Consider the following 111,406-nt stretch of genomic DNA (forward strand, 5'->3'; position numbering starts at 1 on the left):
CGTGCTGCCAGTCTGCGCGCCGGAATTCTGGCACCGGCATGGCAATGGCGATCCGGGGCTCACGGAGCTGCATGAGAGCCTGTTCATCCACACCAATTGGGGGCCAAACTATGCCTCGCACCCGACCTGGGCGGACTGGTTCGCTGCATGCGGCGGCAGCCGCTCGCCCGACCCGTCGCATGGACGCCGTGTTGGCTTGTCCAGTCTGGCGATCGCTTCAGCGAGACTGGGTCTGGGGGTAGCGCTCGGCCAGCGGGTGATGGCGCAGGCCGATCTGGAGGCCGGCCGCCTGATTGCGCTGTCCTCCGTTTCGGTGCGCCTTGGTCACCCCTATTGCGCCTTCATGCCGCCGGCCAAGGCCGACCGCGCCGATGTCGCCGCTCTTGTCGGCCTGCTCGTGAAAGCGGCGCCCACGACTTGAAAAAATGGCGCCCCGACCTGTGGGAAGGCCGGGGCGCCGCGCAAAAACCGGGCCTGCGGGGGATTCAGGTAGCCGGTTTCTGTGGCAGTGGCGAGATCGGCATTCCAGGTCCGATCTTCTGCAGATTGCCAGTTATAACCTGGTCGCCTTCGGCAACGCCGCTCAGGATGGCCACCAGATCGCCGCTGGTCGGGCCGAGTGAGACCAGCCGCTGGTCGACCGTGTTGCCCTTGCCGACGACGTAGAGATATTTGCCGAGCTGGCTCGAACCCAGTGCCGTCTGCGGCACCATCAGCGCATCGGGCTGTTGCCTGATATGCAGCCGCACGCGAACATACTGGCCCGGCATCAGCATGAACTTGGCGTTGCCGATTGTGGCGCGTGCGGTGATCGTGCCGGTCGAGTGGTCGACTGTGTTGTCGATGAAGGTGAGTTCACCCTTCTGGGTGGACTCGGTCTCACCTGGCAGCAGAACCTCGACGTCGACCGGGCCGGCCGCGCGGGCCTGCTCGATCTCGGCCAGATCCGTCTCGCTCGGATTGAAGGTGACATAGATCGGGTCGAGCTGCACCAGAGTGTTGAGCACCGTGCCGGCGACGCTGACCAGCGTGCCGACCGAAGCCTGGTTGCGGCCAAGGCGCCCGGTGAACGGAGCATGGATCTCGGCGTAGCTCAGATTGAGTTCCGCCGTGCGCACGGCCGCCTGGTTGAGCGCCAGCGACGCCTGCGCTTCGCGCAAGGTGCTGGTGCGCTGGTCGAAGCTGTCCTTGTCCAGATAACCGCTCTTGGCGAGCTCGGTGCCGCGGCCGAGATTGGACCGCGCATAGTCGAGCGTTGCCGTATCGCGCTGGACCTGGGCTTTCGCCTGGTCGAGCGCAGCCTGGAAGTCGTCAGGCGAGATCTTGTAGAGAATGTCGCCTTGCCGGACATCGGCGCCGTCCTGTGCCGTCTGTTCCTGCAAATAGCCGGGCACGCGCGCCTGCAGCGTGATGCTGCGGATCGGCTCGATGCGGGCGGCATAGTCGAGATAGATCGGGATCGTCTTCTTGACGACGTTTGCCACCGGCACCGGCATCACGAATGCCGCAGGAGCGGGCGCAGCCCCAGCCGTGCTGGCGCTCAGCCTGAGATTGCCCATGTCGAGCAGGTGGACGCTCGCCACCGAGATGGCACCCAGCGCGACAGCCGTTCCCAACGCAATTTTCCATTTACGCATAATATTTCTCCAATCTTATTCGGCCGCTTCCGCCAGGGAGGGAAGGCGGGTTCGGCAGTTGGTTCAGTATGCTTGGAGGCGGGCTCGCCGCTTTCGCGGCGCTCCCGCAACTGTTCGATGACCGCGTAGAAGACCGGCACGAACACCAGCGACAGGATGGTCGCGGCGACCATGCCGCCAAACACCGTGGTGCCGATCGACTGGCGGCTTGCCGCGCCGGCGCCGGTCGCGAACATCAGCGGCAGCACGCCGAGGATGAAGGCGAACGCCGTCATCAGGATCGGCCGGAGTCTCAGCCGCGCGGCTTCCATCGCCGCCTCGACGATGCTGAGGCCCTCCTCGCGCCGCCGCCTGGCGAACTCGACGATCAGGATGGCGTTCTTCGCCGCCAGGCCGATCAGCATGACGAAGCCGATCTGCGAGTAGACGTCGATCTGCATGCCGCGCACCCACAGCGCCGCGAACGCGCCGAACAGTGCGAGCGGCACGGCGAGCAGCACCATGAACGGCATCGCCCAGCTCTCATACTGCGCCGCCAGGATCAGGAAGACGAAGACGATGGCGAGGCCGAAGACGACGGACGCGATCGATCCTGCCTTGAGTTCCTGGAAGGTGATGCCGGTCCATTCGAAACCGAAATCCCTGGGCAATGCGGTGGCCGCGGCCCGTTCCATGGCTGCGACCGCCTGGCCCGAGGAGAAGCCCGGTGCGGCACCGCCATTGATCGAGGCCGAGGCGTTGTTGTTGTAGTGCGGCACGGTCTCCGGCCCGACGAACGGCACCAGTTTGCCCAGCGTGCTGAGCGGCACCATGCCACCCGACGCATTGCGCACATAGAGCCGCGAAATGTCGGCCGCGCCCGCACGTGCATCCTTGTCGGCCTGGATGGTCACCCGGAAAGTGCGGCCGAACAGGTTGAAGTCGTTCACGTAGAGCGAGCCGAGATAGATCTGCAGCGTGTTGAAGACGTCGGGCAGGTTCAGGCCGAGCAGTTTGGCCTTGCTGCGGTCGAGGTCATAGTTGAACTGCGGCGTCGAGGTCGAGAACGGCGAGAACAGTTGCTGCGGATTGATTTCCGGCTGCTTGCGCGCCTCGGCGATGACGGCTTGCGTCGCGTCGTTGAGGGCCGTGCTGCCGCGACCGGTGAGATCCTCGACGACGAATTCGAAGCCGCCCGTGGTGCCGATACCCGGTATCGAAGGCGGATCGAAACTCAACGCAAAGGCTTCCGGTATCTGCAACAGCTTGCCACGCACATCGGCAACCAGCTTCGATGCGCTCTGGTCGGGAGTACGCTCCTCCCAGGGCTTCAAAATGGCAAACTCGACCGCCGAGTTCGACTGCGCGGCACTGGTCAGGAAGTTCAGGCCGCTGATCGAGCCGACAATGTCGACGCCGGGCGTCGCCTGCAGGATGTCGCGCGCCTTCTGCGCCACCGCGTCGGTGCGCTCAAGCGAGGCGCCGTCGGGCAGCTGGATGACGACGAAGAAATAGCCCTGGTCCTCGACCGGAAGGAAGGTCGACGGCAGCTTCTGCCAGACGAAATAGGTGGCAACCAGGCCGGCCGCGAACAGGCCGAGCATGATCCAGCGCAAGCGGATGAGAATGCGCACGCCATGGGCGTAGGCATGCGACAGTTTGTCGAAACCTGTATTGAACCAGCGGAACAGCACGAACTGCGTCTCGCCGCGATGGCGCAGGAACGCCGCGCTGAGCGCCGGGCTCAACGTCAGCGAATTGAAGGCGGAAATGCCGACCGAAATCGCCACCGTCAGCGCGAACTGGTTGTAGAGCTTGCCGGAGACGCCGGGAATGAAGGCGACCGGCACGAACACCGCCATCAGCACGGCGGTGGTGGCGATGATCGGGCCGGTCACTTCGGCCATGGCGGCCTTGGTCGCGGCCAGTGGTTTCAGTCCGGCCTCGAGCTGTCGTTCGACATTCTCGACCACGACGATGGCGTCGTCGACGACAAGGCCGATCGCCAGCACCATGCCGAGCAAAGACAGCATGTTGAGCGAGAAGCCCATCATCTCCATGACGACCAATGTCGCCACCAGTGACACCGGAATGGCGATGGTCGGGATGATCGTCGTGCGCCAGCTCTGCAGGAAGACAAACACCACGGCAACGACCAGCACCAGGGCTTCGCCGAGCGTGATCAGCACGTCATGCATCGACGCCGAGACGAAGCGCGTCGTATCGTAGTGCATGGCGTAGGAGACGCCCTTCGGGAAACGCGCCGACAGCTCCTGCATCTTGTCCTTGACGCGCTGCTGAAGGTCGAGCGCGTTGGAACCGGGCATCTGATAGACGGCGAGCACGACGGTCGGGTCCTTGCCGAAGAAGGCCGAGGACGAATATTGCAGCGCGCCCAGTTCGATGCGCGCGACGTCGCGCAGCCGCACCAGCGAGCCGGTGTCGGTGTTGGCGCGCACGACGATGTCGCCGAACTCCTTCGGGTCGCTCAGGCGGCCGACGGCGTTGACCTGCATTTCGAAGGCGGTGCCGGCGGGCGCCGGCGACTGGCCGATCTTGCCGGCCGCCACCTGGACGTTCTGCTCGGCGATGGCATTCTGCACGTCGACGGCGGTGATGCCGAGATTGGCGAGCTTGTCCGGGTCGAGCCACACGCGCATCGAATAGCGCCGCTCGCCGAAGATCTGCACGTCACCGACACCTTGCAGCCGCTTCAGCGGATCGACGACCTGCAGATAGGCAAGGTTCGACAGCGCCACCGGATCGACGGACTTGTCGGGCGAGGTCAGGTTGACGATCAGCACAAAGTTCGGGTTCTGCTTCTTGATCGTCACGCCGCCCTGGTTGACGATGGCCGGCAGCGACGAGGCCGCCTGCGAGACGCGGTTCTGGACGTCGACGGCGGCGGTGCTCAGGGAATAGCCGACATCGAAGGTGATGGTGATGGTCGAGGAGCCGTCATTGGAGCTCGTCGACGACATGTAGGTCATGCCTTGCACGCCGTTGATCTGCTGCTCCAGCGGCGTCGTCACCGTATCGGCCACGACTTGCGCGCTGGCGCCCGGATAGTGGGCGCTGACCACGACCTGGGGCGGCGTGATGTCTGGGAACTGCGAGACCGGCAGCAGGAAATAGCAAATCGTCCCGGCGAGCACCATGATGATGGCGATCGCCGAGGCGAAGATCGGACGGTGGATGAAGAAGTTTACCACGACACACATGCCTCGCCGGCTGCTGTTGCCCGCCCGAAGGCACTGGCAAGTCTGGATAACTGGCCGTGCCCGTCACGGGTGGCTTCCCGTGAGCGCAGCAACGGCACCTCGCGACGCTGCCCATCGGCAAGCGAGCGAAGCATCTTCTCGAAGGCGCGGGGATCGACCCCATCTGCCTTCATGACCAGCCGGATCATCGGATCCCGGACGGCCTCATCAATGGTAAGATCGCGGCGCTGTGGCATTGGCCGGCTCCTTGTCTGTCGATTCGCAGCCCATGCTCGCGAACCGTTTTCATCTCTTCACCGGCCGAAGCCGCATGAACTGCAGTTTTTCGCCCATTCCGATCTGGCAGGACCAGTTCACGGCCTTGTTATTGACGGAAGGCGACATAGGTGTTACCAGTAAGTAACATTTGCATAGTTACAGACCGGTAACACCCTAGTCAAGAGGTGGCCGTGGTTTTTAGGAAACGAAAGGAGATCATGATGACAGACGGCGTCGTGGAGCGCTCGCGTCCGCGGGATCGGATCCTGGAGACGGCGCGTGACATGTTCCACAAGCATGGCATTAAGGGCGTCGGCGTCGACGCCATCACCGAGGCTGCCGGCACGAACAAGATGACGCTCTATCGTCACTTCGAATCCAAGGACGAACTGATCGTCGAGTGCCTGCGCGCCAATGCGGCCAAGGCCGGCGCCATGTGGGAAGGGTTCGAAGCCGAGTTTCCCGGTGACAAGCTCGCGCAACTCCATGCCTGGGTTCGCAAGGCCGCCGTCATGCTCAAGGCTGACGGCCGTGGCTGCGACATGGCCAATGCCGCCGCTGAACTGACCGAGCCGGACCATCCGGCCAGGCTGGTGATCAAGGAACTCAAGGAGGCCCAGCGCGAGCGCCTCGTGGCGTTGTGCCGGGATGCGGGCATTGGCCAGGCCGAACTGCTTGCCGATACGCTGTCACTGCTGTTTGAGGGCGCGCGTGTCAGCGTGCAGACGGTGGGTACCGAAGGGCCGAGCACGCAGTTCGTGCGCATGGCTGAAGGGCTGATCGTCTCCTTCCGCGGCACTGCCGCCGGTTGAATTGAACTGCCGCTGACGTGCCTTCCATCGTGCGGTCAAGCGCGGTGCGTGGCGCGCCTTGGCGTTGGCAAAATGGCTATTTCCCCCGTTTGAACGAAAAAAGCCCGCTGCCGGGAGGAGGTGGCAGCGGGCTCGATTTCGAATGTGGCGCGGGAGGAGGTGCACCCCATTCAGCGTCGGCATCGCATCTGGGAGGAGTAGATGGCCGACAACCAGAACCTACGAGTTGCCCAATGATTCGGCAACAATGAATTGTGCATAGCAGCTGTGCAGATTTGCCGTGTCAATTATCAGACAAATCCGGGCGAGCGGCTTTGCCGGACTGCGCCCACCTCACTGCACCGGCACGTTTTCCCTGAAGATCAGGCGCGGCTCGATGAACTTTCGAGTGAGATAGGGCGCCGATGAGGCGATGGAGCCGAGCAGGCGGATGACCGACTGTTCGGCGATCAGCCTGGCGTTCTGGTCGATGACGACATCGACGAGATCATCGACGAGATAGCCGCGCGTTTCCCTCGTCAGGTCGTGGCAGATGAACACCGGCTTGCGATTGGGCCTGGCTTCGCGGATGGCTTTCGCAACGCCGGAGCGTCCGGCGCCGACGCAATAGATGCCGAGCAGTTCCGGTTCATTGTGCAGCGCCTTCATGGTCTCGGCGTAGCTGGCATCCGGCTCGTCATTGATCTCGACGGCGCTGGTCACGGTGAGGTTGGGGAATTCCTCGCCAAGCACGGAGCGGAAACCCATTTCACGCTCCTCATGGCCGCGATAGGAGCGCGAACCGACGACCATTGCCAGATGACCCTCGCGGCCGCCGAGGAAACGTCCCATGAGAAGCGCAGCCGTTCGCCCCGCCACCCGGTTGTCGATGCCGACATAGGCCGAACGAGGCGCGGCCGGAATGTCGGACACCAGCGTCACCAGGCGGATGCCGGCCTCGACAATGTCGCGCAGGATGTTGCGGGTTCGTGGATGGTCGACGGCGATGACACCGACGCCATTGGCTCTCAGCGACAGGTTTTCGACGGCGCTCTGCAGCGCGTTTGGCGAAATGCCGGCGAGGTTGTGGATCCGGCACGAAGCGACCAGCGGCAGGCGCGATGCATAGTCCTCGATGTGTCTTGCCAGATCCTGCATGAAGGCGTTGCTGCCGATCGGCAGGAAGAATTCGAGGTTGGCGGGCTTCGAGGGAAGCGTCACCTGGTCGGCTACCGGCAGATAGCCAAGCTGCTTGGCGGCCTCCATGACACGCTGCCGGTTGGCCGCACTGGCGCCGGGCCTGTTGTTGAGCACCCTGTCGACCGTCGCGGTCGAGAGCCCGCAATTCCTGGCGATGTCGGAGACGGTGGCCTTCATGCCGCAACCCTATGCGCCGATGCGATGGCGCGCCAGACGGGTGATGTGTCAGGCGATGTGATCTGAGGGACGCCTGATCGACACCCATCACCGCGATGCGCATTCGCCTGTTTCGACAAGACGGCTTCAGCCCATCCTCAGTGCGGCGGCTTGCCGTCGGCGATGGCGTCGCGGATTTCCTTGTCCGACATGCCGGTGATGATCCGCTCGACTTCCGTCACGGTTGTTTTCTTCGGGTCGATGTCGTCGGCGACCACCTTGCCCCGGCGCATGACGACGATGCGGTCGACCACCTGGAAGACATGGTGGATGTTGTGCGCGATGAAGATGCAGGAATGGCCGGAATCGCGGGCGCTGCGCACGAAGCTCAGCACGCCTTGCGTTTCGGCGACGCCGAGATTGTTGGTCGGTTCGTCAAGGATGATGAGGTCGCTGTCGAAATGCATGGCGCGCGCGATCGCCACCGCCTGGCGCTCGCCGCCCGAGAGCGAGCCGATCGGCGTCGTCGGCGGAATGTTCTTCGAGATGCCGACCTGTTTGAGCAGGTCGCGAGCGACAGTGTTCATCGCCTCCTGGTCCATGCGGTTGAGAAAGCGCGGCGGCTTGATCGGCTCGCGCCCGAGGAAAAGATTGCGGGCGATCGACAGTTGGGTGACCAGCGCGGAATCCTGGTAGATCGTCTCGATGCCCTGCGCGATGGCGTCGCTGGTGCTGCGCAAGGTGACCTTCTTGCCGCGGATGAAGATGTCACCGCTGGTCAGTGGCACGGCACCCGACAAAACCTTGATCAGCGTCGACTTGCCGGCGCCGTTGTCACCGAGCAGGCCGACGATCTCGCGTTCATTGACATGGAAATTGGCATCCTCGAGCGCCTGCACGCGGCCGTAGGACTTGCGGATGTTCTGCATGCGGATCAATGGCTCGGCCATGGTTCAAGTCCCTGCCTGATGCCGGCGTTCCAGCCATGAGTGAAGCGCCATCATGCCAAGGATGATCGCGCCGATGAAGATGTTGTAGGCAAGTCCGGGCACGCCGATCAGCACGATGCCATTGCGCATCACGCGCAGGATCAGGATGCCGAGCACCGTGCCGATAATCGTGCCGCGCCCACCGGTCAGCGCCGTGCCGCCGATCACCACCATGGCGATGACTTCGAGCTCGTAGCCGGTGCCGCTGTTGGGGTTGGCGGCGGAGGTGCGCAGCGAGGAGATGACGCCGGCCAGCGAAGCCATGAGCGACGACAGCACGAACAGGCCGATCTTGACGCGATTGACGTTGACGCCGCGCGCCCGCGCCGCGTTGGGGTTGCCGCCCGCCGCCTGGATCCAGTTGCCGGTCCGGCTCTGCGTCAGCACATAGCCGAGCGCGATCGCAGCGGCGATGAACCAGAACAGCGACATGTAGATGCGGAACGGCCCGATGAAGAAATCGCCGACCAGCGCTTCCGCCAGCCAGCTGCCTTCGGCGCTCCAGGTGCGCTGCGGAAAACCATCGGTGATGAAAAGCGCACTGCCGCGCACCACCAGCAGCATGCCGAGCGTCACCAGGAAGGACGGGATCTTGAGCTGCGTGACGAACCAGCCATTGATCAGGCCGATCAAGGCGGCGACCAGCAGCGCGACGACGAAGCCCATTTCCAGCGAGGTGACACCGCCATTGAACAGCGTCCACATCAGCACCGGCGAGAAACCGAACAGGGATCCGACGGACAGGTCGAATTCACCTGAGGTCATCAGCAAGGTCATCGCCAGCGCGATCAGGCCGAGCTCGACGGTGAAGGCCAGCGTGTTGGAGATGTTCTGCGGCGACAGGAAGTCGTGGTTGAAGCCCCAGAAAACGCCGATCTCGATGACGAGCAGCACGAAGGGGCCGAATTCAGGCCGCGCGATCAGGCGTTGGACAAGCGAATGATTTTCCACTGGGAACCCGCGACACGGTTGGAACGGGCCACGATCTCCCCACCTCGGATGGACAGGTCGCGGCGCAAGAAGAAAGCTGGCGCCGCGAGCCAGATGGGGCGCGGCGCCAGGGATGGCGGTTTATTTGCCGGACAGGATCTTGTCGTAGACCCCGGCGGTGTCCTTCTCATAGAGCGCGCCGGTGATGACGTTGAAGCCCGGAGGAATGCCTGACGCGGCCATGTTGGCGAGCGACAGCGCGACATAGCTGGTCGCCTGCGGGTCCTGCCACTGGCCGGCATTGACATAGCCGTTCAGCACTTCCTGCGTGGTGTCGAGCGAGTTGCCCCAGCCGACGACCGGGATTTCGCCCGGCTTGACGCCGACCTGGTCGAACACCCGCTTGATCGAGCCGGTGACGAGGTCGCCCAGCCCGATGATGGCGTTGACCTTGCCCTCGTGGGCGGTGAGGTAGTCGACCATGCGGTTGATCACCTCGGCCTGGTCGAGCGTCGCCTCGGTCACTTCATAGGTGATGCCGAGCGGTCCGAAGACGCTCTTGATGCCTTCCTCTTCCTGGACGCCATAGGTGGCGCCGGGGACCTCGACCGGCATCCAGACGAAGTCACCCTTCTTCACCAGGCCCTTGTCGACCAGATATTGCGCCCAGTGCTTGCCGAAGGTGACGTTGTCGCCGCCGACATAGGCATTGAAATTGGCCTTTGGATCGGGCGTGTTGAAGTTGATGATCGGGATGTTGGCCGCACGGGCTTCCTTGACGATCTCGACAAGGCTGCCCGGGTCGGGGCTGGTGGTGACGATGCCGTCGGCCTTGGCCGAGAGGGCGGCGCGAACCGCTTCCTGCTGGGAGGCGACGTCGCCATTGTGGAACGAGGTGTTGACGGTGTTGCCGGTGTCCTTGGCCCATTGCTTGGCGCCGGCAAGGAAGTAGGTCCAGACCGGATCGGCCGGGCCGCCATGTGAAATCCAGTAGAAGGTCTTGGCCTGCGCCGCTGCCGGAATGACCGTCAGCGCGACCAGCAGGCCGTAGAGCACAAGTCTCAGTCTTGTCAGCATTTGATTTCCTCCCGGTTGAAGATGATCCGTCCCTTGTTCCGGCTCCAGCCGGATTGCGTCTTTTGCCAGCGCCGCTCGGATGCCTCAGAGCATTCCCTTTTTCGACGAATGGCAAGCCTCCATCTGCAGATGTAGTTGGCGCCTCACGCAGCGCCATCACCGGACCCATCAGATTGCATCAGTTGCCATGATTTTCCGGCCTGCCGGATGATTGGCATCGAGGCTCAGCCGAGCGGGTCGTCGTGACCGTCACGCCGGTTGCGCCACAGCCGGACTGACCGGTCGACCGCGAGAGCAAGCACGACCAGAGCACCGGTGGTGAAGGCGGCCCAGATGGCATCGACGCCGAGTAAGGTCATTGCGCTGAGGATCACCTGCAGGACCAGCATGCCGATCGCGGCACCGATGACGCTGCCGTTGCCGCCTGAAAGCGATGTGCCGCCAACGATGGCCGCCGCAATCGCCAGCAGTGCAAATGTGCCGCCGTCACCGGGAGCAATAGCGCCCTGGGCGCCGAGGTGGATCACGCCGGCAAGCCCGGCCACCGCGCCCATCAGCACTAGCGCCAGTACCCTGACCTTGCCTGTTGGAATGCCGGCATAGGCGGCAGCTTGCGGATTGCTGCCCACGGCCTGGACCCGGTAGCCGAAGCGGGTACGGTTGAGCACGACATGCATCGCCATCGCCAACACGACAAAGATGATGCCGGTGACCGGCACAATGACGAACGCCTTGCCCGACAGCGTAGCCAAGACATCCGCGCCCGGCGGCGCAATTGTCTGTCCCTTGCCGGTGACCAGCGACAGGCCCTGGATCATCCACCAAGTGCCGAGCGTCACCAGCAGAGCCGGCAGACGCAGCGCGATCACCAGCAGGCCGTTGATCAGGCCAAGGCCGGCGCCGGCCGCGACACCCGCCAGCGCGGCAAGCCAGGGGTCCACTCCGGCAACCATCAGCAAGGCGGTGAAGGTCGCCGCAAGATGGAACACCGCACCGGCTGAAAGATCAATTTCGCGCGTTGCGAGCACGAACACCATGCCGATCGCCAGCAGGCCGGGCAGGGCGGCCTGGCCCAGCACCGAGAGCAGATTGGCCGGTTCGAGGAAAGAGGGGTTCAGCCAGCCAAGCAGTGCGACCAACACGGCGAGCGCAACGACAGCACCAGTCTCGGCCGGCAGCCGGATGCTGCGTCTGGTTTGATGGGTCGCCGACCCGGCAAGCGGCGGCGCGGTCTCGGTCCTGGTCATGCCGCACTACTCTCCCGATTGCTCCGACGGTTTTCGTCCACGGGCTTGCCCGACGTGATCAGCGTCAGAAGCCTTGCCACGTCCATTTCGTCGCCGGCGATTTCGCCGGCCAGCCTGCCCTGATGGAAAGCAAGGATGCGATCGCAGAGCCCGGTCAGTTCGGACAGTTCGCTGGAATGCAGGAGCACGATGCAGCCGCTGGCCGCCATCTGGCGGATCAGCGCGTAAATTTCCTGCTTGCTGCCGATGTCGATGCCGCGGGCGGGTTCGTCGAGCAGCACCACTTGCGGGCCGATTTCCAGCCATTTGGCAATGATCACCTTCTGCTGGCCGCCGGCCGAAAGCGAGCCTGCCGGCATCTCCGGCGTGCTCCGGATGCGCAGCGCCTCGATCTGCCGCGCGGCGCGGCCGAGCGCTGCCTCGGGCGAATACCAGCGTGAGCCCCAGTCGCGTGCACCGACGACGACGTTCGCCATGTTGAAGGCGATGGACTTTTCCGGCATCAGCCCATTGCCGCGCTCGCCTGAAATCATGCAGATGTTGCGCCGCGCCGCTTCCATCTGCGTCTTCGGCAAGCCGTCGCCATCGGGAAAACGCACCTTGCCCTGGCGCGGTTTGCGCAGCCCGAACAACAGGGCAAGCAGGTCCCGCGCTCCAGAACCGGCAAGCCCGAGAATCTCGCCGGCGCGGGCCGTGAGCCTGACAGCGGAGAGAACACCACCGCCGAGCCCGTCAATGATGATCTGCGGCCGCAACGTGCCGGCAAGCGTCGGCAGGGCTCTGAGCGGCAGCGGGAACAGCGACTGGCGCAACTGGCCGATCATTGCTTCCTCGGACGCCGTCAGTTCCTGCCGCGCCTTTGACAGCACGTCGCGGCCGTTGCGGATCACCGTCAACTGGTCGGCAATGGCAAGCGCGTCCCCCAGTCTGTTCGACCCATAGAGCATGCTCATGCCCCTGGCTTTGAGCCCTCGCAGCACCGCGAACAGCCGCTCGCTCTGGCGCTGGTCGAGCGCCGAATTCGGGTCGTCGAGGAGGAGGAGCCTCGGGTTTTCCAGAAGCGCGCGGGCGATCGCGACCAGCTGCCGTTCACCGGGCCCGAGATCGCCGAGCGGGGCATAGACATCGACATCGAGACCAAGCTGGCGAAGCAACTCGCGGCTGCGTGCCTCCATTTCGCGCCGCGAAATCAGCCCGTTGTGGATCGGCTCGCGGTTGACGAACAGATTGGCCAGCACCGGGCGCTCGGGAAACAGCCCCGGCTGTTGCAGGACCACGCCGATACCCAGTTTGCGCGCCGCGTTGGGGCTGTCGATCGTCGCGGTCTTGCCGTCAAACTCGATGGTGCCGCGGTCCGGCCGGACAATGCCCGCCAGCACCTTTGTCAGCGTCGATTTGCCGGCGCCGCTTTCGCCAACCAGCGCGTGGATCGAGCCGCGCTCGACCACAAGGTTCATGTCATCGAGCACAACCGTGCCGCCAAAGCGCCTGGCGACGGTGCGCACGAACAGAATCGGCGAATCGGACATCGGAACGGCCCCCGACCGCACCGCGATCTTGAAACGCTTTGCGTCCGCCGTCACTGGGATTCCGCATAAAATTGTGTTGATTTCGACCGTTTTGGACAGATTCTAGATCAGATCGGCCTTTGCCAGGTCGCGCATGAGATGGCTGGCGCCATAGGTCCAGTGCGGGCAGTCGGGCGACAGCCGCACCCGGTTGACCAGCGCGCCGAATTTTTCCGACGAGATGGTGACGATGTCGCCGACCTTGTGGGTAAACCCCTTGCCCTTTTCGCCACGGTCTTTCGACGGCACGAACATGGTGCCGAGATAGAGTGCCAGCCCGTCCGGATACTGGTGGTGGGGTCCCATCGCGGCGGCGACCAGTTCTTGGGGCGAACGGCTGATCTCGGCCATCGAGCTTGCACCTTCCAGCGAGAAGCCATCCTCGCCCTCGACCTTGAGGCGCACCACCGCCTGCTTCACATCCTTGATCGAGAACGTCTCGTCGAACAGACGGATGAAGGGGCCAAGCGACGCCGAAGCATTGTTGTCCTTGGCCTTGCCGAGCAGCAGCGCGGAACGCCCTTCGACGTCGCGCAAATTGACGTCGTTGCCGATGGTGGCGCCGACGATCCGGCCGCTTGAGGCGGCGATCATGGCGATCTCCGGCTCCGGATTGTTCCAGGTCGACACCGGGTGCAGGCCGACATCGGCGCCGAAGCCGACCGAGGCCATCGGCTGGCACTTGGTGAAGATCTCGGCGTCGGGGCCAATGCCCACTTCCAGATATTGCGACCAGGCGCCGCGCGCAATCAGCTTGGCCTTGATCTCCATGGCTTCCGGCGAACCGGGCTTGAGCTTCGACAGATCATGGCCGATCAGCCCGGCAATGTCGGCACGGATGGCGTCGGCCTTCTCCGCCGAGCCGCGCGCCTGTTCCTCGATCACCCGTTCGAGCAGGCTGACGACGAAGGTCACGCCCGACGCCTTGACCGCCTGCAGGTCGACCGGGGAGAGGAGATAGGGCTTTGTCGGATCGCGCCTGGCCTGAAAACTGTTGGCCGCGATGTCATCGAGCGAGCCGATCGGCTTGCCCTTGGCCGAGCGCACATGTCCTGCCGGATCGGCCATTTCGCAGACGTCCCGCACGGTCGGCGCCGCGCTCGACGTGATATCGAAGACGGTGCCGTCACGCACCGTGACCACCAGGGGATGCGAGGCATCGCTGGCCCTGGCGCGGCCGACAAAAAGGCCCTCAGCGGGCAGATGCGTCGGGTTCGTCATGCTTGCGGTCCTCTGATCATCGAAAATGGGCTTGCCGGATCGGCGCGGCACTTTCACCGGATTCCGCTCAAAGGTCTATCCCATCGATGGCGATCCGAGCTGCTGTGTTCTGGCTGTGAAGTTCCGGCTTGCTGACGGTGGGGCCTGCGTTAGACGCGGTGGAAACCAGGGGATTTTCAAAACCATGAAACCTTCGACGGATTTTCATGCGGCACATCCAAACCCATACCGCTGCGGGCTCGACGGATCGAGACGTTGATCACAACCATTCTTTCCGACGGGATTTCGCTTGACAGTTTCATGAATATGAAAAAATCTTGGCTAATTTCAAATTCTCGATGAGCAGGTCGATGTCGACCCTGATTGCTGCAGCAGAGGCGCCCGAGCCCCGGTCTTCGTCAGGCTTTCGGCTCGCCATGCTGTTGCCGGGGGCGCTGGTCACGTTCCTGCTGATCCTGTTTGCGCTTGGCCTGGTGCTGTTCCTCGCCTTCCGTGGCAATGACGGGTCGCTGCTCGGCGTCGGGCTGACCGTCGAAAACTTCGTCACCGTGGCCACCGATCCGCTCTACTGGACGGTGACACTGCGCTCGCTGGTCATCGCCAGCCTGGTGACGCTGGCAACCGTCGTCACCGCCTATCCCGTCTCCTACTATCTCGCCTTCCATGCCGGGCGGCGGCGCGGCCTGCTCTTGTTCCTGGTGACGCTGCCGTTCTGGACGAGCTATCTCCTGCGCGTCTTCGCCTGGAAGATCGTGCTCGCCTATAACGGCGTCCTGAACTCGGCGCTGATCGAGAGCGGCGTCTGGTCGGAACCGACATTGGCCTTCCTCAACACGCCGGCGGCAGTAGTCGTCACGCTCGCCCACGCCTATGCGCCCTTCGCCATCCTGCCGATCTATGTGGCGCTGGACACCATCCCGAAATCGCTGCTCGAGGCTGCCTCCGACCTTGGCGCACGGCCGTTCACCGCATTCCGCCGTGTCGTGCTGCCAAATTCGATGCCAGGCGTTCTGGCCGCGGCGCTTGTCGTCTTCGTGCCGACGGTCGGCGACTATGTCACGCCGGCCATGGTCGGCGGCCCGGCCAGCACCATGATCGGCTCGCTGATCCAGTCGCAGTTCGGCAAGGCCAATGACTGGCCGTTCGGCGCGGCCCTTTCGGTCTGCGTCATGCTGGTCATCCTTGTCGTGGTGCTGGTCGCACGCGGCGCCGACCGCAGATTTGGCAGCCGCACATGAAAGCCGAACGCGCCGACACGAAACGCGATGGCCGCTGGCTCGGCCTCTACGTGCTTGCCTATCTGGTGTTTCTCTACCTGCCGGTCCTGCTGATCCCGCTGTTTTCCTTCAACAATTCCATCCAGGCGGCGTTTCCGCTGCAGGGCTTCACGCTGCAATGGTACCAGACGCTCTACGGCAATCCGGCGCTTTCGGGCGCGCTCGCCAACAGCCTCGTCATCGCCGCCGTCGCCGCTTCCGGCGCGACGCTGTGCGGCATCACCGTGTCCTATATGGACCTCTATGGTCGCTCGCCGCTTGCCCCCACCATCAGCGCCATCGCCCGGCTGCCGATCCTCATCCCCGGCGTCATCGTCGGCATATCGCTGCTGATCCTGGTCAACCTCATCGGCCTTGGACCATCGCGCGTCGCCATAGTGCTCGGCCACATACTGGTGGCGTTGCCGACCACGGTGGTCGTCATGCGTAGCCGTTTCGCCGCCATCCCAAAAACCGTTCGCGAGGCGGCGCTCGACCTCGGCGCCTCCGACTGGACGACGTTCCGGCGCGTCATGCTGCCGCTCAGCCTGCCGGCCGTGCTGTCGGCCTTCATGCTCGCCTTTCTGATCTCCTTCGACGAGTTCATCGTCGTCTTCTTTCTCGCCGGAACCGAGCCGACCCTGCCGCTCTACATCTGGAGCCAGCTGCGCTTCCCCCGCTCGCTGCCGACCGTCATGGCACTGGGGACGGTGATCCTGGCCGTGTCCTTCATCATCGCCGGCACCGCCGAGATCCTGCGCCATCGCGGGCTCGGCGCCGCACGCCGCAATCCAGCCTGACCACAACAAAGAAGAGGAGAACGAAAATGACCTTCCACCTGAAATCGATAACCGGACACAAAGCTCGCGCCGGTCTCGCCGCGCTGGCGCTCGCACTGTCGTCGACCGTGGCGCTGGCCGCCGAAAAGCTGCAATATTTCACCTGGTCGGGATACGAACTGCCCGACTTCAACAAGAGCTTCCTGGCCGCCCATCCCGATGGCGTCGAGGCGTCGATCTTCGGTGACGACGACGATGCCTTCACCAAGGTCAAGGCCGGCTTCCGTCCTGATATCGCGCATCCCTGCTATGACAAGGTGGCGCGCTGGAACAAGGAAGGCCTGCTGCAGCCGATCGACACCAAGCGCATCAAGAACTGGGATTCGATCTTCCCGGTGTTCAAGAACCTGCCCGACCTGCAGGCCGGCGACGGCAAGGTCTGGATGGTGCCGTGGGACTGGGGCAACACCTCGATCCTCTACCGCACCGATCTGGTGAAGAACCCCGAGGCGAGCTGGAACCTGCTTTGGGACAAGCAATATGCCGGCCGCATGGCGACCATCGACGCCGTCCATGACACGCCGATCGTCGCCGCGCTTCTCGCCGGCGTGAACCCCTTCGACATGACGCCCGCTGAGATGGACAAGGTCGCGGCAAAGCTGCGCGAACAGCGGCCGCTGCTGTCGAGCTACACCACCGACATGACGTCGGTCGAGCAGGCTCTGGCCAGCGGCCAGCTGGTCGCCGCCATGACCTGGAACGCGTCGGCCACCTCGCTGAAGAAGCAGGGCGTGCCGGTCGAGTTCATGAAGCCGAAGGAAGGCATGCTGACCTGGGCCTGCGGCTTCGTCATGCTGAAGGACGCCAAGAATGTCGATCTCGCCTACGACTTCATCAACAGCCGGCTGGACGCCGATTCGGGCAAGTTTCTCATTCAGTCCTACGGCTATGGCAGTTCGCTGAGCACTGCTTTCGCCGGCGTGGCGAAGGATGAACTGGAGAAGCTGCAACTGCCGTCCGATCCGGAAGTGATGCTGAAAAGCACGATCTTCACCGGGCCGATGAAGCAGAATGACGATGTGGCGAAGATGTTTGAGAAGGTGAAGGCTGGCGGGTGAGGCTGCGGCCTTCCTTCTCCCTTTGTGGGAGAAGGTGGATCGGCGCGCAGCGCCGAGACGGATGAGGGGTGCGTGACGGATCGCCTTCCTCGCCAAGCTGGAACACCCCTCATCCGTCGCCTTCGGCGACACCTTCTCCCACAAGGGGAGAAGGGGGAGCTTTTCGACGTTGCGCCGCGCCAAAGAAGAGACAAGGACGAACGATGGACATAGTCGACGAAGCTGCTGAACGGCCCAAGGACGATGCCGACGTGCGCGTCGGCCGGCGCGTACGGGCGCTGCGGCTGGAGCGAAAGCTATCGCTAGCCGAGCTGGCGGCAAAAGCCGGCGTGTCGATCGGTGCGCTGAGCCAGATCGAGCGCGGCATGTCCTCGCTGCGCGTCAAGGTGATCTGGCCGCTCGCCGCCGCCCTCGACATCGAGCCGTCGGCGCTGATCGCCGACGGCAATGATGCCGTCAACGATCTCTATTGCGTGCGTGCCAACAGCCGCCGCGCGATTCCCGTGAAGTCGGAAGGCATCGCCAAGGCGCTGCTGTCGCCGCCGGGCGCGACGCTGACCGGCATGCTGGTGACGGTGGAAGCCGGCGGTGGCACGGCGGAAGCCTATGCCCATGCCGGCCATGAATTCGGCTATGTGCTGTCGGGCGAGGTCGAGCTGGTGGTGGATTCGACAAAATACGGGCTGAAGACCGGCGACAGTTTTGCCTTCAAGAGCACGCTTTTGCACGCCTTCCGCAATCCCGGCGCCGAGCAGTGCCAGATACTCTGGGTCAACACCACGAAACCCTCCGAGGTTCGCGATGGCGCCTGATCCGCTCGTCCGCCTGCAGGCGGTCTCGAAGGTTTTTCCCGGCGGCATTGTCGGGCTCGATGCCGTCGATCTCGACATTATCAGCGGCGAGTTCATCACGCTGCTTGGGCCGTCGGGCTGTGGCAAGACCACCAGCCTGCGCGTCATTGCCGGCTTCGAAAGCCCGTCGAGCGGCAAGGTCTTGCTCGACGGCCGCGATATCACCGCGCTTCGGCCCTTCGACCGGCCGGTCAACACCGTGTTCCAGGATTACGCGCTGTTTCCGCATATGAACGTCGCCGAAAATGTCGGCTTCGGCCTGTCCCTGCGCAAACCGTCCGGCTCCGAGCAGGCAAAGCGGGTCGGGGAAGCCCTCGACATGGTCGGTCTCGCCGACAAGCTTCGCGCCCGTGTTTCGGAACTCTCAGGCGGCCAGCGCCAGCGTGTCGCACTTGCTCGCGCCATCGTCTGCGAGCCGCGCGTGCTGCTCCTCGACGAGCCGCTGTCGGCGCTCGACGCGCATCTGCGCGAGCAGATGCAGGTCGAGTTGAAGCGGCTGCAATCGCGGCTTGGCACCACCTTCGTCATGGTCACCCATGACCAGACCGAGGCGCTGTCGATCTCCGACCGCATCGTCGTCATGAACAAGGGCCGCATCGAGCAGATCGCGCCGCCGGCGACGCTCTATGACCGGCCCGCCACGAAGTTCGTGGCGAGCTTCATCGGCACCATGAATCTGCTGCAGTCGTATTTTGTCGGCCGCGATGGCGATCGCCTGCGCTTCACGGCCGGCACCTTGCCGCTGGAAGCCATCTCTGAAACCGGCCAGTCACCCGGCGAAGGCGAGATGCGCACCATCGGCGTGCGCCCGGAGGACTTGCTGGCGGCCACAGAGGCGACCGAAGGAACCGCGCCGGCGCGCGTCAACAGCATCGTCTTCCACGGCCGCACCTTGCGGCTGCATGCTGAACTGGGGCAGGGGTTGCCGGTGGTGATCGATGCACCACGCCAGGCCGAGGGTTTTCAATTCAGCGTCGGCGACGTGGCGCATATCAGTCTGCGCCGTGGCGCCAACTGCCCTATGCTCCCCGCATAGGCTGACCATCCATTTCCCAAAAAATTGGAGTATTTCCCTTGAGCAATCATCTCAACTTCTTCATCGACGGCAAATGGGTGGCGCCGGTGGTACCGGCGACGCTCGACGTGATCGACCCGTCCACCGAAGAGGCCTACACGAAGATCTCGGTGGGCTCGAAGGCCGATGTCGACAAGGCAGTCGCCGCCGCCAAGGCGGCCTTCCCGTCGTTCTCGCAGACCAGCAAGGCCGAGCGCCTGAAGCTTCTGAAGCGCATCCTCGAGGTCTACAACGAGCGCTACGAAGACATCGCCCAGGCGGTCAGCCAGGAGATGGGCGCGCCGATCACCTGGGCACGCGAGGCGCAGGCCTGGGCGGGCAGGGCGCATATGGAAGCCACCATCAAAGCCTTGGAGGACTATGAATTCCAGGAGAAGCGCGGCGGCACCATGGTGGTCAAGGAGGCGATCGGCGTCTGCGCGCTGATCACGCCGTGGAACTGGCCGCTCAACCAGATCGTCTGCAAGGTGGCGCCGGCGATCGCCGCCGGCTGCACCGTGGTGCTGAAGCCTTCGGAAATCGCGCCGATCAGCGGCATCGTGTTCTCCGAGGTGATGGAAGCCGCCGGCACGCCGAAGGGCGTCTACAACATGATCAACGGCAACGGTCCGGATGTCGGCCAGATCATGGCCGGCCACGCGGACGTCGACATGGTGTCCTTCACCGGTTCGACCCGCGCCGGCATCATCGTCGCACAGACGGCGGCGCAGACGGTCAAGCGCGTGGCGCAGGAACTCGGTGGAAAGTCGGCCAACATCGTGCTGCCCGACGCCGATTTCGAAACGGCGGTGCGCAAGGGCGTCGAGGGCTGCTTCGGCAACAGCGGCCAGTCCTGCGATGCACCGACGCGCATGCTGGTGCCGGCTGCCCGCCATGACGAGGCGCTCGCCATCGCCAAGAAGGCCGCCGAAGCCCACAATGTCGGCGATCCCCGCTCGGAGGACACCAAGCTCGGCCCGGTCGTCTCCAACATCCAGTACGACAAGATCCAGCGGCTGATCGAAGCCGGCATCAAGGAAGGTGCGACCCTGGTCACTGGCGGTCCTGGCCGGCCGGAGCACCTCAATCGTGGTTACTATGTCCGCCCGACCGTGTTCGGCCATGTCACACCGGGCATGACCATCGAGAAGGAAGAGATCTTCGGCCCGGTGCTGTCGGTCATCTCCTATAAGGACGACGACGACGCGGTGAAGATCGCCAACGACACCGTCTACGGCCTCGCCGCCTACGTGCAGTCGCAGGACATAGAGCGCGCCCGCAAGGTGGCCGCGCAGCTGCGCGCCGGGCAGGTTTCGATCAACTATCCGGAATGGGACACGTTCGCGCCCTTCGGTGGCTACAAACAGTCCGGCAACGGCCGCGAATATGCGGATTGGGCCATCCACGATTTCCTGGAGGTCAAGGGCATCATCGGCTACGGGGCGTAGGCTTCGAGAGCCCTGCTCGGCGGGCTCCCTCACTCTTGATGTTGCAGGCGCTGATGCGGAGAGCATCAGCGCCTGTTTCGTTTTCACTTGATTTGTTCACTTTTTGTTCTATTGTTCTCGACTGGATTCAATTTGCCGAACGAGTTCCGTCATGAGTAGGCAACCTGCATTCGCAAAGAACGGTCAGTCCTCTTTTCCATTTAAGGAACCGAGTCCGGTCCGGGAGCCGCATCTGTTCTACGCATTCCTGGTCGAAGCCCCGGTTAACGGGATGCTGCGGCGCAGGGCCGAGCACTACAATCAGGAACTGGGGTTGCGAGGGTGGCTGACGCCAGCCGGTCAAATACACATAACCCTGATGGGCCTTGGCGACGGCAAACAGGAGCGTGTGGTGAAGATCGCGCGCCATGTCGGCTTGCTGATACAGGCCACGCCATTCGACGTTTGCTTCGATCGCCTGTCGGCTTTCGGTGGCGGGGCGCTGGTGTTTCGCGGCAGCAACCATTCGCCGGCCCTGCAAGCCTTCTGGCGCAAGCTCTCTGCTGTAATCGACGACAGCCCGCTGCAGCCGTTCGTCACGAGCTCGTTGGAGCCACATGTTACGCTGCTTCGTGACAGACGAGGCGTGCCGAAAGTGCGGGAACAGATTGTTGAGCCGATGTCCTGGACGGTGCGCAGCTTTGCGCTGATCCGCAGCTATCAGGGCGAACACGAATGTCCAGCGATCTGGCAATTGACCGGCCAGGACGATTCCCTGGCCGGCATGTGAGAACTCGTCGTCACACAGCCGCGCTATATTGATCGTCCTGACACGGCTTGTCAGCTGTCGTGCGGGCGAAGGTGGCGGGCCAGCAGGCCGTTCCCTATTTGCAGTGCGTCTGAACAGGAGGAACCCACATGACCATAGCGGAAATTGCCAAGGATTTCACCGAGCTCCTCAAGCAGGGAGACCATGCCGGTGCCGCCGAAAAGTACAATGCCGACGACATTGCCAGTTATGAAGCCATGGAGGGGCCGATGGCCGTCAGCCATGGCAAGGAGGCCCTCAAACAGAAGGGCCAGTGGTGGCAAGAGAACCACGAAGTGCATGGCGGTTCGGTCGAAGGGCCCTATGTCAATGGCCACCAGTTCGCGGTGCGCTTCACCTTCGACATAACGCCCAAGGCCACCGGCCAGCGTGTCACCATGGATGAGGTCGGCCTGTACACGGTCAAGAACGGCAAGATCGCCGAAGAGCGCTTTTACTACTGAGGCCGGAAATACCTTCGGAGTGCTCTCTTCGCTGCAAGGTTGAAAAATGAGCATGGCGGCCAGGGCAATCTCCTGGTCGCCATGTGGCGCTCAAATCGTCTTCACATGCTAGGCAGCTGGTCGGCCACCGTGCCCCAGTCATCGAAGCCCATTTCTAGCCTGAAAATTCCGCGGTTGCGGGCCTGCGCGCTGGCAAAGCGGGGAGGGCGGTTTTAGGCTGTGCGACGGATTCGGCTGTCAGCCCAAGGAAAGCGCGCTTTGACGATCACCATTTATGGCATCACCACCTGCGACACGGTCAAGAAGGCGCGCGTCTGGCTAGAGAGCCACGGCGCGCCCTATCGCTTCCACGATTTCCGTGCGGAGGGGCTGGACGCGAAGCGGCTCGATGGCTGGGTCGGCAAGGTCGGCTGGGAAAAGCTGCTCAACAAGGGCAGCACGACGTTCCGCGAATTGGCGGATGCAGACAAGCAATCGCTCGATGAGAAGAAGGCCAAGGCGCTGATGCTGGCCAAGCCGACAATGGTCAAGCGGCCGGTGCTTGAGGTGGGTGACAGTGTTCTGGTTGGGTTCAAGTCGGAGGATTATGAGCAGGTGGTGGGGAAGTAGAGCAAACCTTCGCCCCGTCGCGTTCCTTCGCGCCCCCCTCTGTCCTGCCGGACATCTCCCCCACGAGGGGGGAGATGGATATCGTCGCCGATTTCGCCAATCGCCGACGTTGCAGGATTGGGCAAAGCGCCGAAACTGCTGATCTCCCCCCTCGTGGGGGGAGATGGCCGGCAGGCCAGAGGGGGGCGCTGTCCCGCCGGCCTCAGGAAGTTCCGGCCGCCTCAACGCCCGCGCAGATACCCCGCCAGCGCCACCGCATTGTTGTGCACCTCATCGTGCGCACCGTAGAGCAGCGTCACCTTGCCGTGGCCGAGCAGGCCGCGCAGTTGCGTCACCGCCTCTTCATTCCCGTCCAGCTCAGCGCCGTACCGCTTCTGAAACTCCGCCCAGCGCTTCGGCTCATGTCCGAACCATTTTCGCAGCTCGTCGCTCGGCGCGATCTCCTTCAGCCACAGCGCCAGCGCGGCATGCTCCTTGCTGACGCCGCGCGGCCAGATGCGATCGACAAGCACCCGCTGCCCGTCCTCGGCAGCAGGTGGTGCGTAGACTCGCTTAACCGCGATGTCGAAGGCCACCGGACCCTCCGCAACTCTGCCCTCAGGCCCACTCGCCCTTGTGCATCACCGGCACGCGGCTGCCGTCCTTGTGGACGCCGTCGATGTCGATCTTGTCCGAGCCGATCATCCAGTCGATGTGGATAAAACTCTTGTTGCCGCCGCGCGCGGCGATCTCGTCCTGGCTGAGCGAGGCGCCGTCGACGAAGCACTTCGAATAGCACTGGCCGAGCGCGATGTGGCAGGCGGCGTTTTCGTCGAACAGCGTGTTGAAGAACAACAGGCCGCTGGCCGAGATCGGCGAGGAATGCGGCACCAGCGCCACTTCGCCAAGACGGCGCGCTCCCTCATCGGTGTCGAGCACCTTCTTCAGCACATCCTCGCCCTTCGAAGCCTTGGCCTCGACGATCCTGCCTTCCTCGAAACGCACCGAGATCTCGTCGATCAGCGTGCCCTGGTAGGAGAGCGGCTTGGTCGAGGAGACGTGGCCTTCGACCCGCCTGGCATGCGGTGTGGTGAAGACCTCCTCGGTCGGGATGTTGGGATTGCAGGTGATGCCGTTCTTGGCGGTCGAGGCGCCGCCCATCCATTCATGGCCATCCGCCAGTCCGACCGTCAGGTCGGTGCCCGGTCCGGTGAAATGCAGGGCGTGGAAATTATGGCCGTTCAGCCATTCGGTGCGGCCGCGCAGCGCAGCATTATGCGCCTTCCAGTTGCCGATCGGGTCTTCCACGTCGACTCGCGAAGCGGCGAAGATGGCATCGGCGAGCTTGGCCACCGCGACGTCGTCGGCGTCCTCGGGAAACACCTGCTTGGCCCAGGCGAGGTCCGGATAGGCGACGATGTTCCAGTTGATGTCGAAGCCGGTGATCTTTTCCAGCGCCGGCTGGTAGGCCATCGAATTCGCCTTGTTGGCGCGCGCCACTTTCGCCGGGTCCTGCGCCGACAGCAGCGATGGATCCTCGCCGCGCACGGCAAGCCTGGCCGCATTGTTGGAAAAAGCCTTCGCCATGCCTTCATAGAGCCAGCCGGCGGCGTGGTCGAAACCGGCGTCCGCCCCGAAGCGGTAGCGCGCCAGCGTCATCTCGTCGTCGTTGAAGATCGGCGTCACCAGCCCGGCTCCGGCCTTGTAGGCGTGCTCGACGATGCGCCTGGTCAGCGGCAGGGCCGCGATCGACGAGGTCAGCACCAGATCCTGTCCCCGTTGCAATTGCAGCCCGACCTTGATGGCGACTTCCGCCAGCCTGTCGAGTTTCACCGGGTCGATCGTTGCGGAAACGCCGCGCGAATGTGTGGTCATGATCCTGCCTGCCGTCGTTGGATATCTTCTTCTACATAGACCGGCGCCATGGTGCTTTCCACCTCGATCGCGCCACCGGGGCCCGTGGTTGCCGATCCGAACTGCGCCATCGTCGCCGCGATCTCTTCCTTGATCCAGGCCTTGAAGTCCCGGACCTTGCGGCTCTCCGTCTTGGCCGACGCTGTCACCAGCCAATAGCCGAGCCCGCTCTGGGCGCGGATTCCGAACGGCGCCACCAGCCGGCCGTCGGCCAGCGCATCCGCCGTCAGCAACTGCCAGCCCAGCATCACACCATGGCCGGCAATCGCCGATTCCAGGCACAGCATCGGATCGGTGAAGCGTGCGCCTTTCTGGAAAGTGACGGGTGGAACACCGGCTGCGGCAAACCAGCTTTCCCAGTTGATCATCGCCCGCTCGTCAGTGATGGCGCAGGTCTGGGCAAGGTCCTCGATCGAACTCAGTTTCTTGGCGATGTCAGGGGCGCAGACCGGGAAGACCTCCTGCGCCAGGAGCAGTTCCGCTTGCCCGCCCGGCCATTTGCCGTCGCCAAGCCGGATGGCGATGTCGATGTCGGAATGATCGAGATTGGCCAGCCGCACCGACGCGTCGATGCGCAGCAGCACGTTGGGATGCCGGTCGAAGTGACGCGATAGTCGCGGCAGCAGCCATTTCGAAGCGAAGGCCGGTGCCGCCGAGACGACCAATGTGCATTGCGTCGCCTCGTCGGCCAGCGCCACGGCCTGGGCAAGCTCGCGAAATCCAGCACCAAGGCGGGCCGCGAAGACGGCGCCGAATTCGGTCAGCACCAGACCGCTCGCGGTGCGCTCGAACAGCGCCTGGCCAAGCTGCTTTTCAGTGCGGCTGATCTGCTGGCTGACGGCGCTGACGGAAACGTTGAGCTCGCCGGCGGCCGCTGCAAGCGAGCCGAGACGGGCAACGGTTTCGACGGCGCGAAGGCCGTTGAGATGGACGCGGTTGAGCATGGCCATTTGAGATTTTCTAAACTGCTCCAGCCGAAATCTCAATTGAAAGACGCGCCGAAACGGCAGATTTTGTCGATGGGAGCCAGACCCGTGGAGCCAGAATGTTAAGGCTGTTGTCATCGCTGAAGGTTCTGTTCGCCGTGGGCACGCCGTCGGGGTCGCGCTCGCAGGGCGATACGCAGACGTGGCTGACCGATCCGCTGTCGCATCCCGTGCTGAACACCATGTCGGAGCGCGAACTTGGCGACGTGCCGTTCAGGCTGACGGCGCGCCGGACGGTGCACGAGACCGCTTCCTTGCATGCCGGTTTCGGTGGGCGCTGCTGAACGCACTTCACGCTTTCGGGCTTAAGGAAAGAGTCGAGGCGAGCGGGTCGCCTTGTGGCGCTGGCCCAACAGATGGCTGATTGTTTCAGCGATCCCTGCATTTATTGTGCGCTGCAATGACATCGGCCTCAACAGCGCTGCGTTTCACCCTCGCCGGCATGATCGCCATGGCGGTCGCCATGGGCATCGGCCGCTTCGTCTACACGCCGATCCTGCCCGGCATGATGGAAGAGCTGCATCTGTCGCCGGCCAATGCCGGATGGATCGCTTCCGCCAATTATCTCGGCTACCTCGTCGGCGCGTTTGCTGCGGCGGGCGGTTGGGCGCATGGGCGCGAGCATCTGCTGATGCTGGCTGGTCTCGGTGCCAGCACCGTCCTGGCCGCGCTGATGGGGCTGACCGACGCGATGGTCGCCTTTCTCGTCATCCGCTTTCTGGCCGGTCTGGCCAGCGCCTTCGTCATGGTCTTCATGGCCAGCATCGTTTTCAGCCATATCAATGCTGCCGGTCGTGGCGATCTGCAGGCCTGGCATTTTGGCGGCGTTGGCCTCGGCATCGCGATCTCGGCGGCGATGATGGCGGTGCTGGTCACCGAGCACGCCGGCTGGGCGGCGGGCTGGCTGTGGTCGGCGGCGATTTCGGCGTGTGGCTTCGTCGTCGTGGCGCTGCTGGCCAACGAAGGCCCGCTCGCCAACGGTGAAGCCATACGTGAGCCGGCGCTGCCGAAAGGCCGGTCGCTGATGAAGGTCATCGTCGCCTATGGTCTGTTCGGGTTTGGTTATGTGGTGACGGCAACATTCCTGGTCGCCATCGTCCGCCAAGGTGGCGGCAGCCGCGTCTTCGAGGCCATGGTGTGGCTGGTCGCCGGCCTTGCCGGTTTTCCCTCGACCTGGCTGTGGCAGAAGATTGCCGGACGGATCGGGCTCTACGCCGCCTATGCGCTGGCATGTTTCATCGAAGTGATCGGCGTTACCGCCAGCGTGGCGCTTGGCGGATATTTAGGGCCACTGCTGGGCGGTCTGTTGCTCGGCGGCACTTTCATCGCCATCACGGCACTTGGCTTGCAGGCCGCGCGGCAGCAGGCGCCAAAGGCGCCCCGGCGCATCTTTGCCTTGATGACGGCGTCGTTCGGCCTAGGCCAGATCATCGGGCCGATCGCCGCCGGCCTTTTGGCGCAAATGTCAGGCGATTTCTTCCTCGCTTCGATCGTCGCTGCGGCCATGCTGGTGGTCTCCGGCGCCATCACATGGTCGGCCGCGCCAAAATCGCCATGATTTGTGGTCTTGCTCTGCACCGGGTGTCGGGCAGGCATTTTCTTTCCCCTAATGTGTGACTTTATGCCCGCCGAAGTCAGCTGATTTGCCCATCAAGCAAGGAATTCACCACAGTGTTCGTATCCTTCTTCCCGCAGCCGAAGCTGTTTTTCAGTTCGGCCGCTATCTGGAGCCTTGCGGCAATCCTGTTCTGGTTTTTCGGCGGAGAGCAACTGGGGGCCGTTTTCGGGATGCCGCCAGCCGCCGCCGACGCGCCACCGATCATCGGCATCGCCATCCTCTTATCGAAGCCGTTTCTGTGGTTCTATCTCTACTTCGCGTTTTGCGTGCTCGTCTTCTACGCTTTCTGGAGCTGGTATTCGCCGCATCCTTGGCAGCGCTGGTCGATCCTGATGACGGCGGTCATCCTGTTCTTCATCTATTTCAATGTGCAGGTCAGCGTCGCCGTCAACGCCTGGTACGGACCCTTCTTCGACTATGTGCAAGGCCTGATGTCTGGGACCGGAAAATCGACCAACGGTGAATTCTACACCGGACTGGCCGATTTTTCCTGGCTCGCGCTGGTCGGCATGAATGTGCAGGTGGTCAACGCCTTCATCGTCAGCCACTGGATCTTCCGCTGGCGCACGGCGATGAACAATTATTTCATCGAGAACTGGGGCAGGCTGCGCCATATCGAGGGCGCTTCGCAGCGTATCCAGGAAGATACGATGCGGTTCTCGCAGATCATGGAGGATCTCGGCTCCAGCTTCGTCCAGTCGATCATGACCCTGATCGCTTTCCTGCCGGTCATGATTCAGTTGCAGGCCCATATCAGCGAATTGCCGATCATCGGCGCTGTCCCGCAGCCCCTGGTGGTCGCGGCACTTGCCTGGTGTCTGTTCGGCACGATCTCAGTGATGATTGCCGGGCTGAAGCTTCCGGGGCTGCAGTTCCGTAACCAGCGCGTCGAAGCCGCTTACCGGAAGGAGCTGGTTTACGGCGAAGACCATGCGGATAGGGCGCAACCCGCGACCACTGCCGAGCTGTTCGCCAATGTCCGGCACAATTATTTCAGGCTCTATTTCCACTACATCTATTTCAACGTTGTCCGGTACACCTACCTTCAGGCAGACAACATTTTCTCGCTGCTGATCCTGGGTCCGTCGCTGGTTGCACACAAGATAACCTTCGGCGCGCTGAACCAGATCTCGAACGCATTCGGCAAGGTGACAGGTTCGCTGCAGTTCCTGCTCACCTCCTGGTCGACCATCGTCGAGCTGCAGTCGGTCCACAAGCGCCTGCGCGCCTTCGAAGCGACGCTGCAAGGCGAGCCGTTGCCTGATATCGACCAGCGCTACCTGGCAAGGCAGGGTGCCGAAGATCCGACCTAAGAAAAACTTGATGCGAACCGGGTTGGCGGCTTAGCCGCCAACCGAAGCCTGCTTGGCATCCTGCCGCGAAATGTAGTCGCGAAAACTGATGCATTCGACATCGGCTTTGACGCAGACCTCGCCGGCGAAGCGCTCCAGCGCGTTCCAGTAGGCGCCGTCATTCATCAGCGTGAAGTGGAGGCCGAGTTCCAGCGGAATGCGCTTGCCCTGATACTGAGTGTCGAAGGCGGCGCGAAACGCCTGATAGGTCCGATCGGCGAACTCGCCCGCCTTGCTCGGCCGCTCGAAGCCGCCGGAATGCCTGACATAGAGATTGTAGTCCATGGCGATCACCGGCCTGGAATTCGGACCTTCCGGGATCTGCGGCAGTGAAAAACGGGTGATGCCGCCGACGGTCGGCGGCAGGGCAGGGCCTTGTGAAACGCCGCTGGCGTCGAACCGGTAGCCGGCGGCGGGTAAGGCCTCGTAAAGCGCCTTGCCTGCCGACAGGTATGGCGCGCGGAAACCGACCACCGCATGCCGCGCGAAATCGCGCCAGCCTTCAGGCTCCGGCGCAACGCCGTTGATCGCATAGGCGTTCTCTAAAATGTGCTCGAACGAGGCGAACTCTTTCAGCCAGTCGGCCTTGCTCCAATCCTTGCCGTCGAAATGGCCACAGGCGTGGCTGGCGATATCGTGGCCCTCATGCGCGGCAAGGCCGATCTGTTCGAGCCGATCGGCGACTTCCTGCTTCGAGGCGGCAAAGCCGATGTTCGATTTGCCTGATGTCTTCCCGGGCGCGATGTATTCCTTGCGTGTCTCAGGCGACAGCAGGAAGACGCAAGAGAGAAAATAGGTGAAATGCGCGCCGGTGCGCTGTGCCAGCGCGCGGCTGCGCTTCCACTGCGAGATGTCGCGGGCGCTGTCGAACGAGATGATGACCACCTGCTTCGGCTTTACCGGCATTGGTGGCGCGGGAGGATCGGCCTGAACCGCGCCGGCAGTGGCCAGCGAGGCAAGCGCAAACGCAACAACGCGAGACAAACAAGGCATCGGCAAACTTACAGGCTCCTGGCGGTCAGCAAGCCGGCTATCCCCGAAATGTGGCGTGGGTGCGATTGGGCTTTCTGCCGGTTTGCCCGGGGCAAACATCCGTTTGCCCCGGGGGATTAGGCGATTTTCGGCGTGAACCCCTTCCATGCCGACAAAATTTCGCTAAAACGCGGGCTCATGAGCCGCCCCGGCCCGGGGCAAAAGTGGTTTTGATTGATGTCCGACGACAGTTTTATCCGTGAAGTCAACGACGAGATGCGCCGCGACCAAGCGCAGAAGCTGTGGGACCGTTTCGGCCCGGCCTTGCTTGTCATTGCGATCCTGGTGGTGGTCGGCACCGCCGCTTTCGTCGGCTATCGCTATTGGGACGAGACGCGCGCCAACCGCTCCGGCGATGCCTTCTCGCAGGCGCTGAAGCTTGCCAATGACGGCAAGAACGACGATGCGCTGGCCGCGCTCGATCAGCTGGAGAAGGATGGCTACGGCGCCTATCCGCTGCTCGCCCGCATGCGCGCCGCCACCGTCAAAGCGAGCAAGGGTGACACCGATGCCGCCGTCAAGGATTTCGACGAAGTCGCCGCCGACACCGCCATCCCCCAGGGCATTCGCGACATGGCGCGGCTCAGGGCGGCGCTCCTGCTCGTCGATCACGGCTCCTTCGCCGACGTGTCCAGCCGCGTCGAGGCGCTGACATCGGACACCAACACGCTGCGCCACACCGCGCGTGAGGCGCTCGGCCTTGCCGCCTGGAAGGAAGGCAAGACCCAGGACGCGCTGAAGCTGTTCGACCAGATCGCCGCCGATGATGGCGCCCCGCGCAACACCCGCGAGCGGGCAACGCTGATGTCCGAGCTGATCCGCGGCTCTGGCAATGCCTCGTAAATGCATGTCGCCCAAAAGTGTGCAGCGGTTTTGGGACAACGACATGCATGATTGTAGGACCGTATGACCTTCAAAGTCGCCATTATCGGCAGACCTAACGTCGGCAAATCGACCCTTTTCAATCGGCTGGTCGGAAGGAAGCTGGCGCTTGTCGACGACACGCCAGGCGTCACCCGCGATCGTCGCGTCCATGCCGCCAAGCTCTACGACTTGCATTTCGACGTCATCGACACGGCAGGTTTCGAGGATGCGGGCGCCTCGACCTTGCCCGGCCGCATGCGCGCGCAGACCGAGATCGCCATCCGCGAAGCCGACCTGATCTTCTTCACCATCGATGCCAAGTCCGGCCTGCTGCCCGACGACAGGACCTTCGCCGAGATCGTGCGCAAGTCCGGCAAGCCGGTCGTGCTGGTCGCCAACAAGGCCGAGGCCAAGGGTGCGCAGGGTGGCATGCTGGAAGCCTGGGAACTCGGGCTGGGCGAGCCGATCCCTGTTTCGGCCGAACATGGCCAGGGCATGCCCGACCTGCGCGATGCGGTGATTGGCGCGCTCGGCGAGGCGCGCGCCTTTGGTGAAGAGGAAGAGGGCGAAGACGACGAGATCGCCGCCACCGAGGTGCTGATCGGCGAGGACATTGCCGATCCGGACGCCGAGGATGTGCATACCTACGACGACACCAAGCCGATGCGCATCGCCGTCGTCGGCCGGCCGAATGCCGGCAAGTCGACACTGATCAACGCGCTGATCGGCGAGGAGCGGCTGCTGACCGGACCGGAAGCCGGCATCACCCGCGATTCGATCTCGGTCGACTGGGACTGGCATGGCCGCCGCCTGAAGCTGTTCGACACGGCCGGCATGCGCCGCAAGGCCAGGATCCACGAAAAGCTCGAAGTGATGTCGGTGCAGGATGGCTTGCGTGCCATCCGCTTCGCCGAAATCGTCGTCATCGTGCTCGACGCCACCATTCCCTTCGAGAAGCAGGACCTGCAGATCGCCGACCTGATCATCCGCGAGGGCAGGGCGCCGGTGATCGCCTTCAACAAATGGGATCTGATCGATCATCCGCAGGAGTTGCTGGCGGAACTGCGTGAGAAGACCGAGCGGCTGCTGCCACAGGTGCGTGGCATCCAGGCTGTGCCGGTCTCGGCCGAGACCGGGCGCGGCCTCGACAAGCTGATGGATGCGGTGCTGAGGACCCACAAGGTCTGGAACAGCCGCGTCTCCACCGGCAAGCTCAACCGCTGGCTCGAAGCCATACTGGCGCATCATCCGCCGCCCGCCGTCGCTGGGCGCCGGCTGAAGGTCAAATACGTCACCCAGGCCAAAACGCGGCCGCCGGGTTTCGTGGTCCAGTGCTCGCGGCCGGATGCGATGCCGCAATCCTATGTGCGCTATCTCTCCAACAGCCTGCGCGAAGCCTTCGACATGCCGGGTGTGCCGATCCGCATCGCGCTGCGCACCTCGGACAATCCGTTCGCCGGCCGGGCCAAGAAGCGCAACTGAGCTCCAGCGCTCGTCTGATCAAGCGACCGCACGCAAGCCGGCACCCCGCGCATTGCCCGGCAAGGCCTGCCGTGCCGCCTCCAGCAATATGTCGGCGAGGCGGCCCGCCACCGGCTCGGGTTCGGCATCCCGGCGATGCAGATACAGCGCCATATTGGGCAGTGCCGGCAGACCGGCAATCTCCGGCGTCATTGCGCTGACGCTGGCCGGCAGGCCGATATCGGTGCGGATCGTCAGCCCCAGCCCCGCCGCCACGGCCGCCCAGATGCCGCCAAGGCTCGGACTGGAGAAGGCCATGCGCCAGGGCAGCCCGGCGCGGTCGAGCGTTTCCGTCGCCACCGTGCGCAGAAGGCATGGCGCCTCGAGCGCCACCAGCGGCAGCGGCTCGCCGTCGCGCAGGCTGGTCTCGATGCGCTTTGCCGGGCCGATCCAACGCATGGGAACATCGGCGACATGCTCGCTGTAGGGCAGCGTCTGGCCGCTGTGCCAGGCGAGCGCGATGTCGAGGCTGCCCGATACCACCCTTTCGGCAAGGTCGTGGCTGCGCGCGATCCTGGCCTCGATCTTGATCTTGGGGTGGGCGCGGGCGAAGCGGCCGAGCACGTCCGGCAGCACCGCCTCGCCGAAATCCTCCTGCAGGCCAAGCCGCACCCAGCCTTCCAGTTCGACATCATGGATCGCCGCTGCCGCCTCGTCATTGAGGTCGAGCAGCCGGCGCGCATAGCCGAGCATGGTCTCGCCGGCCTCCGTCAAGGCGAGGCCGCGCCCCGCTTTGCGGAAGATCGGCGTCGCCGCCTGCTCTTCCAGTTTCTTCAATTGCGCGCTGACCGCCGAGGTCGACCGGCCAAGCCGGTCGGCGGCCTTGGCAAAGCTGCCGAGCTCCATCCCGGTGACGAAACTGCGGAGAACGTCGAGGTCGAAGGTCACGCGTTGCATGGAAATGTCCTTATTTTCAGGATTGATAGTCAAAAACTTCCTGATTTTAAGGACGAAATTATGGCGCTACAGAGATGCCGTCAAGGTCCAGGCGACTGGACCATCACGGGAATGAAACCATGTCCGCCATTGTCGACTGCACCGACCAAGACACGCAGAAACTCCTCGGAGGCAGTGCTGCCGGCCCCGCCGGAAGGGTGTTCAGCCCTGGCCACCGCTGGAAGGTCCTGGGCATTGGTGTCGCCGCGAACGCCAGCTTCTCGGCCACCTTCTCCGGCATACCGGCAACGGCGGTCGTGCTCCGTCAGGGCTATCATCTGAGCAATGCCGAACTTGGCTTGGCGCTCGGCCTTCTTGGCCTGGGCGTTGCGCTCAGCGAATTGCCTTGGGGCCTGCTCACCGATCGCTGGGGCGATCGCCGCGTGCTGCTGATCGGGCTTGGCGCGACGGCGGCGTGGCTTCTTGCCATGGCCATGCTCGTCGTGCCGACAAGGTCAGGCGTTCCCGATGTCATGCTGCTGTCGGCAAGTCTGCTCCTCACCGGATTGCTCGGCGGCAGCGTCAACGGCTCGAGCGGCCGCGCCATCATGGGCTGGTTCCGGGAAAACGAGCGCGGCTTTGCCATGAGCATAAGGCAGACGGCGGTGCCGCTTGGTGGTGGCCTCGGCGCGCTCGTCCTGCCGTCGCTTGCGCTCGCTTTCGGTTTTTCCGCGGTGTTCGGGCTGCTGGCGGGCGCCTCCGCTCTGTCCGCTCTGTTTGCCTGGCGTTGGCTGCACGAGCCGCCGACGGCGGGCCATGTCGTTACGTCCGCCGCGGCCGGACCGGCGCCGCTCCGCAACATCGAGGTCTGGCGCATCGCGGCCGCCATCGGCCTGCTTTGCTTCCCGCAGGTGGCCGTGCTCACCTTCGCGTCGGTGTTCCTGCACGACTTCGCCGGGCTGGGAACAGCGGCGATCAGCGCCAGCCTCGCCGCCGTGCAGATCGGCGCCATGGTCATGCGCGTCTGGAGCGGGCGCTTCACCGACCGCCATGGCAACCGCCGCCAGTTTCTGCGCTCGTGCAGTGCGCTCAGCGCGTTGGCTTTCGCGGTGCTTTGGCTGCTGGTCCTCGCCAGCCCCGCAATGCCGGGCGGCCAGTCTTTCCTGGTTGCCGTCCTTCCCTTGGTGCTGATTGTCGCAGGCATCTCGGTGTCCGCCTGGCACGGCGTTGCCTATACCGAGCTTGCCACGCTTGCCGGCGCCGGCCATGTCGGAACCGCGCTCAGCCTGGCCAACACCTTCGTTTTCGTCGGCTTCTTCCTGGTGCCGGTGGCCATTCCCGGGCTGTTGCACCTCTGGTCCTGGTCCGGCGTCTGGCTGTCGGCCGCCATCTGCGCGCTGATCGCCTGGCCGATCTTCCTGCGGCGGGCGGACGCAAGGTCAGGCGAGGGCGCCGACAGACACATGCGCCGATAAAGGTGCTCGCCTGGTCATCGGGAACTGTTGCTTGGCCCAGTCCATACCGGGGATCTCCACCGTTCGATGGAGAACAATTGAAAAACCGAGGCTTAGTATGCCTGCCGAGATCGCGGCGACTGTCGGACCACAATGCTGCCTGATCTCGAAATTGTAAGCCAGGACATGGATGACGACCTGATGGATCATGTAGAATGCGAAGCTGATCTCCCCGCAGAAAACCAGCACACGGCAAGACAGGACGCGGGTCAATGAGCCTGACTGATGTGCGAAGACGTAGACGATGGCGGCGAAGAGTGGATACAGGCCAAATTCGCGATAGGCGACGGACGCCATGAGCGATGCATGATCCGCAAAAAATAGCGTGATCTCGGCATGTACGCATGCCCAAAGCACCAGGCACACCACTGCCGCAACCTGGCAGAACGTCACCCAGGCATCGGAAATGCGCCGGCCCCTGAACAGCTGATAGACGGCTATCCCGGACAGGAATTCCACCATGCGCACGGGCGGGAAGAGGTGAACCAGCGACGCATCCGTGACGTAGAGGTCCAGCCAGGGCTTTTCGGAAGGGGGTGGAAATACAGGCCCGGGTAAAGTCGCTGTGAGAGCGATCAGCCCAAGGACGACAACTGTCCAGCCGCAGACCACCAGCATGATCTGATTTGGCCGCAAGATCAGAATGAACGGCAAGGCGAGATAGAAAAACAGTTCGACCGATATCGACCACGAAACGCCGTTATACGCGTAAGCCGTACCGTAGGTTGGAAACCAGGAACTCTGCAGTGTGGTTGCCAAGTATGCGGTGAAGAGACTGGTCGGAGGACGACGCGCCACAAGGGCAAGGAAGAAACATAGCATGTGGACGGGCCACAGCCGGAAGAATCTCTGCAAGATGAAGTTTCTTATGTCGCGCCAGCCAAGGAAACGCCCCGAGAAACTGTACGCCAGCACGAACCCTGACAGGACAAAGAAGAACGAAACAGCACAGCCGAGATACATGTCCCGAATGGATCGGGATGCATCGATTCCCAATTCCGTCAGATGGTAGATGAATATCGACAGAGCTGCGAAGGCGCGCAGCGCGGTCAGATTGAGAAGCGTTGGGCGTGGTGTTGCTTCCGCCAATTGGGCGTCATCCACGGCAATATTTCCCGCGATCGTTGTCATCCGTCCGCTGTGCTGAACCGCTGTTTGGAACCAACTGCCATATGGCGGTTGGAATATGGATATCCCGTTAAGCTCCTCCCCTGGAGCAGCCCCGCAGCTCTCTTGCCCTGCCAACGTCTGGTCGTCCGGCGCGGCGTACCCTGGTCGGCCGTAAAACCGCCCGACTTCGAAACCATGGCCTTGAGCCGACTGAGAAAACCTGATCGATCCCGTTAACGTCCCATCAAGGTTAATGCATCATTTTGCTCTCCAGTGGGGTCAGTGGCGTTCCTGGAGAGTGTTCCGTGCATCGACGTGTGTTGAAGCGGCTTGTTGCCGCCGCCGGTGAGAAGAAACGCAGCTTCGTATCTCCGTTCATCATCGGTCTCGGCATCTGGATCGGCTTCCCGACCGTCGCCGCCTACCAGGACATGACCAGCCTCGTTTCCGGCCTTGAATCGCCGAGCGCGCGCTGGAATTCCTATGTCGAGAGATCCGTCGCGGGCTCGACCCACGCCGCCGAGATGCCCTTCGTCGATTCCGACGTCACCGGCTCGATCTCCGGATCGGGGATTCACCTGGCTGGCGTCGGCAACGTGTCGTTTCGCGGCAAGGGCGGCAAGGTCAGCGGCTCGCCCGACGAGGATCGCGTCGTGCGCGCCGACAAGAAGGGCCGCATCGTCCAGGTGTCTCCCGTCGCGCCGCCGAAGAACTTCAACGCCGGTTCGATCTTCCAGCGGACCTCCTCCTTGATGCGGCCGAGCATGGATGGCGGCTTGAAAATGGCCTTCGCCAAGCCGCAGATCAAAGGCAAGGAAATCCAGATCGCCGCGGAATTCCATGCGCGTGAAGACAAGAAGCCGGATCCCGGCGTGCCGGCCATGCTTGCCGCCCTGGTCAACAACGACCATCCCGATATTCTGGCGACGGCCTATGCGCAATCCGAGCCGGACTATGCCAAGGCCTCGCCCTTCGAAGCCCTGCTGCAGGACGAGCAGCCCAACAACGGCCGCTTCATTCCGCCGATGGCCAAGGGCGACCATTCGTGGATCCAGAACCCGCTTCCGGCCAGCGTCTTCTCCAAGCCCGAGCAAAAGTGCCTGGCCAACGGCATCTATTTCGAGGCGAGGAGCGAATCCGTGCGCGGTCAGGCTGCCGTTGCCCAGGTCATCCTCAACCGCGTCCGCAATCCCGCCTATCCCAATTCGATCTGCGGCGTCGTCTACCAGAACGACAGCTGGTTCAACCGCTGCCAGTTCTCCTTCGCTTGCGATGGCAGGAAGAAGCGTATCGACGATCCTGTCGCCTACAAGACCGCGCAGGACATCGCCATGGCCGTCACCGCCGGCAAGATCTTCATCCCGGAGGTCGGATCATCGACCCATTACTACGCGCAATATGTCCATCCGGGCTGGGCCCGTACGATGCAGAAGATGACCAAGATCGGCCTGCATATCTTCTACCGCACCTATGGCGGCGGCTGGAGCTGAGGGCCTGTCTGCTGCTGGTCTTTTTCACCGGCCACAGGCTTGATCAGCCTGCCATTGCCGGGGGGATTCGTGCAGCGCATCCCCATCATCGCGACGGGCACGATGTCGCACCTCTCTAATTCGTTGATTTTATTGCCTAAAATACATGGCAATGATCTTCCGCCCGTGGCTTGACGGGCGCAAACCCTCTAACTATGTTGCCGGCGACTTTAGAAGCGGACGGACGGTGACGGTCTGACCGGGCAGGGGGGTTGCGATGGCCGATAAAAGCAGGCCAGACGGAACCGGAGAAACCGGCCGCGGCAATCAGCATGAAACCGGCATCCGCGACGAGGATCTTGAGCGACGTCGGCGTGAACTTGAAGCATCGCTTGCGACAAGGCTGCCGAACCGGCTCGAGGGGAAAGACGACGCGAAAGCGGGCAGTGCGGCCGGTTATGGCCAGGCGGTCAAACTCTCCAGCGAATTTATCGCTGGCGTGGTGGTGGGCGCCGGCATCGGCTGGATCATCGACCGTATGGCGGGGACATCGCCATGGGGTCTGATCGTTTTCCTGCTGCTTGGTTTTGGCGCCGGTATACTCAATGTCATGCGTTCCGCGGGCGTTGTGGCAGAATTCGGACAGGGCGATAAATCGCGCTCTGGCCGGGACGACAGCAAATGACCGCCCCTCAGGCGGCATTTGGAAATAGCCGCCCTCCATGCGGCAATGGTAATCTGGCCGTAAGTATGCGGCATTGACGGGGTTAGAACGTGGCAGCTGACAAGGTCGATCCGATCCACCAGTTCCATATCATCAAGCTGATTCCGATTAACATCGGCGGCTACGACCTGTCCTTCACAAATTCGGCATTGTTCATGGTCGCGACCGTGATCGTCGCGGCGGCCTTCCTCTATCTCACCACATCCAGCCGCAGCCTGGTTCCCGGTCGGCTGCAGTCGATCTCCGAGATGGCCTACGAGTTCGTCGGCAACATGTTGCGCGATGCCGCCGGCACGCAGGGCATGAAGTTCTTCCCGCTTGTGTTTTCGCTGTTCATGTTCGTGCTGGTTGCCAATCTGCTCGGCCTGTTCCCCTATTTCTTCACCATCACCAGCCACATCATCGTCACCTTCGGCCTCGCCATCCTGGTGATTGGCACCGTCATCGTCTACGGCTTCATGAAGCACGGTCTGGGCTTCCTCAAGCTGTTCGTGCCGAAAGGCGTGCCTCTCGTGATGATGGTGCTTGTCGTTCCGATCGAGGTGATTTCCTTCGTCTCGCGCCCGATCAGCCTCTCGGTTCGTCTGTTCGCCAACATGTTGGCCGGCCATATCACGCTGAAGGTGTTTTCGGGCTTCGTCGTCAGCCTCTCCGCGCTGGGCGCGGTCGGCGTGGCGGGCTCGATCCTGCCACTGGCCATGGCGGTGGCGCTGACGGCGCTGGAACTGCTCGTCGCCTTCCTGCAGGCTTATGTCTTTGCGGTGTTGACCTGCATGTACCTCAACGACGCCCTGCACCCCAGTCACTAAATTTCACCGGCGCGTGACGCCAATTACAAACTGCAACGACAACGGAACCACAAGGAGTTTGACATGGAAGTAAATGCAGCAGCTGCGATCGGCGCCGGCATCGCTTGCCTGGGCATGGGTGGCGCGGGCATCGGCCTGGGCAACATCTTCGGCAGCTATCTCTCGGGCGCGCTGCGCAATCCGTCGGCTGCCGATGGCCAGTTCGGCCGCCTGATTTTCGGCTTCGCCGTGACCGAAGCTCTGGGCATCTTCTCGCTCCTGATCGCGCTCCTCCTGGTGTTCAAGTAAGAAACACGGGCTGACGAAGGGGGGCGCATGGTGCGACCTTACCTTATGGACAGGGGAATGAGATGTTCGTGACATCTGCCTTTGCGGAAGAGACCGCGCCCGCCGTGACGGAAGGCGACACGCATTCCGGCACCGGCGTGCCTGCCGAAGCGCATGGCACGTTCCCGCCATTCGATCCGGCGACGTTTCCGTCGCAGCTTCTGTGGCTGGCGATCACTTTCGGGCTGTTCTACCTCTTCTTGAAGAAGGTAGCGATGCCGCGCGTTGGCGGCATCATCGATGTCCGCAACGATCGCATCAGCCAGGATCTCGATCAGGCGTCGAAGTTGAAGGGCGAGGCCGATGCCGCCGTTGCTGCTTACGAGCAGGAACTGGCGGAGGCCAAGAAGAACGCCAGTTCGATCGGCCAGCAGGCCGCCGATGCGGCCAAGGCGGAAACCGAGACCGCGCGCAAGAAGATCGAGGCCGCGCTCGACGAGAAGCTTGGCGAGGCCGAGGCGCGCATTTCTTCCATCAAGGCCAATGCCATGAAGGAAGTCGGCAGCATCGCCGAGGATACCGCTTCGGCGATCGTCGAAGCCCTGGTTGGCGGCAAGGCCAGCAAGGCCGAGATCGCGGCCGCGGTCAAATCCGTGGCCCGGTGAGGAGCGCATCATGGACGCTACATCTCTCGCAACGCTCTGGGCCACGATTGCCCTGATCATCTTCCTGGGCGTCGCCATCTACATCAAGGTGCCCAGCCTGATCGCCAAGGCACTCGATGCGCGCGCCGCCAGGATCAGCAGCGAGCTCGACGAGGCCCGCAAGCTGCGCGACGAAGCCCAGCAATTGCTCGGCCAGTACAAGAAGAAGCGCAAGGAAGCCGAGCAGGAGGCTGCCGACATCGTCGCGGCCGCCAAGCGCGAAGCCGAAATGCTCGCCACCGAAGCGCACAAGAAGACCGAAGACTATGTCGCCCGGCGCACCGCGCTTGCCGAGCAGAAGATCGGTCAGGCCGAGCGTGACGCGGTCGCCGAGGTGCGCGCCAGCGCCGTCGACATCGCCGTCGAAGCCGCCCGCGCGCTGCTCGCCGCCAAGGTCGACGTCAAGGCCGGAGCCGACCTGTTCAAGGCTTCGCTCGCGGATGTGAAGGCCAAGCTGAACTGAGCTGATAGCATTTGGAAATCAAAAAGCCGCCCGGGCAACCTGGCGGCTTTTTTCTTGGCGATGCGTCAAAGCGGCCAATCTCCCCCTTGTGGGGGTTGAGGAGCGGTCCGCGCAGCGGACGGAAAGCCAACTGCTTGGCTTTCCGAGCGACGATCGCCTGGCAGGACAGAGGGGGGCGTGAAGGAACGCCAGCGTTTGACATTTATGCGCTGCGTCGGATGCGAGTTATCCGAGGAGCCTGGGCGCAACCGGCTGGATATGGCGGCGGGACAGCGCCCCCTCTGTCCTGCCGGACATCTCCACGAGGGGGAGCTCAGCTGTCATCGCCGTCGGCTCAATCCAGCCCGGCCAAGCTTTCTTCTTCAACCACCTCAGCTCCGCCCAGCCTGAACGGCGCGAACGACACGCGGTGGAGCCGCGCGACCGGGCCATGCGCCTCGATCGCTGTCCGATGCCGGGCGGTGGCGTAACCCATATGGACCTCGAAGCCGTAGCGATCATGATGGCTGCCGCAGCCGCACATCATGCGGTCGCGCATCACCTTGGCGACGATCGAGGCGGCGGCGATCGACTGCGAGCGCTGGTCGCCCTTGATCAGCGCACGGCCGTCGCAAGGGAGCCCCGGCGGCACGTCGCGTCCGTCGGCCAGCGCAAGCTTCGGCCGAACCGAAAGCCCGACCAGAGCGCGGCGCATCGCCTCGAGGCTGGCCTTCAGGATGTTGCTGCCGTCAATGCCTTCGGCGCTGATCGAGGCCATCGAAACCGCCTGTGCCGAGCCAAGAATGCGCAGGAACAGCGCCTCGCGCTGCAAATGGCTGAGCCGTTTGGAATCGTCGAGGCCTTCGGGGATGTTGGTGGGGTCGAGCACCACCGCTGCGGCGACCACCGGCCCGGCCAGCGGACCGCGGCCGGCCTCGTCCATCCCGGCGACCGGCCACAGGCCATCGGCCATCGCCTTCGTCTCGAAGGAGAAATCGGGTTTCTCGACGATTTCGAAGAGAAGCGGAGAATCGGAACGCGCGCGAGCCATGTTGCGGCGAGGTTCGCATCGGCTCCGATTCTCCGCAAGTCCCTCCGGGTCGGGTGGGGCGCCGGACCGGGAGGGCACCGTCTGCAGGCCGGGGCAGGCCGGACGGGATTTCTTGCCGTGGCGGGTCAAACCGCCACGGCAAATTGCATTCTCAGAGCAGCATCAGCTGTTCCTGGTCTTTTCCAGCCGCGACGAACTGGTCGGTGCGCAGCGTGCGCCGTTCGGCGTTGAGCCCGAGCCGCTTGGCGGTGATCTCGAAGCGCCGGCCGATCTGCCAGGCGTAGGGTCCGGCGCCCTTCATGCGCTTGCCCCATTCCGAATCGTAGTCCTTGCCATCGCGCATCGAGCGGATCAGCGACATCACGTGGCGATAGCGGTCGGGATAGTGGCGCAGCAGCCAGTCCTTGAAGATCGGGCTGACCTCCAGCGGCAGGCGCAGCACAACATAACCCGCCTCGCGCGCGCCGGCGGCGCGTGCCGAATCGAGGATCCGCTCCATCTCCTGGTCGGTGAGGCCGGGGATGATCGGCGCGACCATGACCGAAGTCGGAATGCCGGCATCCGAAAGTTGCCGGATCGCTTCCAGCCGCTTGGTCGGCGTCGACGCGCGAGGTTCCATCGTCCTGGCCAGCATGCGGTCCATCGTCGTCACCGACAGCGCCACCTTGGCCAGCCCGCGTTCGGCCATACGCGACAATATGTCGATGTCGCGCGTCACCAGAGCGGATTTGGTGACGATGCCGACCGGATGGCCGCGTGCCTCCAGCACTTCGAGGATCTCGCGCATGATCCGGTACTGCTTCTCGATCGGCTGGTAGGGATCGGTGTTGGTGCCGATGGCGATGGTGCGCGGCTGGTAGCCGTCCTTCGACAGCTCCTTGTCGAGCAGCCGCGCCGCATCCGGCTTGGCGAACAGCTTGGATTCGAAATCCAGCCCCGGCGACAGGCCCATGAAGGCGTGCGTCGGCCGCGCGAAGCAATAGACGCAGCCATGTTCGCAGCCGCGATAGGGGTTGATCGAGCGGTCGAAGGAGATGTCGGGCGATTCATTGCGGGTGATGATGGTGCGCGGCTTTTCCACCTGCACCTCGGTCTTGAACGGCGGCAGTTCCTCCAGCGAACTCCAGCCATCGTCGAAGACATGCCGGCTGACGGGTTCGAAGCGGCCGGACGGATTGATGCCCGCCGACCGGCCGCGGTTGCGGTCCGGGCGGATACGCATGCCACTCTGCTCGATCATCGCATTGGCCATTTCGGCGCGTCCTGCCCCGAAGGCTGCAATGTCGGCACGCACGATCGGTTCCATCTTGGCCCGCTCCCAGGGACTGTCCATGTTGTTTCGAATCGCTCTGCTCATGAAATTATTCCTATTTTGCCGATGAGAACAAAGCAAGAACTTTTTATGCTGCGCCGCAAAAACTGGCGCTATGCGCGGCTTTCCGCTATTCGGCTAAATATGCTCAGTGTTCTCATCGAAACGCGCAATGACGAGGAGGCTCTCGCCCGCACGCTCGCCTCGCTGATTGGCGGCGCGGTCGAGGGCGTGGTGCGGGAGGTTGTCGTTTGCGACACCGGCTCCACCGACCAGACGCATCATGTCGCCGAGCATGCTGGCTGCCACTATATGGCGAGCGGCGGCATCGCCGCCGGGATCCGGCAGGCCAAGGGAGACTGGCTGCTGCTGCTGGAACCCGGCGCGCGGCTGGTGGAGGGCTGGATCGACGCGGTCGTCGTGCACACGGCGAAGCAAACCATGGCGGCGCGATTCTCACGCGCGCGCGGTAGCCGCACGCCGTTCCTGGCCCGGGTCTTTTCGGGAAACCGGGCTCTCGCCGATGGGCTGGTGATCAGCAAACGGCAGGCCGCGTCCTTGTCGAAGAGCGCCAGCAGCGCCGAGGCTCTGGCGCGCGGCCTGGCGACAAAGAAGCTCGACGCCGAGATCTGGGTGGCGCCGCCGAAGCAGCAGCACCGCGCCCCAAAGTGATTTTTTGCATCTGCTCTGTCCATTGTGCATTGCACAAAACCTGACGCGGGGTTAGCCTTCCCCTGAGGCGGGTGAATTGGGTTTGGGTCAGGCGAGTGGTGAGCACCGATGCGGCATCGGGTGTCACCCTCATAGAAGAGGACCCGATGAGCCTTTCAACATCAGACAAATCCGGCGTCGCCAGTCTCGAGGCCATTGCGCGCAATGGCAGCCTGCTGCGGCGCATTGCCGTGCGCATTCCGACCTATCTGACGGACCTTCGCGAAAACCCTGCCTGGCTGCCGATGTTCATGCTGGCGCGCACCATGCCTGGGCGCCGCATGCATTGGCTGGGTGCAAAACGCGCCCGCCCTGCCGACAATGTTGGGGATACGATGTTTGCCGGTGTCGAGCGGGCGGCGGTGGTCGATGCACTGCGTTCCGACGGCCTGTTTTCTGGCCTGGTCCTGCCATCGGAAATTCATGAAGAGATCGCGGAGTTCGCGGGGCGTACGCCTTGCTTCGGCAATTTCGACCGCCGTCTCGAATTCATGCCGGGCGAGCATGCGCAGGCCGAGAAACGGTTGGGCCGCTCTCTGCTCAGCGGGCACTATTTCGAGCGCATCCTCGACTGTCCCGCGGCACTCGCCATACAGCGCGATCCGCTGCTTCTCGACATTGCGGCGCACTATCTCGGCGCTCAGGCGAAACTGATCACGACGCGCGTCTGGTGGAGTTTTCCGACCGGCGAAGCCTCGGACGCCGACAAGAACCTTGCCTCGCTCGGCAAGTATCATTTCGACCTCGACGACTGGCGCATGCTGAAATTCTTCTTCTACCTCAAGCCTGTCGATGCCGACACCGGTCCGCATGTCTATGTCCGGGGCAGCCACAAGCGTCGCGCCATCAAGCATCAGCTCACTCTGTTGGTCGGCCATCCCGCCCAGGAGGTGCTGGACGTCTATGGCGAGCAGAGCCCGGTGACGCTGACCGGAGAGGCGGGCCTCGGCTTCGTCGAGGATCCCTTCGGTTTCCACATGGGCACGGTGCCGGCGCGCACGCCGCGGCTGATGATGGAAGTCGGCTTCGGCGTTTCGCGCCCCTCGCGCCGGCGCTTTCATGGCGAGCCGGTCATCCGCTGACGGCGGACTGTAGGAAGCGCAATTCTGCGTGTTACTTCCCGCGCCGCAGATGTTCGTCCAGGCGCGGCATGATCTCGACGAAGTTGCAGGGCATGTGGCGGTAATCGAGTTGCGCCTTGAGGATACCGTCCCAAGCGTCCTTGCAGGCGCCGGGCGAACCCGGCAGCACGAAGACGAAGGTGGCGTTGACGACACCGCCGGTTGCCCGACTCTGAATCGTCGACGTGCCGATCTTATCGTACGAGATGCGGTGGAACACTTCGGAAAAGCCGTCCATGCGCTTTTCGAAGATCGGCTCCAGCGCGTCCGGCGTCACGTCGCGCCCGGTGAAGCCGGTGCCGCCGGTGGTGATGACGACATCGATGGTCTTGTCCCGCGACCACGCCAGCACCGTGTCGCGGATCTTTTCGCGGTCATCGGTGACGATATCGCGGGCGGCTAGGATGTGGCCTGCCTCAGTGATGCGGTCGGCCAGCGTCTGGCCGGATTTGTCGTCGGCGAGGCTGCGCGTGTCGGAAACCGTCAGCACCGCGATGCGCACCGGAATGAACGAACGGCTCTCGTTGATCCCAGCCATTTCACTCAACCTCCGATGACATGCTGCGCGTCGCCGCGACGAACCAGTCGGGCTGGCGACCGCGGATCTCGGCCGCCGCGCGCTTGGCGACATTGCCGGTCTCGAACAGGCCGAAACAGGTCGCGCCCGATCCGGACATGCGTGAAAAGCCCGATCCGGCCCTATCAAGCCACGACAGCGCCCGGCCTATGGCGGGCTGCAGCGCCAGCGCCGCCGGTTCGAGATCATTGCGGGTGATCTCCAGCCAGTTGCGCAGGCTGTGAAAATCGATGCTGCGCGGCAGCGGCGGCAGAGGCTCGTTGTCGCGGCGGGAAAGGGCCGCGAACACGTCGGCCGTCGAGACCGGCGTGCCGGGATTGACCAGCACCAGTCCCAGCGCCGAGAAGTCCGGCACCATCGACAGCTCTTCACCAATGCCGCGCGCCACCAGCGGCTTTGCCGCCAGGCACATCGGCACATCGGCGCCAAGCGATAGACCGATCCGCGCCAGTTCGGTCCCGCCCATGTCCAAGCCCCATGTTTGCGCCAGCCCGCGCAGCACGGCTGCCGCGTCGCTCGAACCGCCGCCGACGCCGGAGGCGACCGGCAGGTTCTTTTCCAGCTTTATGGCGACGGGCGGGGTGCGCTCGGAGCCAGCCTCTCGTCGCAAGGTATCGCGGGCCTTCAGCACCAGATTGCTGGCGTCGAGGGGAACTGCCGGCGCATAACGGCCGGACACAGTAAAATCGTCACTGTCGGCGAGCGCGATCTCGACCCTGTCGCCAAACCGCGTGAACACCGCAAGGCTGTCGATCAGGTGATAACCGTCAGGACGCCTGCCTGTGACATGCAGCGCCAGATTGATCTTGGCATGCGCGTGCCATGTGCGCGAACCGATCTCGGTGTCCACGGCGTCAGTCGTATGGGGGATGATGCTCAGTCCTTGGCCAGCCGGTATTCGCCGGTCTTCGGATCCTTGACCAGCGTTCCCATCGCGCCATTGGCCGCCTGCTTTTCGGTGCGCCGCACCTTGGCGGTCACGCGCTCGGCTTCGCGCACGAAGGTGCGGTAACCGAAATAGGCGGCCACGCCAACCACGGTGAAGAAAATGATCTGCGGCATGTCACAACTCCTACCACGCTGGGCCGGCGAAGGCGGCCGGTCGGGTCGGTTAATGCATGTCGCCCAAAACTGTGTTCGGTTTTGGGAAAACGACATGCATAGGACTTCAAGCCTTCATGCTAGACGGTTTTGCCGGCTTTTCAAAGCCCGAAGCGAGCCCACAGTGCGCGCTCTTCCGCCGCATCGATGACGCCGCTGGCGGCAGCTGCGGCGATATCGGGCGCTGAAAAGCCCTTGCTCGAGCCGAACAGGCCGAAACGGCTGAGGAAACCGCGTGGCGCCGTGACCAATCTCAGCTGGGTTTTCGCCCCGAACCGGGTCTTCAGCACCGTGCGCATGTCGCCGAGCGCATCGACGAGGCCGAGCTCCAGACCCCTTTTGCCGGTCCAGAACAGGCCGGTGAACAAGTCCGGATCGTCCTTCAGCTTCGTGCCGCGCCGCTCCTTGACCAGATCGATGAAGGTATCGTGCACCTCGAGCTGCAGCGCCTTCAGCCGCTCGACGTCTTCCTTCTTCTCGGGCTTGAACGGATCGAGCACCGCCTTGTTCTGTCCGGCGGTGTGGACACGGCGCTCGACGCCGATCTTCTTCATCAGTTCGGGAAAGCCGAACGAGGCCGAGACCACACCGATGGAACCGACGATGGAGGAGGGATCGGCAAAAATCTCATCGCCGGCAACCGCGATCATGTAACCGCCTGAGGCGGCGACGTCCTCGACGAAGACCAGCACCTTCTTGTTCTTTTCAACTGCCAGATCGCGGATGCGCTTGAAGATCAGCCTCGACTGCACCGGCGAGCCGCCGGGCGAATTGATCGAGACGGCAACGGCCGGCGCGTCGAAGGAAAACGCCTTTTCGATGAGGCCGGCTGTGGAAGCCAGCGACAGATTCTGCCGGAACTGGCCGCCGGCCATGATGGTGCCGTGCAGCCGGATGACCGGAATGGTGACGACGGTGGAGCGCCAGGATTTCGGCAGCAGTCGGTTGAAAAGGCGTTTCACGAGGGCGTGGTCTCCGGTCGATGGGTTGCAGGCATGTAGGGATTTCCCGGCCAACGGCAATGCGGAGGCCAGGAATAGCTCAATCTCCAAACAACGAGGCGAGACCGTTGGCGATCATTTCGCTGCGCTCATCGGGGCCGTTGCCCGATTGTGCGTGAAGCATCAAAGGCGGGCGGATGGCGAGCTTTCCGCGCGCGCCGAGCGCTGCCCGCACAATGATTCGGATCGCCGCTGCGTCGGGGCGAGGGTGCACGGCAAGCATCTCGGCATCGCCGAAACGGCCTGATATCGCGTCGAGAATGGCGCCGAGCTGTTCGGACCGCGCGATGACGGCAAGCCCGCCGCGCGGCCTGACCACCGCCGCCGCACTGCGGATCCAGCTTTCGAACAGCCCGTCCTCCATGACATGGGCTTCCTTCCGCAGCCTGTCAGGCGTGGCGCGGTCCCGGGCGGCGTTGAAGGGCGGGTTCATGATGACGTAGTCGAAGTCATTGTCGGCGAGGCCGGCGGCGGCCCTGGCTTGGCCCGACATCGTGACATCGGCCACGAGCACGGAGGCGCGATCGCTGAGATGCGCATTGCCGGGGTGAGCAAGGGTGGCCGACGCGAAGGCCGCCATTTCCGGTGCGCGTTCGACGAGCACGGCATGAGCTGCCGGACAGCGCGACAGCACCGCCAGGCCGGCAGCACCGGCGCCGGCGCCGAAATCGGCCAGGCGCCCGTCGAACGAGGATGGCACGGATGCCGCCAGCATCATCGCATCCATGCCGGCGCGGTGTCCGCCATGCTTGGGCTGCACCAGCCAGAACCGGCCGCGATGGAAGGCATCGACCGTATGGGCCGGCGTCTCCGGGGCGAGGGTGGCTGGCGCGGCCGACATTATTTTGTGCGGATCTCGTTGGCGATGCCGGCATCCCTGAGGATGCGCCTTGCTGCATCGGCCTGGTCAGCGTCGACCATGACGCGCTTCTGCAAAAGACCGATCGACCCTTCGAGAATGCTCATATTCTGATCGGCGACGAAGCAGGCGATGCCGGCGTCGCGCATCAGCGATTCGACGAAGGAAATGATCACGGCATCGTTGGTGCGGACAAGCTCTATCATCGTATGAAACTCGCAGTTTGCGCCATTGATGTAAACGGGCAGGGGATTCCGCGGCAGAGCCTCGCTCCCTGCCGGATCGTTAACAAGCTGTCACCGGCGCCGCGCCAATTCGCCACTTGCCGTGGCCGTGTCCGCCGCCCTAGAGTCCGTATCGGGACTAAGGGTGCCGTCGCACGCGTTATACCAAGACGGGAGTGATTGTCGTGGGTGTCGTTCTCAACATCGAAAACGGGAAGCGGGAACCCGCCTCCATCAAGGATCTGATCGATCTGACGGCGGCCGATATGGGGCGCGTCAACGAGTTGATCCTGTCCAAGGCCGGCTCCGACGTCGAGATGATCCCGGAGGTCGCCAACCATCTGATCTCGTCGGGCGGCAAAAGGCTGCGGCCGATGCTGACGTTGGCCGCCGCGCAAATGTTCGGCTATGCCGGCGAAGGCCACGTCAAGCTCGCCACCTCGGTCGAGTTCATGCACACGGCGACGCTTCTCCATGACGACGTCGTCGACGAGAGCGGCATGCGGCGCGGCAAGAAGACCGCCCGCATGATCTGGGGCAACCAGGCAAGCGTACTGGTCGGCGACTTCCTGCTCGGCCAGGCCTTCCGCATGATGGTCGATGTCGGTTCGCTCGAAGCGCTCGACATCCTGTCGAGTGCCGCTTCGATCATCGCCGAGGGCGAGGTCATGCAGCTTGCTGCCGCCAAGAACCTCGAAACCACCGAGGACGAGCACTTCGCCGTCATCAAGGCCAAGACCGCAGCACTTTTTTCGGCTGCTGCCGAAGTCGGCCCGGTCATTGCCCAGGCGACCCGCAATGATCGCGCGGCACTACGCTCCTACGGCATGAATCTCGGCCTTGCCTTCCAGCTCATCGACGATGCGCTGGACTATGGCGGCACCAGCAAGGACCTCGGCAAGAATGTCGGCGACGATTTCCGTGAGGGCAAGGTGACCTTACCTGTCATCCTCGCCTATCGGCGCGGCACCAAGGCCGAGCGCACCTTCTGGAAGCGCGCCATCGAGGACAATGTCGTCGACGACGCCGGCCTGGAAAAGGCGATCGGCCTGATGACCCGCCACGGCGCCATCGCCGATACGATCGGCCGCGCCCGGCATTTCGGCGAGATCGCCCGCGACGCGCTGGCGCCGCTGGAGGAGACGCCGCAGAAATCGGCGCTGATCGACGTCATCGATTTCTGCATCAGCCGGGTGAACTGAACGGCGTCACTTCGGCGTCGGCTACTTTGCTTTCCCCGGCAGGACCATCGCGGCCAGCAGACTGATCAGGATACCTGCCGCCGCGAGCCAGAAGGCAAGCTCAATGCCGTCGGCGATCGGGCTCTTCAGCGCATCGCCCGTCAGCCCCGCGATATGGCTGTTGGCGACCGCGATCAAAGTCGCCATCCCTATCGCGTTGCCGATGTTGAGCGTCGTGCAGGCCATGCCCGACGCAACGCCCTGTTCGTCATGAGCGACGCCCGAAGCGGCCGCGATCCACATCGCGGTCCAGACGATGCCCTGGCCGACACCCGAGATGATCAGGCCGGGAACGAGGGCGGCATAGCTGCTCTCGGCCGACGCGCCAAGGACCATCAAGGCCGTGCCGGCCGCTCCGATCAACATGCCGCCGACCAGGGTCGAGCGTGTCGAAAAGCGTGTCGCCAGACGTTCGCCGAGCTGCGTGCCGGTGGCGATGGCGATCGATGGCACCAGGAACGCCAGGCCAGTCTGCAGGGCAGTGAAACCATGCACGGTCTGCAACAGCACGGTGAGGAAATAGGGCAAGGCCCCGAACGTCCCCATGTAGAGGAAGGTGATCGTCATGCCGGCGACCAGGCTGCGGTTGTGGAACAGGCGCAGCGGCATCAGCGGGTCGGCGCTCCGTGCCTCGATCACGGTGAAGACGACTAGGAACAACGCCGCAAGCAGGGCGCTGGCGAGGATTGTCGGCGACGTCCAGCCATAGTCCGGTCCCTGAACCAGCGTGAAGACCAGCAGCGTGGCGCCCGCGGTGACGGTGACCGCGCCGGGCAGGTCGAAATTGCGATGCGCCTGCCGCTTCGGATCACGCGGGATGATGGCAAAGGCGGCGGCGATGGCGACGCCGGCCAGCACCACATTGACATAGAACACGGCCGGCCAACCAAAGGCGCTGGTCAAAAACCCTCCCGCCAGGGAGCCGAGGGTCAGGCCGCTTGCCCCGGCGCCACCCCAGACCGCGAGCGCCCGGTTGCGCTCCGGCCCTTCGGCGAACAGGCGATTGATCAGCGACAATGTCGCCGGAAACAGGAAGGCAGCGCCAATGCCTTGCACGGCGCGCGCCGCGATGATGACTCCGGGCGACCAGGCGAGGCCGCCAAGCAGCGATGAGAGCGCATAGAGCCAGAGCGCGAAGATGAAGACGCGGCGCTGGCCGACAAGATCGGCGGCGCGGCCGCCAAAAAGCAGGAAGCCGCCGGTGAAGACGGTGTAGGCGCTCACCACCCATTGTAATGTCTGGCCGGAAAAGCCGAGGCCCGAGCCGATTTCCGACAGCGCCACGAAGACGATGTTGAGGTCGAGCGCGATGATGAGCTGGGCGAAGGCGAGCAACGCCAGCGTGGCGCCGCGCCCGCTGCCGGCCGCCGCTTGAGTCGGCGCGACATCGAGCGCCGCGTCTTGATTGAGTGAACTCATGTCAGTCTCCGGTTTGTGATTCTTTATCGATTGACAAAGAATTGGAGTTTGCAATCCGGAGTCAAGCGGATTATTTGTTGATCGATAAAAAATGGAGTTGGCGATGGCGGGCAGGCCGAGGGAGTTCGATCGTGATGAGGCGCTTGAGAAGGCGCAGGATGCCTTCTGGACACGCGGTTACGAAGGCACCTCGATGGCCGACCTCGTCTCGGTACTCGGCATCGCCTCGGCGCGCATCTACGCGGCCTTTGGGTCGAAGGAGGATCTGTTTCGGGAAGCGGTCGGCCTCTATGAGGCCCATGAAGGCGGATTTGCCACACGGGCGCTGGCGGAAGAGCCGACCGCCCGGGGCGCCATCGAGCGAATGCTGCGTGAGGCCGTCGAAACCTACACAAAGCCGGGACGGCCGCAGGGCTGCATGGTGGTATCGGCCGCCACCAACTGCGCCGTCGAGAATGACCGTGTGCAGGAGTGGCTGGCACAGCACCGCCGGGCGCGCACCGTATCGATCGTCGAGCGGCTGAACGAGGCTGTTCGGGACGGCGAACTGAAACCGGATACGGATGCCGAGGCGCTGGGCGATTACTACGCCACGCTCATGCATGGACTTTCGGTACAGGCGCGTGACGGCGTAGCAAACAAGCGCCTGCACGATCTCGTCACTGTCGCCATGCAGGCGTTGGACGCAAGGCTGGCAGGGCGCCCCTGAATGCCGGCATCTTTTCGCCAGGCAGTTGTGGAAGCCGGTCTCGCCGTCTCGACAAGCTGCCCTTCCGCAAATTATCTATAAAACATGGCAAAGGGCACGGACGACACCATCGCGGTGCGCATCAGCAAGGTGCTGGCGGACCGCATCATCTCGGGTGCGATCGAGCCCGGCGCCCGGTTGCGCCAGGACCATGTCGCCGAGGAGTTCCACACCAGCCATGTTCCGGTGCGCGAAGCCTTCCGCCGCCTCGAGGCGCAAGGCCTGGCCGTCAGCGAGCCGCGCCGCGGCGTGCGCGTCGCTGCCTTCGATCTCGGCGAAGTCAAGGAAGTGGCTGAAATGCGGGCAGCCCTCGAAGTGCTGGCGCTGCGCCATGCCGCGCCGCATCTGACGTCAGCCATTCTCGATCTTGCCGAGGAAGCCACCAAGGCCGGCGACAAGTCCCGCGACGTCAGGTCCTGGGAGGAAGCCAACCGCGCCTTTCACCGGCTGATCCTGGCGCCATGCGCCATGCCGCGCCTGCTCGCCACCATCGACGATCTGCACGCGGCCAGCGCCCGCTTCCTGTTCGCGGCATGGCGTTCGGAGTGGGAGGCGCGCACCGATCAGGACCACCGGGCGATCCTGACCGCCTTGCGACAAGGAAACACCGAATCGGCCGCCGCGACGCTGGGCCGGCATGTCCAGTGGATTGGCCGCAAGCCGGTCCGGACGGCCTCCGGCGCGACGCGTGAAGCCTTCGCGATCGTGGGTTGATGTACGTCGCCCAAAAGTGGCCCCGATTTTGGGAACACGACGTGCATAAAGCAATGATCTGAAGCGCGTCGCGACGCAGGTCAGACGGTCTTTGTCGTGGGAAGGCTTGCCATCCCAGCAAAAATGTGGATTCGATAATAGATCGAAAACCGAAATTATCTATAATTTCAAATCGAGCGAAGGAATCCTCATGACAGACATCGCATTCACGTCCAGCAAGCCGTCCTTCAGCCCGCTCCGGCTCCAGGATCGCTCGCTCGCCTGGCAGGTTGGAGCCGTCGTGCTCGGCACGCTGTTCCTGGCGCTGTCGTCCTACATTGAAGTGCCGATGGTGCCTGTCCCCGTGACCATGCAGACCTTCGCCGTGACGCTCATTGGCGCGCTCTATGGCTGGCGGCTTGGCGCGGTCACCATCGCGGCGTGGCTTGTCGAAGGTGCTGCCGGCTTTCCGGTGTTGGCCGGCGGCGCTGCCGGCGTGGCGCATTTCGTCGGCCCGACCGGCGGCTATCTCTTCGCCTTCCCGGTCACCGGCGCGCTGGTCGGCTGGCTGGCCGAACGCGGCTGGAACGGCAACAGGGTGCTGCTTGCCTTCGCCGCCATGCTGCTCGGCAATCTAGCCTGTCTGGTGCTCGGCACGGCGTGGCTTGCCGTCATGATCGGCACTGAGAAGGCCATCACCTTCGGCTTCCTGCCGTTCATCGTCGGCGGATTGCTGAAGTCGGCGCTTGGAGCCGCGACGCTGATGGCGCTTCGCGGCGGCAAGGCGAAGCCGGCCAATTCGTGACGATCAGGCTGCGCGCCCACCACCTCCTTTGCCTGCTCACCTATGTGGGCAAGGGATACAGCCCCGCTTTCACCGCCAATTACGACGCGGTCGCGGAGCGCCTGAGGCGGGGCGAGGACATCCTCCTCGTTTCCGGCCCGGACGACATCTGCGCGCCTTTGCTCGATGAGCCGGAACCGCATTGTCTCAACGAGAGCGTCATCGAACGGGACCGGCTTGCCGCACGCGATGTCGGGGATCTGCTGGCCCGGCCAATCCAGGCGGGTGTGCGCCTCGATCTCGACGCGGCAATCCTGGCGCGGATGCGACAGGTGTTTTCTGCCGGTGGCGTGCGCAAGGCTTGCGACGGCTGCGAATGGAACGAGCTGTGCAGCGCGATAGCGTCTGGCGGCTTCGCCGATACGAAGGTGCAGCGATCCGTCGCGCCGGGAGAGCGTGGACCTTGACGCGGGCCTTTCCGCAGTCGAAAATCCCCTTCAGCCATGGTTTGTTAATCGGCTGACCCGATTGTGAATTTCAGGCGGATTGAAGCGCGACCCCAAAAAGGCCATGCTTTGCCCGGAAAGATCGAGTCTACGTCGATCCCGCTGACGCGGAGATGGCGCCTGGCTGAAAGGGATACGATGCAGCAAGGACGTGCGCGCTGGCTGACAAGGCTGGCAATTGTGACGGGCATGGCGATTTCGGCTTTGCCGGCCTATGCCAAGCAATCCACCGAACCGGTCAAAATTTCGTCGTTCTCGGGCGCCTATCTGGCCGCCCGGATCGCCGAAGGCGACAACGACCTCGACAGCGCCATCGCCTACTACAAGCAGGCCCTGGCCTTCGATCCGGGTGACACCGGGCTGCAGCAGAGCCTGATGCTGTCGCTGATCGCGCAAGGCCGCTTTGACGAATCCCTGGTCTATGCCGACAAGCTCAAGGAGGTGCCCGATGTCGAGCGCTTCTCACGCCTGGCGCTGGCCGTCGATTCCTTCCACAAGAAGGATTTCACCAAGGCGCAATACTGGCTCAAGCTGTCGCTGGAATCCGATCTCGACCGGTTGATCTCCGGCGTCATGTCCGGTTGGGCGCAGCAAGGCGCCGGTGAAGCCACGGATGCGATGGCTTCCATCGACAAGCTGCAGGGGCCGGACTGGTTCGGCCTGTTCAAAGCCTTCCACCGCGCCCTGATCGCCGATGCATCCGGCATGCCCGAAAAGGCCGAGGCGATCTACGCCGCAACGCTGCAGGACACGACCGCCGGCGGCGCCGCGCCCGAAACCTGGATGCGCAATGCACAGGCCTATGCCTCGTTCCTGTCCCGCAAGGGCGACAAGGCCAAGGCGATCTCGGTGCTCGACCAGGCCGAGGCGTTTTCGCCGGGCAAGCTGGAAATCGTCGCCTTGCGCGACAGGATTGCCAAGGGCGACAAGATCGCGCCCTTCGTTTCCGGCCCGTCCGACGGCGCTTCCGAAATCCTGCTCGATCTCGCCACCGCGCTCAACCGTGGCGGCGGCGAGCCGTTTGTCCGCCTTTACCTGCAATATGCGCTCGCCCTGAGGCCTGACAGCGACGCGGCCCTCGTGCAGCTCGCCGCCGTCGCCGAACAGTTGAAGGACGGCGAGGGGGCCATCGCGCTCTATCGGCGGATCCCCGATTCGTCGCCGCTGAAGGAGCTTTCGGACCTGCAGCTTGGCCTCAACCTTGCCGATCTCGACCGCCATGACGAGGCGATCACCCATCTGAAGGCCTTCGTCGACGCCCATCCCAACGACATGCGCGCCTATCTGGCGCTTGGCGGTGTCTATTCCTCGAAGGATGATTTCCGCTCGGCCGCCAATCTCTATGACAAGGCCGTGGAGGTGCTGAAGACGCCGACTGCGGCCAATTGGAACATCTTCTACCAGCGCGGCATCGCCTATGAGCGGCTGAAGGAATGGCCGAAGGCCGAGCCGAATTTCCGCCGGGCGCTGGAGCTGCAGCCGGACCAGCCGCAGGTGCTGAACTATCTCGGCTATTCCTGGGTCGACATGAACACCAATCTCAAGGAAGGCCTGGCGATGATCCAGAAGGCCGTCGATCTCAGGCCGAGCGACGGTTACATCGTCGATTCGCTGGGTTGGGCCTATTTCCGCCTTGGCAGGTTCGACGACGCGGTGCGCGAGATGGAACGCGCCGTATCGCTGAAGCCGGAAGATCCGGTTCTCAACGACCATCTCGGCGATGCCTACTGGCGCGTCGGCCGCAAGCTGGAAGCCACCTTCCAGTGGAACCAGGCCCGCGACCTGAAGCCCGATCCCGATGTGCTGGCCACCTTGCAGCAGAAGCTGATGAAGGGCCTGCCGCCGATCGAGTCCAACACGGCGCAGGAGACCCCCAAGGTCAAGCCCGAACCGGTGCCTGCCCCGAAGGGGTGAAATCGGCTTTTTGAATGCGAACGGGGCTCTTTTCAGGGCCCCGTTTTCGTTTGGAGTGGTGCGAAATCCTTAAAAAAGCTTCCGATAGACGACGAAGCCGGAGCGTTCGCCGACCTTGTCGTAGAGCTTCATCGCGGTCTGATTGGTCTCATGCGTCAGCCAGTACACCCGGCCTGAACCGGCTGCCTGGGCGCGCTCGTAGACGCCTTCGATCAGTGCCCGGCCGATGCCATTGCCGCGCGAGGCCTGCGTGGTGAACAGGTCCTGCAAGTAACAGTTCGGCGCGATCGCCGTCGTGCTGCGGTGAAAGAGATAGTGCACGAGGCCGAGGAGCTGTCCCTCGCTTTCGGCCACCAGGGCATGGACCGGCTCATAGGCATCGAAGAAGCGCGACCACGTCATCGCGGTGATCTCGCTCGCCAGCGCCGTCTCGCCCGAGCGGCCGTAGAACGCGTTGTAGCCGTCCCACAGCGGCAGCCATTGCTCGTAATCCTGCCGGGAGACGGGACGGATGGCGATCGGGCTGGGCATGGCGGAACCTATCGTTGCCAGGGATGATGCATCGAACTGATCGCAGGCTCGGGCGGCAAGCAATGGGCCAGGCACTTGCAAAGCACTCCACATGGATCAGCACGATGGCAGCGAACCGTGCGCCTTGCTTGACGCTTCGCCGCCGTGTCTCTAGGACGTGCCGGCAAGAGCATGATCCCGAAAAGTGGGTACCGGTTTTCGGAAAAGATCATGCTCGAGGACAGGCTCTAGCCTTTGCTGTCGAGGCCACCCGTGACGATTGAAATCCCCGCCCATATGCACCCCAGCCGCTCGTTCCAGGGGCTGATCCTGACCTTGCACAATTACTGGGCGGCCTATGGCTGCGTCATCCTCCAACCTTACGACATGGAGGTCGGCGCCGGCACGTTTCATCCGGCAACGACGCTGCGCGCGCTCGGGCCTCGGCGCTGGGACGCCGCCTATGTCCAGCCCTCGCGCCGTCCCAAGGATGGCCGCTATGGCGAGAACCCGAACCGGCTGCAGCATTATTACCAGTACCAGGTGATCCTGAAGCCGAACCCGCCGAACCTGCAGGAGCTCTATCTCGGTTCGCTGGCGGCGATCGGCGTCGACCCGCTGCTGCACGATATCCGCTTTGTCGAGGACGATTGGGAAAGCCCGACGCTCGGCGCCTGGGGGCTTGGCTGGGAATGCTGGTGCGACGGCATGGAAGTGTCACAGTTCACCTATTTCCAGCAGGTCTGCGGCATCGAATGCGCGCCGGTGGCGGGCGAACTGACCTATGGGCTGGAGCGGCTGGCCATGTATGTGCAGGGCGTCGACAATGTCTACGACCTCAACTTCAACGGCCGCGAGGGCGCCGACAAGGTGACCTATGGCGACGTCTTCCTGCAGGCCGAGCAGGAATATTCGCGCCACAATTTCGAATACGCCAACACGGCGATGCTGCTCAGGCATTTCGAAGACGCCGAGGCCGAATGCAAGGCGCTGCTCGATGCCGGCGCGCCGGCATCGAACGACAATCTGCCGATGCACAAGATGGTCTTCCCAGCCTATGATCAGTGCATCAAGGCCAGCCATGTCTTCAACCTGCTCGACGCGCGCGGCGTGATCTCGGTCACCGAGCGGCAGAGCTACATCCTGCGGGTGCGCAATCTGGCGAAGGCCTGCGGCGAGGCGTTCTTGAAGACACAGGCGGGTGGATTGGCGGCCTGAGCTTCAGGCAGACCTCATCGTCTCGAGGGAAGCGTTGATCGGTGACAGGATCTGGCCGCTCGTGCCAGCCATTGTCCTCAGCGCCTGCCGCACGCCCGGCATCGAGAAGGCGCCGTGGACTTGCGCGGTGAAGCAGGCGCTAAGCGCGAGGATCTGAAGAAGTCTGGATGCCGTTTTCATGGTCGTTCAGCCAAGTGTTCCCTGCCTGAGCGTGTGTCGCTTCAGCGCTGCGTTTGGTTCATGGAAATCTTTGATCCAAGGACGGGTGGGATCGTCTCGACCCGACAGGGCGGCCAAAATTTCTGGAAAGGGTGACAGCGGCCAGCCGAGTTGCTATGCCCCGCCCGGACCACTCTCCCGCACGAGCTGACCCCAATGCCTGACCTGCTTCTAGAACTTCGCTCCGAGGAAATCCCTGCCCGCATGCAGCGCAAGGCGGCGGGCGATCTCAAGAAGATGCTGACCGACGGTCTGGTCGAGGCGGGTCTGACCTATGAGGCGGCGCGCGAGTACTGGACGCCGCGGCGCCTGACGCTCGACATCAGGGGGCTGACCGCACGCTCGAAGGATATAAGCGAAGAGATCAAGGGGCCGTCGACATCAGCCCCCGAGCAGGCGGTCCAGGGTTTCCTGCGCAAGGCAGGCCTGTCTTCGGTCGCCGAGGCGCATGTCCATTCCGACCCGAAGAAGGGCGACTTTTACGTCGCCCACATTTCGAAGCCGGGCAGGGCGGCCGAAGAGATCATCGCTGGACTGGTGCCTGATATCATCCGCAATTTCCCCTGGCCGAAATCGATGCGCTGGGGGCCGGCCTCGGCCAAGCCCGGCTCGCTGCGCTGGGTGCGGCCGCTGCAATCGATCCTGTGCACTTTCGGCCCGGAGACCGAGGAGCCCGTCGTGGTCGAGTTCGAGATCGACGGCATCCGCTCCGGCAACATCACCTATGGCCACCGTTTCCTCGCGCCCGGCGAAATCACCGTGCGTCGCTTCGACGATTATGTGGGCAAGCTGGAGGCGGCGAAGGTCGTGCTCGATGCCGACCGGCGCAAGGAGATCATCCTCGCCGACGCCCGCAATCTCGCCTTTGCCAACGGGCTCGACCTCGTCGAGGACGAAGGGCTGCTGGAAGAGGTGTCCGGACTGGTCGAATGGCCTGTCGTGCTGATGGGCGAGTTCGAGCAGGATTTCCTGGCCATTCCGGCCGAGGTGATCCGGCTGACCATCCGCGCCAACCAGAAGTGCTTTGTCACGCGCCCGCAAGGTGAAGGTGACGCGCTGTCCAACCGCTTCATCCTGACCGCCAACATCGAGGCCAAGGACGGCGGCAAGGAGATTGCGCACGGCAACGGCAAGGTGGTGCGCGCCCGTCTCTCCGACGCGCTCTATTTCTGGACGACCGACCAGGGCGATCTGCCTGATCTCGACCAGTTCGAGGCATCGGCTGAAAAGTTCGGGCTCGATCTGAAAAAGCCGCTCGACCAGCGCATGGCCCGCCTCGACCATCTCAATGTGACGTTCCATGCCAAGCTCGGCACACAAGGCGAACGGGTGGAGCGGATCAAGCGATTGGCCGGGGAATTGGCGCCGATCGTCGGTGCGGAGCCCGTGCTCGCGGCTCGTGCGGCGGTTCTCGCCAAGGCCGATCTGCAGACCGAAGTGGTCGGCGAGTTTCCTGAGCTGCAGGGCGCCATGGGCAGCAAATATGCACTGCTGCAGGGCGAACACCCATCCGTGGCCGCGGCCATCGAGGAACACTACAAGCCGCAGGGCCCGTCCGATTATGTGCCGAGCGATCCGGTGTCGGTCGCCGTCGCGCTTGCCGACAAGCTGGATACGCTGGTCGGCTTCTGGGCCATCGATGAAAAGCCGACGGGGTCGAAGGATCCGTATGCGTTGAGAAGAGCGGCGCTGGGGGTGATTAGGATTCTGGTCGAGAATTCTCTGAACGTTAGGCTCACCGACGTCTTCTACGCACAGCGCGACTTCGAAATATCAAAAGAGGCTGACGCGATACGTGAACGAATTGTTGCCGACGTGTTGTCTTCCCGCGAGGCTGCTACGGAACACTTGGCCGAGACCGAAATCCTAGCGCATTTGGGGAAAGACCAATACCTGCATCTCTATACGCTCTTAGAGGCTGCAGAGAAAGCCAACCGGATTTCCCCTCTCCAAGAAGCTGATGCTCTCAAGATCGCCGACGCATACGTCAGCAGATACACGGCAGTCGAATACCAAGCTAACATGTCTTTGTTTGACGATTTACGGTCATTTTTCCACGACCGCCTGAAAGTCTACCTCCGCGATCGAGGCGCCCGCCACGATCTCATCGACGCCGTCATCACGCCGCAGTCCGACGATCTCCTGCAGATCGTCCGCCGCGTCGAAGCGCTGGGCTCCTTCCTCGATACCGAGGACGGCAGGAACCTGCTCGCCGGCACCAAGCGCGCGGCCAACATTCTGGCGGCCGAGGAGAAGAAGAAAACGGCGATCGCCGAAACCGTTGAGCCGGCTTTGTTCAAGGAGAATGCCGAGAAATCGCTTTTTGCGGCGGTGAATCAGGCCGAGAAGCAAGCCGGCGAAGCGATTCAAAACGAAGACTTTTCCGCCGCCATGCTGGCGCTTAGCGCATTGCGCGAACCCGTTGATTCATTCTTTGAAGGTGTTCTCGTGAATGATGAAGACCTGGCGGTGCGAGCCAACCGTCTGGCGCTTCTCACGCGCATTCGCGCGGCCACAGGTCAGGTCGCGGATTTCTCGAAAATCGCCGGCTGAGCGCCCAGGAAAAATATCTGCGAGCCGGCCGTTCGAGCCGGCTTACAGTCATATGACGATGATCTCTCCGTGGCAAAAGGGACATGTTCCCCAACCCAACGGAGGCTTCCATGAATTCCGATCACGACATCGAAGTGACTGAAGAAACCTCGGCCGCCGCCGAGGCGATTGAATCCGCTTCCGAAACCGATCACGACGCCGCTGCCGCGCGTCGAAGCCGCCGATCACTCTGACGACGAGGACGGCGACGAAGAAGAAGGCGACGACGAAGACGGCGAAGAGTCTGACGAGGACGCCGAAGCCGCCACGGCCTCGGGCGATGACAATGAAGACGAAGATGAGGACGAAGACGACGCCGATGACGCCGTGAAGGCGGAAGGCGATGAGGCCGAAAGCGAAGAAGAATCCGAAGACGGCGAGTCCGAAGAAGACGACGACAAGGAAGAAGCGGCCTGAGATTTCAATCCGGTCTGTCGAGAAGAGGGGGCGGCGCATCAGCGCCGCCTTTTTTATCCATTGTCCCGGATGCTGATTTGTCAGTCTTCCAGGATGCTGACGCGCACGCTGTTTTCGTAGACGTCGACCTGGATCAGCGGTTCGCCATTGACGATGGCGCGCTTGGTCGAGGAACTCATCGCGCCGGGACGCTCCAGCATGCGCTGCAGGTCGGCGCGCGCGTCGTTGGTCGTGAACCACTCATCGCCCTGGTCGTCTCTGTCGCGGCGATGGAATTTGTGCCAGTTGGCGCGGTCCTGCCGCACCATTTGCGCGGCGCTGTCCAGCGCATAGCCGTCGCTCGCCTGATGATCGCGATCGGAAATGCGCGCGACATAGGACCCCAGCATGTCATCGGCTTGCGCCGCACTGGCCCCCAGCAGCGACGCCAGCAGAAGCCCGGCCACGGTAATGGTCTTGGATAGTCTCATGATCAACCCCCTTTGAAGCGACGAAGCCCGTCTGCCAGAGCCGCCCCTTTGCCTGAATCACTTGGCCAAATTCGGGCGGCGGCGTCCAGTAAGATGTGCCGCCCGAACTCGTGCGGCAATGGTGCGCCGGGCGGCGTCAAGCTGTCAACGATCTGGCCCGCCCGGCCGTTCGCCGGCCGCTACTTGACCTTGCCGACGCCGGAAGCGGGCATGGTTGATGCGGCCGGTTTCTTCTGCGTGTTCGATGCCGGAGCGGCCGAGGCGGTCGCCTTGGCTGGAGTAGGAGCAGGGGTGGTGGTCGCGGCCGGCGCCTTGCCTTGGGCCGGTGCCTTGCCTTGCACCGGTGTCGAGAAGTCGCCGCCGACGACGCCGCCGCGAATGATCATCGGGCCTGGCATGAAACCGTGCCGTGCCTCGGGCGCGTTAGGGATCGCCGCCACCTTCTCATAGGTGACATCGGGCTCGCCGAGCGCAACGACGGACACCACATCGCTTGCCTTCGTGTCGTCCGCCTTCAGGATCAGGATGGAGGGCGTTGTGGCCGGCGCCCCGGGAAAGACCAGGGACGAGGCCTGAGCTCCACCGCTCAACGCAGCCAGGGTGAGACCCAGCAGGATACGCACAGACACGATGACCACTCCCCTTCGCCCAAGCCCGAATGGTAGTCGACCGGAATTGATGCCGGCTTTCGCAGAAACGTAGCATTTTAGGGATTGATAAATCGCCAAGGCCCTCTCTTGCCGAACAGCGACTTGCCCAACAGCCGCCATCGTACTACGCAGCCGGCATCTGCGAGGTGACGAGAGTGGCTGAGATACTTGCCGCCGGCGAGGCGTTGGAGCGGGCACTGGCGCTGCTCGAAAGCGGCGATGTCGTCGCCATCCCGACGGAGACCGTCTACGGGCTTGCCGGCGACGCCACCAACGGCATCGGCGTGGCGCGTATCTTCGAAGCCAAGGGCCGGCCGCGTTTCAATCCGCTGATCGCCCATGTCGCCGACATGGCGATGGCCGAGCGCATCGCAGTGTTCGATCCGTTGTCGAAGAGACTGGCAGAGGCGTTCTGGCCGGGTCCGCTGACGCTGGTGCTGCCGCAGCGGCCCGGCAACGGCATCCATCCGCTGGTCACGGCCGGGCTCGACACGATCGCTCTGCGCATGCCGAGGGGCTTTGGCGGCGATCTCATCGCAAAACTCGGCCGGCCGCTTGCCGCACCCAGCGCCAATTCATCCGGCAGGATCAGCGCGACGACGGCGCAAGCGGTGGCGGACGATCTCGGCGCGCGCATCAAGCTGGTGGTGGACGGCGGTGCGACGCCGGTCGGGCTGGAATCGACCATCGTCAAGGCCGAAGGGGAGAGGCTGCGTCTGCTCCGGCCCGGCGGCATCGCCGCCGAAGAGATCGAAGCGGCAATCGGCATGGCGCTGTTGCGCGGCGGCACCGCCGGCATCGAGGCGCCCGGCATGCTTGCCTCGCACTATGCGCCGGGCGCGGCGATGCGGCTCAATGCCGATACGGTTGGTAAGGGCGAGGCGCTGCTTGCCTTCGGCGGTCAGCGTGCCGAAGGCTGGCGCCATGCAGTTGCCTTCCTCAATCTGTCCGCGTCTGGTGACTTGCGCGAAGCGGCGAGCAATCTTTTTGCCTATATGCAGGAACTTGATCGCAGCGGCGCGCGTACGATCGCGGTGGAGACGATTCCCTTCGATGGGCTCGGCGAGGCCATCAATGACCGGCTCTCGCGTGCCGCCGCCCCTCGTGACAATGCACAGCCCGCACCGTAGTTTTCCCACATGACCGACATTTCGCAAAAACTCGATCCCGCTCTCATCGATCGCTTCGCGGCGATCGTCGGCGACAAATACGCGCTGCGCGACGAACAAGACATCGCGCCCTACCTCATTGAGCGACGCGGGCTCTGGCATGGCGTGACATCGCTGGTGCTGCGGCCGGGCAGCGTCGACGAGGTCAGCCGCATCATGCGCTTGGCGACCGAGACGGGAACGCCGATCGTGCCGCAAAGCGGCAACACCGGTCTTGTCGGCGCCCAGGTGCCGGACAAGTCCGGCCGCGAGGTCATCCTGTCCTTGTCGCGGCTGAACCGCATCCGCGAAATCGATGTCCTGTCAAATACGGTGACGGTCGAGGCCGGCGTCATCCTGCAGACACTGCAGGAAGCGGCCGATGCCGCCGACCGGCTGTTTCCGCTGTCGCTCGCAGCACAAGGCTCCTGCCAGATCGGCGGCAACCTCTCCTCCAATGCCGGCGGCACCGGCGTGCTGGCCTATGGCAACGCGCGCGAACTCTGCCTAGGCGTCGAAGTGGTGCTGCCGACAGGCGAGGTGTTCGACGATCTGCGCAAGCTGAAGAAGGACAACACCGGCTACGATCTGAAGAACCTGTTCGTCGGCGCCGAAGGCACGCTCGGCATCATCACCGCCGCTGTCTTGAAGCTTTTCCCGAGGCCGAAGGGCAGGGAGGTCGCCTTTGCCGGCATGTCATCGCCCAAGGCGGCGCTGTCGCTCTTTACCTTGGCGATGGACCAGGCCGGCGCCTCGCTCACCGCTTTCGAGCTGATCGGCAAAAGGCCTTACGACTTCACGCTGAAGCATGGCCAAGGCATCACGCGGCCGCTGGCCGATGATTGGCCTTGGTATGTGCTGATGCAGGTCTCTTCAGGACGTTCCGAGGAAGACGGCAGGGCGCTGATCGAGGAGATCCTGGCCGAAGCGCTCGAGCAAGGCATCATCGGCGACGCGGTGGTCTCGGCAAGCCTTGCCCAGGGCGATGCCTTCTGGAATTTCCGCGAGACGCTGCCAGAGTGCCAGAAGCCCGAGGGCGCTTCGATCAAGCACGACATCTCGGTGCCGACAGCCGCGATCCCGGAGTTCATCGACAAGGCTGCCGGTGTGGTGGAAGGGGTCTGCCCCGGCGCGCGCGTGGTTTGCTTCGGCCACATGGGCGACGGCAATCTGCATTACAACATCTCGCGCCCCGTGGACTGGCAGGATGAGGCGTTCCTCGAGCTTTACCATCCCATGAACCATGCCGTGCACGATGTCGTGCGCTCCTTCCATGGTTCGATCTCGGCCGAGCACGGCATCGGCCAGTTGAAGCGCGACGAACTGATCGCCACCGCGCCGCCGATGGCCATCGATCTGATGCGCCGGGTGAAAGCCGCCTTCGATCCGGCCGGCATCATGAATCCCGGTAAGGTTATCTGATCCTTTCAACATCTAGTGGTCGGTGGCATTCCGATAACCATCCCTGAGATCAGCAAAATTTAACCGACTTTCTTAAGCGCGGCGGTAAGGAGCCCACGCTACTGTTTCCCCATAACGAGGCCGGGAAAACTGGCCCGGAGAGAACCGGACACCGGCTCTCAGGAGACAGACAGGAAGGCACTCTATGAACACCGGACTGAAGCCAGTCTGGGCGGGACGCAACATGCGCCTCGACCCATTCCGACTGCCCCAGATGGTCAGCTACGCCACGCGCGACGATTACGGCGACGTGACGTTCACCATCGACCAGCGTGGCGCCGTGATCCGCCGCATGCTCGAGATGAGCGGCGTGCCGGCGATCATCGCCCTGCCGGCCAATGCGTTCCGCGGCGTTGCCGCCCGCGCAATGGAGGATCCTGAAGGCAATGTCACGGTGACCCTGGAACTCCTGCACAATGATCCGATGCTGTCGGTGCCGCTTTTGGTGGCCGACGATCTCGACGATGTCGCCGCCGACTGGCGCGCCTGGGCCGATGCCTACCGCCTGCCGATGCTGCTGATCGAATCGGACGGCGTCGCCCGCACCCTGGAAGAATCGCTCGGCGCCGCCATCAAGACGCTGCCGCCGCAGGATCGCCGTAAGGGCCGGGTTTCGCACACGCGCCGCCCGCGCTTCCTCGCCCGCCGCCGGGCCGGCAACCTCGGTCTCAGGCTGGTCATCGACGGCCAGGAGATCATTTCGAGAGACTAGCCTCCTTCTCCCCGTCACTATACGAGGAGAAGTGCCCGGCAGGGCGATGAGGGGCAGCGCCGACCTAAGTGGTTGGCTGCCTTAAGACTTAATTGAGTGTGCGCTGGTCCGCCGCTGAACCTCTCGCCTAGCCTCCAAGGTCGGCGCTGCCCCTCATCCGGCTGCCGCCACCTTTGTAACTTGCTGCGTGCCGACTCTGCTATTGATGCATGTGCGGTGGCGGGCGGAAGGCCGAACCATCTTTGGGCCCTTGAGCCCGCGGGAGAGCTTGGGTCTTCGTCCGCCGTTCCATCGAACCCGAACAGTCGCCTGGGCCGCAAGCGAAGCCCGATTAGGCAAGGATGGGACAGGATGGAAATCATCGTTGGCATCGACGTTTCGAAAGACCGCCTCGACGTGCATATCGCGCCGTCCGCAGAGGCTTTCTGGCTGGGCAATGACCACGCCGGGGTAGAGGACCTGGTTCGACGGCTGGCAGCCCTTTCCCCTACCGCTATCGGGCTGGAGGCAACTGGGGGCTTCGAGAATCTGGCGGTGGCTGCTTTGGCTGGCGCTGGCTTGGCGATTGTCGTGGTCAATCCAGCGCAAGTGCGCGCCTATGCCAATGCACTTGGCAAGCGGGCCAAGACCGATCCTCTCGATGCGGCTGTCATCGCGGCCTTCGTCGCCGCGACCAAGCCGGAATTGCGGCCTTTGCGTGATGCCGAGACCAGAACCTTGGCCGATCTCGTCGCCCGCCGGCGTCAGATTGTGCAGATGATAGTGGCCGAGGAGAACCGTGCGCGCACTGTCACCGCCAAACAGGCGCACAAAAGCATCAAGCGCCTGCTCGCCGCACTACGGCGCGAACTGGCAAGCCTTGATGCCGACATGGATGATCATATCCGCAAGTCTCCAGTCTGGCGGGTCAGGGAAAAGCTGCTTTCCTCGGTGCCAGGCATCGGCCCCGTCGTTGCCCGTACCATGATCGCTGAAATGCCAGAGCTCGGCAGTCTCGACCGCCGCCAGATCGCCGCGCTCGCCGGCCTCGCGCCATGGACAAGGCAGTCCGGCAAATGGCGGGGCAAGAGCTTCATTGGCGGCGGCAGGAGTCGCGTACGCGCCGTCCTGTTCATGGCTGCCCTCGTCGCCATACGTCACAACCCTGTGCTCAAAGCCTTCCGTGACCGCCTCGTCGAAGCTGGCAAACCCAAGATCGTCGCCGTCGTCGCCACAATGCGAAAGCTGCTCACAATACTCAACGCAATGATCCGGGACCAAAAACCATGGCAAGCCGCTTGACTGCCAAGACAGTCGCTCTCCCCGTATAGTGACGGGGAGAAGGAAGACTACACCAGCGGTTTCAGCGCCACCCACAATGCGCCGCCGATCAGGCCGAGGAAGATCAGCCAGCCGACCTGGTTGTTCGACCGGAACAGCCGCAGGCATTGGTCCGGATCGTTGATATCCAGAACCGCGATCTGCCGCGCCATATGGGCGCCGGCGGCAATCAATCCGGCGAGCGCCACCACCGGCGCCTGCGCCGAGGCGAAGGCGATGGCGAAGCAGATCAGCGTGCCGCCGTAAAGCCCGACCAGCCATGACTTGGTGTTGTCGCCGAACAGCCGTGCCGTCGAGCGCACGCCGACAATGGCGTCGTCTTCCTTGTCCTGATGCGCATAGATCGTGTCGTAGCCGATCACCCACAGGATCGAGCCGATATAGAGCATGATGGCGGGGCCATCGAGATCGCCGAACTCGACCGCCCATCCCATCAGCGCGCCCCAGGAAAAGGCAAGGCCGAGAAACAATTGCGGCCAGTTGGTTATCCGCTTCATGAATGGATAGATGGCGACGATCGCCAGCGAGCAGATGCCGAGCAGGATGGCGAAGCTGTTGAACTGCAGGAGCACGGCAAGGCCGACCAGGGCTTGCAGCACAAGGAACAGCCAGGCCCGCCGGCGCGTGGTCTGGCCCGACGGCAGCGGACGCGAGCGGGTGCGCTCGACCTGGTTGTCGATGTTCTCGTCGACGATGTCGTTGTAGGTGCAGCCGGCGCCGCGCATGGCGATGGCGCCGACCAGGAACAGCACGAGATACAATGGTGCCGGCAGCAGCGAGAGCAGCGGGTCGCCGGGGCGCGGATAGGCGCTCGCGGCGAGCGCCGCCGACCACCAGCATGGCCACAAGAGCAACTGCCAGCCTATCGGCCTGTCCCACCGCGCAAGCTGCGCATAGGGCCAAATCGCGCGCGGCAGCACGCGGTAGACCCAATGGCCGTTCGGTGCATCGGCGACACGGCCCTGGGCCACTTTCGACTGGATAGGTTCCATATCCATGGAGTGGCAGCAGCCGCGGAAACCGTCAAGCGGCAAGCGGATGCGGGGCTGCCGCCAACCCGTCAGGCGGTGAAGATGTCGCGCGTGGAAAACCAGTCTTTCGCCGTCTCGACGAATGCCAGCGCTGCATTCGACACGCGCTGATGCGTGTCATAGGTGAGGATGATCCGCTGCATCGGCAGCGGATCCGACAACGGCTTGCAGATCAGCGGCAGTCCGTCATAGCTGCGGTCGCCGTGCGGCCGGGTGTAGCTGACCGCGACACCAAAACCGTTCGCCACCATGCTGCGCTGGAGTTCGAACGAACTCGTCGCCCTATCGGCCACCGGTGAGAGACCGCGGCCGCAGAACAGGTCGAGCATGTGCTGCCAGCTCTGCGGCTGGTCCGTCGTGATCAGCGGATAGGCGGCCAGATCGGCCAGGCTGACCTCAAGGCGGTCCGCCAGCTTATGGCCTGCCGGCAACAGCGCATGCGGCCGCAGCTCGTGCAGCAGGATGCGGGCGAAATGCGACGGCAGGCCGAGATCGTAACTCAGGCCGAGATCGATGGCGGCGTCCGCCAGACGCCGCCCGAGCGTCTCGAACGTTTCATCGCGAACGATCACCGCGACGCTTGGATGGCGCTCGGAGAAGGCGCGGATGAGACCCGGTGCGAAGTAGGGCGCCAAATCCTCGAAACATCCAAGCACCAGCTCGCCGCCGACAACTGAACTGCCTGAACTCAGGCTCATCAGTTCATCCGCCTCGGTAAGAACCTGTTTTGCCTTGGCCACGACGATACGGCCGAACGAGGTCAGCGAAACACCGCTTCCGCGCTGGCGCACGAACAGTTTTTGGCCGAAATCCTTTTCGATGGCGTCGATCGCCACCGAAATCGACGGCTGCGAGATGTTCAGAGTCTTGGCCGCACCGGTGACGCTGCCGTGGCGGGCGACGGCGACCAGGTAGCGCAGTTGTGTCAGGGTGAGGCTCATAGTCAAAATCTATGTGTCGGATGAGAAGTTATTATTTTACTGAATGAATGCGGGTTGCGATAGTCGTCCCGATCCTGAAAGGAGGACACCATGGCTTCCCAGACTGCTACCCGCGCCATCGACACTGACCTGATCGATGCGCAAACTATTGCCGACTACCAGCGTGACGGCGCGGTTTGCATCCGTGGCGCCTTCAAGGGCTGGGTCGATACGATTGCCGCGGGCATCGAGCGCAACATGCAGAACCGCAGCACCACCGCGTCCGACATCGCCAATGGCCGCGGCAGTTTCTTCGACGATTACTGCAATTGGGAGCGCATTCCCGAATTCGTCGAGGTGGTGCGGAAATCGCCGGCCGCGCAAATCGCGGCGGCGGTGATGCAGTCGCGCACCGCGCAGTTCTTCCACGATCACGTGCTGGTCAAGGAACCCGGCACGCAGAAGCCGACGCCCTGGCATCAGGACATCCCCTATTACTTCGTCGATGGCCAGCAGACGGTGAGCTTCTGGATTCCCATCGACCCGGTGAAGGAGGCGACGCTGCGGCTGATCGCCGGCTCGCACAAATGGGACAAGATGATCCTGCCGGTGCGCTGGCTCGACGACAGCAATTTTTATGCCGGCGAGGGCGACTATCTGCCGGTGCCCGATCCCGATAACGATCCGTCGTTGAAGGTGCTCGAATGGGAGATGGAGCCGGGCGACGCCATCCTGTTCGACTTCCGCACCGCGCATGGCGCGCGCGGCAATCTGACCGCTGCACGGCGCCGGGCGCTGTCGCTGCGCTGGGTGGGCGACGATGCCCATTATGTCGATAGGCCGGGCCGCACCTCGCCGCCCTATCATGGCCACGGCATGCAGCCGGGCCAGAAACTGCGCGAGGACTGGTTCCCGGTGGTTTTTCCCGGCTAGGTCGAGTTGCCAGAAAATCGGCGGCGAGGGCCGCCGCCGATTTTCGGCTGGGATGACGTTCCCGTGCGCAATTTCGATCAAAACACCCTGATGCCTTGACCCGTCGCCCGGAGAGCAATAGCGGGTGCTCTCCAGGGTTTGCATCAAGAGGTGGCCATGAACGTTCTTCTTCTAGGCTCCGGTGGCCGCGAACATGCGCTTGCCTGGAAGCTTGCCGCCTCACCGCTGCTAACCAAGCTCTACGCGGCCCCAGGCAATCCCGGCATTGCCGCCGAGGCAGAACTGGTGAAGCTCGACATCATCGATCACGCTACTGTTGCCGCCTTCTGCCGGGAGAAGAAAGTCGACCTCGTCGTCGTCGGTCCGGAAGGGCCGCTGGTCGCCGGCATTGCCGACGATCTGCGCGCCGAAAACATCCGCGTCTTCGGCCCTTCCAAGGCCGCCGCGCGGTTGGAAGGCTCTAAGGGGTTCACCAAGGATCTCTGCGCTCGATACAACATCCCCACTGCCGCCTATGGTCGTTTCAACGATCTGGCCTCGGCCAAAGCCTATGTCGAAAAGACGGGTGCACCGATCGTCATCAAGGCCGACGGGCTCGCCGCCGGCAAGGGTGTCACCGTCGCCATGACGCTGGACGAGGCGCGGGCAGCACTCGATGCCTGTTTCGAGGGCTCCTTCGGCGCCGCCGGCGCGGAAGTGGTGGTCGAGGAATTCATGACCGGCGAGGAGGCGAGCTTCTTCTGCCTCTGCGACGGCACCACCGCGTTGCCCTTCGGCACGGCACAGGACCACAAACGCGTCGGCGATGGCGACACCGGCCCCAACACCGGCGGCATGGGCGCCTATTCGCCGGCGCCGGTGATGACGCCGGAAATGGTCGAGCGCACCATGCGCGAGATCATCGAGCCGACCATGCGCGGCATGTCAGAGCTTGGCGCACCCTTTGCCGGCATTTTGTTCGCCGGGCTGATGATCACCGACAAGGGGCCGAAACTGATCGAATACAACACCCGCTTCGGCGATCCGGAATGCCAGGTGCTGATGATGCGGCTGAAGGACGATCTGCTGGTCCTGCTCAACGCCGCCGTGGACGGTCAACTGGCGCACACGTCCATACGCTGGCGCGACGAGGCGGCGCTCACCGTGGTGATGGCGGCGCGGGGCTATCCCGGCACGCCGGAAAAGGGCTCGGTCATCCGCGGCGTCGAGGACGCGGCGAGCGATGGCGTCCAGATCTTCCACGCCGGCACCGCCATCAATGGTGGTGCGCTGGTCGCCAATGGCGGCCGCGTCCTCAATGTCACCGCGACCGGCGCCACGGTCGGCGAGGCGCAGGCGCGGGCCTACGCCGCCCTCGACCGGATCGACTGGCCGGACGGATTCTGCCGCCGTGACATCGGCTGGCAGGCTGTGGCGCGCGAGCGGGCGAGCTGAGATTTCGGAGCGGCAGTTTACGGCTGACCGCGATCGATTTCGGTCGAGCCGGTGCTGACGGGGTCGGCAGCGGCAAAGGCGGCGTCCAACTGCTCGGGCGAGCGTTGCCCGGTCCGCTTCCAGGCGACATATTGCACAATGCCAAAGCCCGGCCTGCGCGGCACCGTCTTCACCACAGGCATGCGGAAGCCGTCGCGGAATTTGGACCAGCGCGAGCCGAGCACCGCGACCATTTCCTCGAAGGTCGGCGGCGTTGCCACATCGGCATAGATGATGGTGGTCTTGCCGGCCAGCGCTGCCTCGCGCGAGAGCGGCACCGGCACGCTGGCGAGATAGTCGGATGGCACATCGATCAGCCCGCCAAAGGGCCATTGCTGGCGCAGTGTGGCGGCATCTGTCGGCGCGACGTTGACGTCGATATCGTTAGGCGTGCCGGCAACCCTGTAGGGGCAACGGAAACGGCCGCAATTGGCCTGCGCCGAGAATTGCCAAAGTGCGTAGCTCCGCCAGTTGCCCATCGGAAAATGCACGTCGATGTCAGGCTTGTAGCGTGCGTACCAAAGCGGCAGCCGCGACAGGAGCCGGTATTTGTAGCGGCTGTCGGCGATATACTGGGCGGTCTTGCCGTTGGTGTAGAGCACCGGGAAGCGGCCGACGCGCCGATGCACCTGGCGCACGAACTCCTCGGCATCGTCGAGCGACATCCATTGCGAGGGATCGATGCCTTCGATATCGAGCACCATGAGATCGTCCGGCGCGGGATCAGCGAAATCGAGGAAATTGTTGGCCTGCTCAACCGGATTGCCGGGGCGGGCAAGATGATAGGCGCCCCATTTCAGGCCGAGCGCCTTGGCCACGACCCGACGCGTCTGAAACAGTTCGCGCGTCACGGCATGGCGTTTCCACAGCGCCTTGCAGAGCTTCACGTCAGTGTCGCTGCCGAAACAGAAATAGGGCGGCGGCATGCCGTCCGACGCCTTGTTGATAAAGGCGACGATGCGCTTGTCGGTGGCCAGCTGCGCCCAGTCGATGGAATTGTACTCGTAGGCGTCGATGACCAGCGCGCGGTCGGCACTCTTCCACGGCTCGGAAAAGTCCGAAGCCTTTGCCGCCGATATCAGCGCCATCATCGCCGCGAGAGCGATCGCTGAGCGGCGAAGAAGATGCGCCGGCGTTTTCAAACAGGGGATCCCCGTTGATCAAACACCGATGGTGAACCGGTATGGTTAAGGAAGTGCTTCGAGGCAATGCGGTGCGTCAGCCGAACAGCTTCAATGCCGTTGCCACCGACAGGAACATCGACAACAGGCGGCCTTGAAATGGCGTGAAACCATGCTTGCGATAAAAAGCGGCAGCCTTGTCGTCCTTGGCGTCGACGATCAGTGCGAAGGAGGCGGGAGCAGCTTGGGCGCAGCGCCGAAGCGCATCCACGACAAGTATCGATCCAACTCGTTGTCCTTGATATCGGGTATCGACCGCCAACCTCCCGATCAATATGGCGGGCAGAACTGGATAGCGCGGTAGGCGTTTTGTCAGGTCGTCCGGCAGGGAAGCGATGGGCACACTCGATGCTGCAAGAGTGTAATATCCGGCAATCAGATCGACATTACGGTCTGCAGCGACGAAGCAGTTGCTGATTCGGCGTTTGACGTCCTGGCTCGCCTGCTCGCGCAGATAATGGTCGAGTGCCACCACGCCACAGCTGAATGCCTTACGATCATGCGACCCGCCCAGCGGCTCGATGATCAGGTTGAGACTCACCGGGATTCGGCGACAAGTCGCTTGTAGGCGTCGGCGGCTTTGCGCAGCGCTTCATTGGGTTCGGGCGGATTGAGAATGGCCTCTACCAGAGCGCGCTGATCCTCGATGGAAAGGCGGATGATAGCGGTTTCCTCAATGGTGCGTTGTGCAGCTTCCTGCGCTGCGGAGACCACGAAGTCGCTGACGCTGCGGCCCTGGATTTCGGCGGCACGTTTCACCACACTCAGCATATCCGGTGATATCCGAGCTTCGATACGGGCGGTACGGGTCTGTTGGTTTGGCATCGCTATCACCTCTAGCGCAACATGTACGGTTTTTGCCCGTACATATCAAGCGCAGCGCTCACCGCCGGCTGAATGACTGAACCTCAAACGGGTCGGGCGCCGGCTCTTGCTGCAGCGTGCCCTCGGCGGCGCGTTTGCGATGGTGGGCGAGAGAACATTGCGGCGAGCACAATATGCCGCGATCCGACCAGTAGGCGGCGCCATGTTCCAACTGGCCGCCATGATGCCAGAATCCCGTTGCGCGGTAAGGCAAGCCGCATTCGATGCAGCGATAGGCGTCGGGTCTGGCGAGCATGGGCAGGTTCCGGTCGGCTGGTTCTGGTCGTCGCCGGTCGATTTGATGCGGCGTCCGTCGAACTTAATACAGGCCGGCGCGATTGCAAAATCCGCGTGACAAAATTTGACGTTTACGTAAAAAGAAGATGGGAGACCGCCCAAAGGCGGATGGTTTTGCGACCGCACCGGCTCTAGGGTCGGCGAGGCCGATGCATCAGGAGGATCGAGCGGCATGTATCGGGCACCGGTCGAGGATATCGCATTCACGCTGAAGCACGTTGCCGGCATGAAATCCGCTCTCGATGCCGGCACCTTCGGCGATCTCGGCGAGGATCTGGTCGATGCTGTCCTTGGCGAGGCCGGCCGTTTCGCCACCGACGAGGTGGCGCCGCTCTACAAGATCGGTGACGAGCACGGTGCCGTGTTGAAAGACGCCGGAGCTATGCTGCAATTTGGGTGACGAGGCTGATCAAGCGGCGCTCTGCGGCTTCAGTTCAATGACCTCGATTCCATCCTGGAACGTTGCACCTGCGATGAGTTTAGGCAACTGATTTTGTCCTTTCAGTCGTCGCCACGTCCTGGCCGCGGCCATGACCAGCTTGAAGACCATCAGCCTGGCGGTTTTCGAGGAGAGTGAGCCCTTGGTACGCACCGTGCGATGGCGAACGGTCGCAAAGACGCTCTCGATGGGATTGGACGTTCGCAGATGATCCCAATGTTCGGCGGGGAAATCGTAGAACGCCAGCAAGGCATTCTGATCTTTGGTCAGGCAGTCGACCGCCTTGCCGTATTTCGCATCATATTTCTCGACAAAGACGGCAATCGCCGTCTCGGCTGAGGCTCGGTTCGGGGCGGAAAAGATTTCGCGCAAGTCCGTCTTCATGGCGGCCTGCACCGATTTCGGCACCTTGTTGAGCACGTTGGCTGTCTTGTGCACCCAGCATCGCTGGTGCTTGGTGCCGGGAAGGAGCTCATCGAGCGCTTTCCAGAAGCCAAGCGCGCCGTCGCCGACGGCAAGATCGGGCGCGATCTGCAGGCCACGACGCTTGACGTCGACCAGCAGCTCGCGCCAGCTCTGTGCGCTCTCACGAATGCCGGTCTGGAAGCCGAGCAGCTCTTTCTTGCCCTCGGGCGTGGCGCCGATCAGGACCAGCATGCATTCGGCATGATCTTCCATCCGGGCCTGCAGGTAGACCCCGTCCGCCCACACATACACATAGCGGCGCGCCGAAAGATCGCGCTTTTGCCAACGATCGTATTCGATGCCCCACTCCGCCGTCAGTCGCGTGATCACCGAGGGTGAGAGGTTCGGCGCCTCCTTGCCCAACAGAGCTGCCAGAGCTTCCTGAAAGTCGCCCGTCGAAATGCCGCGCAGATAGAGAACGGGAAGAAGCGCATCCAGACTTCGTGTCCGACGCGCCCATTTCGGCAGGATCGATGAGGAAAAACGGATGCGCTCCGCTTCACCGTTCGCGCCGCGATCCCGGACCTTCACCCGGCTGACGGGCACCGCCCCGATCCCCGTCTGGATGCTCCGCTCCGGCCCGTGACCGTGCCGGACCAGCCGGTCACGTCCGTCCGGAAGCTTGAGATCCCGCATCTCGGCAAGAAACGCTTCGGCCTCCATCTCGATCGCCTGCGCCAGCAATTTGCGCGCGCCGGTGCGAAGCACATCCGTCAGGGGATCATCGATTTCGTCGGGCTGACGAAGGCGAACAATGTTGATAGTCTCGTTCATGGCGTATCGCTCTCCTTGAGAGGTTCTGGCAGGCTTCATCACCCGCCTCGATACGCCGCCCTTCTCAAACCGTCATCACCCAGTTTCAGCCATAGCTCAAGACGCCGCCGTCACCACGCCGCCCGGCTGGAAAGACCTCTATCGCCGCTGGATCGGTGGCGGCTGGAACGCGCTGTCCGGGCCGGAAGAGTATGGCGGCCAGGCGCTGCCGACCATGCTCGGTGTCGCCGCGCTCGAAATGTGGAACTCGGCCGCCATGGCCTTCGGCATCGGCCCGACGCTGACCATGGGCGCGGTCGAAGCGCTCGACAAGCATGCCTCCGAAGCGCTCAAGGCCAAGTATCTCGCAAAGCTCGTCTCCGGCGAGTGGATGGGCACGATGAACCTGACCGAGCCGCAGGCAGGCTCGGATCTCGCCGCTTTGCGCAGCCGAGCCGAGCCCGTCGGCGACGGCACTTACCGCATTTTCGGCCAGAAGATCTTCATCACCTATGGCGAGCACGATTTCACCGACAACATCATCCATCTGGTGCTGGCGCGGCTGCCGGATGCGCCGGCCGGCACGCGTGGCATCTCGCTGTTCCTGGTGCCGAAATTCCTGGTTGGCGACGATGGCTCGCTCGGTGCCCGCAACGACGTGTTCTGTTCCGGCCTCGAGCACAAGCTCGGCATTCATGCCTCGCCGACCTGCACCATGATCTATGGCGATGGGTTCCAGGGGGCCAAACCCGGCGCCATCGGCTGGCTGATCGGCGAGGAGAACAAGGGCCTCGCCTGCATGTTCACCATGATGAACAATGCCCGGCTTTGCGTCGGCATGCAGGGTGTCGCGGTTGCGGAAGCCGCCACCCAGAAGGCGATCGCCTACGCCAATGAGCGTCGCCAGGGCAAGGCGGCGGATTACGCCGGCGCTGGCATGGCGCCGATCGTCCATCACCCCGACGTGCAGCGCAATCTCCTCACCATGAAGGCGCTGACGCAGACGGTGCGGGCGATCAGCTATTCCTGTGCCCACGCCATCGACATGGCGCGGGTCTCGGATGGTGATCAGGCCGCGCATTGGCGCGACCGCGCCAACCTGTTGACGCCACTCGCCAAGGCGTTTTCAACCGACGTCGGCGTCGACGTCGCCTCCCTGGGGGTCCAGGTGCATGGCGGCATGGGCTTCATCGAAGAGACGGGTGCCGCAGCCTTCTACCGCGACGCCCGCATCGCGCCGATCTACGAGGGCACCAACGGCATTCAGGCGATCGATCTGGTCACCCGCAAGCTGCCGCTTGGCGGCGGCGAGCATGTGCATGGCTTCATTGGCGAACTGGCCGCGATCGCCAACACCGTGCGCACCTCCAACCTGCAGGGTTTCGGCCGCACCGCCGATGCGCTCGAAGCAGCCCTTGGCGACCTGACGCAAGCGACACGCTTCCTGCAGAAACTGTCGGCCGACGGCCGGGTGGATCAGGCGCTGGCGGGAGCGACGCCGTATCTCAGGCTGATCTCGCTTGCCGCCGGCGGCACCTATCTGGCGCGCGGCGGTCTTGCCGATCAGGGCCGTATTGCGCTGTGCCGCTTCTTTGCCGAGAACCTGCTGGGCGAGGCACGCACCTTGAAGGAACGCGTCATCGACGGCGCGGAGAGCCTCGCTGCCGCCGGTAAGACGCTGATATCAGCTTGAATTCTCACAGCGCTCACCAGGGAAAAAGACCGTGACAGACCATATCCTCGTCGAGCGCCAGGGCGCCATCCAGATCATCCGCATGAACCGCCCGGACAAGAAGAACGCGCTGACGCGCGCCATGTACGCGAAAATGTCCCAAACCCTGGCCGAAGGTGATGCCGATCCGGCGATCCGCGTCCATGTTTTCCTCGGCGTGCCCGGCGCCTTCTCCTCCGGCAACGACCTTGCCGATTTCATGGTTGTCGTCACCGGCGGTGATGGCGGCACGGAGGTCTGGGATTTCCTGATGGCGCTGGCCAGGGTGGAAAACCCCATCGTCTCCGGCGTCGACGGCATCGCGGTCGGCATCGGCACGACGATCAACCTGCATTGCGACCTGACCTTCGCCACGCCGCGCACCGTGTTCAGGACGCCTTTCGTCGATCTCGGCCTTGTTCCCGAGGCAGGATCGAGCCTTTTGGCGCCGCGCATCCTGGGGCAGCAAGGTGCTTTCGCCCTGCTCGGCCTCGGCGAGGGTTTTTCCGCCGAGCGCGCCAAGGCCGCCGGCCTGATCTATGATGTGGTCGAGGAGGGCGCCCTGGAGGCCTCGGTGCTGGCGGCGGCCGCGCAGATCGCCGCCAAGCCGCCGCAGGCGCTGAAGATCGCGCGCGACCTGATGCGCGGCTCGCGCGACGACCTCGTCGCCCGCATTGGCGAGGAAAGCGCGCATTTCCGCGAGCGGCTGAAGTCGGACGAGGCGCGTGCGGCGCTCACCGCATTCATGACCAGAAAGAAGTAGCTCGGCCTCCCACCTCCCCTCGATGGGGAGGTCGGCCCGCAGGGCCGGGTGGGGTGAAGCGCCGACTTGTCAGGGATAAAGCCGCGTCTTGCCCCAGTCGCCTTTCGCGTCGCGGGAAAAGACGACCCGGTCATGCAGCCGGAACGGGCGGTCGTGCCAGAACTCGATCGTCTTCGGCACGATGCGGAAACCCGACCAGTGTTTTGGCGCGGGATCTCGCCGATGGCGTAACGCGCCGTGTATTCGGCGACAGCCTTCTCCAGCGCAAAGCGGCTTTCCAGCGGCCGGGACTGTTTTGAGGCCCAGGCGCCGATACGGCTGCCGCGCGGCCGTGTCGCATAATAGGCGTCGGCTTCGGCCTCGCTGACGATCTCCACCGGACCGCGGATGCGCACCTGGCGGCGCAGCGATTTCCAATGGAAACACATCGCCGCCTTCATGCTGCCAAGAATCTCCTGGCCCTTCGCGCTTTCGAAATTCGTGTAGAAAACAAAGCCGCCTTCATCGAACCCCTTGAGCAGCACCATTCGCACATCCGGCATGCCTTCGGCATCGACGGTCGCCAGTGCCACGCCATTGGCGTCGTTGATTTCACTCTTGGTGGCGTCATCCAGCCATGCGGCAAAGAGGCGAAACGGCTCGGCCGCTTCGGTAAAGTCACTGGTTGTTAACTCTGTGTCACTCATACTTTTTCTCAAATTGTCACGAGATCAGGGAGGTTGCCGATTGTCGCGTATCGCGCAAGCTTTTGACAGCAGGCAATGGGGCGTTATCGCTTCGGCCAGCGCGAAAGCGGCGATCGTGGCGGCCGCCTTGCCACTTGCCGCCTGCGGCGCGGGTGGCTTCAGCCTGGAAAAGGCCGAAGTCGACCGATCGATCCTGACCAGCAGCACGCAGGCTTCAGCAGGACCGACCGATTCGGATCGCGACTCCGACCAGACGACGATCGGCAATGCGGTGTCCTCCGCCGACATCGAGCAACTCGGTGGCCAGGCCGTGCCGTGGGCGAATGCCGGCACCGGCTCACGCGGCTCCATCACCGAACTGGCGGAATTGAAGGACAGGGGCCAGACATGCCGCCGCTTCAAGGCCTCGCGCGAGAGCTTTGACGGCGTTGCCATGTTCGAAGGTGAACTCTGCCTGGCCAGTGCCGGCGGCTGGCGTATGCAGGGCTTCAAGGCGCTCTGAGCCTGGTCCGAAAGTCGATCGGGTCGGCTTGGCGGGCCTTTTCGCCGCCCGGCGCGTCGCCAATCTTGCCGATATCCCGATATCGGCTGCGATCGGCTCCTTCCGGATCGACAAAAATCCCTCGCCAATCCTCGGCCGCCGACTTCCGGATCAGGCTCTGATTTTCCCCCTCTGATATGACGTTCCGCTACTGGAATTTCTTCCTATGCGAGCGCATATAGGAGGCAAGTATGGACTCAACTCATTTCCAGGGCAGGAAGCATGCGCGACCCGTATGAGGTCCTGGGCGTTGCAAAGAACGCATCGGCCAAGGACATAAAATCGGCATACCGGAAACTCGCCAAGAAGCATCATCCGGACCAGAATCCGAATGATCCCAAGGCGAAGGATCGTTTTGCCGCGGCCAACCAGGCCTATGAGATCGTCGGCGACGAGAAGAACCGTGCCGCTTTCGATCGCGGCGAGATCGACGCTGACGGCAAGCCGCGCTTCCAGGGATTTGAAGGCGCTGCCGGTGGCGACCCCTTCGGCGGGTTTCGCCGCCAGCAAGGGGCTGGCGGCTCGCGGTTCGAATTCCGGTCGGGTCGCCCGGGCGGTGATCCGTTCGATGGCAACAGCGATATTTTCAGCCAGATTTTCGGCGACGCCTTTTCGGGCGCGCGCGGTGCCGGTGCTGGCGACCGCCGCCAGCCGGCGACCGCAGCCGATCTGAACGTCACGCTCGATGTCACCATCGAGGAAGCGGCGACCGCCGAAAAGGTGACGGCGATGTTCCCGGATGGCCGCAAGGTGGCGGTCAAGCTGCCGGCCTTTGTCGAGGATGGCCAGACCATCCGGTTGAAGGGACAGGGCGAGCAGGGTCCAGGGCAGCCTGGTGACGCGCTGGTCAAGATCCATATACGCCGGCATCCGCGCTACCGCATCGAGGGCCGCGACCTGCATGCCGATCTGCCGGTGTCGCTGGCGGATGCTGTGCTCGGCGCCAAGGTGCCGGTCGACACACCGACCGGCAGACTCGCGGTCAATGTTCCCGCCTGGTCGAGTTCGGACAAGGTGCTGCGGCTCAAGGGCAGGGGCCTGCCGGAAAAGGCCGGCGGCCATGGCGACCTCTATGCCCATGTCCGCATCATGCTACCGGAAGGCGGCGACAGCGCGCTCGAAGCGTTGCTGCGTGGCCAAAAAGGCTGATCCAGCGCCTTTGTCCCCCGAACTGTCCGGTTTGAGCGCTTGAAGGGGCTCTGTGCCTGTGCGATAGGCACTCCACAAAGCAGAAACCTTGCGGAGAGCGCTCACATGGCGGGTGGACAGGGCCTGATGGCCGGCAAGCGCGGCCTGATTCTTGGCGTCGCGAACAACAGGTCGATTGCCTACGGCATCGCCAAGGCATGCGTCGATCATGGCGCCGAGATTGCGCTGACCTATCAGGGCGAGGCGTTCAAGAAGCGCGTCGAGCCGCTGGCGGCGGAACTGGGCGCCTTTGTCGCCGGCCATTGCGACGTCACCGATCCGGCGAGCCTCGACGAGGTTTTCGCCAATGTCGCCAAGCATTGGGGCGGCAAGCTCGACTTCCTCGTCCATGCCATCGCCTTCTCGGACAAGGACGAGCTGACCGGCCGCTATGTCGAGACGACGCGCGACAATTTCCTGCGCACCATGGACATTTCGGTCTATTCCTTCACCACCATTGCCAAGCGCGCCGAGGCGCTGATGACCGATGGCGGTTCGCTGCTGACGCTGACCTACTACGGCGCCGAGAAGGTGATGCCGCACTACAACGTCATGGGCGTCGCCAAGGCAGCGCTCGAGGCCAGCGTGCGTTACCTCGCCGTCGACCTCGGCGCCAAGAAGATCCGCGTCAATGCGATCTCCGCCGGCCCGATCAAGACGCTCGCAGCCTCCGGCATTGGCGATTTCCGCTACATCCTGAAGTGGAACGAATACAATTCGCCGCTGAAGCAGACGGTCACACAGGAAGAGGTCGGCGATTCCGGCGTCTATTTCCTGTCCGACCTGTCGCGTGGCGTCACCGGCGAAGTGCATCATGTCGATTCCGGCTATCACGTCGTCGGCATGAAGGCGGTCGACGCGCCCGATATTTCGACGGTCAAGGATTAATTCCCTCCGCCTATCCTCAGCCCAGGCCCAGGCCCGACCTCCGGAAGACCTGATGTATCCGCTGGTTTATATCGTGCGCCACGGCCAGACCGCGTGGAACGCCGAGGCCCGGCTTCAGGGGCAGGCCGACACCGATCTCAATGCTCTTGGCCGTGAGCAGGCGAGCGAAAACGGGCATCGGCTGGCCGAGCTTGTCGGCGATCCCGAGGATTTCGATTTCGTCGCCAGCCCGATGCGGCGGACGCGCGAAACGATGGAACGCATCCGCGCCGCAATGAAGCTCGATCCGCTCGCCTATCGAACCGATCCCAGACTGATTGAAGTCAATTTCGGTGACTGGCAGAGCTTTACCTTTGCCGAGTTGGAGACGCAGTCTCCCGGAGCAAAGCGGTCACGCGCACGGGACAAATGGAACTTCCAGCCGCCCGGAGACGGTGCGGAGAGCTACCAGATGCTGCTCGAACGGGTGAAACCCTACTTCGACGGGATCGACCGCAGGACGGTCTGTGTGACACATGGCGGCGTCATGCGCACCCTGTTTCGCTTCGTGCTCGATATGGCCGAGGACGAGGCCGCAAACCTGGAGATACCGCAGGATCGCGTGCTCAAACTTGAAGGCAAGAGCCTGGAGTGGCTGTAGGCCGCCTGCAATGGCCCAGGAAATGACACGGCAGTTTGCGGCCGTAATCGCGTAAGAGACGGCTGGGCCGGCTCGGCGGAATGTCGAACCGACGGCACGTATCCAATTTGGGTCGGAAGCTTTAGTTCGTGTCGCCGTCCGGCAACTGCATGTCAGTGATCACGTTCTCGCCATTGGTCACATCAAAAGCGATGACGATGTCCATGCCTGGCTTGAGCGCGTCGAGATCGGTTTCGGCGTTCAGCTTGTAGGATTTGCCGTCGTCCAGCGTCAGGGTCAGCGCGTCCTTGTCGATCTTCTTGATCAGGCCTTCGGTCTGGCCGGCGAAAGCGGCGGTGGAAAGCAACAGGGTGGCGGCAACAGCGCCAATCAGGGTACGCATATTCGTCCTCTTTGGTCATTGCGCCGGCACTGTGGCGGCGGATCCTCAACGGCGGATGGAAGAAAGCAGAAACCAGCCGAATGTGTCAAAACTTAAACGGCAGGGATGACAGTTTGACCACCGCAAAAAACGCCAATAGAAGGCAGGCTTCAACCGGCTCCGCTGCCGGGCAGGGCACTTTTCCATGTCTCACAACACGTTCGGCCACCTTTTCCGCGTCACCACCTGGGGCGAAAGCCATGGCGCAGCGCTTGGCTGCGTGGTCGACGGCTGCCCGCCCGGCATCCGCTTCACGCGTGACGAGATCCAGGCCGAACTCGACAAGCGCCGGCCGGGCCAGTCGCGTTTCGTCACGCAGCGCCGCGAGCCGGACGAAGTGAAGGTGCTGTCGGGCTTCGTGCTTGACGATGACGGTGAGACGATGATCACCACCGGCACGCCGGTCTCGATGCTGATCGAGAATGTCGACCAGCGTTCGAAGGACTATGGCGAGATCGCCCGCCAGTACAGGCCAGGCCATGCCGACTACACCTATGACGTCAAATACGGCATACGCGACTATCGTGGCGGCGGCCGCTCCTCGGCTCGCGAGACCGCGGCCAGGGTCGCCGCGGGCGCGCTTGCCCGCAAGGTGGTGCCGGGCATGGTGGTGCGCGGCGCGCTGGTGTCGATGGGCGAAAAGTCGATCAACCGCGCCAACTGGAACTGGAATTTCATAGGCGACGCAGAAAACCCGTTCTTCACCCCCGATCCCGCTTCGGTTCCCGTCTTCACCCAGTATCTCGACGGCATCCGCAAGGCCGGTTCTTCGGTCGGCGCGGTGATCGAGATCGTCGCCGACGGTGTTCCGCCGGGGCTTGGCGCGCCGATCTACGCCAAGCTCGACCAGGACATTGCGTCGGGCTTGATGTCGATCAACGCCGTCAAGGGCGTCGAGATCGGCAACGGCTTCGAGGCCGCGCGCATCACCGGCGAACAGAATGCCGACGAGATGCGCATGGGCAATGACGGCAAGCCGGTGTTCCTGTCCAACAATGCCGGTGGTATCCTCGGCGGCATCTCGACCGGCCAGGCGATCATCGCCCGCTTCGCCGTCAAGCCGACCTCGTCGATCCTGACGCCGCGAAAGTCGATCGACAAGGATGGCCACGATGTCGAGGTGATGACCAAGGGCCGGCACGACCCCTGCGTCGGCATCCGCGCCGTGCCGATCGGCGAGGCGATGGTTGCCTGCGCGATTGCCGACCACTATCTGCGGCATCGGGGACAGACGGGGAAGGGAGGGGAATAAGGCAGTAAGGCAGTATGTTACGCTGCCTGCCGAAACAGCCAAAATTTTCCTTTCTCCCACTGCCCTACTGCCCTATTCCCCTACTGCCCTGCGAGCAAAGCGAGCGTCCATGCCTTACGACCAGAAGAAGATTGTCGAAGCCATCCGCGCTTTCGAACGCGGCGAGATCGTCGTCGTCATGGACGATGACGGGCGCGAGAATGAGGGCGACCTGATTGTCGCCGCCGTCCACTGCACACCGGAAAAGATGGCCTTCATCATCCGCAACACCTCGGGCATCGTCTGCACGCCGATGCCGCGCGAAGAAGCCAAACGGCTCAACCTGCAGCCGATGGTCGCCGACAATGATTCCGCCCACACCACCGCTTTCACCGTCAGCGTCGATTTCAAGCATGGCACGACGACAGGCATTTCGGCCGACGACCGCACGCTGACCGTGCGCAACCTCGCCAACGGCAATGTCGGCGCCTCCGATTTCGTCCGCCCCGGCCACATCTTTCCGCTGATCGCGCGCGAAGGCGGCGTGCTGATGCGTTCGGGCCATACGGAAGCGGCGGTCGACCTTTGCAAGCTCGCCGGCCTGCCGCCGATCGGCGTCATTTCTGAGCTTGTCAATGATGACGGCACCGTCAAGCGGGGCCCGCAAGTGCAGGCCTTCGCCGAAGAGTATGGTCTCAAGCAGGTGTCGGTCGCCGACCTCATCGCCTACCGCCAGCGCAAGGAAACGCTGGTCGAGCGCGTCGCCTGCTCCGATATCGACACGCTCGGCGGCAAGGCGCAGGTCTTCACCTACACGCTGCCCTGGGACACGATGCATCACGTCGCCGTCGTCTTCGGCGATATCCGCGACGGCGAGGAGGTGCCGGTGCGGCTGCATTCCGAGGATGTGGTGACCGATGTCTTCGGCACCAGCCATCGGCTGGACGGCATCATGAAGGCGATGGGCGAGCGCAAGCGCGGCGTCATCGTCTATCTCAGAGAAGGCTCCGTCGGCGTCGCGCATCAGGAGCGCAAGCGCCCGCTGAGCGGCGACCGCGAGGATCATGAGGAGGCCCGCCGGCGCGAGAATGAATGGCGCGAAATCGGCCTCGGCGCGCAGATCCTGAAGGACCTCGGCATTTCCTCGATCAACCTGATTGCCTCGCGCGAGCGCCACTATGTCGGCCTCGAAGGCTTTGGCATCCACATCGCCAAGACCGAGATCCTCTGAAGGGGATAACTGCCCCATTGCCGGGAGATGGCGGCATGAACGCGTCATTGCCTCTGAGCCAGCAAAGGGGACGGCTTTTGCTGCGCAGGCCGGCGCAGGCCGATCTGGATTTCCTGGTCGACCTCTTCTCGCGCCGTGAACTTGTCGCCCATCGCCCCGATCCTGTTGCGGACACGCCGCAGCAGAGCGCCGCGCGGCTAGCGCGTGACATCGGCCACTGGGACAAGCATGGCTTTGGCCGCTGGGCGGTCGAGGCCGATGGCAAGCTGGTCGGCTTCGGCGGTGTCACCGTATCGGCGGATTTCGACGGCCTGAACCTGTCCTACCACCTTCATCCGGAGAGTTGGGGACATGGCTATGCCACGGAACTGGTCAGGGCGACGCTGCAGGCTGCGTTCGGCCCTCTGCATGCCGAACGGGTCATTGGCCTCGTCCGTCCCGCCAATCCGGCATCGCGGCGCGTGCTGGAAAAATGCGGCTTCGCCTTCGAGCGGGAGGTGATATTGCACGGCGCGCCAACAATGCTTTTTGCGCTGGCGCGGCCGCGCTGGGTCCGTATTTCGGATCCGGCCGCGTAGGGCGGAACGCCCGGCCCAACAGGGCCGAGCGCATTATTGCGCGGGAACGGGGGCGGCTTCGCAGCCATCCAGCTCGCATTTATGGGTGGCCAGGATGCGCTGGCCGGCGAGCACGGTGGCGAGCGCGATCGTGCCTGATGCCACCGAGACCCAGAACCCGTTCTGGGCGCCGAACGCATCCACCACCGCGCCGGCGGCGAAGGAGCCCAGCGCCATGCCGATGCCGATCCCGGTGGTGACCCAGGTGATGCCCTCGGTCAGCATCGCTTCCGGCACATGCCGCTCGATCAGGCCGAAGGCCGTGATGAAGGTCGGCGAGATCGCCACGCCGCTGATGAAGACGGTCAGCGCCAGAAGCGGCACGCTGCCGGCGGTAAGCGGCATCAGCGTGCCGAGCGCGACCAGGGCGACTGCGATGGCCAGCTGGCGCTGCAGCGGTGCCTTCAGGCAAAGCGCGCCGACAATGACGCCGAGCACGAAGGACCCCAGGGCATAGACGCCGATGACGAGGCTGGCGGCGCCGGGCTGGCCGAGTTCTTTGGTGATCGCGACGGTGCTGACTTCCGTCGTTGCGAAGGTCGCACCGATGAAGATCAGGGCGAAGGTGATGATCTGCACCGGCCGCAGGCGGATCGCCGAGCCGTCCGAGCCATGGCCCGCCGGACGAACTTGCGGCTCGGTCGATCGCTGCAGGATGAACGCCGTCGAGCCCAAGGCCAGGAACAGCGTGCTCGCCAGCATGCCCGCTTCGGGAAACAGGGCGGCACTCAGGCCCACCGACAGCGATGCTCCGGCGATGTAGACCAGTTCGTCCGCCGCCGATTCGAAGGCGAATGAGGTGTTCATCTCCGGTCGGCCCCGGAAGAGCTCGGTCCAGCGCGCGCGCACCATGGCCGGCATGCTGGGCATGGCCGCCGCCAGCAGCGCCGACACGAACAATGTCCAAGTCGGCCAGTCCTGATTGGCCGCGGCAATCAGCGTGATGAACGCGAGCACGGAGATGATTGTCGTGGGCACGACAACCCGCGTCTGGCCCAGGCGGTCGACCAGCCTTGATATTTGCGGTGCCAGGAAAGCGTTGGCCAGCGCGAATGTCGCCGAGACAGCACCCGCCAGCCAGTATTCGCCGCGCGTCTGCGACAGCATCGCCACGATGCCGATCGGAGCCATGGCGATCGGCAGGCGCGCCATGAAGCCTGCGGCTGCAAAGCCCTTGGCTCCAGGGGCGCGGAAGATTTCCGAATAGGGGTTTTGCATGGTGGTTCCTCGACAAAGGCCGGTTCGACAATTACATACGTAGCGTATGAGGATTAGATAGGGCATACGCGACGTATGTCAATTGGCATACGGAACGTATGTGAATAGGACCAGACGGAAATGCACAGACCCCGCAAGGAAATGATCGCCGAGACGCGCGCCAAGCTGATCGCCGCGGCCCGCCAGGCCTTTGGCACGATTGGTTATGCTGAGGCGTCGATGGATGATTTCACCGCATCCGCCGGACTGACACGCGGCGCCCTCTATCACCACTTCGGCGACAAGAAGGGACTGCTGGAAGCGGTTATCGCCGAAATCGACGGCGAGATGGCGGCCAGGGTGAATGAGGTCGCGTCGAGAGCGCCGACCCGCTGGCAACATTTCGTCGACGAGTGCACAACCTATATCGAAATGGCGCTGGAGCCGGAAATCCAGCGCATCATGTTCCGGGACGGTCCGGCCGTGCTGGGCGATCCGGCACAATGGTCGAATGCCAATGCCTGCGTTGGTTCAATGACCGATCATCTGACCGCGCTGCAGGGGGAAGGGGTGGTCGTCCCGGGCGTCGACCCCGAGACCGCGGCACGGCTGATCAACGGTGCGAGCAGCCAGGCAGCGCAGCGGATCGCCAATTCGAACGACCCGGAAGCGACGTCGAGAAAAGTGGTGGCGGCGTTCAAGCAGCTGCTCGAGGGCCTGCTCAGAAAACCAGCTTCGCAACAGAACTGAAATCCCCGTCGGGCGCTCCGCTGGCCACTGCTCACGATTGACAATCTTCGGGGTGAGCGCATCCTCTGCAGCCATCTCTGAGGGGAGATTCGGGCATGTGGGATTTCGAGATCGGCAGGTCGGTGTCCATCATGATGCGGACCTGGCCTTTCATTGTCTTTCGCATGATCATCTATTTCGGCATCACGCTGGCCTACATCGTGGCGACCGGCACCGGCGCTTCCGTCGGCTATGGTGTCGGCAATATCTCCACCGATCCCGATGGACCGATGTCCTTCGCCCTGTGGGGCGGCGTGGTCGGCTTCGGCGTTGTCTCGATCGCCGTCTACTGGATCCGGGAATACATTCTCTATGTCGTCAAGGCCGGCCATATCGCCGTCATGGTCCATCTGATCGACGGCCGGGATGTCCCCGACGGCCAGAACCAGATCGCCTATGCCCGGCAGGTCGTGACGGAGCGTTTCGCCGAGGCCAACATCCTTTTCGTCGTCGACCAGCTGGTCAAGGGCGCCATTCGCGCCATCACCGGCCTGCTCGGCGGGATCGCCGCTTTCCTGCCCATTCCGGGCCTGAGCGGCCTTGTTTCCTTCATCAACACGGTGATTCGCCTGTCGCTGACCTATGTCGACGAGATCATCCTCGGCTACAACATCCGCATCAATTCGTCCTCGCCCTTCGAAACGGCGCGTCAGGGCGTGGTGCTCTATGCCCAGAACGGCAAGACCATGGTCAAGAACGCCGTCTGGCTGGCGGTCATCATGTGGGGCGTTTCCTTCGTCATCTTCCTGCTGATGCTGGCTCCGGCCGCAGCCATTTTATTCATGATGCCCGGCCAACTCGCCGGCTGGGCCTTCGTGCTCGCTATCGTCTTCGCCTGGGCCTTCAAGGCGGCCTTTATCGAGCCCTTCGCCATCGCTTGCCTGATGCAGGTCTATTTCAAGACCATCGCCGGCCAGGTGCCTGATCCGGCCTGGGACATCAGGCTGGCCGAGGCGTCGTCGAAATTCCGGGAATTGAAGGACAAGGCGCTGGCCTCCTTCGGCGGCTCGCGCTGGGGCACGGCCGGCGCAACGCGCTGATCGGCGGGCGCGCAGGCGACGGTGTTGAGGTGCGCCACAGCTAACTTGAGCGGTGCCTCGCCTTGCCCGCAAAAGGTCTCGCTCATGATCAGTTCGGGCAGCGGCAGGCGCCGACCCCAGCCATGCGTTTCAAGGTCCGGTTTCGGTGCGAACTCGGAAACCCGGCCAACGCAGAGATAGGCGATCGGCGTTACATGCTCGGGAATGGACAGCAGGCTTTTCAGCGCTTGCGGTTCAATGATGCTAACCCAACCGACGCCGATGCCTTCGGCGCGCGCTGCCAACCAGAAATTCTGCACCGCGCAGACCGTGCTGTAGAGATCCATCTCCGGATTGTGCCAGCGCCCCAGCGGCGAACCCTGCGAGCGCCGGCGGTCGCAGGTGATGCAGATGTTGAGGGCGCTTTCGCAGATGCCTTCCAGCTTGAGCTTGCGGTAGAGCGCCTGCCGTTCTTCCTCGATTTCAGGCAGTTCCTGTTCGCGCGCGGCCAGGAACAGGTCGCGCACATCAGCCCGTCGCGCGGCATCGCGGATGACAATGAAATTCCACGGCTGCATGAAGCCGACCGATGGCGCATGGTGCGCGGCAAGCAGCAGCCGTGCCAGCACCTCGTCGTCGAGCCCTGTGGGCAGGAAATGGCTGCGCACATCGCGCCGCGTGAACATCGCGCGATAGACCGCGTCGCGCGCCCTTTGGTCAAATCCGTCGCCCATAGGAGCGGTCATATCTTCCGGCATCGCTTGTCCCCTTGCGATTGCTATGGTTTCACATCGTCAGAGCGTACTTTGTGCGTCCAACTGGACGCACGTCACTCTGATGTCACCCGCCTGACCATGCGGATGACGATGCCTGCCAGGCCGGTCTTCTGGCTTGGGATCAACCCGCGTCCGGTGCCTTCCCGTCATCGACAGTGGCATTTACCGGCGCGGTCCCCCTCACAGCGTTGGGCACGCCACGGAATTCAACCGTGTTCCCGATTCTCCCGCTTGCGGCGAGCACCAGGCAGTGGCGGCGACCTTACGCCGAAGCCGCCGCGGCGCCAATCCCCGCAGCGACGCCAATGGACGCAGGCGTGATTTTCCCCAGCGATCGAGCCGCAATGCATGGCCATCGCAGCGCCGGGGCACTAGATAGGGAGCATGACAACCCGTCTCTACACCCATCCGATCTTCCTCGAACACATCACCCCGCCCGGTCACCCCGAGCGGCCGGACCGCTTGCGCGCCATCGAGCGCGTGCTCGATGACGAGACCTTTGCTGCGCTTGATCGCGTCAAGGCGCCGGAGGGCGATGAAGCGACCATCCTCTACGCGCATCCCGCCGATTTCGTCGCCCGCGTGCGCGCCGCCATTCCCGAAGAGGGCCTTGCCCGTATCGATGCCGACACCACCGCGAGCCCAAAGAGCTGGCAGGCGGTGATCACCGCGATCGGCGCCGCCAACGCTGCCGTCGACGACGTCTTTGCCGGCCGCGCCGACAATGTCTTCGTCGCCGCCCGCCCGCCCGGCCACCATGCCGAAAAGAGCACCGCGATGGGCTTCTGCTTCTTCAACACGGCGGCGATTGCGGCCCGCTACGCGCAGAAGAAGCATGGCGCCGAGCGCGTTGCCGTCGTCGATTGGGATGTCCATCACGGCAACGGCACGCAGGATATTTTCTGGGACGATCCTTCAGTGCTCTATTGCTCGACGCACCAGATGCCGCTCTATCCCGGCACCGGCGCGAAGAACGAGACCGGCGCCGGCAACATCGTCAACGCGCCTCTGGCGCCACAGACCGGCGGCGAGGTGTTTCGCGATGCCTTCCTGTCCCGGGTGCTGCCGGCGCTCGACAATTTCGCGCCCGATTTGATCATCATTTCGGCTGGTTTCGACGCGCATCACCGCGACCCGCTGGCCGAGATCAATCTGACCGAGGATGATTTCGACTGGGCGACAGGCCAGCTGATGCAGCGCGCCGCGCGCCACAGCGGCAACCGGCTCGTCAGCCTGCTCGAGGGCGGCTACGATCTGCAGGGACTGGCATTTTCGGTCGCCGCCCATGTCGGGCGACTGATGAAAGGATGAATGATGGCTGCTGAGACCAACGAAGACGTCAAGGCGATGAGCTTCGAGCAGGCACTCGACGCACTGGAAAAGATCGTCGATGATCTGGAGCGTGGCGACGTGCCGCTCGACCAGTCGATCAAGATCTATGAGCGCGGCGAGGCGCTGAAGGCGCATTGCGATCGGCTGCTGAAGGCCGCCGAGGACAAGGTCGAGAAGATCAGGCTGTCGCGCGACGGCAAGCCGGTCGGAACCGAGCCGCTCGACGCGGAATGAGGCGCAAGCCGTTCACCGAGTTTTGGACATCATCGTGTTTGAGGATAGAGTTCGTCGCCGTTGATATGGCGCCTTGGACAAGAGGAGATACGGAAGCGATGTGCAGAAACATCAAGACCCTGTTCAATTTTGATCCGCCGGCAACCAATGACGAAGTGCGCGACGCGGCCCTTCAGTTCGTCCGCAAGCTGAGCGGAACGACACGCCCGTCGAAACAGAACCAGCATGCGTTCGACCACGCCGTCGAGGCCATCGCGGCATCGGCGCGCGAACTTCTCGATTCACTCGAAACCCATCAGCATCCGCGCAATCGCGAAGAGGTGGCGGCCAAACTGCGGGCAAAGGCGGCGATCCGCTTTGCCTGACGCTGCCAAAGCGGTCCACGACCGCTGACAAGGAGAGTCCATGAGCTTCTTTCCCGGGAAAGACCCTGAAGCCGGCGACGCCTTCGCCAGCGACCAGATCGAGCTGATGGTCATCCCGAACGCCAAGGACATTGGCGGCTTCGAGGTCCGTCGCGCTTTGCCGACCGCCAAGAGGCGGCTGGTCGGGCCCTTCATCTTTTTCGATCGGATGGGCCCGGCGATCCTGCGCGGTGGCCAGGCGATGGATGTCCGTCCGCATCCGCATATCGGCCTGTCGACGGTGACCTATCTGTTCGACGGCAAGATCAGGCATCGCGATTCGCTCGGCACGGAAATGGTGATCCAGCCCGGCGACGTTAACCTGATGACCGCCGGCCGCGGCATCGTCCACTCCGAACGCACGCCCGAGGAGTTGCGCGGCGCGCCGATGTCGATCTCCGGCCTGCAGACATGGCTGGCGCTGCCCGACGGCAAGGAGGAAGTGGCGCCGGTGTTCGAGAACACCGCGGCCTTGCGGCTCCCTGAAATCGACGCCGAAGGCGTCCGCGGCCGCATCGTCATCGGCGATTTCCAGGGGCTGCGCTCCCCGGTGCGGGCCGATACCGAGACGCTCTATGCCGATCTCAGGCTGACGCCTGGCGCCAGCGTGAAAATCCCGGCCGATGCCGAAGAACGCGCCATCTACACACTGGAAGGCGAGGTTTCGATTTCAGGCGACGTCTTTCCGGCCGAGCGACTGCTGGTGTTCCGGCCCGGTGACGAGATCATCATATCGTCGCAAAGCGGCGCGCATTTCATGCTGTTCGGCGGCGCCTCGCTCGGCTCGAAGCGCTACATCTGGTGGAATTTCGTCTCCTCGTCCAAGGAGCGCATCGAACAGGCCAAACAAGAATGGAAGACGGGCCGCTTCGATATCGTTCCTGGAGATGAGGAAGAGTTTATTCCGCTGCCGGAAAACTAATGAATATCGCCCAAAAGCGGCCCGGTTTCGGGGCCACGATATGCATGAAAACAAGGACTTGGAAGCGCGGGCATAGACTGTTTCGACGCACTGTCCTTTTGGGAGCAGGCCCGCGTCACTGACACGCATTTACTTTCGCAGGCCGGCGGCCTATCCCGCCGTTGAACAGAAAGCCTGAGCACCCGTGAACGCAACGCCGCATACGCCGCTTCTCGACAAGGTCCGCATTCCGGCGGATTTGCGCGCGCTTGACGAGAGCGAGCTGCCGCAACTGGCTTCCGAGCTTCGCCTCGAACTGGTCGACGCGGTGTCGCGCACCGGCGGCCATCTTGGCGCTGGCCTTGGCGTCGTCGAACTGACGGTGGCGCTGCATTACGTCTTCAACACGCCGGATGACCGGCTGATCTGGGATGTCGGCCACCAGGCCTATCCGCACAAGATCCTGACCGGCCGGCGTGACCGCATCCGCACGCTACGTCAGGAAGGTGGCCTGTCCGGCTTCACCCGCCGTGCCGAGAGCGAGTACGATCCCTTCGGCGCCGCCCACTCCTCGACATCGATCTCGGCCGGTCTCGGCATGGCCGCCGCCCGCGACCTCTCCGGCGGCCGCAACAATGTCATCGCCGTCATCGGCGACGGCGCCATGTCGGCCGGCATGGCCTATGAGGCGATGAACAATGCTGGCGCGCTCGACGCCCGGCTCATCGTCATCCTCAACGACAACGACATGTCGATTGCGCCGCCGACCGGCGCCATGAGCGCCTATCTGGCGCGGCTGGCCTCGGGCAAGGCCTATGCCGGCCTGCGCGACTTCGGCAAGAAGTTGACGTCCTATCTCGGCAAGCGCGCCGATCGCGCGATCACCCGCGCGGTCGAGCATGCACGCGGCTATGTCACCGGCGGCACACTGTTCGAAGAGCTCGGCTTCTACCACATCGGCCCGATCGATGGTCACAATCTCGAACATCTGATCCCGGTGCTGAAGAACGTCCGCGACAATGGCGAAGGCCCAGTGCTGATCCATGTCGTCACCCAGAAGGGCAAGGGCTACGCGCCGGCGGAAGCCGCCGCCGACAAATATCACGGCGTCAACAAGTTCGACGTCATCACCGGCGCACAGGCCAAGGCACCGGCCAACGCACCGGCCTACACCAAGGTGTTCGCCGAAAGCCTGATCCAGGAGGCCCGTGAGGACGACCGCATCGTCGCCGTCACCGCCGCCATGCCGAGCGGCACGGGGCTGGACCTGTTCGGCGAAGTCTTCCCGTCCAGGACCTTCGATGTCGGCATTGCCGAACAGCATGCGGTGACCTTCGCCGCCGGCCTCGCCACCGAAGGCTACAAGCCGTTCGCGGCGATCTATTCGACCTTCCTGCAGCGCGCCTATGACCAGGTCGTGCACGATGTCGCGATCCAGAAACTGCCGGTGCGCTTTCCCATCGATCGCGCCGGTTTCGTCGGCGCCGATGGCGCCACCCATTGCGGCGCGTTCGACACCACCTTCTTGGCAAGCCTGCCGGGCTTTGTCGTGATGGCGGCCGCCGACGAGGCGGAGCTGCGCCACATGGTGCGCACTGCGGCAGCCTATGATGATGGCCCGATCGCCTTCCGCTATCCGCGCGGCAACGGCGTCGGCGTCGACATGCCGGAGCGTGGCTCGGTTCTCGAAATCGGCAAAGGCCGCGTCGTGCGGGAAGGCACAAAGGTGGCGCTACTGTCCTTCGGCACGCGCTTGCAGGATTGCCTGATCGCCGCCGAGGAACTCGGCGCGGCCGGGCTTTCCACCACCGTTGCCGATGCCCGTTTCGCCAAGCCGCTCGACCAGGATCTGATCCGGCGGTTGGCCCGCTCGCATGAGGTTCTGGTGACGGTGGAAGAGGGCGCCATTGGCGGCTTCGCCAGCCATGTGCTGCAGTTTCTGGCCCATGAAGGACTGCTGGAAAGCGGCCTGAAGGTACGCCCGCTGGTGCTGCCCGACGTCTTCACCGACCACGCCAAGCCGGAAAAGATGTATGCCGATGCCGGCCTCGATGCCGCCGGCATCGTGCGCACCGTATTCACGGCGCTCGGGCATACGGCCCGCGCCCAGCGCGCCTGATTCAGAACCTCAAGCGCTTGAATCAGTTTGCCGGCTTGATTTTGTAACGCATTGTTAACACTGCCGTTTGGCGTTTTGCTTACCGTGTCCCTTGGCCGTTTTTCAACGGCGCCCTGCTAGATCAGTTGTCAGGCAGGGAGACAATTGGAATGAAGACGCTTCTGTGCGGCGTGGCCCTATCGGCCATCATAATTGCGCCGGTCGCCGCCGAGACGCGCTATGACCGCAATCTCGAAAAAGCAGCGCTGGGCATCGTCGCCGGCAAGATGGGCAATATCAGGGGCGGCTTTTCCTACAAGCAGGTGCCGCAACTCGTGATCGTGCCGGACCCCGCGCCTCCGGTTGCGGCTGAGCATCCACGTGAGCAAGCTTCGGGGGAGCGAGACGACGGTTTGTCTCCAGCCGTCGAGCGCCAGGTGTCGCGCACCATCTTCTAGAACCACATATCGCGCACGCAGCGGCCATCACGCGGCAAGTCGTCGTAGGTGTCGAGGCCATCGAAATGGTCGATTGGCAGATCGGCGACGGCCTCGGGCGGCGCCAGCCGCACATTGACGGCGATGCGTGTTCGATCAGACGCGCCGGCGCCCAAGCCGCGCCAGGCCAGCACGCAGGCGCAGGTCGGGCAGAACAGGATTTCGAGCGACGGCGTATCCTTTCCGGCGCGCGTATAGCTGGTCATCGGTCCGGAAACGCGTATGCGTTCGTCGATATAATCATAGGCCCAGAGCACGCCATAGCGACGGCAAAGTGTGCAGTTGCAGGCTGTGATCGGCCCGGGATCGCCTTCAAGGGTCCAGTGGGCCGCGCCGCAGTGGCAGGTTCCCGTCAGCATTCATTCTCCCCCGAGTTGCGACGATGGAGGTTCTCCTATTACCATTTTGCCGGACCCGATGCGATGCACGCAAGCCGCTACGCGGCCTGATGTGCTCGACGGTCTTTCCTTGTTCCGTCCCAATGTCCTTGCCTTCGCTGCCGGCTTTCGCCATGAAGGCCGATGAACTCGCCTCTGCCAGCCAGCACACGCCAGCGGCTCGACGACCTGCTCGTCCAGCGCGGCCTGTTTGCCAGCCGCTCGCGTGCCCGCGACGCGGTCGAGCGCGGCACGGTGACGGTTGACGGCACCATTGCCCGCAAGCCCGGTCAGAACGTTTCGCCGCAATGCCTTGTTGCCATCGATGATCCGGCGCAGGGCTATGTGTCGCGCGCGGCGCTGAAGCTGATCGGCGGGCTCGACCATTTCAGCCTCGATCCGGCCGGCCGCGAGGCGCTAGATATTGGTGCCTCGACAGGCGGGTTTACCCAGGTGCTGCTCGAACGCGGTGCGTCCCATGTCACGGCAATCGATGTCGGTCATGGCCAGATGCATCCCGATGTCGGCAAGGACCCGCGCGTGACGGTCATCGAGGGGCTGAACGCCCGCGATCTCACCGCTACGGATCTTGCCGGCCGCATTCCGGATTTCATCGTTTCCGACGTCAGCTTCATTTCGCTCAAACTGGCGCTGCCGCCGGCGCTCGCGATTGCGAAGCCCGGTGCCGCCGCGATCTTTCTGGTCAAGCCGCAATTCGAGGCGGGTCGCGAGGCGATCGGCAAGGGTGGTCTGTTGAAAGATCCCTTCGATGCCGCCCGTGTCGCCGGCCTGCTGCAGGATTGGCTGGATGCCGTTCCTGGCTGGCGCTCGCTCGGCCTGCATCTGTCGCCGATCGAAGGCGGCGACGGCAATCGTGAATTCCTGCTCGGTGGGATCAAGGATCGATGAGCGCGCGCTTCACCATCAAAAAGCTGGGCGCCCAGGGCGACGGCATTGCCGAGACCGAAAGCGGCGACCTGTTCATTCCCTTCACGCTGCCGGGCGAGGTTGTCACCGCCGCGCGCGAACGGGATCGCGCCACGCTGATGGCGGTGCTGGAAGCCTCACCACTGCGCATCGATCCGGCCTGCCGCCATTTCACCGAATGCGGCGGCTGTGCCCTCCAGCATTTCGAGACCGAGGCCTATCGCCAGTGGAAACGCGACAAGGTGGTGCACGCCCTGAAGGGCTTCGATTGCGACATCGATCCGCTGGTCGCCTGCGCGCCGCACACGCGCCGCCGTGTCGTGCTTGCCGCGCGGCGCGCCGAGACGGGCATGCTGCTCGGCTTCAACCGCCATCTGTCGCCGGAAATCATTTCCATATCGGAATGCCCGATCTCGCTGCCCGAGATCGTCGCCGCGCTCGACCGGCTGAGGGCGCTCGCCGATTTGATATGCGCCACCACCAAATCGTTCCGGATGGCGGTCACCGTGACCGGTTCCGGCCTCGACGTTGCGGTGCATGAGTCCGGCAAGCTCGGCGAACACCAGCGCCGCATCGCCTCCAACTTCGTCCTTGCGCAAGGCTTTGCCAGACTGTCCATCGATGACGAGATCGTCATCGAACCGAGGAAGCCCGTGGTGATGTTCGGCAGCGTTGCCGTCGCCGTGCCGCCTGGCGCCTTCCTGCAGGCGACCGAGGCCGCCGAACAGACCATGGCCGAGATTGTCGGCACACATCTGAAGCGCGCCAAGAAGGTCGCCGATCTTTTCGCCGGTTGCGGCAGCTTTGCCTTGCGGTTGGCCGCGAAGTCGGAAGTCCATGCGGTGGAAGGCGATGCGGCCGCACTTTCAGCGCTCGACCGGGGGGCACGTTTCGCCACCGGCTTGAAGCGGGTGACGGGCGAACGCCGCGACCTGTTTCGCCGTCCGCTGACGTTCAAGGAATTGAATGCCTTCGACGGCCTTGTCTTCGACCCGCCGCGGGCAGGTGCCGAGGATCAGTCGAAGCAGATCGCCCGCTCTGATGTTCCCTTCGTTGCCGCGGTGTCCTGCAACCCGGTGACGCTGGCGCGCGACCTGCGCATCCTCATCGACGGTGGCTATCAACTGAAAAGCGTGACGCCGATCGACCAGTTCCTGTGGTCGCCCCATGTCGAGGCTGTCGCGCTACTGGAAAAGCCCAAGAAGCGCCGATAGGCGGATCTCGGTTCGACTGCCGCGCGGACAGAAAGCGATCACTTTTCCTTGAAATCGCCAGTTGGGCTATACTCGATCCCAACCTGCCGAGATCGCGCCGCAAAGCCGCCTCTTTGCGCCCATCTAGTCCAGATCGCTGGAGGAGGGGAAGGGCCTCGACAGCGTCGGCTCTTTACCCATGGTGGCCTGAAATGCGGATGCTCCAGAAATTCCTCAGTTTATTCGTCCTCTTGCTTGTCGTCGCCGCCTCGGCGACGGGCGCGCTCGCGCAACAGCAAAAACGCCTCGCTTTCGTCATCGGCAACGCTGCCTATCCGTCCGGCGCGCTGGTGATACCCGCCAACGACGCCGGACTGATCGCGCAGACCTTGCAGGCTGCCGGTTTCGATGTGGTCGGCGCCCGTGATGTAGATCAGGAGTCGCTGCGCGGCGCGCTGCGCGACTTCCTCGGCAAGGTCTCCGCCGCCGGACCCGACGCGGTCGTCTTCGTCTACCTCGCCGGCCAAGGTGTGCAGTTCGAAGGCGAGAACTACTTCCTGCCGGTCGATGCCCAGATCGCCAATCCAGCCGACGTCCCGCTCCAGGCGATGCGGCTCTCCGACGTCACCAAGTCGCTGGCTGGCCTGCCGACGAAGGTCAACATCGTCGTGCTCGACGCGGCGCGACCGAATGCATTCCCGCAAACGAACCAGCCGCTGGCCGGCGGCCTCGCACTGGTCGATCCCGACCCGAACATGCTGATCGCCTTCAACGCCGCCCCGGGCACCGTCGCGCTGGAAGGCAAGGGCCCGTACGGCGCCTATGCCCAGGCGCTGGCCGAGATGATGCGCGACGGCGGCCTGTCGCTCGACGATGTGTTCGACCGCACGCGCCTGCGCGTCAACGAAGTGACGCAAGGGGCCGAAGTGCCTTGGAACGCCTCGAAGATCAGCGCGCCCTTCGTGTTTTTCGATCGTGCCCCGGATGCGCCCGCGCCGAAGGTTTCGGAGGCCGAATCCCAGGCCAACCGGACCAGGGAAATCCGCGACTTCGATGCCCACGACGCTTATGTAGCGGCGCTCGATCGCGATACGCTGCGCGGTTATGAGGATTTCGTCGGCGCCTATCCGCACGATCCGATGGCCAAGCGCGTGCGCGCCATCATCGCAGCGCGGCGCGAGGCGATCACTTGGCGCGAAACCTGGCTACGGGACACGCCGGAAGCCTACTGGTCATATCTCCGGCGCTACCCGCATGGCCCGCATGCCTGGGATGCCCGCCGCCGGCTCGAGCATTTCGAAGCGGCCCTGGAGCCCCCGGAAGATTTCACCGTCTACGCCTATGACGTGCCGCCGCCGCCGGAGGAGGAAATCGTCTACGTCGACCGTCCCGTACTCTATTTCGACGACCCCGATTTCGATTTCGATCCGCCGCCGCCCGTGACGGTGATCTTCCTGCCGCCACGGCCGCGCGACTTCATCGAATTGCCGCCACCGCCGCCGCCGGTCGGTGTCTTCCTTCTGCCGACACCGGTCTTTGTGCCCGTGCCGGCGTGGGTCAACCCGCCGCATGACATCTTCCCACCGCCGGACAATGTCATCTTCAACAACATCCACAACACCACGATCATCAACAACACGACGGTCAACGAGAACAACAACCAGGGCGGCGGCCTCACCACGGGCCAGAAACTGACCGCCGGCGCCGTGGGCCTGGGTGCGGCCGCACTGGCGACCAAGGTGGCGCTGCCAGCTCTTCTGCAGAAGAAAGAAGCCGTGCTGTCCAAGCAGAACCCGGGCGGCCTGCCGCTGAAGCCGGGGCAGGGTGGCCAGCAGCCCGGAGGTGCCACGCCGCTGTCGAAGACCTTGCCTGCCGACAAGCTGACAGGTCATGCCTTGCCCGGCGCCGACGGCAAGACGCTGCCGCTCGTCAATGGCAAGCCGGTGCTGAATGGACAGAACCTGCCCAACAACCCGAACCTGCCCAACAACAAGTCTAAGAAGCTGTTGAACAAGCAGGGCACGACAGGTGGAAACGCCGTGACCGGGAACCCGGTGCTGAATGGACAGAACCTGCCCACCAACCCGAACCTGCCCAACAACAAGTCCAAGAAGCTCTTGAACAAGCAGGTCACGACAGGTGGAAACGCCGTGACCGGTAACCCGGTGGTGAATGGGCAAAACGGGGCCAATGGCCAAGGCAATGGGCAGGGCCAGAACGGTACCGGCAAGACTGGCAAGAAGCTCCGCAAGATTCCTGACGCCAACGGCACGCCTGCGGCGAATGGAGCGAACAACGCTTCGGCGCTCAATGGCCAGAATTCAGGCCAGAATCCGCCCAATGGCAAGTTCAAGAAGCTTCACAACCAAGGCAGTGGCCAGACGAACGGCCAGGCCAATGGGCAAGGCGGTGGGGCACAGGGCAATGGCAACGGTCCCAAATTCCACAAGCTGCCCGCCAACGGAAACGGTGGTGGCAATGTCCAGCAGAAATTCAAGGTCAACAATGGCAATCCGCAGCTGAAGGTGCAGGGTCAACCGAAGCCGCAGAGGCCGGAGTTCCACGCCCAGCCGAAGCAGGAGATCCAGCAGGTGCACCGGCAGCCGCAGGCGCAGCCAAAGCCGCAGCCGCCAGCCGTCAAGAAGCCGTCTTGCGGGCACCCCAATGAGCCCGCTTGCAAGAAATAGCACATGTCGCCCGGAGGTGGCCCGGCTCGGGTCGTGACATGCGTAAGGCTTGAAACGCATCGCCGGTCGCGTTGTGTGAGGTGAGGCGGCTGTGCCGGGTTGGCGGCAAGATATGGCCGGGCCGCTGCGGCAACCCCCGATCAGATCACAACTGCGTGGTTGGCTACAGCCAAGATTGCGCGGCGCCCCGGCTCGCTGATACCCAGTCAGTGCCGGGGGGCCTCAAGGGAGTAACCATAATGAGGATTGCAAGCGTTCTGACGTCTATCGCCGTGGCCGGTTTCATCGCGACGGGAGTCGCCGCGGCAGCGACGACGGCGGCCACGACGACCACTGCGCCGGCCGCCACCACGGCCGCCCCCATGAAGAAGGCGCCGGCGACTGCCATGACGCCGGAGAAAACCGCTATTTCGAAGCAATGTTCAGCCCTTGCCGACGCCAAGAAGCTGCACGGCAAGGCGCGCGAGAAATTCCGGGCCGACTGCAAGAAGAACGGCGGCAAACCCACCTGATCAACCGCCGTCGCGGCGGAGGTTCGCTGCCAGCCTGCTCTACCGGGGAGGCTGGCGGCAATTTCGGAAAATATGAGCCCGGTTTCGTTTGAAGCCGCTCCCACATAGGCCGGACTAGGGCAGAAAGTACGCGGGTGGCATTCGCCATCTTGACGGTTGGGTAACTCGCCCAACAGCATTGACCGCTGCGGCCCTGACAGCCTCTCAGTCTACGAGTTTGGCAACGTTTGTTAGGGTCTTCGGCGTGCCACCCCGCTGGTTGATCGACAGCCAGATATTCGGGTTCTGCTGCGACTGGCGTTTCAGGAAGTAGTAGCCGGTCGCGTTCCAGGGCCTGATTTCGTCGACCAGATTGTCGAGGACGAGATCGCCCTTGTCGGTTTTCACCGTCAGGATGGTGTGGCCTTCATTGTCAAGATCGTGCACCACGGTCATCAGCAGCGCCTGCCGGGGGAACCCAGCCTCCTGAAGAAGCTTGCGCTTGTAGAGTGCGTAGATCTTGCAGTCGCCCTTGCCGTCAACCGGGTAATCCCAGTGGTCTACCATCGTGCCCCAGTGCTCGAAATTGCTGACGGGCTTGATGTCGTTGTTTGCCTTGAGGTTTATCCGATTGAGGATGCGCAGGTTCTGTGCGGTCAGCTTGACGTTCGTGGCCGGCAGCGCGGGGACCTTGCACTCTTTTGGCCGGCGATGGCAGAAATCGAGCCAGCCGTAAGGAACGCTGGTACGTCCACCAACCGAGGCGAAGCGCAAGGCATCCGCGGATGGTTGCGTCTTCCTGAGCAATGTCGACTGTTTGAGTAAAGTGGATTGCGCTGAAGCCGAACCGACATCCAACGAAGTTGCACCAATCAGCGAAACACTGCCAAGCAGGAACGAGGAAGTCAGGACGCCGAGGGAACGCAGCACTGGCAACACCACCGTACGAGAGCACCGATCAACGGTAATGTGGTGACGGCGCACGATCAATTAAACATTTAAGAAGGCGTTAACATGTTCGTGTTCGCGGTCTGCAAACGCGTCGGGACGCCAGCACGAGGCCACTGTGCCACGGCGTCATCACTATGCTTCTTGCACGTCCCCAAGCCCCGCCGCTTGCGCCGCCTTGATCAATTTGCGGTCGAAGGTCACGAATCCCGTACAATGCGCCGACTTGCCGAGGTGTAGCGCATCCGCGAGATCCACACCGGCCTCGACCAGATCGAGCGCGGAAGAGACAAGCGCCGCGTCTTCGATTTCAACCGTGGGAAGGCCGCCGAACGCCCGCAAAGCTCTGACGACAGTGGCCTGGTGATAGCCGTAGGCGCTGCGCAGCACCCACTCGGCTTCCAGGATAACCGTCACAGCGACAAATACCTGTCGGTCATCGATGACGCGCCGGGCGCGCGAGGATTGCTCGGGATGGTCGTTGGTCAGGTACCGAACGACAATATTGGTATCAATCGCGAGCATGCCGCCGCCGTGCTTCGGCGAGAACGCCCGCATCCATGTCTTCAAGTGTCTTCGGCCTGCCGTTATGGGGCAGGAAACCAAAGACGTCTTGAGGCCGGGTTGCGGCGAAGGCAGGTGCTGGCTTCAAAAGAACGCCCTCCGGCGTGTCTTCGACCTCCAGGCGGGTGCCGGCGCCCCATTCCCTGCGTTTGCGGATCGCGCTCGGCAGGATCACTTGCCCCTTGGTCGAGACGGTGGTGGTGAGCTTTTCGGAGCCGGCCATTGTAGCCTACCTCAGTGTAAGACAAAGGTAAGATATACCCTTAGCGGTTGGAATTCAATCCACGAGATCCCGCGCGCGGCAGCGTCAGCCTGCTTCCGAAAGGATACGCTCGACGAAGGCAGGAACCACTTGCGTCGCCGGTCCTTCCATCTGCTCGTCGAAGCGCGAGGCCCAGCCTGCGCATTTCAAATTGAGTTCGATCGTCAAGGCGCCGGCGGCACGGGCCTCCTCGACGAAACCGGCCGCCGGGTAGACGCTGCCGCTCGTTCCGATCGCCAGGAACAGGTCGCAATGCGTCAGCGCTTCGCCGATCTCTTCCATGCGGTAAGGCATCTCGCCGAACCAGACCACATCAGGCCGCAGCTTGCCTCTTGAGCCGCAGGCCGGGCATCCGGATTGAACGGTGATGTCACCTGTCCAGGCGCTGCTTGCGCCACAGTCCTGGCAAAGCGCGCGGCCGAGTTCGCCATGCATATGGATCAGTTTCCGCGAGCCGGCGCGCTCATGCAGATCGTCGATGTTCTGGGTGACGAGGAGGATGTCGCCCTGAACTTCGCGCTCGAGCCTGGCCAGTGCGGCATGGGCGGCGTTCGGCTCGACGCTGTCCATCTGCCGCCGGCGCATATTGTAGAAATCCTGCACTTTGGCGGGATCGCGGGCAAAGCCTTCGGGTGTCGCAACGTCTTCGAGATCGAATTTCGCCCAGACGCCATCGGGATCGCGAAAGGTCGCGACGCCCGATTCCGCCGAAATGCCAGCGCCTGTCAGGATGACGATCTTGGATCTGGACATGGTCGGGGCCGCTTGGATTCGGAAACATCACTTTGGCGGGTGATATACCGGAACGGCCCCGAGCCTCAAACCCGTGTGCCGCCGACCGTCATCTGGTTCATCCGGAGATGCGGCTGGCCGACGCCGACCGGTACGCCCTGTCCGGCCTTGCCGCACATGCCGATGCCATTGTCGAGTTTCATGTCGTTGCCGACCATCGAGACGCGGTGCATGGCATCCGGCCCGTTGCCGATCAGCATCGCCCCCTTGATCGGCTGCGTCACCTTGCCGTTCTCGATCATGTAGGCCTCGGTGCAGCCGAACACGAATTTGCCCGACGTGATGTCGACCTGGCCGCCGCCGAAGGAGACGGCGTAGATGCCGTTCTTGACCGAAGCGATGATCTCATCCGGCTCCATGTCGCCGGACGTCATATAGGTGTTGGTCATGCGCGGCATCGGCTGGTGCGCATAGCCTTCGCGCCTTCCGTTGCCGGTGGCTTTCATGCCCATCAGCCGGGCGTTTTGCCGATCCTGCATGTAGCCGACCAGTTTGCCGTCCTCGATCAGCACGTTGCGGGCCGAAGGCGTGCCTTCATCGTCGACGGTGAGCGAGCCGCGTCGCTCGGGGATGGTGCCGTCGTCGACGACGGTGACGCCCTTGGCGGCGACCTGTTGGCCCAGCAGGCCGGCAAAGGCCGATGTCTTCTTGCGGTTGAAGTCGCCTTCGAGCCCGTGTCCGACGGCTTCGTGCAGCATGACCCCCGGCCAGCCGCTGGACAGCACGATGTCGAATGTGCCGGCCGGGGCGGGGATCGCCTCGAGATTGACCAGAGCTTGCCGCAGCGCTTCCTTGGCTGCGTGCTTCCAGCTGTCCTCGATCAGGAAGTCGCCGAACGCCTTGCGTCCGCCCATGCCGTAGGAGCCACTTTCCTGGCGGTCGCCGTCGCCGACCACGACCGAGACGTTGATGCGCACCAGCGGCCTGATATCGCGCACCACCTGGCCGTCGGCGCGCACGATCTCGACATGCTGCCAGGACGCGGCGAGCGAGGCCGTCACCTGGCGCACGCGCGGATCCTCGGCGCGCAGCCAGGCGTCGATTTCCTGCAGCAGCTTTGCCTTGGCCTCGAAGGAGGGCGAGGGGATCGGATTCTCGTCGCCGTAGAGATGGCGGTTGGTGCGGGCAGGTGCAGCGGCAAGCGTACCGGAATAGCCGCCCTTGACGGTCGAGACGGCAGCCGCCGCGCGCAGCAGCGAGGCCTCGGACAGGTCGCTCGAATGGGCGTAGCCGCTGGCTTCACCGGCGACCGCGCGCAGGCCAAAGCCCTGGTCGGTGTTGAAATTGGCGGTCTTCAGCCGACCATTGTCGAACATCAGCGCTTCGCTCTCGCTGTATTCGAGAAACAGTTCCCCGTCATCGGCGCCGTTGATGGTGTCGGCGACGATCTGCTTGATACGATCGTCTGAAATGTCGAATTGGCCGATCAGGCTGTTCATGGCGCATCCGTTCGTGGGAAGAGAGCTCGTTTCCCCCGATGTAGGCGCGAAGCCGCGCCGAGACAATCAGCAATGAGGATCGGCGTCAGCGAATGGCAACGGCCGGCTGATGCGGCATTCAGGAATTCTGCGTCAGAACCCGGTTCTGCGCCAAGCTCGGGATCAGGGGAGGGCGGCAAAGCCGTCGGCAAAACCCTTGAGGTCGACAGGGATGCCGATGCCTTCTTCAGGCGTCTGGAAGACGATGAACGTCGCCGACGTGCCGGTCTTCAGCGTGTCCAGCAGCGGCTTTTCGAGAATGACTTCGGCATAGCAGCCATCCTGGAAGCAGCGCACGAAATAGGCGCGGCCGATGTCCTTGCCGTCGACATTGAGTCCGAGTCCGTTCGGCAAAAGCACGCCGAGCGGCGCCAGCACGCGCAGGATCTCGGCCTTGTTGTCGGCGGTGCGCAGCACGACGACCGACAGCCCCATCTCCGGACGATCCTCGGCGACGACATTCTGCATCATCACGCATTGTTCGGAGGTGGCACCCGCCGGCGTGTCGCAAATGATCGACCAGGCGCCATGCGTCGAGCGCACCGTGCCGCTCGGCTGGGCGGCATTGGCCTGACTGGCGACCAGCAGACCGGCCGCGGACAGGGCAATCACAAAAATGGCTTTCGCCAAGGTGATCGAACGTCCCAGTCTCGTATGCCTCAGTCTCGAAAGCCAAGAGTTCATGACGGCTCCATTGCGAATCACGGCACTTTAAGCCGCGCCAATGCCAAGTAAAGGACGAGACCACGGCCGAACTGTCCCGAAACAGGCAATACCGCGCTTTTCCCTGCCAAATTCGCCTGAATTACGACGCTTCGCGAACCCCGCCGGCATGAGGCAGGCAACCTTCCGGACATACGCGATTCGCCGCCACGGCCGCTGCCCCGGAAGAGCCGTGTCAGCTTGCGCGCAAAAATGCCGCACAGTTTCCTCCGCTCCTTTCTTGCGGAGGGAAAAAGAGTATGGTTTGAACCACCTTGAGACTGTCGGGATTCCCGTCCTGGCATTGTTCGTTATTCTCGTTGGCGCAGCCGCGAGGAACTGGGAGACGAAGAGGGCGATGAGAAATTTCCTAGCAGACGCCAAGTTTCTAGCCAGTGCTGGGGCTGCCACCGCGTTTTTCGCCGGCACGTCCGCCCATGCCGATCAGCCCGTGGCTTGGGAGACGACTTTCCAGGCGCCGGCGACCGACATGATGCGGCAGATCGAGTGGTTCGGAAACTACACGATGTGGTTCATCGTTCCGATCACCATTCTGGTGCTCCTCCTCCTCGCCTACTGCATCGTCAAATTCCGCGCGAGCGCGAACCCGGTTCCCTCCAAGACCAGCCACAACACGCTGATCGAGGTGATCTGGACTGTCGGCCCGGTCGTGATCCTGCTCTGCCTCGCCATTCCCTCGTTCCAGCTCCTGACCGCGCAGTACACCCCGCCGGAAGAAGCCAAGCTCACTGTCAAGGCGACCGGCAACCAGTGGAACTGGGACTACGAATACCAGACCGACAACACGCTCGCCTTCAATTCGGCCATCCTCCAGGACGGCGATCGCGCCAAGGCCGGCAAGGAGGATCGCAAGGTCTACCCGCGTCTGCTCGCCGTCGACAATGAGTTGGTGGTGCCGGTCAACACGATGACGCGCGTGCTCGTCACCGCGACCGACGTGATCCACTCCTTCGCTATGCCGTCCTTCGGCATCAAGATCGACGCCATTCCGGGACGTACCAACGAGACCTGGTTCAAGGCGGAGAAGGAAGGTCTTTATTATGGTCAGTGCTCGCAGCTCTGCGGTAAGGACCACGCTTTCATGCCGATCGCCATCCGTGTCGTCTCCGACGCGCAGTTCAAGACCTGGCTGGCTGCGGCCAAGACCGACCTGCCCGGCGCCAACAAGACGCTGATGGCCGAGGTCGATGGCCAGAACAAGGTAGCGGCCGCCGGCAATTGATGCCGCGGGTTAGCAAGATTTAGGGAACGGAGCGGAACATGGCAGACGCTGCAGCTCACGACGGCCACGACCACAAGCCTTATCATGGCTGGGTGCGCTGGGTTTATTCGACCAACCACAAGGATATCGGCACGCTCTACCTGATCTTCGCGATCATGGCCGGTATCATCGGCGGCGCCCTGTCGGTCGCCATCCGCATGGAATTGCAGGAGCCTGGCATCCAGATCTTCAGCGGTCTGGCGCAGATGGTCTACGGCATGAACGGTGATGCAGCGGTCGACGGCGGCAAGAGCATGTACAATGCCTTCGCCACCGCGCATGCGCTGATCATGATCTTCTTCATGGTCATGCCGGCTCTGATCGGCGGCTTCGCCAACTGGATGGTGCCGATCATGATCGGTGCTCCTGACATGGCGTTCCCGCGCATGAACAACATCTCCTTCTGGCTACTGCCGCCGGCCTTCATCCTGCTGCTCACCTCGATGTTCGTGCCGAGCGCGCCGGGCGCCTACGGTGTCGGCGGTGGCTGGACGCTCTATCCGCCGCTGTCGACCTCGGGTCAGCCCGGGCCGGCCATGGATCTGGCGATCCTGTCGATCCACATCGCCGGTGCCTCGTCGATCCTCGGTGCCATCAACTTCATTACCACCATCTTCAACATGCGCGCTCCGGGCATGACGCTGCACAAGATGCCGCTGTTTGCCTGGTCGGTGCTGGTCACCGCCTTCCTGCTGCTGTTGTCGTTGCCGGTCCTGGCCGGCGGCATCACCATGCTGCTCACCGACCGCAATTTCGGCACCACCTTCTTCGCTCCCGATGGCGGCGGCGATCCGATCTTGTTCCAGCATCTGTTCTGGTTCTTCGGTCACCCGGAAGTCTACATCCTGATCCTGCCGGGCTTCGGCATCATCAGCCACGTCATCTCGACCTTCTCGAAGAAGCCGGTGTTCGGCTATCTCGGCATGGCCTACGCCATGGTCGCGATCGGCGCTGTAGGCTTCATCGTGTGGGCGCACCACATGTATACGACCGGCCTGTCGCTCGACACGCAGCGCTACTTCGTCTTCGCCACCATGGTCATCGCGGTGCCGACGGGCGTGAAGATCTTCTCCTGGATTGCGACGATGTGGGGCGGGTCGATCTCGTTCAAGACGCCGATGCTGTGGGCGCTGGGCTTCATCTTCCTGTTCACCATCGGTGGCGTTACCGGCGTTCAGCTGGCCAATGCCGGCCTCGACCGCTCGCTGCATGACACCTATTTCGTCATCGCCCACTTCCACTACGTGCTGTCGCTGGGTGCGGTGTTCGCCATCTTCGCCGGCTGGTACTACTGGTTCCCGAAGATGACCGGTTACATGTACTCCCCTGTCATCGCCAACACCCATTTCTGGGTGACCTTCGTCGGCGTCAACCTGATCTTCTTCCCGCAGCATTTCCTCGGCCTCGCCGGCATGCCGCGCCGCACCATCGACTATCCGGACGCGTTTGCCGGCTGGAACTATGTGTCGTCGATCGGCTCCTATATCTCGGCCGTCGGTGTGGCGATCTTCCTCTACGGCGTGTTCGAAGCCTTCCAGAAGAAGCGGATCGCCGGTGCCAACCCATGGGGTGAGGGCGCCACCACGCTCGAATGGCAGCTGCCTTCGCCGCCGCCGTTCCACCAGTGGGAGCAGCTGCCGAAGATCAAGTAAGCGGCTTCCCGCCCGAATACGAAACCGCCGGCCCGCCGGCGGTTTTGGCCAACGGAATGATGGACTGAGTACGCATGGCCCTAGTCGACGAAACCAGCATTGACGAAGCGGGCTTCCGCATGTCGGAAGCGACGGCGGGCGATTTCTTCGCCCTGCTGAAGCCGCGCGTCATGTCGCTGGTGGTGTTCACCGCCTTTGTCGGGCTGGTCGCCGCCCCGCTGACCATCAACCCGCTGCTGGCTGTGATCGCCATATTGTCCATTGCCATCGGCGCCGGCGCCTCGGGTGCGCTCAACATGTGGTACGACGCCGACATCGACGCGGTGATGACCAGGACGGCCAGCCGTCCGGTGCCGTCCGGTCGCATCCAGCCGCACGAGGCGCTCAGCTTCGGCCTGGTGCTCTCGGTGCTGTCGGTGATGACGCTCGGCGTGCTGGTCAACTGGCTGTCGGCGACGCTGCTGGCCTTCACCATCTTCTTCTATGCCGTCGTCTACACGATGTGGCTGAAGCGCTGGACGCCGCAGAACATCGTCATCGGTGGCGCTGCCGGTGCGATCCCGCCGGTCATCGGCTGGGCCGCGGTGACCGGGTCGGTCAGCCTCGAAAGCATCGTCCTGTTCCTGATCATCTTCCTATGGACGCCGCCGCATTTCTGGGCACTGGCACTGTTCAAGTCCGAGGACTATGAGCGCGCCGGCATCCCGATGATGCCCAATGTCGCCGGCCATGCGTCGACGCGCCGTCAGATCTTCGCCTATGCGCTGGCGCTGGCCCCGGTCGGCGTGCTGCCGTGGCTGCTCGGTTACACCACGCCTTTCTATGGCGTGGCCGCCGTGCTGCTGGGCGTTGGCTTTGTCTGGTATGCGTGGAAAGTGCTCGGCATGGCCGACGATGACCGCGTCATGAAGCCGGCCAAGGCGCTGTTTGCCTATTCGCTGCTTTATCTCTTCGCCATCTTCGCTGCCTACCTGGCCGACAGCGTTGTCGAACGCGCGCTTGCCATGGGTGGGGCATGATCATGGTCGAGGAAAAGCTTGAAACGGTCACGCTGACCGATCGCCAGAAGAAGGCCCAGCGCAGCCGTTCGGTTGCCATCGGCGTGGCGCTGGCGGTGCTGGTCGTCATTTTCTACATCGCCACGATCATCAAGTTCGGCCACAATCTAGGCACGATGTGATGAGCGTCGAGATCTCCAAGAAGCCAGCCGGCAAGAACAGCAACGCGATCGTCGCGGCGGTCTGCCTCGCCTTCTTTACCGGCATGATCGGCATGGCCTATGCCGCCGTGCCGCTCTACAAGATGTTCTGCCAAGCAACCGGCTATGGCGGCAAGACGCAACGCGTCGAGAAGCAGTATGCCGGCCGCGTGCTTGACCGCGAGATCACCGTGCGCTTCGACGCCAATATTGCCGGCGTGCCGTGGGAATTCCAGCCGGTCCAGCGCTCGATGACCATGAAGATCGGCGAGACCGTGCAGGCGCATTATCAGGCGACCAACAAGTTCGATCGCCCCGTCACCGGCCGCGCCACCTTCAACGTGCAGCCGGAACTGGCGGGTCCGTATTTCAACAAGGTCGAGTGCTTCTGCTTCACCGATACGTCGCTGAAGCCCGGCGAGACGCTGGACATGCCGGTCCTGTTCTATGTGGACCCCGATATCGTCAATGTGCCGGAACTGAAGGACGTGAAGACGATCACCTTGTCCTACACGATGTTCCCGGTCGAGAAGACCAAGCCGGTCGCCTCCTCGGAGCCGGTCCAGGGCAACAGCAAGACAATTTCCAATACCGAAGCAAATCTCGGGGGGTTGATATGGCAGACGCGCACGCAAAACCACAGCATGACTATCATCTCGTCGACCCAAGCCCGTGGCCTTTCCTGGGGTCGGTGGGGGCGCTCGTCACCGCCTTTGGCGGTGTCTGCCTCATGGAGTACCTGAAGGGTGGTTCCTTCCCGATCTTCGGCTTCAACATTGCCAATCCGTGGCTGTTCTTCATCGGCATCGTGATCGTCCTCTACACCATGTTCGCCTGGTGGTCGGACACGATCAAGGAAGCGCATGAGGGCCATCATACGCGGGTCGTGTCGCTGCATCTGCGCTACGGCATGATCATGTTCATCGCCTCGGAGGTGATGTTCTTCGTCGCTTGGTTCTGGGCTTATTTCGACGCCAGCCTTTTTGCCGGTGAGGTCCAGAACTACGCGCGCCACACCTTTACCGGTGGTGTCTGGCCGCCGAAGGGCATGGAGGTTCTCGATCCCTTCCACCTGCCGCTCTACAACACCATCATCCTGCTCTTGTCAGGCACCACGGTCACCTGGGCGCACCATTCGCTCATCCATGGCGACCGCAAGGGCCTGGTCAACGGCCTGGTGCTGACCGTCGGCCTCGGCATGCTGTTCACCATGGTGCAGGCCTACGAGTACATCCACGCTCCGTTCGGCTTCAAGGATTCCATCTACGGCGCCACCTTCTTCATGGCGACCGGCTTCCACGGCTTCCATGTCATCATCGGCACCATCTTCCTGCTGGTCTGCCTAGTCAGGGCGATGAAGGGCGATTTCACCCCCAAGCAGCATTTCGGCTTCGAGGCGGCCGCCTGGTACTGGCACTTCGTTGACGTGGTCTGGCTGTTCCTGTTCTCGGCGATCTATGTTTGGGGATCTGCCGGCGCGGTGATCGAAGGTCACTGATCCAGTCTTTGGGGACTTTGATTTCAAGGAGGGGCGGCCGCGGCGACGCGGCCGCCTTCTTGTTTTCGGCGCAATGATCGCCGATCGATTGCCGATGCGGCTGACAATTCCCTGGGCGATTTGCGCATTCATCTTCCTGGCATTCCCGGCGCTTGCGGCTGAGAAGGCCGATCTGGTGCGTGTCCACAAGGCGGGACGGCGGCTGGAACTGATCGGCGACGGCAAGGTGCTGCGCAGCTACAGCATTGCGCTCGGCGGCGATCCCGTCGGCCACAAGCACCAGGAGGGTGATCAGCGCACGCCCGAGGGGCGCTACATGCTCGACTGGCGCAACCCCGACAGCATCGCGCACAGATCGATCCACATCTCCTATCCCAATGCCGACGATCTGGCGGCGGCGAAGGCGCGCAATGTCGATGCCGGCGGCATGATCATGATCCATGGCCAGCCGAATGGTTTCGGCTGGTGGGGCTGGCTGCTTCAATTGGTCGACTGGACCGACGGCTGCATTGCCGTTACGGACTCCGACATGGACGAAATCTGGGCAATGGTGGCCGATGGGACACCGATCGAGATCGAGCAATAGCGATGAGTGAAGGCCCTATCCATGACTGAAGATAAGGCGATCTGGCCGCCGATCGATCCGATATCGGCCGGCCTGCATGGCCGTTGCCCGCGCTGCGGCGAGGGGCGGCTGTTTTCCGGCTTCCTCACCGTCGGCAAACGCTGCGTCAATTGCGGCCTCGACTATTCCTTCGCCGATGCTGGCGACGGGCCAGCGGTCTTCGTCATCCTGATCATCGGCTTCATCATCGTCGGTCTGGCGCTCTGGGTCGAAGTGACACTGAGCCCGCCGCTGTGGCTGCATCTGCTGATCTGGATCCCCTTGGCCCTGGTGCTGTGCCTGACGGCGCTGCGGCTGATCAAGGGCGTGCTGCTCACCCTGCAATATGCCAACAAGGCGGCCGAAGGCAGGCTGGACCGCGGCGAATGAGCGAGGCGTCCATCAAAGAAAGCGGCCGTTCGCGGCCACGATCGGCATTGCTGCTCGGCCTTGGCCTGGTGCTGCTGTTGATCCTGCTGGCGCTCGGCACCTGGCAGGTCCAGCGCCTGCACTGGAAGGAAGGTCTCCTGCAGACCATCGACCAGCGCACCCACTCGGCACCACGGCCGCTGGCCGAGGTCGAGAAGCAATTCGCCGCGACCGACGACGTCGACTACACGCCGGTCACGGTCTCCGGCACGTTCCTGCATTCGGGCGAGCGGCATTTTTATGCGACCTGGGAGGGTGACGCCGGCTTCAACGTCTACACGCCGCTCTCCCTTGATGACGGCCGCTTCGTCCTGATCAATCGCGGCTTCATCCCCTATGATCTGAAAGACCCGGCCAAGCGTGCCAAGGGGCAGGTCTCCGGCAAGGTGACAATCACCGGGCTTGCCCGTAATCCGCTGCCGGCAAAACCGTCGATGATGCTTCCCGACAATGATGTGGCGAAGAACATCTTCTACTGGAAGGACCGCGACGTGATGGCGGCGAGCGCCGGCCTGCCGGCCGGTTTCACGCTGGTGCCGATCTTCATCGATGCCGACAAGACGCCCAATCCCGGCGGTTTGCCGATCGGCGGCGTCACCATCATCGACCTGCCGAACAGCCACCTGCAATATGCTGTCACCTGGTATGGGCTTGCCGCGGCACTCGCCGCTGTGCTCATCCTGCGGCTTCGCCGCCCCGCGAAAGAGGAATGAACGCAAGGAGCGCCCCTTTCTACCGATGCCCTTGACAGGGCCCGCTCTTGACAGAACAGGGGTAGGCACCTCATTTCGGCGCTGACGAACCGGCCAGGATTCAATGCTTCAGACAATCGCCAAGCCTCCTCTGACGATCCGGCTCTGCCAGCCGCGCGGTTTCTGCGCGGGCGTCGACCGTGCTATCCAGATCGTCGTGCTGGCGCTGAAGAAATACGGCAAGCCGGTCTATGTCCGCCACGAGATCGTGCACAACCGCTACGTTGTCGAGGGACTGCAAAGCCTGGGC

The 111,406-nt window shown here is 63.4% G+C and carries 113 protein-coding genes, 6 pseudogenes and 1 riboswitch (2 of these 120 cut by a window edge); of the genes and pseudogenes, 72 read left to right on the forward strand and 47 right to left on the reverse strand.

The features are described from left to right. Positions 1-421, forward strand: partial view of a LysR substrate-binding domain-containing protein gene (locus HB778_RS23175; RefSeq protein WP_183457284.1) — the 3' end only. The gene continues 488 nt to the left of window position 1, outside the view; only the last 421 of its 909 coding nucleotides appear in the window; its start codon lies beyond the left edge, outside the window; the stop codon is at positions 419-421. 64 nt (positions 422-485) lie between these two features. On the opposite strand, the gene HB778_RS23180 is transcribed toward HB778_RS23175, so the two are convergent. From HB778_RS23180 to HB778_RS23190, 3 genes and pseudogenes are all read right to left on the reverse strand, one after another. Continuing rightward, complete coding sequence (locus tag HB778_RS23180) at positions 486-1,637, reverse strand: efflux RND transporter periplasmic adaptor subunit (protein WP_183457286.1); 1,152 nt, start codon at positions 1,635-1,637, stop codon at positions 486-488. A 15-nt stretch (positions 1,638-1,652) separates the two neighbouring features. Continuing rightward, positions 1,653-4,837 (reverse strand): annotated as a pseudogene (locus HB778_RS23185) (efflux RND transporter permease subunit). Beyond that, positions 4,822-5,073 (reverse strand): hypothetical protein, encoded by a 252-nt coding sequence (locus HB778_RS23190; protein WP_183457288.1) that lies wholly within the window; start codon positions 5,071-5,073, stop codon positions 4,822-4,824. The pseudogene HB778_RS23185 and the gene HB778_RS23190 overlap by 16 nt, the downstream one beginning before the upstream one ends. A 243-nt stretch (positions 5,074-5,316) precedes the next feature. Here HB778_RS23190 and HB778_RS23195 point away from each other — a divergent pair, with 243 nt between their 5' ends. Next, positions 5,317-5,907: a TetR/AcrR family transcriptional regulator gene (locus HB778_RS23195; protein ID WP_183457290.1), complete on the forward strand. Its 591-nt coding sequence runs from the start codon at positions 5,317-5,319 to the stop codon at positions 5,905-5,907. A gap of 333 nt (positions 5,908-6,240) precedes the next feature. Here the strand turns inward: HB778_RS23195 and HB778_RS23200 are convergent, their stop codons facing one another. From HB778_RS23200 to HB778_RS23230, 7 genes are all read right to left on the reverse strand, one after another. Next, positions 6,241-7,263: a LacI family DNA-binding transcriptional regulator gene (locus tag HB778_RS23200; RefSeq protein ID WP_183457293.1), complete on the reverse strand. Its 1,023-nt coding sequence runs from the start codon at positions 7,261-7,263 to the stop codon at positions 6,241-6,243. 137 nt (positions 7,264-7,400) lie between these two features. Further along, a complete protein-coding gene (locus HB778_RS23205) occupies positions 7,401-8,192 on the reverse strand; it encodes an ATP-binding cassette domain-containing protein (protein WP_095198766.1) in 792 nt (263 codons plus the stop codon). Between the two features lie 3 nt (positions 8,193-8,195). Then, a complete protein-coding gene (locus HB778_RS23210; protein WP_095198765.1) occupies positions 8,196-9,182 on the reverse strand; it encodes an ABC transporter permease in 987 nt (328 codons plus the stop codon). A 120-nt stretch (positions 9,183-9,302) separates the two neighbouring features. Next, positions 9,303-10,238, reverse strand: a complete 936-nt coding sequence (locus tag HB778_RS23215; protein ID WP_183457295.1) for a substrate-binding domain-containing protein — start codon at positions 10,236-10,238, stop codon at positions 9,303-9,305. A 224-nt stretch (positions 10,239-10,462) separates the two neighbouring features. Then, positions 10,463-11,485 carry an ABC transporter permease gene (locus HB778_RS23220; protein WP_183457297.1) on the reverse strand — a complete coding sequence of 341 codons (1,023 nt, stop codon included), beginning with the start codon at positions 11,483-11,485 and terminating at the stop codon, positions 10,463-10,465. Beyond that, the gene (locus tag HB778_RS23225; RefSeq protein WP_183457299.1) at positions 11,482-13,014 is read right to left on the reverse strand and encodes a sugar ABC transporter ATP-binding protein; all 1,533 of its coding nucleotides are present in this window, start codon (positions 13,012-13,014) and stop codon (positions 11,482-11,484) included. The genes HB778_RS23220 and HB778_RS23225 overlap by 4 nt, the downstream gene beginning before the upstream one ends. Positions 13,015-13,116: 102 nt before the next feature. Further along, positions 13,117-14,274: a fumarylacetoacetate hydrolase family protein gene (locus tag HB778_RS23230; protein WP_183457302.1), complete on the reverse strand. Its 1,158-nt coding sequence runs from the start codon at positions 14,272-14,274 to the stop codon at positions 13,117-13,119. Between the two features lie 350 nt (positions 14,275-14,624). Here HB778_RS23230 and HB778_RS23235 point away from each other — a divergent pair, with 350 nt between their 5' ends. From HB778_RS23235 to HB778_RS23275, 9 genes are all read left to right on the forward strand, one after another. Beyond that, positions 14,625-15,512 carry an ABC transporter permease gene (locus tag HB778_RS23235; protein ID WP_183457304.1) on the forward strand — a complete coding sequence of 296 codons (888 nt, stop codon included), beginning with the start codon at positions 14,625-14,627 and terminating at the stop codon, positions 15,510-15,512. After that, complete coding sequence (locus tag HB778_RS23240; RefSeq protein WP_183457306.1) at positions 15,509-16,330, forward strand: ABC transporter permease; 822 nt, start codon at positions 15,509-15,511, stop codon at positions 16,328-16,330. The genes HB778_RS23235 and HB778_RS23240 overlap by 4 nt, the downstream gene beginning before the upstream one ends. A gap of 26 nt (positions 16,331-16,356) precedes the next feature. Beyond that, entirely contained in the window at positions 16,357-17,427 is a 1,071-nt protein-coding gene (locus tag HB778_RS23245) for an ABC transporter substrate-binding protein (protein ID WP_095198758.1), read from the forward strand. Positions 17,428-17,630: 203 nt separating this feature from the next. Further along, complete coding sequence (locus tag HB778_RS23250) at positions 17,631-18,239, forward strand: cupin domain-containing protein (RefSeq protein ID WP_183457308.1); 609 nt, start codon at positions 17,631-17,633, stop codon at positions 18,237-18,239. Beyond that, positions 18,229-19,314: an ABC transporter ATP-binding protein gene (locus HB778_RS23255; RefSeq protein ID WP_183457310.1), complete on the forward strand. Its 1,086-nt coding sequence runs from the start codon at positions 18,229-18,231 to the stop codon at positions 19,312-19,314. The genes HB778_RS23250 and HB778_RS23255 overlap by 11 nt, the downstream gene beginning before the upstream one ends. 38 nt (positions 19,315-19,352) lie before the next feature. Next, positions 19,353-20,780: an aldehyde dehydrogenase family protein gene (locus tag HB778_RS23260; RefSeq protein ID WP_183457311.1), complete on the forward strand. Its 1,428-nt coding sequence runs from the start codon at positions 19,353-19,355 to the stop codon at positions 20,778-20,780. A 151-nt stretch (positions 20,781-20,931) separates the two neighbouring features. Beyond that, positions 20,932-21,549 carry a 2'-5' RNA ligase family protein gene (locus tag HB778_RS23265; protein WP_183457313.1) on the forward strand — a complete coding sequence of 206 codons (618 nt, stop codon included), beginning with the start codon at positions 20,932-20,934 and terminating at the stop codon, positions 21,547-21,549. 128 nt (positions 21,550-21,677) lie between these two features. Continuing rightward, positions 21,678-22,031 (forward strand): SnoaL-like domain-containing protein, encoded by a 354-nt coding sequence (locus HB778_RS23270; protein ID WP_183457315.1) that lies wholly within the window; start codon positions 21,678-21,680, stop codon positions 22,029-22,031. Between the two features lie 258 nt (positions 22,032-22,289). Next, positions 22,290-22,640: an ArsC family reductase gene (locus tag HB778_RS23275; RefSeq protein WP_183457317.1), complete on the forward strand. Its 351-nt coding sequence runs from the start codon at positions 22,290-22,292 to the stop codon at positions 22,638-22,640. 221 nt (positions 22,641-22,861) lie between these two features. On the opposite strand, the gene HB778_RS23280 is transcribed toward HB778_RS23275, so the two are convergent. Genes HB778_RS23280 through HB778_RS23290 form a run of 3 tightly spaced genes read right to left on the reverse strand, consistent with a single transcriptional unit; the run spans position 22,862 to position 25,483 of the window. Further along, a complete protein-coding gene (locus tag HB778_RS23280) occupies positions 22,862-23,215 on the reverse strand; it encodes a DUF488 domain-containing protein (RefSeq protein ID WP_183457318.1) in 354 nt (117 codons plus the stop codon). A gap of 22 nt (positions 23,216-23,237) precedes the next feature. Then, the gene (locus HB778_RS23285; RefSeq protein WP_183457320.1) at positions 23,238-24,494 is read right to left on the reverse strand and encodes an aminopeptidase; all 1,257 of its coding nucleotides are present in this window, start codon (positions 24,492-24,494) and stop codon (positions 23,238-23,240) included. Then, a complete protein-coding gene (locus HB778_RS23290) occupies positions 24,491-25,483 on the reverse strand; it encodes a LysR substrate-binding domain-containing protein (RefSeq protein ID WP_183457322.1) in 993 nt (330 codons plus the stop codon). The genes HB778_RS23285 and HB778_RS23290 overlap by 4 nt, the downstream gene beginning before the upstream one ends. 95 nt (positions 25,484-25,578) lie before the next feature. Between HB778_RS23290 and HB778_RS23295 the strand changes: the two genes are divergently transcribed. The 3 genes from HB778_RS23295 to sbmA all read left to right on the forward strand — a co-directional run bounded on the left by HB778_RS23295 (position 25,579) and on the right by sbmA (position 28,450). After that, entirely contained in the window at positions 25,579-25,803 is a 225-nt protein-coding gene (locus HB778_RS23295) for a hypothetical protein (protein WP_095198747.1), read from the forward strand. A gap of 116 nt (positions 25,804-25,919) precedes the next feature. Beyond that, positions 25,920-27,077, forward strand: a complete 1,158-nt coding sequence (locus HB778_RS23300) for a YbfB/YjiJ family MFS transporter (protein WP_183457325.1) — start codon at positions 25,920-25,922, stop codon at positions 27,075-27,077. Between the two features lie 113 nt (positions 27,078-27,190). After that, entirely contained in the window at positions 27,191-28,450 is a 1,260-nt protein-coding gene (gene sbmA / locus HB778_RS23305; protein ID WP_183457327.1) for a peptide antibiotic transporter SbmA, read from the forward strand. Between the two features lie 30 nt (positions 28,451-28,480). Here sbmA and HB778_RS23310 read toward each other — a convergent pair whose 3' ends face one another. Beyond that, a complete protein-coding gene (locus tag HB778_RS23310) occupies positions 28,481-29,482 on the reverse strand; it encodes a polysaccharide deacetylase family protein (protein ID WP_183457329.1) in 1,002 nt (333 codons plus the stop codon). Between the two features lie 216 nt (positions 29,483-29,698). On the opposite strand from HB778_RS23310, the gene HB778_RS23315 reads away from it, so the two are divergent. Both HB778_RS23315 and der read left to right on the forward strand, forming a co-directional pair. Then, complete coding sequence (locus tag HB778_RS23315; RefSeq protein WP_183457331.1) at positions 29,699-30,364, forward strand: tetratricopeptide repeat protein; 666 nt, start codon at positions 29,699-29,701, stop codon at positions 30,362-30,364. A 63-nt stretch (positions 30,365-30,427) separates the two neighbouring features. Next, complete coding sequence (der, locus tag HB778_RS23320) at positions 30,428-31,867, forward strand: ribosome biogenesis GTPase Der (protein ID WP_183457333.1); 1,440 nt, start codon at positions 30,428-30,430, stop codon at positions 31,865-31,867. A gap of 18 nt (positions 31,868-31,885) precedes the next feature. Here the strand turns inward: der and HB778_RS23325 are convergent, their stop codons facing one another. Further along, the gene (locus HB778_RS23325) at positions 31,886-32,803 is read right to left on the reverse strand and encodes a LysR substrate-binding domain-containing protein (RefSeq protein WP_183457335.1); all 918 of its coding nucleotides are present in this window, start codon (positions 32,801-32,803) and stop codon (positions 31,886-31,888) included. Between the two features lie 119 nt (positions 32,804-32,922). Between HB778_RS23325 and HB778_RS23330 the strand changes: the two genes are divergently transcribed. Then, positions 32,923-34,257 (forward strand): MFS transporter, encoded by a 1,335-nt coding sequence (locus tag HB778_RS23330; protein WP_183457337.1) that lies wholly within the window; start codon positions 32,923-32,925, stop codon positions 34,255-34,257. Here the strand turns inward: HB778_RS23330 and HB778_RS23335 are convergent. Next, positions 34,222-35,427, reverse strand: a complete 1,206-nt coding sequence (locus tag HB778_RS23335; RefSeq protein WP_183457339.1) for an acyltransferase family protein — start codon at positions 35,425-35,427, stop codon at positions 34,222-34,224. The genes HB778_RS23330 and HB778_RS23335 overlap by 36 nt on opposite strands. Before the next feature lie 284 nt (positions 35,428-35,711). Between HB778_RS23335 and HB778_RS23340 the strand changes: the two genes are divergently transcribed. The 6 genes from HB778_RS23340 (at position 35,712) to HB778_RS23365 (ending at position 39,842) form a co-directional block, all read left to right on the forward strand. Next, positions 35,712-36,896 (forward strand): cell wall hydrolase, encoded by a 1,185-nt coding sequence (locus tag HB778_RS23340; protein WP_183457341.1) that lies wholly within the window; start codon positions 35,712-35,714, stop codon positions 36,894-36,896. Positions 36,897-37,152: 256 nt separating this feature from the next. Further along, the gene (locus tag HB778_RS23345) at positions 37,153-37,560 is read left to right on the forward strand and encodes an AtpZ/AtpI family protein (protein WP_183457343.1); all 408 of its coding nucleotides are present in this window, start codon (positions 37,153-37,155) and stop codon (positions 37,558-37,560) included. Between the two features lie 89 nt (positions 37,561-37,649). Continuing rightward, positions 37,650-38,408, forward strand: a complete 759-nt coding sequence (locus tag HB778_RS23350; protein ID WP_096455849.1) for a F0F1 ATP synthase subunit A — start codon at positions 37,650-37,652, stop codon at positions 38,406-38,408. Positions 38,409-38,471: 63 nt separating this feature from the next. Beyond that, a complete protein-coding gene (locus HB778_RS23355; RefSeq protein ID WP_010914827.1) occupies positions 38,472-38,696 on the forward strand; it encodes a F0F1 ATP synthase subunit C in 225 nt (74 codons plus the stop codon). A gap of 62 nt (positions 38,697-38,758) precedes the next feature. Next, on the forward strand, positions 38,759-39,340 hold the full coding sequence (locus HB778_RS23360) for a F0F1 ATP synthase subunit B (protein ID WP_183457345.1): 582 nt from the start codon (positions 38,759-38,761) through the stop codon (positions 39,338-39,340). A 10-nt stretch (positions 39,341-39,350) separates the two neighbouring features. Further along, positions 39,351-39,842: a F0F1 ATP synthase subunit B gene (locus HB778_RS23365; protein ID WP_183457347.1), complete on the forward strand. Its 492-nt coding sequence runs from the start codon at positions 39,351-39,353 to the stop codon at positions 39,840-39,842. Between the two features lie 334 nt (positions 39,843-40,176). Here HB778_RS23365 and HB778_RS23370 read toward each other — a convergent pair whose 3' ends face one another. Further along, positions 40,177-40,872 carry a ribonuclease HII gene (locus HB778_RS23370; RefSeq protein WP_183457349.1) on the reverse strand — a complete coding sequence of 232 codons (696 nt, stop codon included), beginning with the start codon at positions 40,870-40,872 and terminating at the stop codon, positions 40,177-40,179. 151 nt (positions 40,873-41,023) lie between these two features. Then, the gene (locus HB778_RS23375; RefSeq protein ID WP_183465196.1) at positions 41,024-42,178 is read right to left on the reverse strand and encodes a PA0069 family radical SAM protein; all 1,155 of its coding nucleotides are present in this window, start codon (positions 42,176-42,178) and stop codon (positions 41,024-41,026) included. A 150-nt stretch (positions 42,179-42,328) separates the two neighbouring features. Here HB778_RS23375 and HB778_RS23380 point away from each other — a divergent pair, with 150 nt between their 5' ends. After that, on the forward strand, positions 42,329-42,856 hold the full coding sequence (locus HB778_RS23380; protein ID WP_183465197.1) for a glycosyltransferase: 528 nt from the start codon (positions 42,329-42,331) through the stop codon (positions 42,854-42,856). Positions 42,857-43,002: 146 nt separating this feature from the next. Continuing rightward, a complete protein-coding gene (locus HB778_RS23385; protein WP_183457351.1) occupies positions 43,003-43,977 on the forward strand; it encodes a hypothetical protein in 975 nt (324 codons plus the stop codon). A 31-nt stretch (positions 43,978-44,008) separates the two neighbouring features. On the opposite strand, the gene moaB is transcribed toward HB778_RS23385, so the two are convergent. From moaB to HB778_RS23415, 6 genes are all read right to left on the reverse strand, one after another. After that, positions 44,009-44,554 carry a molybdenum cofactor biosynthesis protein B gene (moaB, locus tag HB778_RS23390; RefSeq protein ID WP_183457353.1) on the reverse strand — a complete coding sequence of 182 codons (546 nt, stop codon included), beginning with the start codon at positions 44,552-44,554 and terminating at the stop codon, positions 44,009-44,011. 1 nt (position 44,555) lies between these two features. After that, a complete protein-coding gene (locus tag HB778_RS23395; RefSeq protein WP_183457355.1) occupies positions 44,556-45,443 on the reverse strand; it encodes a 4-(cytidine 5'-diphospho)-2-C-methyl-D-erythritol kinase in 888 nt (295 codons plus the stop codon). A 26-nt stretch (positions 45,444-45,469) separates the two neighbouring features. Further along, complete coding sequence (locus tag HB778_RS23400; protein WP_013896713.1) at positions 45,470-45,655, reverse strand: membrane protein; 186 nt, start codon at positions 45,653-45,655, stop codon at positions 45,470-45,472. A 140-nt stretch (positions 45,656-45,795) separates the two neighbouring features. Continuing rightward, positions 45,796-46,656, reverse strand: coding sequence for a S49 family peptidase (locus HB778_RS23405; protein ID WP_183457357.1), 861 nt, complete (start codon positions 46,654-46,656; stop codon positions 45,796-45,798). Positions 46,657-46,735: 79 nt separating this feature from the next. Then, positions 46,736-47,536, reverse strand: coding sequence for a tRNA1(Val) (adenine(37)-N6)-methyltransferase (locus HB778_RS23410; protein ID WP_183457359.1), 801 nt, complete (start codon positions 47,534-47,536; stop codon positions 46,736-46,738). Next, a complete protein-coding gene (locus tag HB778_RS23415) occupies positions 47,536-47,760 on the reverse strand; it encodes a DUF2007 domain-containing protein (RefSeq protein WP_027041409.1) in 225 nt (74 codons plus the stop codon). The genes HB778_RS23410 and HB778_RS23415 overlap by 1 nt, the downstream gene beginning before the upstream one ends. A gap of 203 nt (positions 47,761-47,963) precedes the next feature. On the opposite strand from HB778_RS23415, the gene HB778_RS23420 reads away from it, so the two are divergent. After that, entirely contained in the window at positions 47,964-48,980 is a 1,017-nt protein-coding gene (locus HB778_RS23420; RefSeq protein WP_019856937.1) for a polyprenyl synthetase family protein, read from the forward strand. Positions 48,981-49,001: 21 nt separating this feature from the next. Here HB778_RS23420 and HB778_RS23425 read toward each other — a convergent pair whose 3' ends face one another. Then, a complete protein-coding gene (locus tag HB778_RS23425; protein WP_183457361.1) occupies positions 49,002-50,438 on the reverse strand; it encodes an MFS transporter in 1,437 nt (478 codons plus the stop codon). A 103-nt stretch (positions 50,439-50,541) separates the two neighbouring features. On the opposite strand from HB778_RS23425, the gene HB778_RS23430 reads away from it, so the two are divergent. The 5 genes from HB778_RS23430 to HB778_RS23450 all read left to right on the forward strand — a co-directional run bounded on the left by HB778_RS23430 (position 50,542) and on the right by HB778_RS23450 (position 55,083). Further along, a complete protein-coding gene (locus HB778_RS23430; protein WP_183457363.1) occupies positions 50,542-51,147 on the forward strand; it encodes a TetR/AcrR family transcriptional regulator in 606 nt (201 codons plus the stop codon). Positions 51,148-51,231: 84 nt separating this feature from the next. Next, positions 51,232-51,900 (forward strand): GntR family transcriptional regulator, encoded by a 669-nt coding sequence (locus HB778_RS23435; RefSeq protein WP_172351417.1) that lies wholly within the window; start codon positions 51,232-51,234, stop codon positions 51,898-51,900. A 190-nt stretch (positions 51,901-52,090) separates the two neighbouring features. Next, the gene (locus tag HB778_RS23440) at positions 52,091-52,684 is read left to right on the forward strand and encodes a biotin transporter BioY (RefSeq protein WP_183457365.1); all 594 of its coding nucleotides are present in this window, start codon (positions 52,091-52,093) and stop codon (positions 52,682-52,684) included. Beyond that, entirely contained in the window at positions 52,681-53,130 is a 450-nt protein-coding gene (locus tag HB778_RS23445) for a DUF1284 domain-containing protein (protein WP_183457367.1), read from the forward strand. The genes HB778_RS23440 and HB778_RS23445 overlap by 4 nt, the downstream gene beginning before the upstream one ends. Positions 53,131-53,307: 177 nt before the next feature. Next, positions 53,308-55,083, forward strand: coding sequence for a tetratricopeptide repeat protein (locus HB778_RS23450; RefSeq protein ID WP_183457369.1), 1,776 nt, complete (start codon positions 53,308-53,310; stop codon positions 55,081-55,083). A gap of 69 nt (positions 55,084-55,152) precedes the next feature. Here the strand turns inward: HB778_RS23450 and HB778_RS23455 are convergent, their stop codons facing one another. Next, on the reverse strand, positions 55,153-55,614 hold the full coding sequence (locus tag HB778_RS23455; protein WP_183457371.1) for a GNAT family N-acetyltransferase: 462 nt from the start codon (positions 55,612-55,614) through the stop codon (positions 55,153-55,155). Between the two features lie 276 nt (positions 55,615-55,890). On the opposite strand from HB778_RS23455, the gene HB778_RS23460 reads away from it, so the two are divergent. Further along, positions 55,891-56,811, forward strand: a complete 921-nt coding sequence (locus HB778_RS23460) for a glycine--tRNA ligase subunit alpha (protein ID WP_183465198.1) — start codon at positions 55,891-55,893, stop codon at positions 56,809-56,811. A gap of 3 nt (positions 56,812-56,814) precedes the next feature. On the opposite strand, the gene HB778_RS23465 is transcribed toward HB778_RS23460, so the two are convergent. Continuing rightward, entirely contained in the window at positions 56,815-56,991 is a 177-nt protein-coding gene (locus tag HB778_RS23465) for a hypothetical protein (protein WP_183457373.1), read from the reverse strand. Between the two features lie 195 nt (positions 56,992-57,186). On the opposite strand from HB778_RS23465, the gene glyS reads away from it, so the two are divergent. Together glyS and HB778_RS23475 are read left to right on the forward strand one after the other, a co-directional pair. Next, on the forward strand, positions 57,187-59,583 hold the full coding sequence (gene glyS / locus HB778_RS23470; protein ID WP_183457375.1) for a glycine--tRNA ligase subunit beta: 2,397 nt from the start codon (positions 57,187-57,189) through the stop codon (positions 59,581-59,583). A gap of 168 nt (positions 59,584-59,751) precedes the next feature. Continuing rightward, positions 59,752-60,039, forward strand: coding sequence for a hypothetical protein (locus HB778_RS23475; RefSeq protein WP_432421203.1), 288 nt, complete (start codon positions 59,752-59,754; stop codon positions 60,037-60,039). An 80-nt stretch (positions 60,040-60,119) separates the two neighbouring features. On the opposite strand, the gene HB778_RS23480 is transcribed toward HB778_RS23475, so the two are convergent. Together HB778_RS23480 and HB778_RS23485 are read right to left on the reverse strand one after the other, a co-directional pair. Continuing rightward, positions 60,120-60,509 (reverse strand): hypothetical protein, encoded by a 390-nt coding sequence (locus HB778_RS23480; protein ID WP_095199135.1) that lies wholly within the window; start codon positions 60,507-60,509, stop codon positions 60,120-60,122. Positions 60,510-60,688: 179 nt separating this feature from the next. Continuing rightward, the gene (locus HB778_RS23485) at positions 60,689-61,138 is read right to left on the reverse strand and encodes a hypothetical protein (RefSeq protein ID WP_183457377.1); all 450 of its coding nucleotides are present in this window, start codon (positions 61,136-61,138) and stop codon (positions 60,689-60,691) included. Between the two features lie 176 nt (positions 61,139-61,314). On the opposite strand from HB778_RS23485, the gene HB778_RS23490 reads away from it, so the two are divergent. The 4 genes from HB778_RS23490 to HB778_RS23505 all read left to right on the forward strand — a co-directional run bounded on the left by HB778_RS23490 (position 61,315) and on the right by HB778_RS23505 (position 65,761). Beyond that, entirely contained in the window at positions 61,315-62,289 is a 975-nt protein-coding gene (locus tag HB778_RS23490; protein WP_183457379.1) for an L-threonylcarbamoyladenylate synthase, read from the forward strand. Positions 62,290-62,298: 9 nt separating this feature from the next. Continuing rightward, positions 62,299-63,729: an FAD-binding oxidoreductase gene (locus tag HB778_RS23495; RefSeq protein ID WP_183457381.1), complete on the forward strand. Its 1,431-nt coding sequence runs from the start codon at positions 62,299-62,301 to the stop codon at positions 63,727-63,729. 184 nt (positions 63,730-63,913) lie between these two features. Next, on the forward strand, positions 63,914-64,480 hold the full coding sequence (locus HB778_RS23500; protein ID WP_183457383.1) for a DUF6101 family protein: 567 nt from the start codon (positions 63,914-63,916) through the stop codon (positions 64,478-64,480). A 351-nt stretch (positions 64,481-64,831) separates the two neighbouring features. Continuing rightward, positions 64,832-65,761, forward strand: coding sequence for an IS110 family transposase (locus HB778_RS23505; protein ID WP_183457385.1), 930 nt, complete (start codon positions 64,832-64,834; stop codon positions 65,759-65,761). A 47-nt stretch (positions 65,762-65,808) separates the two neighbouring features. Here HB778_RS23505 and ubiA read toward each other — a convergent pair whose 3' ends face one another. Both ubiA and HB778_RS23515 read right to left on the reverse strand, forming a co-directional pair. Next, positions 65,809-66,792: a 4-hydroxybenzoate octaprenyltransferase gene (gene ubiA, locus HB778_RS23510; RefSeq protein ID WP_183465199.1), complete on the reverse strand. Its 984-nt coding sequence runs from the start codon at positions 66,790-66,792 to the stop codon at positions 65,809-65,811. A gap of 68 nt (positions 66,793-66,860) precedes the next feature. Continuing rightward, entirely contained in the window at positions 66,861-67,772 is a 912-nt protein-coding gene (locus HB778_RS23515; RefSeq protein ID WP_183457387.1) for a LysR family transcriptional regulator, read from the reverse strand. A gap of 90 nt (positions 67,773-67,862) precedes the next feature. Between HB778_RS23515 and HB778_RS23520 the strand changes: the two genes are divergently transcribed. After that, positions 67,863-68,684, forward strand: a complete 822-nt coding sequence (locus tag HB778_RS23520; RefSeq protein WP_183457389.1) for a phytanoyl-CoA dioxygenase family protein — start codon at positions 67,863-67,865, stop codon at positions 68,682-68,684. 156 nt (positions 68,685-68,840) lie between these two features. Then, complete coding sequence (gene purD, locus HB778_RS23525) at positions 68,841-70,118, forward strand: phosphoribosylamine--glycine ligase (protein WP_183457391.1); 1,278 nt, start codon at positions 68,841-68,843, stop codon at positions 70,116-70,118. A gap of 17 nt (positions 70,119-70,135) precedes the next feature. Here the strand turns inward: purD and HB778_RS23530 are convergent, their stop codons facing one another. From HB778_RS23530 to HB778_RS23545, 4 genes are all read right to left on the reverse strand, one after another. Next, positions 70,136-71,248, reverse strand: coding sequence for a glycoside hydrolase family 25 protein (locus HB778_RS23530; protein ID WP_183465200.1), 1,113 nt, complete (start codon positions 71,246-71,248; stop codon positions 70,136-70,138). Positions 71,249-71,375: 127 nt separating this feature from the next. After that, entirely contained in the window at positions 71,376-71,879 is a 504-nt protein-coding gene (locus tag HB778_RS23535) for a GNAT family N-acetyltransferase (RefSeq protein WP_183457394.1), read from the reverse strand. Continuing rightward, positions 71,876-72,163, reverse strand: a complete 288-nt coding sequence (locus HB778_RS23540; RefSeq protein ID WP_183457396.1) for a DUF1778 domain-containing protein — start codon at positions 72,161-72,163, stop codon at positions 71,876-71,878. The genes HB778_RS23535 and HB778_RS23540 overlap by 4 nt, the downstream gene beginning before the upstream one ends. A gap of 58 nt (positions 72,164-72,221) precedes the next feature. Beyond that, positions 72,222-72,458 carry a hypothetical protein gene (locus HB778_RS23545; RefSeq protein WP_183457398.1) on the reverse strand — a complete coding sequence of 79 codons (237 nt, stop codon included), beginning with the start codon at positions 72,456-72,458 and terminating at the stop codon, positions 72,222-72,224. Between the two features lie 213 nt (positions 72,459-72,671). On the opposite strand from HB778_RS23545, the pseudogene HB778_RS23550 reads away from it, so the two are divergent. Next, a pseudogene (locus HB778_RS23550) lies at positions 72,672-72,872 on the forward strand (acyl-CoA dehydrogenase); the annotation flags it as partial. A 36-nt stretch (positions 72,873-72,908) separates the two neighbouring features. Here HB778_RS23550 and HB778_RS23555 read toward each other — a convergent pair. Continuing rightward, on the reverse strand, positions 72,909-74,177 hold the full coding sequence (locus HB778_RS23555) for an IS256 family transposase (protein WP_183457400.1): 1,269 nt from the start codon (positions 74,175-74,177) through the stop codon (positions 72,909-72,911). A 94-nt stretch (positions 74,178-74,271) separates the two neighbouring features. Here HB778_RS23555 and HB778_RS23560 point away from each other — a divergent pair. Both HB778_RS23560 and HB778_RS23565 read left to right on the forward strand, forming a co-directional pair. Further along, positions 74,272-75,849: pseudogene (locus HB778_RS23560) on the forward strand (acyl-CoA dehydrogenase); the annotation flags it as partial. Between the two features lie 31 nt (positions 75,850-75,880). Beyond that, positions 75,881-76,630 carry a crotonase/enoyl-CoA hydratase family protein gene (locus HB778_RS23565; protein ID WP_183457402.1) on the forward strand — a complete coding sequence of 250 codons (750 nt, stop codon included), beginning with the start codon at positions 75,881-75,883 and terminating at the stop codon, positions 76,628-76,630. 69 nt (positions 76,631-76,699) lie between these two features. Here the strand turns inward: HB778_RS23565 and pdxH are convergent. Continuing rightward, positions 76,700-77,316, reverse strand: a pseudogene (gene pdxH / locus HB778_RS23570) (pyridoxamine 5'-phosphate oxidase). A 40-nt stretch (positions 77,317-77,356) separates the two neighbouring features. Here pdxH and HB778_RS23575 point away from each other — a divergent pair. From HB778_RS23575 to HB778_RS23590, 4 genes are all read left to right on the forward strand, one after another. Continuing rightward, positions 77,357-77,818: an RT0821/Lpp0805 family surface protein gene (locus HB778_RS23575; protein WP_183457404.1), complete on the forward strand. Its 462-nt coding sequence runs from the start codon at positions 77,357-77,359 to the stop codon at positions 77,816-77,818. A gap of 261 nt (positions 77,819-78,079) precedes the next feature. Next, positions 78,080-79,006, forward strand: coding sequence for a DnaJ C-terminal domain-containing protein (locus HB778_RS23580; protein WP_183457406.1), 927 nt, complete (start codon positions 78,080-78,082; stop codon positions 79,004-79,006). Between the two features lie 105 nt (positions 79,007-79,111). Continuing rightward, positions 79,112-79,933 carry an enoyl-ACP reductase FabI gene (fabI, locus tag HB778_RS23585; protein WP_140768940.1) on the forward strand — a complete coding sequence of 274 codons (822 nt, stop codon included), beginning with the start codon at positions 79,112-79,114 and terminating at the stop codon, positions 79,931-79,933. Between the two features lie 52 nt (positions 79,934-79,985). Then, positions 79,986-80,573, forward strand: a complete 588-nt coding sequence (locus HB778_RS23590; RefSeq protein ID WP_183457408.1) for a histidine phosphatase family protein — start codon at positions 79,986-79,988, stop codon at positions 80,571-80,573. A 121-nt stretch (positions 80,574-80,694) separates the two neighbouring features. On the opposite strand, the gene HB778_RS23595 is transcribed toward HB778_RS23590, so the two are convergent. Further along, on the reverse strand, positions 80,695-80,955 hold the full coding sequence (locus HB778_RS23595) for a DUF1344 domain-containing protein (RefSeq protein ID WP_183457410.1): 261 nt from the start codon (positions 80,953-80,955) through the stop codon (positions 80,695-80,697). 184 nt (positions 80,956-81,139) lie between these two features. Between HB778_RS23595 and aroC the strand changes: the two genes are divergently transcribed. The 3 genes from aroC to HB778_RS23610 all read left to right on the forward strand — a co-directional run bounded on the left by aroC (position 81,140) and on the right by HB778_RS23610 (position 84,034). After that, positions 81,140-82,246 carry a chorismate synthase gene (gene aroC / locus HB778_RS23600; protein ID WP_183457412.1) on the forward strand — a complete coding sequence of 369 codons (1,107 nt, stop codon included), beginning with the start codon at positions 81,140-81,142 and terminating at the stop codon, positions 82,244-82,246. Between the two features lie 109 nt (positions 82,247-82,355). After that, a complete protein-coding gene (gene ribB / locus HB778_RS23605; protein ID WP_183457414.1) occupies positions 82,356-83,456 on the forward strand; it encodes a 3,4-dihydroxy-2-butanone-4-phosphate synthase in 1,101 nt (366 codons plus the stop codon). A gap of 35 nt (positions 83,457-83,491) precedes the next feature. After that, positions 83,492-84,034: a GNAT family N-acetyltransferase gene (locus HB778_RS23610; protein WP_183457416.1), complete on the forward strand. Its 543-nt coding sequence runs from the start codon at positions 83,492-83,494 to the stop codon at positions 84,032-84,034. Positions 84,035-84,067: 33 nt separating this feature from the next. Here the strand turns inward: HB778_RS23610 and HB778_RS23615 are convergent, their stop codons facing one another. Then, positions 84,068-85,291: an MFS transporter gene (locus HB778_RS23615; RefSeq protein WP_183457418.1), complete on the reverse strand. Its 1,224-nt coding sequence runs from the start codon at positions 85,289-85,291 to the stop codon at positions 84,068-84,070. A gap of 120 nt (positions 85,292-85,411) precedes the next feature. On the opposite strand from HB778_RS23615, the gene HB778_RS23620 reads away from it, so the two are divergent. Beyond that, complete coding sequence (locus HB778_RS23620; protein WP_183457421.1) at positions 85,412-86,020, forward strand: TetR/AcrR family transcriptional regulator; 609 nt, start codon at positions 85,412-85,414, stop codon at positions 86,018-86,020. A gap of 95 nt (positions 86,021-86,115) precedes the next feature. After that, entirely contained in the window at positions 86,116-87,099 is a 984-nt protein-coding gene (locus HB778_RS23625; protein WP_244661583.1) for a hypothetical protein, read from the forward strand. Positions 87,100-87,254: 155 nt separating this feature from the next. Here HB778_RS23625 and bluB read toward each other — a convergent pair. Continuing rightward, positions 87,255-87,836 (reverse strand): annotated as a pseudogene (bluB, locus tag HB778_RS41600) (5,6-dimethylbenzimidazole synthase); the annotation flags it as partial. 101 nt (positions 87,837-87,937) lie between these two features. Beyond that, positions 87,938-88,117: riboswitch (cobalamin riboswitch) on the reverse strand. A gap of 121 nt (positions 88,118-88,238) precedes the next feature. On the opposite strand from bluB, the gene HB778_RS23635 reads away from it, so the two are divergent. From HB778_RS23635 to HB778_RS23660, 6 genes are all read left to right on the forward strand, one after another. Beyond that, entirely contained in the window at positions 88,239-89,165 is a 927-nt protein-coding gene (locus tag HB778_RS23635) for a histone deacetylase family protein (protein WP_183457426.1), read from the forward strand. 3 nt (positions 89,166-89,168) lie between these two features. Beyond that, positions 89,169-89,420, forward strand: a complete 252-nt coding sequence (locus tag HB778_RS23640) for an exodeoxyribonuclease VII small subunit (protein WP_183457428.1) — start codon at positions 89,169-89,171, stop codon at positions 89,418-89,420. A gap of 98 nt (positions 89,421-89,518) precedes the next feature. Next, on the forward strand, positions 89,519-89,785 hold the full coding sequence (locus HB778_RS23645; RefSeq protein WP_027035955.1) for a DUF2277 domain-containing protein: 267 nt from the start codon (positions 89,519-89,521) through the stop codon (positions 89,783-89,785). 40 nt (positions 89,786-89,825) lie between these two features. Continuing rightward, positions 89,826-90,746 (forward strand): pirin family protein, encoded by a 921-nt coding sequence (locus HB778_RS23650; protein ID WP_183457430.1) that lies wholly within the window; start codon positions 89,826-89,828, stop codon positions 90,744-90,746. A gap of 184 nt (positions 90,747-90,930) precedes the next feature. After that, positions 90,931-92,844, forward strand: a complete 1,914-nt coding sequence (gene dxs, locus HB778_RS23655; RefSeq protein ID WP_183457432.1) for a 1-deoxy-D-xylulose-5-phosphate synthase — start codon at positions 90,931-90,933, stop codon at positions 92,842-92,844. A 149-nt stretch (positions 92,845-92,993) separates the two neighbouring features. Continuing rightward, positions 92,994-93,281, forward strand: a complete 288-nt coding sequence (locus HB778_RS23660; protein WP_183457434.1) for a hypothetical protein — start codon at positions 92,994-92,996, stop codon at positions 93,279-93,281. Here HB778_RS23660 and HB778_RS23665 read toward each other — a convergent pair. Further along, positions 93,278-93,679 (reverse strand): GFA family protein, encoded by a 402-nt coding sequence (locus tag HB778_RS23665; protein WP_183457436.1) that lies wholly within the window; start codon positions 93,677-93,679, stop codon positions 93,278-93,280. The two genes, HB778_RS23660 and HB778_RS23665, sit on opposite strands and share 4 nt — an antisense overlap. A gap of 162 nt (positions 93,680-93,841) precedes the next feature. Here HB778_RS23665 and HB778_RS23670 point away from each other — a divergent pair, with 162 nt between their 5' ends. The 4 genes from HB778_RS23670 to HB778_RS23685 all read left to right on the forward strand — a co-directional run bounded on the left by HB778_RS23670 (position 93,842) and on the right by HB778_RS23685 (position 99,016). Further along, positions 93,842-94,606 (forward strand): TlyA family RNA methyltransferase, encoded by a 765-nt coding sequence (locus HB778_RS23670; protein ID WP_183457438.1) that lies wholly within the window; start codon positions 93,842-93,844, stop codon positions 94,604-94,606. Then, positions 94,603-95,838, forward strand: coding sequence for a class I SAM-dependent RNA methyltransferase (locus tag HB778_RS23675; protein WP_183457440.1), 1,236 nt, complete (start codon positions 94,603-94,605; stop codon positions 95,836-95,838). The genes HB778_RS23670 and HB778_RS23675 overlap by 4 nt, the downstream gene beginning before the upstream one ends. Positions 95,839-96,029: 191 nt before the next feature. Next, positions 96,030-98,504 carry a caspase family protein gene (locus tag HB778_RS23680; protein WP_183457441.1) on the forward strand — a complete coding sequence of 825 codons (2,475 nt, stop codon included), beginning with the start codon at positions 96,030-96,032 and terminating at the stop codon, positions 98,502-98,504. Positions 98,505-98,743: 239 nt separating this feature from the next. Continuing rightward, on the forward strand, positions 98,744-99,016 hold the full coding sequence (locus HB778_RS23685; protein ID WP_183457442.1) for a hypothetical protein: 273 nt from the start codon (positions 98,744-98,746) through the stop codon (positions 99,014-99,016). Positions 99,017-99,220: 204 nt separating this feature from the next. On the opposite strand, the gene HB778_RS23690 is transcribed toward HB778_RS23685, so the two are convergent. From HB778_RS23690 to HB778_RS23715, 6 genes are all read right to left on the reverse strand, one after another. Further along, complete coding sequence (locus HB778_RS23690; protein WP_244661584.1) at positions 99,221-99,925, reverse strand: transglutaminase-like cysteine peptidase; 705 nt, start codon at positions 99,923-99,925, stop codon at positions 99,221-99,223. A 153-nt stretch (positions 99,926-100,078) separates the two neighbouring features. Continuing rightward, positions 100,079-100,468: a type II toxin-antitoxin system VapC family toxin gene (locus HB778_RS23695; RefSeq protein WP_183465202.1), complete on the reverse strand. Its 390-nt coding sequence runs from the start codon at positions 100,466-100,468 to the stop codon at positions 100,079-100,081. Then, positions 100,455-100,730, reverse strand: coding sequence for an AbrB/MazE/SpoVT family DNA-binding domain-containing protein (locus HB778_RS23700; protein WP_183457443.1), 276 nt, complete (start codon positions 100,728-100,730; stop codon positions 100,455-100,457). The genes HB778_RS23695 and HB778_RS23700 overlap by 14 nt, the downstream gene beginning before the upstream one ends. A gap of 84 nt (positions 100,731-100,814) precedes the next feature. Then, positions 100,815-101,522: an NAD-dependent deacylase gene (locus tag HB778_RS23705; RefSeq protein WP_183457444.1), complete on the reverse strand. Its 708-nt coding sequence runs from the start codon at positions 101,520-101,522 to the stop codon at positions 100,815-100,817. A gap of 65 nt (positions 101,523-101,587) precedes the next feature. Then, positions 101,588-103,000: a metalloprotease TldD gene (gene tldD / locus HB778_RS23710; RefSeq protein WP_183457445.1), complete on the reverse strand. Its 1,413-nt coding sequence runs from the start codon at positions 102,998-103,000 to the stop codon at positions 101,588-101,590. 162 nt (positions 103,001-103,162) lie between these two features. Then, complete coding sequence (locus tag HB778_RS23715) at positions 103,163-103,723, reverse strand: invasion associated locus B family protein (protein ID WP_183457447.1); 561 nt, start codon at positions 103,721-103,723, stop codon at positions 103,163-103,165. 376 nt (positions 103,724-104,099) lie between these two features. On the opposite strand from HB778_RS23715, the gene coxB reads away from it, so the two are divergent. The 10 genes and pseudogenes from coxB to ispH all read left to right on the forward strand — a co-directional run. Beyond that, a complete protein-coding gene (gene coxB / locus HB778_RS23720; protein ID WP_244661585.1) occupies positions 104,100-104,984 on the forward strand; it encodes a cytochrome c oxidase subunit II in 885 nt (294 codons plus the stop codon). A gap of 38 nt (positions 104,985-105,022) precedes the next feature. Further along, a complete protein-coding gene (gene ctaD / locus HB778_RS23725; RefSeq protein WP_183457451.1) occupies positions 105,023-106,675 on the forward strand; it encodes a cytochrome c oxidase subunit I in 1,653 nt (550 codons plus the stop codon). Between the two features lie 74 nt (positions 106,676-106,749). Next, on the forward strand, positions 106,750-107,694 hold the full coding sequence (locus HB778_RS23730; protein ID WP_183457453.1) for a heme o synthase: 945 nt from the start codon (positions 106,750-106,752) through the stop codon (positions 107,692-107,694). A gap of 2 nt (positions 107,695-107,696) precedes the next feature. Next, positions 107,697-107,855, forward strand: a complete 159-nt coding sequence (locus tag HB778_RS23735; RefSeq protein WP_096458982.1) for a hypothetical protein — start codon at positions 107,697-107,699, stop codon at positions 107,853-107,855. Next, positions 107,855-108,484 (forward strand): annotated as a pseudogene (locus HB778_RS23740) (cytochrome c oxidase assembly protein); the annotation flags it as partial. The gene HB778_RS23735 and the pseudogene HB778_RS23740, both read left to right, overlap by 1 nt. Before the next feature lie 5 nt (positions 108,485-108,489). After that, positions 108,490-109,371 (forward strand): cytochrome c oxidase subunit 3, encoded by an 882-nt coding sequence (locus HB778_RS23745; protein WP_183457455.1) that lies wholly within the window; start codon positions 108,490-108,492, stop codon positions 109,369-109,371. 73 nt (positions 109,372-109,444) lie between these two features. Further along, the gene (locus tag HB778_RS23750; protein ID WP_432421204.1) at positions 109,445-109,957 is read left to right on the forward strand and encodes a L,D-transpeptidase family protein; all 513 of its coding nucleotides are present in this window, start codon (positions 109,445-109,447) and stop codon (positions 109,955-109,957) included. A 21-nt stretch (positions 109,958-109,978) separates the two neighbouring features. After that, a complete protein-coding gene (locus tag HB778_RS23755; RefSeq protein ID WP_183457457.1) occupies positions 109,979-110,365 on the forward strand; it encodes a DUF983 domain-containing protein in 387 nt (128 codons plus the stop codon). Beyond that, the gene (locus HB778_RS23760) at positions 110,362-111,117 is read left to right on the forward strand and encodes an SURF1 family protein (protein ID WP_183457459.1); all 756 of its coding nucleotides are present in this window, start codon (positions 110,362-110,364) and stop codon (positions 111,115-111,117) included. Before HB778_RS23755 ends, HB778_RS23760 begins: the two co-directional genes overlap by 4 nt. A gap of 103 nt (positions 111,118-111,220) precedes the next feature. Next, positions 111,221-111,406 carry the beginning of a 4-hydroxy-3-methylbut-2-enyl diphosphate reductase gene (gene ispH, locus HB778_RS23765; protein WP_183457461.1) on the forward strand. Its footprint extends 825 nt past the window's final position, so only the first 186 of its 1,011 coding nucleotides appear in the window; its start codon is at positions 111,221-111,223; its stop codon lies beyond the right edge, outside the window.

The sequence above is a fragment of the Mesorhizobium huakuii genome, assembly GCF_014189455.1.
Taxonomy (GTDB): Bacteria; Pseudomonadota; Alphaproteobacteria; order Rhizobiales; family Rhizobiaceae; genus Mesorhizobium; species Mesorhizobium huakuii_A.

Excerpts from the sequence above, each read along its gene's own strand:
- tldD (WP_183457445.1), bottom strand. The coding sequence starts at position 103,000 with ATGAACAGCCTGATCGGCCAATTCGACATTTCAGACGATCGTATCAAG.
- HB778_RS23750 (WP_432421204.1), top strand. The coding sequence starts at position 109,445 with ATGATCGCCGATCGATTGCCGATGCGGCTGACAATTCCCTGGGCGATT.
- HB778_RS23755 (WP_183457457.1), top strand. The coding sequence starts at position 109,979 with ATGACTGAAGATAAGGCGATCTGGCCGCCGATCGATCCGATATCGGCC.
- HB778_RS23360 (WP_183457345.1), top strand. The coding sequence starts at position 38,759 with ATGTTCGTGACATCTGCCTTTGCGGAAGAGACCGCGCCCGCCGTGACG.
- HB778_RS23620 (WP_183457421.1), top strand. The coding sequence starts at position 85,412 with ATGCACAGACCCCGCAAGGAAATGATCGCCGAGACGCGCGCCAAGCTG.
- HB778_RS23290 (WP_183457322.1), bottom strand. The coding sequence starts at position 25,483 with ATGGCCATGCTCAACCGCGTCCATCTCAACGGCCTTCGCGCCGTCGAA.
- HB778_RS23410 (WP_183457359.1), bottom strand. The coding sequence starts at position 47,536 with ATGTCGGCCGCGCCAGCCACCCTCGCCCCGGAGACGCCGGCCCATACG.
- HB778_RS23685 (WP_183457442.1), top strand. The coding sequence starts at position 98,744 with ATGAGGATTGCAAGCGTTCTGACGTCTATCGCCGTGGCCGGTTTCATC.
- HB778_RS23545 (WP_183457398.1), bottom strand. The coding sequence starts at position 72,458 with ATGCTCGCCAGACCCGACGCCTATCGCTGCATCGAATGCGGCTTGCCT.
- HB778_RS23325 (WP_183457335.1), bottom strand. The coding sequence starts at position 32,803 with ATGCAACGCGTGACCTTCGACCTCGACGTTCTCCGCAGTTTCGTCACC.
- HB778_RS23700 (WP_183457443.1), bottom strand. The coding sequence starts at position 100,730 with ATGGCCGGCTCCGAAAAGCTCACCACCACCGTCTCGACCAAGGGGCAA.
- HB778_RS23590 (WP_183457408.1), top strand. The coding sequence starts at position 79,986 with ATGTATCCGCTGGTTTATATCGTGCGCCACGGCCAGACCGCGTGGAAC.
- HB778_RS23500 (WP_183457383.1), top strand. The coding sequence starts at position 63,914 with ATGAACACCGGACTGAAGCCAGTCTGGGCGGGACGCAACATGCGCCTC.
- HB778_RS23385 (WP_183457351.1), top strand. The coding sequence starts at position 43,003 with ATGAGCCTTTCAACATCAGACAAATCCGGCGTCGCCAGTCTCGAGGCC.
- HB778_RS23465 (WP_183457373.1), bottom strand. The coding sequence starts at position 56,991 with ATGAAAACGGCATCCAGACTTCTTCAGATCCTCGCGCTTAGCGCCTGC.
- HB778_RS23240 (WP_183457306.1), top strand. The coding sequence starts at position 15,509 with ATGAAAGCCGAACGCGCCGACACGAAACGCGATGGCCGCTGGCTCGGC.
- HB778_RS23580 (WP_183457406.1), top strand. The coding sequence starts at position 78,080 with ATGCGCGACCCGTATGAGGTCCTGGGCGTTGCAAAGAACGCATCGGCC.
- HB778_RS23515 (WP_183457387.1), bottom strand. The coding sequence starts at position 67,772 with ATGAGCCTCACCCTGACACAACTGCGCTACCTGGTCGCCGTCGCCCGC.
- HB778_RS23540 (WP_183457396.1), bottom strand. The coding sequence starts at position 72,163 with ATGCCAAACCAACAGACCCGTACCGCCCGTATCGAAGCTCGGATATCA.
- HB778_RS23440 (WP_183457365.1), top strand. The coding sequence starts at position 52,091 with ATGACAGACATCGCATTCACGTCCAGCAAGCCGTCCTTCAGCCCGCTC.
- HB778_RS23435 (WP_172351417.1), top strand. The coding sequence starts at position 51,232 with ATGGCAAAGGGCACGGACGACACCATCGCGGTGCGCATCAGCAAGGTG.
- HB778_RS23200 (WP_183457293.1), bottom strand. The coding sequence starts at position 7,263 with ATGAAGGCCACCGTCTCCGACATCGCCAGGAATTGCGGGCTCTCGACC.
- HB778_RS23415 (WP_027041409.1), bottom strand. The coding sequence starts at position 47,760 with ATGATAGAGCTTGTCCGCACCAACGATGCCGTGATCATTTCCTTCGTC.
- HB778_RS23530 (WP_183465200.1), bottom strand. The coding sequence starts at position 71,248 with ATGATGGCGCTGATATCGGCGGCAAAGGCTTCGGACTTTTCCGAGCCG.
- HB778_RS23480 (WP_095199135.1), bottom strand. The coding sequence starts at position 60,509 with ATGAGACTATCCAAGACCATTACCGTGGCCGGGCTTCTGCTGGCGTCG.
- HB778_RS23505 (WP_183457385.1), top strand. The coding sequence starts at position 64,832 with ATGGAAATCATCGTTGGCATCGACGTTTCGAAAGACCGCCTCGACGTG.
- HB778_RS23650 (WP_183457430.1), top strand. The coding sequence starts at position 89,826 with ATGAGCTTCTTTCCCGGGAAAGACCCTGAAGCCGGCGACGCCTTCGCC.
- HB778_RS23380 (WP_183465197.1), top strand. The coding sequence starts at position 42,329 with ATGCTCAGTGTTCTCATCGAAACGCGCAATGACGAGGAGGCTCTCGCC.
- HB778_RS23705 (WP_183457444.1), bottom strand. The coding sequence starts at position 101,522 with ATGTCCAGATCCAAGATCGTCATCCTGACAGGCGCTGGCATTTCGGCG.
- HB778_RS23205 (WP_095198766.1), bottom strand. The coding sequence starts at position 8,192 with ATGGCCGAGCCATTGATCCGCATGCAGAACATCCGCAAGTCCTACGGC.
- HB778_RS23230 (WP_183457302.1), bottom strand. The coding sequence starts at position 14,274 with ATGACGAACCCGACGCATCTGCCCGCTGAGGGCCTTTTTGTCGGCCGC.
- HB778_RS23355 (WP_010914827.1), top strand. The coding sequence starts at position 38,472 with ATGGAAGTAAATGCAGCAGCTGCGATCGGCGCCGGCATCGCTTGCCTG.
- HB778_RS23660 (WP_183457434.1), top strand. The coding sequence starts at position 92,994 with ATGAAGACGCTTCTGTGCGGCGTGGCCCTATCGGCCATCATAATTGCG.
- HB778_RS23220 (WP_183457297.1), bottom strand. The coding sequence starts at position 11,485 with ATGACCAGGACCGAGACCGCGCCGCCGCTTGCCGGGTCGGCGACCCAT.
- HB778_RS23235 (WP_183457304.1), top strand. The coding sequence starts at position 14,625 with ATGTCGACCCTGATTGCTGCAGCAGAGGCGCCCGAGCCCCGGTCTTCG.
- HB778_RS23315 (WP_183457331.1), top strand. The coding sequence starts at position 29,699 with ATGTCCGACGACAGTTTTATCCGTGAAGTCAACGACGAGATGCGCCGC.
- HB778_RS23245 (WP_095198758.1), top strand. The coding sequence starts at position 16,357 with ATGACCTTCCACCTGAAATCGATAACCGGACACAAAGCTCGCGCCGGT.
- HB778_RS23715 (WP_183457447.1), bottom strand. The coding sequence starts at position 103,723 with ATGAACTCTTGGCTTTCGAGACTGAGGCATACGAGACTGGGACGTTCG.
- HB778_RS23665 (WP_183457436.1), bottom strand. The coding sequence starts at position 93,679 with ATGCTGACGGGAACCTGCCACTGCGGCGCGGCCCACTGGACCCTTGAA.
- HB778_RS23610 (WP_183457416.1), top strand. The coding sequence starts at position 83,492 with ATGAACGCGTCATTGCCTCTGAGCCAGCAAAGGGGACGGCTTTTGCTG.
- HB778_RS23375 (WP_183465196.1), bottom strand. The coding sequence starts at position 42,178 with ATGGAACCGATCGTGCGTGCCGACATTGCAGCCTTCGGGGCAGGACGC.
- HB778_RS23330 (WP_183457337.1), top strand. The coding sequence starts at position 32,923 with ATGTCCGCCATTGTCGACTGCACCGACCAAGACACGCAGAAACTCCTC.
- HB778_RS23225 (WP_183457299.1), bottom strand. The coding sequence starts at position 13,014 with ATGTCCGATTCGCCGATTCTGTTCGTGCGCACCGTCGCCAGGCGCTTT.
- HB778_RS23295 (WP_095198747.1), top strand. The coding sequence starts at position 25,579 with ATGTTAAGGCTGTTGTCATCGCTGAAGGTTCTGTTCGCCGTGGGCACG.
- ubiA (WP_183465199.1), bottom strand. The coding sequence starts at position 66,792 with ATGGAACCTATCCAGTCGAAAGTGGCCCAGGGCCGTGTCGCCGATGCA.
- HB778_RS23310 (WP_183457329.1), bottom strand. The coding sequence starts at position 29,482 with ATGCCTTGTTTGTCTCGCGTTGTTGCGTTTGCGCTTGCCTCGCTGGCC.
- HB778_RS23495 (WP_183457381.1), top strand. The coding sequence starts at position 62,299 with ATGACCGACATTTCGCAAAAACTCGATCCCGCTCTCATCGATCGCTTC.
- HB778_RS23425 (WP_183457361.1), bottom strand. The coding sequence starts at position 50,438 with ATGAGTTCACTCAATCAAGACGCGGCGCTCGATGTCGCGCCGACTCAA.
- HB778_RS23430 (WP_183457363.1), top strand. The coding sequence starts at position 50,542 with ATGGCGGGCAGGCCGAGGGAGTTCGATCGTGATGAGGCGCTTGAGAAG.
- HB778_RS23645 (WP_027035955.1), top strand. The coding sequence starts at position 89,519 with ATGTGCAGAAACATCAAGACCCTGTTCAATTTTGATCCGCCGGCAACC.
- HB778_RS23345 (WP_183457343.1), top strand. The coding sequence starts at position 37,153 with ATGGCCGATAAAAGCAGGCCAGACGGAACCGGAGAAACCGGCCGCGGC.
- HB778_RS23285 (WP_183457320.1), bottom strand. The coding sequence starts at position 24,494 with ATGACCACACATTCGCGCGGCGTTTCCGCAACGATCGACCCGGTGAAA.
- HB778_RS23215 (WP_183457295.1), bottom strand. The coding sequence starts at position 10,238 with ATGCTGACAAGACTGAGACTTGTGCTCTACGGCCTGCTGGTCGCGCTG.
- HB778_RS23195 (WP_183457290.1), top strand. The coding sequence starts at position 5,317 with ATGACAGACGGCGTCGTGGAGCGCTCGCGTCCGCGGGATCGGATCCTG.
- HB778_RS23735 (WP_096458982.1), top strand. The coding sequence starts at position 107,697 with ATGGTCGAGGAAAAGCTTGAAACGGTCACGCTGACCGATCGCCAGAAG.
- HB778_RS23520 (WP_183457389.1), top strand. The coding sequence starts at position 67,863 with ATGGCTTCCCAGACTGCTACCCGCGCCATCGACACTGACCTGATCGAT.
- HB778_RS23300 (WP_183457325.1), top strand. The coding sequence starts at position 25,920 with ATGACATCGGCCTCAACAGCGCTGCGTTTCACCCTCGCCGGCATGATC.
- moaB (WP_183457353.1), bottom strand. The coding sequence starts at position 44,554 with ATGGCTGGGATCAACGAGAGCCGTTCGTTCATTCCGGTGCGCATCGCG.
- HB778_RS23460 (WP_183465198.1), top strand. The coding sequence starts at position 55,891 with ATGCACCCCAGCCGCTCGTTCCAGGGGCTGATCCTGACCTTGCACAAT.
- HB778_RS23270 (WP_183457315.1), top strand. The coding sequence starts at position 21,678 with ATGACCATAGCGGAAATTGCCAAGGATTTCACCGAGCTCCTCAAGCAG.
- HB778_RS23635 (WP_183457426.1), top strand. The coding sequence starts at position 88,239 with ATGACAACCCGTCTCTACACCCATCCGATCTTCCTCGAACACATCACC.
- HB778_RS23180 (WP_183457286.1), bottom strand. The coding sequence starts at position 1,637 with ATGCGTAAATGGAAAATTGCGTTGGGAACGGCTGTCGCGCTGGGTGCC.
- HB778_RS23265 (WP_183457313.1), top strand. The coding sequence starts at position 20,932 with ATGAGTAGGCAACCTGCATTCGCAAAGAACGGTCAGTCCTCTTTTCCA.
- HB778_RS23760 (WP_183457459.1), top strand. The coding sequence starts at position 110,362 with ATGAGCGAGGCGTCCATCAAAGAAAGCGGCCGTTCGCGGCCACGATCG.
- HB778_RS23400 (WP_013896713.1), bottom strand. The coding sequence starts at position 45,655 with ATGCCGCAGATCATTTTCTTCACCGTGGTTGGCGTGGCCGCCTATTTC.
- HB778_RS23625 (WP_244661583.1), top strand. The coding sequence starts at position 86,116 with ATGTGGGATTTCGAGATCGGCAGGTCGGTGTCCATCATGATGCGGACC.
- HB778_RS23745 (WP_183457455.1), top strand. The coding sequence starts at position 108,490 with ATGGCAGACGCGCACGCAAAACCACAGCATGACTATCATCTCGTCGAC.
- HB778_RS23365 (WP_183457347.1), top strand. The coding sequence starts at position 39,351 with ATGGACGCTACATCTCTCGCAACGCTCTGGGCCACGATTGCCCTGATC.
- HB778_RS23450 (WP_183457369.1), top strand. The coding sequence starts at position 53,308 with ATGCAGCAAGGACGTGCGCGCTGGCTGACAAGGCTGGCAATTGTGACG.
- HB778_RS23670 (WP_183457438.1), top strand. The coding sequence starts at position 93,842 with ATGAACTCGCCTCTGCCAGCCAGCACACGCCAGCGGCTCGACGACCTG.
- HB778_RS23695 (WP_183465202.1), bottom strand. The coding sequence starts at position 100,468 with ATGCTCGCGATTGATACCAATATTGTCGTTCGGTACCTGACCAACGAC.
- HB778_RS23335 (WP_183457339.1), bottom strand. The coding sequence starts at position 35,427 with ATGACAACGATCGCGGGAAATATTGCCGTGGATGACGCCCAATTGGCG.
- HB778_RS23250 (WP_183457308.1), top strand. The coding sequence starts at position 17,631 with ATGGACATAGTCGACGAAGCTGCTGAACGGCCCAAGGACGATGCCGAC.
- ctaD (WP_183457451.1), top strand. The coding sequence starts at position 105,023 with ATGGCAGACGCTGCAGCTCACGACGGCCACGACCACAAGCCTTATCAT.
- ribB (WP_183457414.1), top strand. The coding sequence starts at position 82,356 with ATGCCTTACGACCAGAAGAAGATTGTCGAAGCCATCCGCGCTTTCGAA.
- aroC (WP_183457412.1), top strand. The coding sequence starts at position 81,140 with ATGTCTCACAACACGTTCGGCCACCTTTTCCGCGTCACCACCTGGGGC.
- coxB (WP_244661585.1), top strand. The coding sequence starts at position 104,100 with ATGAGAAATTTCCTAGCAGACGCCAAGTTTCTAGCCAGTGCTGGGGCT.
- HB778_RS23455 (WP_183457371.1), bottom strand. The coding sequence starts at position 55,614 with ATGCCCAGCCCGATCGCCATCCGTCCCGTCTCCCGGCAGGATTACGAG.
- glyS (WP_183457375.1), top strand. The coding sequence starts at position 57,187 with ATGCCTGACCTGCTTCTAGAACTTCGCTCCGAGGAAATCCCTGCCCGC.
- purD (WP_183457391.1), top strand. The coding sequence starts at position 68,841 with ATGAACGTTCTTCTTCTAGGCTCCGGTGGCCGCGAACATGCGCTTGCC.
- HB778_RS23640 (WP_183457428.1), top strand. The coding sequence starts at position 89,169 with ATGGCTGCTGAGACCAACGAAGACGTCAAGGCGATGAGCTTCGAGCAG.
- HB778_RS23675 (WP_183457440.1), top strand. The coding sequence starts at position 94,603 with ATGAGCGCGCGCTTCACCATCAAAAAGCTGGGCGCCCAGGGCGACGGC.
- HB778_RS23595 (WP_183457410.1), bottom strand. The coding sequence starts at position 80,955 with ATGCGTACCCTGATTGGCGCTGTTGCCGCCACCCTGTTGCTTTCCACC.
- HB778_RS23680 (WP_183457441.1), top strand. The coding sequence starts at position 96,030 with ATGCGGATGCTCCAGAAATTCCTCAGTTTATTCGTCCTCTTGCTTGTC.
- fabI (WP_140768940.1), top strand. The coding sequence starts at position 79,112 with ATGGCGGGTGGACAGGGCCTGATGGCCGGCAAGCGCGGCCTGATTCTT.
- HB778_RS23555 (WP_183457400.1), bottom strand. The coding sequence starts at position 74,177 with ATGAACGAGACTATCAACATTGTTCGCCTTCGTCAGCCCGACGAAATC.
- HB778_RS23190 (WP_183457288.1), bottom strand. The coding sequence starts at position 5,073 with ATGCCACAGCGCCGCGATCTTACCATTGATGAGGCCGTCCGGGATCCG.
- HB778_RS23730 (WP_183457453.1), top strand. The coding sequence starts at position 106,750 with ATGGCCCTAGTCGACGAAACCAGCATTGACGAAGCGGGCTTCCGCATG.
- HB778_RS23255 (WP_183457310.1), top strand. The coding sequence starts at position 18,229 with ATGGCGCCTGATCCGCTCGTCCGCCTGCAGGCGGTCTCGAAGGTTTTT.
- HB778_RS23370 (WP_183457349.1), bottom strand. The coding sequence starts at position 40,872 with ATGGCTCGCGCGCGTTCCGATTCTCCGCTTCTCTTCGAAATCGTCGAG.
- der (WP_183457333.1), top strand. The coding sequence starts at position 30,428 with ATGACCTTCAAAGTCGCCATTATCGGCAGACCTAACGTCGGCAAATCG.
- HB778_RS23615 (WP_183457418.1), bottom strand. The coding sequence starts at position 85,291 with ATGCAAAACCCCTATTCGGAAATCTTCCGCGCCCCTGGAGCCAAGGGC.